This is a genomic window from Lutibacter sp. (assembly GCF_013041805.1).
Lineage (GTDB): Bacteria > Bacteroidota > Bacteroidia > Flavobacteriales > Flavobacteriaceae > Lutibacter.
The window spans coordinates 1-80,833 of sequence record NZ_JABDRI010000094.1; the positions used below are offsets into that span (position 1 = coordinate 1).

The following is an 80,833-nucleotide window of genomic DNA, read 5'->3' on the forward strand; positions in this document are numbered from 1 at the left end:
GTTGCAGGAAGTTGTTGCCCATTAAATATGCCATTCCAGCCATTTCCTTCAGGGTTAATTTGAGTAATTAATTTTCCAAACCTATCAAAAATATAGATATTAGAATTTGGGTAAAAAATTTCATTAACACCAAGAACTTTCCAAGTATCATTAAAACCGTCGTTATTAGGAGTAAAGAATTTAGGAAATCCAATAACGGAGATATCAATTGTTTGAATACCACACTTATTTTTATCACGAATAGAGAGTGTATATATACCTGGGATTAGATTTTCAAAAAAAGGTTCATCTTGAAAGAAGGAATTGAATCCATCAGCTTTTTTGAGAGAAAATTCATAATCACCAATCCCTAAATTGGTGGTATCAATTGCAATAGAATTATTTTCAGAATCATCAACAACGGTAATATCGTTTTGAGTAATAGTTGCAATACTAGATGCTTCAATAGCAATAGTTTGCGGAAAAGAAGTACATCCATCAGCAGAAGTTGCTATAACCGAATAGTTTCCTGCACTTGAAATTACAGCGTTAAATTGATTGCTAATGGAGTTATTATTCTCATCGGTCCATAGGTAGGTGTAGGCATCTAAGGCATCAAATGTTTGAACGGTAATAGGTGGTAAGTTTAAACAATAGATGGCACTTTGATCTAAGAAGAACTGCGGTTTAGGATTGACAATAATTTCAAAGGTATTTTCAGCAACACAAGTTGTATTTAATTCATTTTCAACAAGTACACGAATGGTTTGCGATTCAGAAAAGAACGGGTTTGGAAGTGGACTAGGTAAAGTGTTTCCGTTTTCATCAAAGTAGGAAACAATCATTCCAGTTTGTCCGTTTAAAACAGCATCTTGAATAGTTGAGGTATCAAAATCAATAAATCCATCAAAATCGTCATCGCATAGAATTAAATCAGGAACTAGATTAGCTACCGGTTTTTTATCTACAATAAATTCTAGTGTAGTTTCATCAAAACAAGCTCCTGAAGGAACATTTGTGTTGTTATTAGTAACTCTAATAGTAATGGTTTGGCTATTGATAGAAAAAGGATTAGGAAGCGGACTTGGTAAAGGGTTTCCATTTTCATCAAAGTAAGATACAGTAACATTGGTTTGTCCATTTAACAGATCACTTTCAATGGTAGTTATATCGAAAGGGAAAAAACCATCAAAATCATCATCACATTGTCTATTGATACTTACGGGGTTTGCAATTGGAAGCGCTTCAACACGTAAGGTAATTACGTGACTCAGTCCTAGACAAGCATTTACATCATCGCTATCAATTCGGGCATAAATTTTCTGTTCCCAAGGATCAGAATTTTTATAATTCGACACATCAGCAATTGCATTGGTTTCAGCTAAAGCATCATCTAAATTTTCAAAAAAGGAAATGCGAACAAGTTGCGAAGAAAACACAGGTTTACTATCAATTAATTGCTGTTGCGCATTGCTAAAGTCAAAGAAAGTTCTACCATCCTGATTATTTGAAGGCGTATCTTCACAGGCATAATAATCTAAATGAAAACTAGCAGGAATTTGAGTGGCTCCCACTTTTAAAAGTATTTTAGCAAAGCGTTCACAACCATTTATAGTTGAAATTTTCACAAAAACCTCACTATTCACCACTGTAGGATTAGGATAAGCAAAAGGATCTGCAATTAATTGAGTATAAGCAGCATCAGCATAAAATTCAAAAGTTTCGTGTTGATAATTTGCAGAAATTAGTTCGTTGGCTTCATTTAAATTAAAAAAGCTAAACCCGTCATTCGCTAAATTATCGTCACATTGTTCAAGAAGAACTTCAGTATTTAATAGAATAGGTAAAGGGTTAACTTTTAATTCAAACGAAATATCTGTAAAGCAATTAGTATCAAGGTTATTAGCCATTCTTACATAAATTGGTTGACCGCCTGAAATTGTATTTGTAAATGTTGATGGATTGTCAATTTTATTCACATATCCTGAGTCGGTAAAATAAGTTGTTGTAAAATTTGAATTCGATTTCCCATTTAATAGAATTGAAATAGTTGAAGTTAAATCAACTTCAGCAAAACCATTGGTATCATCTCCATCATCAGCATCATCGCAGATATTCATTGGTGGAATTTCAGAAGTAAGAAGTGGTATAACCGTTTCAAAAACGGTAATAGTTATTGCCAATCTATTAGCACTTTCACAACCATTTAGAGTTTGGGAGGCGTAATAAATTGTATTATTTGTTAGTTTATTGTTGGTATCTAAAGGGATTCCACCAGAAGGAGCATTGTACCATAAAATGGAAGTTCCTGAAATTGAGATGTCATTTAAAGTTTTATTTTCAATATCACAAAAAGTTTGATTTTGATTTGTTGTAGTGGGTGTATTTGTTTGAAATACAGTAGCAGTAACAGAAGTTCTATGAGTTGTACTACAGCCATTTTCAGTAGCATCAACATAATAAGTTGTAGTTGTTGTTACTATTGGACTAAAACTACTCCCTGAACTAATTGGTATTCCTCCTGTTGAATTTGAATACCAATTGATAGTACCTGAAGAGGCATTTGCGGTTAAGTTTGCTGTTCCACCATTACAAATTTCAGTTGGAGATACTGTTGTTATCGTGGGAATATTATTGATAGTTGCAACTACAGGAACTCTTTCTCCAAAATCACAAAATCCATCGGATGAAGCTAGCGCATAATAGGTTTTACTTGCTGATATTGCCGGAGTACTAAAAGATGTGCCAGAACCTAATTGACTTCCACCAACTAATGAATCAAACCACAAAACCGTTCCTCCTAATGTAGCTGTAGCCGATAGTGTCACTGAGCCTGGACCACAATTTGAACCATTTTGAGGATTTATTATTTCAGTTTCTGAAACTGAAATTTGGCTACTTGCAGAAATATTTAATGTTGGATCTCCAGCCATACCACCATACTCAACAATATATCCTTTCGGTTGATAATCTCCAAATGATCCTCCTACGTTACTTAAATCATTCCAGGAACCAGTAATCCCTACTCCAGGTGCCGTTATATGCGCATAATCTTCATTTCCCAAATTATTTGGTTCGTTATTATTCCAAAAAGAAAACACGCCAGCAGGACTAGAACCATTTATTGAACCATTCCAAAAAGTCATTCCGTTCTCAGGACCTGTTACCCATTTCCAAACTCCTTCAGTTGTAGCATCACTACCTCCAATCCATCCAGCTCCTGCCGCTTGTTCACCTGAAAGCTGAGCTTCTTCAATTGATGTAATAGTGGCTAAATAACCTTGTAAACCGTAATAATCTTTTCCTTCAGCTGCACTTTTTGCAGCTGTCCAAGTAATTCCAATATCTTCAACATATTCATAATAATGGTCGGTTGATGGAAGATAATTTGCCTCATCCACTGTAAAAGAAAAATATTTTTCTCCAGAAATTGAGACCGAATTGCTATAAAAAGTAACATCTTTTACTGCATCAATCAAATCTAAATAGGTAGTTGTTGATGTAGTTAAAGAGCTTAAGGCTAATTTACCTTCGGAAGCACTCCACGTTGTTGTAACATTTGGATGCGAGCCTATTAAGGCTAAAATATCTTCACCCTGTTTATAATTTTCTGAAATTTGAATAAAAACGGCTTCAATTTGTTCACTTCCAGGTATTATATTAAAATCAGTAACGATATTAATTTCTGAAAGAGGGCAATAGTTTTGATTTCCAATGGCTGCAATAGTTGGAGGAGTTTGAGACCAACTATAATTTGAAAGTAGTAAAATAACTAAGCTTGCATAAAACAATTTGTAATTAATCGAACTCATTTTAAGTCTTAGTCTAATTTTAAAATTGAAGGCAAATATACAAAACTTAGTTTTTGATATTTTATGTAAAATTTGTTGAGTATTAAATATTTTGATTGGCTTTAACTTATGTTTTAATCCGGAGTAATTTTCACCTTAATTTCTGGTGCTTCAACTAAATGGAATGTTGCAGAAGCAAACTTAATTTCACCATTTGTTTTTTCAACTTCTGTTAAAATTTGAGTAAACAATTCAGATTTTATAAACCGTCTTTTTCTAAAATTCACAACATATCTTAATGTAAATTCAACCCAATTATCAGTTGCAATTATAGATATCATTGGTTCGCTTTGTGCATTTTCAAGCATAAATTTTTTTTGTAATAAATTCCATTGCTGTTGAGATTTGTCGGTTAGGTCTCCAACGGTTTTTTTTGCAATCTCTACAAATAATACTTTTGCTTTTGCGTAATTACTACCATATTGTATTGGTATTTTAATTTCATCCCATAAAAAAGGGAAATCACCTGAATAATTAAAAACGGGTTCTTTAAAAACAAAACTATTCGCAATTAAAACAATTCTACCATTGTATAAATCTCCATCTACCCATTGTCCAACTTCCATTATTGTAGTTCGTAATATACCAATATCCATGACGTCACCTTTTATACCTCCTAATTGTACTCTATCCCCTGTTTTGTAAAATCCGCCAAATAAGATAGCCAGCCAGCCAGCAAACGAAGCAATTATTTCTTGTAAAGCAAAAGCGATACCAGCTCCGGCTACACCTAGTGCAATTGTTAGCCCACCTAATTTATCACTATATACAATTGTTATAATTAGTATAGAGAAAAGATATCCTGCAAATGATGAAATTTTTTTTGTTTTATATCTTTGGTTGCTGTCTTTAAGTTTTGAAATGAAATTACGTTGAACGGCTTTTATTACAATCCAAATAATTAAAATACCAAATAAAATGATTGCAATTTTCCCAATTGTTGGATCAGATAATATTTTTTTTAATTGTTCCATAATTTCATGTTAAAATGAAAGGAATATTGTATACTAAATATACGAAATATATTTAACTGATATAAAGAATATTAAATTAAAGCTAAGGAAATTTAATAATAATTAAAAGCCAAAAAAACTATGGTAACACCGACAGCAAATAAGATCAAAACAATTAGTTGTTTTTTGCGCTCTTTAATGGCTTCTTCTTTAATTTTATTTTTAAGAAGTTTTAATTCAGAGTTTGACACTTTTGGAAAATCATATTCAGGTTTTGATAATTTTTTCTTAGAAAAGTTTGTCTCTCTATTATTTCCTTTAAATTTATTTCTGCGAGAAACTTTTAAGGCTGCATTTTGCCTTATCCTGTTCATCATGTCCGTCATATGACCTCCAGCACTCATTTTTAAACAAGGTTTTAAATGAACTAACCCTAGTTAAAGGGGTAGTTTACACAATAAATTAAAGTAGTATTTTTTTATTCTTCTTTATCTTCAGTTAATTCCGAATGATCTTCCTTTTTAGGTTCAATAATGTCTTCACCTTTTAAATAATTAGGTAATTGCATACCTGCCATATTAAACATTTCTTGTAATGGAGGTACCGCTTTGTACATTCCAGAAATAAAGTTTGAGGTAGACGTTTTCCCATCTTTTCCGCCACCATTTTCCCAAACGGTAACTTTATCAATTTTAATATTTTTAATAGCTTCAGCTTGCGTTTTTACCAATTCAGGTAGCTTATCAGCAATTAATAGCAATGCTGCATTTTGAGCGTCGTCTCCAGAAGCTTTTACAATTGCATCTAAACCTTGCGCTTGTTTTGTTAATACTTCAAAAATACCTTTTGCTTCGGCTTCTTTTTTCATAAAAATTGCATCAGCTTCACCTTTTGCAATTCTCCTTATTTGTTCTGCTTCTGCTTCAGCATCAATTTCAATCTTACGCTTATCAATTTGGGCAGGAACAATTATATCAGCTCCTTGTTCAGCTTCTTTACGTTTTGCTCTAGCATCTTCTGCTATTTTTTCGGCGGCGTAAGCTTCTTCTAAAGCTTTTGCAGCTTGAACTTTTTCAGAGGCAATGGCAATTCTTTCCGCCTCAGCTTCTCGCGACCTTCTATCAGCATTTGAATTAGCAATTTGAACTTTAGCAGTGTTTTCTCCTTCAACAGCATTTGCATCTGCCGCAGCTACTTGAATACGTTGATCTTGTACTGCGTTTGCCGCACCAATAGATCCATCTCTATCTTTTTGAGCTACAGAAACTTTTGCTTCATTAATGGCTTTTGCAGCTGCCTCTTTACCTAAAGCCTGAATATAACCTGATTCATCATGAATATCGGTGATATTTACGTTGATTAATTTTAAACCTACTTTTTTTAATTCGGCTTCCACACTATGTGTAATATGTGATAAAAATTGGTCTCTGTCGGAATTAATTTCTTCAATATCCATAGAAGCAACAACTAAACGTAATTGCCCAAAAATAATTTCTTGTGCTAATTCCTGAACCGCATCTAAATTTAAACCTAACAAACGTTCAGCGGCATTTTGCATAACACTTGGCTCGGTTGAAATACCAATGGTAAATCTTGAAGGAACATTTACACGTATATTTTGTTTACTTAAGGCATTTGTTAAATTGACCTCAATGGACATTGGTGTTAAATCTAGAAACTCATAATCTTGAATAATAGGCCAAATAAATGATGCCCCACCATGAATACATTTTGCAGATTTTCCACCACCGGTTTTTCCATAAACAACTAAAATTCTATCAGAAGGACAACGCTTGTATCTTCTAATCATAGAAAAGAAGAATACAACAACAATAAAAATAACAGCTCCAATTAAATATACAGTGGTTGCTGCAGACTGCAGTGGTAATAATAATGACAATAAATTCATAGTTTTTTTATTTAGTTAATTTTTTTACAAGTAATATTTCAGCACTTACAATTTCTATCACTTGCACCATGCTGCCAGTTTCTAAATCTTCAGTTTCATCGGTTATAGCTTCTAATTCACGTAAGCTACCTTGCACTTTAATTTGTACTTTCCCCATTTTTGAACGGTTTGCACCAATTGGTAAATAAACTTCACCAATAACGCCAACTGCATTTTTTATTTTTAAAGTTCCAGATTCGGCTAATTTATGCATCCAATAAAATAATGATGATGTTAAAACCATCATTAGTAAACCAGCTAGAGTAGAAATTATAATTGTTGTAGAAGTTGATATCCCATTATCAATGCACGCAATTCCACTCCAACCAAAAATAGTAAAAAAGGCTACTATATTTTTAAAGGTAAAAAATTGAAATCCAACGCCACCATCATCAGCTTCAAAATCTGAAGCGTCAGCTTCCATATCAGCATCTCCACCACCAATAAATGTTAACAAAAATATTACAAGAAAAACTGCAGAACCAACCAAGGCTATAATCCAATAGGTTTGTTCGAGGGATGACATTTCGGCAAAAAATTCCTTCATAGGTTTTCAATTTTAGTTAATATCGAATATACTATTATTCATTCAATTTAGGAAAAAAATAAGCGTTATTTTGAGCGATACTCTTAAAAGCGAGTTGATTTATATTTTATGAGTAGTTAAATTGTGTAAAATGTTACGATGTTGCATAATATTTCGTTTAAATTTGCATTTTTAAATCAATAAAAATTATGACAAATAAAATTGAAGTTAGTTGGAAAGGTGAAATGCTTTTTGAATCTGTGGCTCCTGAAGGAACCGTGATGATTGATGCTGATGAAGCAGTTGGCGGACAAGGAAAAGGATTACGTCCAAAGGCAATGATGTTAACATCATTAGGAGGTTGTACCGCTATGGATGTTGCTTCATTATTAAAAAAAATGAGAGCTGAAGTTGATGATTTTAAAGTTGAAATTGAAGCTAATTTAACAGATGAACACCCAAAATATTATGATAAAGTACACGTGATTTATCGTTTTTTTGGAAGCGATTTTAAAAAGGATAAAATTGAAAAATCGGTAAATCTTTCTGTTGAACGTTATTGTGGTGTTTTTGAAATGTTTCGCCAGTTTTCTAATATTTCTCATGAAATAGTTTACATGGAGCAATAAAATAATTTGCTTACTTTTGAGGAAAAAGCACTGCTATGCGTTGGAAATTAAAACCAGAAACAAATCCTCAAATAACTATAAAATTAGCCAAGGAGTTAGGAGTTGAAAACACAATTGCTAAATTACTAGTGCATCGTGGAATAGAAACTTATGAACAAGCCAAAGCTTTTTTTAGGCCAAATTTAACAGATTTGCACAATCCATATTTAATGAAAGATATGGATAAAGCGGTTGAACGAATCGAGAAAGGAATTTCTGAAGGTGAAAAGATTCTTGTTTACGGCGATTATGATGTTGATGGTACAACTTCAGTTTCACTACTTTCCTCATATTTAAAAACTTTTTATCCCAATATTGCGACCTATATTCCTGATAGATATAGTGAAGGGTATGGTATTTCTTTTCAAGGAATTGACTTTGCTGAAGACAATGAAATTACATTAATTATAGCCCTAGATTGTGGTATAAAAGCCATTGATAAGGTAGCATATGCCAAAGAAAAGGGCATCGATTTTATTATTTGTGATCATCATAGACCTAGCGATACAATTCCGAATGCTGTTGCAGTTTTAGACCCAAAACGTTCAGATTGTGAATATCCGTACAAAGAATTGTGTGGTTGCGGCGTTGGCTTCAAATTGGTGCAAGCACTAGCAAGTAACCAAGAACAAACCATAGATGATTTGGTTCCCTATTTAGATTTGGTAGCTACGGCAATTGCAGCAGATATTGTTCCCATTACTGGTGAGAACAGAATTTTAGCATACTTTGGATTGCAAGTTATTAATCAAAATCCAAGAACTGGGATTAAAGCGATGATTGAGCAAGTTAAAAGAGATAAATTCACTATTACTGATGTTGTTTTTATAATTGCTCCTAGAATTAATGCTGCAGGAAGAATTAAACACGGAAATTATGCAGTAGAATTACTAACTGAAATGGATTTTGACACTGCAGTAAAATTTGCTTTAGAAATTGAACAAAATAATATAGATAGAAAAACATTAGATAAAACAATAACAAATGAAGCACTACAACAAATTATTGAAAATAATGAGGAACAAACATTTTCAACGGTTGTATATGCTGAAAATTGGCATAAAGGTGTTATCGGTATTGTGGCTTCTAGACTAATTGAAACGTATTATAAACCAACATTAGTTTTTACAAAAAGTGGAGATAAATTGGCCGCATCTGCGCGTTCAGTAAAAGGATTTGATGTATACAATGCTTTAGAACAATGTTCTGAATTTATAGAGCAATTTGGTGGGCATAAATATGCTGCAGGCTTAACGTTAAAAGAAGAGAATTATCAAAATTTTAAATTGAAGTTTGAAGAAGTCGTAAGGAATACTTTACCTGAAGAATTAAGAACTCCAGAAATTTCTGTAGATGCTGAAATTAATTTAGAGGAAGTTACTCCTAAATTCTATAGAATATTAAAGCAATTAGAACCTTTTGGGCCTCAAAATATGAAGCCTGTATTTGTAGCTAGTGCTTTGCGAGATAACGGTTACGGTAAAAAGGTTGGAGCAGATGAGTCTCATTTAAAATTGAATATTTTTCAAGGTACCGATCAAAAAACATACAACGCTATTGGTTTTGGTTTAGGCGCAAAAGAAGAAGTTGTAAAAAAAGGCAACTTGTTTAAAGCTACCTTTTGTTTAGATGAAAATCATTGGAATGGAAATACTTCCATTCAATTATTGTTAAAAGATATTCAAGAGGAATAAAAATTATTATGGTTACGATTATTTATATTATTGTTCCTTAATTAAATACATGTAAATAGGATAATGATCACTGTAACCGCCAATAAAATTACTACCAGCGAAACTTCGGTACGGATACCTTTTAAATTTGCCAGTTTGGGTAGTTAAGTATTGGGGATTAAAAATATTTACTTTATACATTTTGTAGGTTGAATAATCCTTTTTTGTAGTTAATAAAGGAGAAGTAAACATAATTTGATCAAACAAATTAATGTTATCTCTGTAAACCAATGTGTTTTGTCCACGTCTGAACATATCTTCAGTTGGATTGTAGATATCACCTTCTTTTACATTCGCTTTTATAGCTTTTGTTTTTAATACATTTTTTACACTTGAATTTGTTGGGTCATCATTTAAATCGCCCATAATAATCACTTTTGGATTGGGATCACTTAATTTTATTTTTTCAATAATTTGGGTATTTAAATAAGCTGCTTTTTCTCGTGACGATCTACTTTTTTCTTCACCACCTCTTCTAGATGGCCAGTGATTAACAATTACATGAATTAATTCATCATCTAAATAACCAGAAACTAATAATTGATCTCTTGTATAAATTCTCATACCATTTTCATCCCATAATTTTAACTCAAAAGTTTCGTGGTGTGTTGGTTTAAAATAGCTAGATTGATACAATAATGCAACATCTATACCTCTTAAATCTGGTGAATCATAATGGATAATACTATATTGTTTGTCTTTCAAGTAAGAGGTATTAATTAAATCTTCTAAAACGGTAAGATTTTCAACTTCAGCCACACCCAAAATTATAGGACTATTTTTAGCTTCTTTTGTGCCAAGTTCTGAAAGAACTTTAGCCATATTGTTTAATTTTTGTTTGTATACACTACTTCTGTTTTCTTTTATCTCCATGATAGGGCTTGCCTCATCATTTTTAGTTGGATCGTTAATGGTGTCAAAAAGGTTTTCCAAATTGTAAAAAGCAATGGTTTTAATTTGGAAATTTTTCTGACTGAAAAGAAGGTTTGTTGAAATTAAAAATAAAATTAATAGTGAAAAACGTTTCATAACTTGAAAATTTGAAGATGTAAAGTTACTAACAAAATTTAAGCCAAAGAGTATTTAGTTAATTTTTAAATTGAGGTAGCACTAACTAAAATTTGTATATCTATATTAATTTATTATTTTTAATAAAAAATTGCAAATGAAAAGAATGGTTATTATCACTTTTCTATGGCTCTGCTGTGGAATAAGTGCAACTTCACAAATAATAACTTCATTACAAGGAAAAGTATTTGAAGCTTCCAAAGAAAACCCTTTAAAAGGTGTTTTAATTACAATTAAAAATACAGCTATTGTTACTGAAACAAGTATAAATGGTTATTTTTTCATTCAAAATATCCCAACTGGAAATCAGGTTTTAGTTATTAGTATTGAAGGCTTTGAAACTCAAAAAATAATAATTTTAATTCAAAAAAACGAAAAGATAGATTTAGGAGTTATTTACTTATATCCTTTGATTGAAGAAATTCTTGAAACTAGTATTGTTTTTTTATCGGATGATGATTTATTAGGCGACGGAGACAGAAGTTCTGATAATATTGCTGGGTTATTTCAGTCTTCAAAAGACACTTATTTAAAAGCAGCAGCATTTAATTTTGGTCAGGTATGGTATAAAGTTCGTGGTTATGACTCTAGGTATGGAACCATTTCTATCAATGGAATTCAAATGAATAAATTATATGATGGAAGACCCCAATGGAGTGATTGGGGAGGATTGAATGATGCTTTTAGAAATCAGGATTTTACAAATGGTTTAGCACCTTCAGAAATAACATTTGGAGGCGTTTTAGGAACAACTAATTTTAATACAAGAGCATCTGATTATCAAGAAGTTTCAAAAATATCATTGTCTGCAACTAATAGAAGTTATACAGGTAGGATTATGGCAACGTACGCTAGTGGAATGAACAAAAATAATTGGGCTTTTGTTGTTTCAGGCTCAAGGAGAATGGCAGATGAAGGCTATGTAGATGGAACATCATACAATGCATGGGCTGCATTTTTAGCGGCTGAAAAGAAACTAAATAACAATCATAGTTTAAATGTAACGGCATTTGTTGCGCCAAATAGAAGAGGTAAATCATCACCTAACACACAAGAAGTTTTCGATTTAAAAGGATACAAATACAACGCCTATTGGGGAATGCAAGAAGGTGATAAAAGAAACTCTAGAATAAAAGAGATTGTAGAGCCAGTTGTTATGTTAAGTCATTTTTACAAAAAAGAAAATACTACGTTACAAACAACTTTAGCATATCAATTTGGGCATATTGGGAATAGTAGGTTAGGCTTTTTTAATGCACAAAACCCAGATCCAACTTATTGGAAATATTTACCAAGTGGTTATTTGCGTTTTGAAGATAATTTAGATTATGCAAATGCCTATTTAGCTGAGCAAGAGTTTTTAGAAAATGGTCAATTAGATTGGAATGAACTATATGAGGTAAATGTGAATAATGGCAATTCGTTGTATTATTTATATGAAGATCGTGTTGATGATTCTCAAATTATGTTCAATTCAACTGTAAATTCTATTTTAAGTTCAACTATAAATTTAAATGCAGGTGTTTCCTTCCAAAATTTATCCTCAGAAAATTATGCAAATATGTTGGATTTATTAGGAGGAAGTGGCTTTGAAGATTTAGATCAGTATGCTGAAGGTGAAGCGCAACAAAATGATTTAAATAACCTTGATAGATTTGTAGGTGTAGGTGATAAATTTCAATACAATTATACTATTAATGCAACTACTATTAGCGGTTTTGCTCAATTACAATTTACAAAGCCTAAGTTAGATTACTTTATTGGTATGAATGTTAAAAACACCGCTTATCAACGTGACGGTTTATATAAAAACGGAACATATTCTACAAATTCGTTTGGCAAAAGCGAAAAAGTATCTTTCACAGATTATAGTGTAAAAGGTGGTTTCACCTATAAATTTACGGGTCGCCATTTGGTAAACATAAACACAGCATTTGTTTCAAATGCTCCTACAATTCGAAATTCTTTTTCAAATTCAAGAGTTAACAATGCTATTACACCAGATTTAACGAGTGAAAAAATAATCACGTGTGATGTAAGTTATCTTTTGAGATTACCAAAAATTCAAGCAAGAGTTTCTGCATATTATACCAAATTTAGTGATGCAATAGAAACGTCATTCTTTTTTGCGGAAGGATTATTAGGTGACCAAGCCGATTTTGTCAATGAAATTATTACTGGAGTGAGTAAGAAGAATATCGGGACTGAATTAAGCATTGAATATCAGGCTACACCAACTATTAAGTTGTTAGGTGCTGTAGGATTTGGGCAATTTACATACAATAACAACCCACAATTATATCTTCAGTCTGAAAGTTTCACGGATGAGAATAGTGATTTTGGAACGGCTTATTTAAAAGGTTATCATCTTTCTGGAACACCTCAAAGAGCTTATTCATTAGGTTTTGAATATCGAGATCCAAATTTTTGGTGGTTTCAAATTAACACAAATTTAGTATCAAATAACTATGTAGACATTTCTCCATTATTAAGAACCGACAACTTTTATACAGATGCAGATGGTGTTCCTTTTATAGATGATGAAACAGGTGTTGAAGTTACTCAAGAACAAGTGAACTCATTATTAATTCAAGAAAAATTTGACGATGCTTTTTTAGTGAATCTAGTTGGTGGAAAATCCTGGTTAATCAATGGTAATTATGCTGGTTTTTTTCTAGGAATTAATAATGTTTTAGGTGAACTATTTAAAACAGGAGGTTTTGAGCAATCTAGAAATGCAAATTATCCTGAGCTAAAACAAGATAGGCAATTAAAAAAACCAATTTTTGGTTCAAAATATTGGTACGGAAATAACACTTCATTTTATCTAAACGTATATGTAAGATTTTAAAAATTAATGCTATGAAAATTCAAACTATTAAACCTAAAATAGGAGTATTTCTTCTATTCACAAGTCTGTTTTTAGGCTGTGTTAAAGATAAAGATTTTTCAACTCCAACAGTAAATTGTGTTGAGACTGAAATTTCTGTAACCAATACAATTCAACAGGTAAAAGATATGTATACATTCGGGAGTGCAACTAAAATAGATACTGATGTGATTATTGAAGGTTATGTGGTTTCAAATGACGAATCAGGGAATATTTATAAAACACTTTCCATACAAGATAAACCTGAAAATCCAACATCGGCAATCAAAATCTCTATAGATGAAACCAATTTGTACACAACGTATGATGTTGGTAGAAAAATTTATGTAAAGCTTAAAGGTTTGGCAGTTGGGTATAGTTTTGGGAGTATCCAAATTGGACAAGCAGTTGGTGGTGAATTGGCAAGAATTTCATCTTTTGAAGTAAAAAATCACATTTTTCGTTCGTGCGAAGTGGCTGAAATCATTCCTAAAAGAGTAGCTATTTCAGAGTTGAATGAGGGCCTATTAGAAATGTTAATTGAAATTGAGAATGTACAATTTAAAACTACTGATTTAGGTTTGTCTTATGCAAACGTTGAAGACACTGAAACTGTAAATCGCGTATTAGAAAACTTTGACAGTAATTGTAACTTAGTGGATGAAGTTATTGTTCGAAATAGCGGTTTTTCAAAATTTAAAAACCAATTATTACCTGAAGGAAAAGGAAGTGTTGTAGCAGTTTTTGGAAATTATTATGATGATTTTCAGTTGTATATTAGAGATACAGATGACGTGAAATTTACTGAACAAAGATGTGACTATTTCAATGCTTTAACTCCTACAATTTCAATTTCTGAAGTGAAAGAAATGTATCAAGGATCTATGGTTGAATTTGGAGTAGACATTAATTATATAATTGAAGGCTATGTTGTTTCAAGTGATGAATATGGAAATTTTAAAGAAAAATTAGTCGTGCAAGACGCTACCGAAAATCCAACTTCAGGAATACAATTACTAATTGATAAAGAAGCAATTTTTGAAGATTATAATATTGGAGATAAAGTTTATATAAAACTGAATAAATTGTATATGACAAAGAATGTTGATGTTTTAACAATTGGGTTTCCAAGTGGAGATAAGATTACGAAAATTGAAGCTTCAGAGGTAAACAATTTTGTCTATAAGAGTGAAGAAAATTTTGAAATAACACCAACTGAGATTCCAATTTCAGAAGTTCAAAATCCTGATTATGAAAACACATTGGTACGTATTTTAAACGTGCAATTGGTTGAAAATGAATTAGGAAAAGCATTTGCTTTTTTCACAGGAGATGATGACGGAGTACGAACACTTGAAACTTGTGGAGAAACTACAAAAATATTGGTATTTACAAATGGAGATGCCACTTTTGCCCATGAATTATTTCCTGAAGGACATGGTTCAATTACAGGTATTTTAAGTGATAATTTAAAAATTAGAACTACTGAAGATGTTCAATTTAAAGAGCCGTTTGAAGTTTGTCCTGTTATTATTCCAAAAATTATGATTACTGAAGTTGCTGACCCCAGAAATGATGTGTCGGCTCGTTTTGTTGAATTGTATAATGCAGGAGATTCTGAAATAAATTTAACTGGTTGGAAATTAAATAAATATATAAACGGTTCAACTACAATCTCTAGTTCGCCAGTTGAATTAAATGGATACACTATTCCTGTTGGCGGTTTTATAATTATTGCAAATACGGGATATGCAGCTATTTTTAATGATGTGCCAACAATTCAATCAACCTATATTTCTGGAAACGGTGATGATGTATATGAGTTAGTGGATAATACAGGAACCGTTATTGATGTTTTTGGAGTTATAGGGGAAGATGGAAATGGAACTAATTGGGAATATTTAGATGGAAGAGCGGTTAGAAATTTAGATATTTCAGAACCAAATATAACGTTTAGAGCTACTGAATGGACTATCTATTCAGGTGCTTCAAATAATTTAATTTTAAGTCCTAATTCACCTCAAAATGCTCCAAATGACTTTAATCCAAGAGTGCGATAATTTGACATAATTGTTATTATTTTGTTTTTTTAGAACAGACATTAAACATTCTAAAAAACAATCTGAAATATAGTAATGTGTGAGCTTTTAAATATCGAATATAAGTTGTTATTTTAGTAAAAATATTTCATAAGTTACAGTTCTAACAAATTTTAGGTTTAGAGTTCTAAATTTAGTTTGTGGTTTGAGTTTCTGTAAAAACATTGTGTATGAATAAAAATGTAAGAAAACAAAAGGCTGATTTGTCAAAATCTAGTTCTACTCAACTTCGTCCAGATTTGTTATCTTCAGTGATGGCAAATTTTTTAGTGTTTGCCGTTTTAATTTTTTGCTATTGGCTTATTAATAATAATGAAGCGCTTTATAACGCTATTGTTCAAGAAGATGAAATTATAGAATGGTCGACGGCTTGGGCTTTCCTATTGGCCTCGTTTGGAAGTGTGTTTGGATTTATTTTAGGAAATAAGAAGTTTAAAAAGTTTCAATGGTTCTATCTTGGTCTTTCTATCTTCTGTTTTCTAGTTTTCATGGAAGAAATTTCTTGGGGTCAACGCCTTTTTGGTTATCTACCTCCTAACTATTTTTTAGAAAATAATTTTCAGCAGGAATTTACAGCGCATAATGTAATAAATGACTCTTTTAGAATGATATCAGTCAAAGTTGTTATTTTAGGATATGGGGTAATTCTCCCATTATTAATGCAATTTCCAGCATCAAGGCGTTTTTTAAATTATATGGGTGTAGTGGTTCCACCATATGAGTTAATTCCATCTTTTTTTGCTGTTTTTTATATTTATCAGATTTACCCTTGGGATTTTACGGGTGAGGTAATAGAGCTAATGCTGGGAATGTGCTTTTTGTTTACCGTTTTATTTCGTCTATGGGATTTTAAACTAGAAATAAAAAAATCAAAGAGATATTGGCAACTCATATCTGTTTTAGGAGTAGCTCTTTTATCTGTAGGACTTAGTGCGGGGACGGTGAGGGTTAATAATTATAAAAATAACTCTCCCATAAAGAGGGATGCTTGTTATAAGGAGCTTCAAGCCATTGAGAAAGATTTTGCCAATAGGGCGAAAGAACTTGGTCGTTCACCTTTTAAAAATTACTTCCACCATAGACTTTATACAGTTGTAAAGAATAATGACTTTAACTGGATATATAAAGGCCAATTTGCTAATCTTACCAAAGAAGGTCTTAACCAAGATCGTGCAGATTATTTTATTGATCCTTGGAATATGGCTTATTGGTTATTGTATAAGTATGATAAGGCAACTGGTCGTAAACGCATTGTTGCTTATTCATTTGGTCCAAATAGAAAGCGCGACTCTGATCACTGGACTTTAAAAGGTGATGATATTGGGATAATCCTTTGGGATACTGGGCTGAAATATCCATATATCTCAGAAAATGAAATTGTTCCAAAGAGCTATTAAATTGTAAGTTTATATTTTATTTGTTCTTTAGTACTCATTTTTTATAATGAGAGTCTATAACTATTTCAAATAATTTGTAAAATCCATTTTTTTAGAGTTATTGGTGAAGATAGAAAGCACAAAAAGGAAAGCCTGTTTACAACTTATTGTATACAGGCTTTTTATATATATTGGGGTTATTAGTTTTAATTAAGAAGCGTATCGTCTATGTTTACTCCATTGTGTTCTTTTTGTATTTGCAAAACTTACAAAGATTAATTTTGATTTATTTTCTGTTGTTGAATTTGTGTTTATTGTTTTCATATTAAAAGTTTTAATTTAGTTAAGTATACATAAATGACGGTCCAACTATTAAATTGTTACGCTTTTATTGTTTGATTAACAGATTTTTAACGTATCCGTTCGTTTTTTAACTTAAACTGTTAATATGAAGTTAATGAATTTGAAAATTAAAAAATGAAGACTTTATTATAACGTGTAATAAAAAAAGCAGGGAGTAATTTTACCACCTACTTTTAATATTTTAATACCCTTAAAGAGTTATAAAGTTTCCTTCAACCATTTGTAAAATTCACGTTGCCAAACTAAACTATTTTGATTGTCTAGCACCCAATGATTTTCTTCAGGAAAGAATAATAATTTACTTTTAATTCCTTGCAATTGTGCTGCTTGAAAAGCGGCTAATCCTTGTCCAATAGGAACTCTAAAATCTATTCCGCCTTGAATAATTAAAATAGGAGTATTCCACATACTTACTTTTTCAGCCGGATTAAATTCAGTATGAGATTTTTGAGCAGCTGCATTATTTTTATCCCAATAAGCACCACCTAAATCAAAATTAACAAAGAATAATTCTTCAGTGGTTCCATACATACTTCTCCAATCAAAAATACCATCGTGAGAAATAAAACTTTTGAATCTGCCTTCGTGAATTGCAGCCAAATAAAATACAGAATAACCACCATAACTTGCTCCAATAGCACCTAATCGATTATTATCTACATAAGGTTCTTTAGCTAATTCATCAATAGCAGATAAGTAATCTTGCATATTTTGCCCTCCATAATCTTTACTTATTTGTTCATTCCATTCAACCCCATGACCTGGCATTCCTCTTCGGTTTGGTGCAACAATAATATACCCATTTGCAGCCATTAATTGGAAATTCCATCTAAAAGAATAAAACTGACTTAACGCCCCTTGAGGACCTCCTTGACAATATAATAATGTTGGATATTTTTTTGAAGGATCAAAATTGGGAGGATAAATTACCCAAGTTACCATATCTTTTCCATCGGTGGTTTTAACCATTCTTTTTTCAATCTTACCTAATGAAATTGAATTGTAAATTGCATCATTTGCATGTGTTAATTGCTTCATTTCTCCATTATTCAAATTAACAGAGTATAGCTCTACTGCATGATTCATATCTCTACGACTAGCAATCAACGTATTTTTTGTTTGACCTACAATTCCACTCACATCAAACTGACCATTTGTAATTTGTTTAGGGCCACTTATTTTTTCTTTAGAAGTAGGAACTTCAATTTCAAATAATTGAACTGTACCACCAGTAGGAGCAACAAAATATATTTTAGTTCCTTTATCTTCCCAAATAAAACTATTTACTGTTCCATCCCAATTAGAAGTTAAGTTTATTGAATTACCATCAATTTTAACAATGATATCATTTTTGTCAGATTCATAACCATCTCTTTTCATTTGTAACCAAGCTAACTGTCCTTTTGAAGAAAATGCAGGTTGTGTATCATACCCTTTATTGTCAAACGTTAAATTTGTAGTTGTTTGTGATTGAATATTGTATTGGTAAATATCAGTATTTGTACTAATAGCATAGTCAACACCACTTGATTTTTTGGTGACGTATAAAATATTTTTACTATCAGGACTCCATAAATAATCTTCTGAACCACCAAAAGGTTTTTGTGGACAATCATAAGGTTCATTAAGCATAATGTCAATTGGTTCAGTATCATTATCAGAAATAATTTGATAAAATACATGACTGTAAGCTCCATCTTCCCAAGTATCCCAATGACGATAATTTAATGCATCATAAATTTTTACATTTGATTTTGGTACATCAGAATAAAAATCTTGCCCATTCACTTTTTGAAGTTTTACATCAGCTGTGGAAATTTTATACTTTCCATTAGGCGAAATATTTCTATCAACTAATAACTCTTTATACTCATTTATAAGTTGAGGTTCTCCACCTGAAATAGGTATTTGATATGTTGATGATGATTTACTATTTGTTTCAAGATTGAAACTAGAAACACTGTAAATTAAATGCTTACCGTCTTTTGTAATTCCTTTTCCTGAAACTTTATTTAATTGAACTAGTATTTCTGGTGTCATTACATCTTGTGCAAATAAACTAATGCAAGTAAATGAAATTAGAAAACTAAAAAGTATTTTATACATGGTTTTTTTGAATTATGAATTTATTTATTATTCACAAATTTATCATTTTAATTTAAACATATAGGCTGTTATAAGTCGACTTTAACATAATTTAAGTTAATACATAAAACAGGTTATCATTATTTTTTTGTAAAGTGTGTTTTTTAATTATCTGAAAAACAAATACTTAATAATATAATTGTCAAGAAATACCAAAATTCACGAATAATTATATAGTTCAATTTGGTTAAACATTTGTTAATCAGATGCCGTTTAAACTACTGAATACTAATAAGATATACATTTGGAATATCAAAGCAAAAGATGTTTAACTAAAACCTATCTATCATGAAAAAATTTAAATTAATGGCACTTGTATTTATAATTGGAACTGCCAGCTTATTTGCGACTAATACAAACGAATTAACGACAGTTAATAAAGAACTTAGAAATCAAATTGTAAGTTTACTTCAGTCACCAGATTTTTATGTTGAAAAAGATGCTGTAATTAATATTACTTTTACCTTTAGTTCGCAAGGTGAAATTGTTGTACTAAAAGTAGGATGTGATAATTGTGATGTATTGAATTACGTACGCAAAAATTTAAATCACAAAAAAATTGAAAATCCTGGCGTAGCTAATAGAGTGTATACACTTCCTTTAAAGGTGAAAGCCGTATGAAAAGAAAATTAAGCAATTAAAAACTCAAACTTAGTAGGTTTGAGTTTTTTTATGTCCCCATAATTTTATTTATAAAGCATTGAATCAGGCTATTAGTTAAAAGTTTGTTAATAGAATTATACTAATGTAACATCTATTTATGTGTAACGTCTTTAGAATATACTAACAATTAAATAAATAGAAATTATGAAAAAATTTAAAGTTTTAGCACTAGCCTTATTCATTGGAACTGGAAGTTTATTTGCTGCAAATGGAGATAATTTTAAAGAGCCTAATAAAGAAATTAGAAGTCAAATTGTTTCTTTACTGAAGTCATCAGTAGAAAAAATTGATGATGAAATGAGTGTAAACATTACATTTACATTTAGTTCGGAAGGTGAAATAGTGGTTTTAAACTTGGATACAAAAGATGCGGATGTATTAAACTACGTTAGAGAAAACTTAAATTATAAAAAAGTCGATAATCCTGGAGTTCCTAACAGAATATACTCTTTCCATTTAAAATGTAAAACGGTATAAAATCAAGGCAAAAATAAAAAAGCCCAAACATAGAAGTTTGGGCTTTTTTATTAATCTTTTTTAAGATAAACATATACGGGAAAATGATCACTAAATCCACCTTGATACCATTTACCAATATAAGTTCTAAAAGGGTTTCCTTTATACTTTCCTTTCCATTCTTTTAAAAAATGTTTATCAAAAACTTCTGCATACTTAAAGGTGTGTTTGTGTTTTTCAATATTGAAAAAGTTTTTAGAAAATATAATTTGATCAAACAAATGCCACTTTTTTTTATGATTTAAGGTCCCGTTTCCGGTATGTATTAAACGTTCCATTGGATTATAAAAAGTATCATTTACAAGATGCTTTTTCACACTTACATTTGTGGGATTATCATTAAAATCACCCATAATTATAATTTTAGCACTTTCGTTCTCATCAGTTATTTTTTTTACAATAACAGAATTTAACTCGGCAGCTTTTATTCTTTTTTTCTCTGTTAGGTCCTCACCACTTCTGCGTGAGGGCCAATGATTTACTAGTACATAAATTAATTCGCCATTTAATTTCCCTTTTACCATTAGCACATCTCTTGTGTAATCTCTCTCTCCATTATCACTCTCTAAAAACAACGGAAATGTTTCTGAATGTAATAATTCAAAAAGTTCTTTTTTGTATAATAATGCTACATCAATACCTCGTTCATCAGGAGAGTCGTAATGTACAATTCCATAATTATGACTTTTTACATTTTTAGAGTTTACTAAATCTTGCAATACATGTTGATTTTCTACTTCAACAACACCAATAATTGCAGGAGGGTAAAGAGATCGAGCAGTTCCTAATTGAACAATCACATTTCCTAATTTCCTTATTTTATTTTTATAACGTTTAGTATTCCAATTTTTTTTTCCTTTTGGTGTAAAATCATCATCTAAGGTGTTTGGGTCATCTTTAGTATCAAACAAATTTTCAAGATTATAAAATGCAATAGTATAGGCTTGTTTATTTTTTCCGGGTAATTTAAAATATGAAAACATAGAATATGTTAAATTTATAAATGCTAAAGTATGGATTTAAAGCTTAAAACTATACGTGATATAAATCAGGTTCATTTAATTAATAATTTTCTAACTTTAAAGTTCGTTTTTCATTTTAAAAAAATGCTAGAAAGGTTGTTCAAGAAAAGTTCTCTAAAGTATATGTTGTTTTTTATTGCAATAGTTTCATTAAAAAATGTACATAGTCAAACTTTAAAGGATAGCTTACTTATAAAACTTAGGACAACTCAACAAGATTCTTTAAAAGTAAACTTATTACTGGATATAGGAGAAGAGTATTATTATACCTATCAAGATTCTTCCAAATATTATTATTTAAAGGCTCTAGATTTAGCTAGAAAAATTAAAAACAAAAAATTAGAAGCAGAAAGTTTATTAAGTGTTGGTTATTATTATGATACACAGGAAATAGTCAAAGAAGCAATAGCATACTATTCTAAAGCTATAGATCTTTTTAAATCTATAAATGATGAACAAGGATTGGCTAGATGTTATAACTATATTGGATATAGTTTCTCTTATTTAAATTCATTGGATAAATCAATAGAATTTTACTATAAATCATTAGATATATTTAAAAAATTGAATGATAGTATAGGATTGGCTGCAGTGTATAGAAGTTTTGGTAATTTGTATTATGATCAGCAAAATTATACAAAATCAAAAGAGTACTTTTTAAAATCTTACGAAATACATGAAAAGCAAAATAATAAAACGGGATTACTAGACACATATATCAATTTAGGAAATGCTTATTCAGATGATGGAAATATAGAAAAAGGATTATTTTATTATTTGGAATCTGTAAAATTAAGTAATAACATAAAAGATTATCAGGCCTTAGCCATTAATTACAATAATATTGCAGATTGTTATCTTGTGAAGGAAGACTACAAAACTGCTCAAAAATATTTTAATAAGTCTTTAGATTTAGTTAATAAATATAATTTTAAAACTCTAAGATCCTTATTGTTTGCAAATTTATCATATACATACTTGCAAGTTGAAGATTATCACAAAGCAATAGCATTTGCAAATAAAAGTTTAGAATATAATAAAATCACAGACTGGATTAATATGAATTATAATAACCACTTATATTTAAGTGAAGCCTATGAAAAATTGGGTGATTATAAAAAAGCACTGGAAAATCATAAAATTTTTCAAAAATATTCTGACAGTATATTTGATGTAAAAAACTACGAACAAGTTGCAAAATCGGAAACATTATATGAGCTAAAAAATCAAGAGGCCAAAATTGATGACTTATTGAAAAAAGATGATTTAAGAAAAAGTGAGTTAAGAAATCAAAAAATTGTAAATTATGTTCTAGTATTTTTTATTCTAGGATTTTTATTATTTATTTTCATTTTGAATTCCCTAAGAAGAGCAAAAAATAAAGCAAATATATTATTAGAAATAGAAAAAGAGAAGGCACAGGAAAGTGATCGTTTAAAATCCTCTTTTTTAGCAAATATGAGTCATGAAATTCGAACTCCAATGAGTGCTATTTTAGGTTTTTCATCACTGTTAAAAGACAATGATTTAAACGAGGAAAAAAGAGATCATTTTATAGAAATAATCAGCAAATCTGGAGAAAGATTAATGGCTATTATTAATGATATTATTGATATTTCTAAAATTGAATCAAATCAAATAAAGGTTGATTTAGAGAATGTAAATGTCTCAAAGGCATTAAATGATATTATTGAAATTCAGAAGGAAACAAATGATCTTCTAGCTAAAAATAAGATTGAGTTAAAATTAAAATTACCAACAAATTCTCGAACTATTTTTATTAAAACTGATGAGAATAGATTTACTCAAATCTTTAATAATTTAATTAGTAACGCTTCAAAATTCACAGAAAATGGTTCGATAGAAATTGGATTTGAATTAAAGAATAATTCAGAAAACCAATGTGTGCAATTTTATGTAAAAGATACGGGTTGCGGAGTTCCTCAGTCCAAATTTGAAGATATTTTTAATCGTTTTTCACAAGCTGGCGATAAGGATTTTAAAACTGGAAATGGATTGGGATTAAGTATTTGCAAAGGATTGCTCAACAATTTAGGTGGTACTATTTGGCTAGAGTCTGAAGTTGGAGAGGGAACAACCTTTTATTTTACATTACCTTACTAAAATAAAATCATTTCTTATTTACAAGGAAACTAATTTGTAAATTTGCAATATGATCGAAGAAAAAAAAGTGACATCTGAAAAAGCTGTTTTAATCGGTGTTGTTACTCAGCATCAAGATGAGGAGCAATCAAATGAATATTTAGATGAATTAGAGTTTTTAACTTTAACTGCTGGAGGAGAAGCTGTAAAAAGGTTTACCCAAAAGCTAGAAATGCCACATCCTAAAACTTTTATTGGTACGGGGAAGCTAGAAGAAGTTAGAAATTATATGCGAGATCATCATATTGAAACTGCTATTTTTGATGATGAACTATCTTCTTCACAATTACGAAATATTGAGAAAGTATTAGATTGTAAAGTTCTTGATAGAACAAATTTGATTTTAGATATTTTTGCTAGAAGAGCTCAAACTAGTTATGCGCGTACACAAGTAGAATTAGCGCAGTGCCAATATTTATTACCTAGATTAACACGTTTATGGACTCACTTGGAACGCCAAAAAGGTGGAATTGGAATGCGTGGACCTGGTGAAACAGAGATTGAAACAGACAGACGTATTATTCGCGATAAAATTACCTTACTTAAAAAGAAACTTAAGATAATTGACAAGCAAATGGCTGTGCAGCGTAAAAATAGAGGAAAGATGGTACGAGTGGCGTTAGTTGGCTATACAAATGTTGGAAAATCAACGTTAATGAATGTTGTTAGTAAAAGTGATGTTTTTGCTGAAAACAAATTATTTGCAACATTAGACACTACCGTAAGAAAAGTAGTTATCAAAAATATTCCTTTTTTATTAACTGATACCGTTGGTTTTATTAGAAAATTACCAACACAATTAGTTGAGTCATTTAAATCTACGTTGGATGAGGTTCGTGAAGCTGATTTGTTGTTGCATATTGTTGATATTTCACATCCAAACTTTGAAGATCACATTGCTTCAGTGAATAAAATTTTAGATGAAATTAAGAGTATGGATAAACCAACTATTATGGTTTTTAATAAAATTGACGCCTATCAACATCAAACTATTGATAAGGATGATTTAACTACTGAAAAAACAAAAGACCATTACACGTTATCAGAATGGAAAAAAACTTGGATGAATAAACTTGATAATAACTGTTTGTTTATTTCAGCATTACATAAAGAAAATTTAGAAGAGTTTAGAGCTAAAGTTTTTGAAGAAGTAAAGAAAATTCATATTACACGTTTTCCTTATAACGACTTTTTGTATGAAGAATACACCGAAGAAAAATAACTATTACGATAAAAAGTTTTTTTCAATAAATTGGTGAAACTTTTCTTTGTACTGATCACTTACGGGAATATAAACCTTATCAAAAACAATTCTATTACGTTCAATAGTAGAAATTTTATTTAAGTTTACAATATAAGAACGGTGTACACGCATAAATGAATTGTTTTCTAATTGTTTGTCCATTGCTTTCATACTTAACAGCGTCATAATTGGTTTTTCATTTGCTAAGTGAATACGTATATACTCTCGCATTCCTTCAATATATTTAATTTCAGATATTTTAACGCGTATAATTTTATATTCTGATTTAATAAATAAAAAATCATCGTTTCCCTTTAATTCTTCACTTGAATTATTTTGTAATGTAAACCATTCTTGTGCTTTAGTTGCTGCTTTTAAAAAGGTTGCATAATCTATTGGCTTTAATAAATAGTCTAATGCATCAACACGAAAACCTTCTAAAGCATATTCACTGTAGGCAGTTGTAAAAATAATTTTAGGGGCATTGCTTAAAGATTTTACAAAATCTATTCCGTTTAAATCGGGCATATTTATATCAACAAATAGTAAGTCAACCTCATTCTCTTGCACATATGAAATGGCTTCTAAAGGGCTTTCAAAACCTTGTAAAAGTTCTAAAAAAGGTGTTTTATGCACATAATTAGAAATTTGTTTTAATGCTAAAGGCTCGTCATCTATGGCAATACATTTAATCATAGCGGAATACTTAAATTTACTTTATAAATTTCTTTATTTTCTGAAATAGTAAAATCAAAATTATTAAATAATAAAGCGATTCTTTTTTTAGTGTTCTCAATTCCTATACCTGAATTTTCATCTGTAATTTTTGAATGGTTACTGTTTTCAATCTCAAAATGAAGTTTATTTTGAGAAAACCTCATTATAATAGTTATAAAAGAATCTTTATTATAACTTATACCATGTTTAAATGCATTTTCTAACAATGAAGTAAATAGTAATGGTGGAATAAATTTTTCAGGAATTTCTGAAGGAATTTGAACAGATATTTTTACTTTATTTGAAAAACGAAGTTTCATTAACTCCACATAGCTGTTAATAAATTCAACTTCCTTTTTTATAGGAGTCATTTTTTCTTCCGAATCGTAAAGCAAATGACGCATTAAATTAGATAGTTTTATAATAGCTTGTTTAGCTTCTTCTGAATCAATATCAACCAATGCGTGAATATTGTTCAATGTATTCATAAAAAAGTGTGGACTTACCTGGTTTTTTAGAATAGCTAACTGATTTTCTATATTTTCAGTTTGAAGTTTCATTTTTTCCTGATCTAAACTTGCCCATCTCATTGAAACCTGTAAACCTGCATCAAAACCGACCAATAAAATAGCTAGAATTAAAAAGTTAGCAAATGGTGGAATAGAATCTGGTTTGTTTTGCCTTGGCAGCATTCGAGGTCTTTCGTTCATCGAAAATTCAGAAGGAGTTTGTTGTGTACCATCCATAGCACTTCTTGCAGGTGGTGGAGGCGTCCTATTTTGTTGATTGTTATTTGTAGTATGAAAGAAAAATAAACCTAAAGTAATTGCTCCAATTAAAAGTGTGGTACTTATAAAATAGGTTACTCTTTTCCCTTTAAAGAATAATTTTGGAAGTAGAATATATCTATTTATTAAAAAGACAACAAGTAAAGGCACATAATTTAACCAAACCATAAAAATATGATCCCAGTCAATTTCGTCTTCAAATCTTCCAAATAATAACGGAGATGCAAATAATAATGCCCAAAAAGCAGTAATTATTAAAGGTTGAAAGCGGTCAAAATTACTTGTTGTTTTCATTAATGCTTTTCAATTATGGTTTTAAATAATTGATAAAATTTGTCCGTGCAACTATATTAGAAGCACGAACAAATATACCAAACTTAAACTAATTCAAATAGTTATTAACTGCTGTACTTCGACTTGAAGCATGTGATTTTAAAGTTGTAATTGCGGAGTAAAATGAACTACTGCTATTTAGAAATGTGAAACCTGAAACTTCTGTTGTTGCATAAGGCTCAACCAAAGCAGCATATGTGTCATAAACTCCTTGAATATAAGATGTTTCAAATGGGCCATCTATAGTAGCTTGTACATATTCATTGTATTTAGCTTTGTAAACGTCATCTTCATATAAATATTCAATTAATGGCCAATCTCCTGATAGATCTGAAAAATTTAAATTTAAAGAGCCACCCATTTTTCCATCTTGAAGTGCTTCATTATTATCCCAAGGGATCCACGTAAGTAAACTGTTGTCTGGATTATTGTATAAATAATAATTGTGTTCCATAACTCCATACGTATCCCAATTTTGAATAATTGTATTTACAGCCAAATAATTCAAGAAAACATCAGTATCAAAAACGGCATCTAAACCAGCTCTCCATGTTTCAGGGTCTGTTATTCTTGTATCACTGTGTAAAGCTGTGAAAACGGATTCAATATCTGACCAATCTGCTTCGTCTTCATTTGTTTTCTTTTCAAAACCGTCTTCATTAAAAGTGCCTTCTGCAAAGCTTGACCCGTAATCTTCAGGCTTGTATAAATTACCATCATCACTTGAAAATTGTGTATCTAATACTGTTCCATCAACTTCTTCAACCAAAGTGTACAATCCGAAATATTGAGGTCCATCACCATAATCAACATATAATGTGTAAAATGACGTATTTGAAACAGCCAATCCTGCATTTTGGAAAACTTCTGCAGCTACTTTTTCTCTTAAAAATGAGCTGTCATCATAGTTGTTCTTTAAACTAAATTTTTTGAAACCATAAAAACGTTGGTTGTCAATTTGCGGATAATCATCTTCAAATTCATCAAAATCCATTTTAAATGAAAGTTTTAAAATACCTGATCCCCAAGCACTTGCCAAACTAGAGTTCCCTTTAAATCGTAAACCTACTTTATACCATTCAATTCCTTTGTAAAAAACAGATGCAGGGACAAAAATAGGATCCTCATCATCAGAATTAAAAGAACCACTTGAACGTCCAAATGTTCCGTATAAGTCAGTCATATCGGCTAACATAGCTGCCCAATTGTTTTCTGATATTACAAAATCCAATCGTTTTACAGCTGTATCGTCAAATACTTCTGTGAAATTTGGGTCTGCATCTTTACTGTGAGTTTCAGTTGTCCAATCTGTAGCTACAAAATCTGAATCTATAACTTCTACATCTGTATCTGTATTTACAACTTCTGTTTCTGAAATTGAATCATCATCTGAGCAGCTTATAAATAAGTAACCTACTAGAAAAAGCATACTTACAATTGTTGAGATTTTTAAAATTGATGTTTTCATTTTTTATTGTTTTTTTATTTGAGACGAAGCTCCATATTTTTGATAGTTTTTGAAATAAAAATCAACGAATTAGTGATTTTTATCAACGAATAATGATTTATTTATTATGAATAGTATACGTATATTTTAAACCAATTATATTCGTTGTTTTTGGAATACTTTTGTTAAGCTCTTTTTCTATCCGATAAAACAAACTTATTTTACCTAATTTTTTAAATTTGTAATCGGTTCCTAAAGTCAAACGATATTTATCAAATCCATTTTTTTCTCCTTCTTCAAAATGATTAAAAATTTCAGCAGAAAATTCAGGGTCTAATTTCCAATTTTTAAAGTTGTAGTCAATTGCAGTTTTAAAACGAATATGCTGATTGGCATAATCTCCTTCAGAATTACTTACTCCTAATTCATTTTTATTTTGATAACGAAACCTATATTTAAGTGTGAAATCGTTGATTTTATGTTTGTATGATGCATCTGCATTAAATCTAAAATGATTTTCGTATCCTTGAATATTTCCTTCAGTATCATTTTCTTTAATATATCTTATTCCAGCCCCAAGTGTAAATTTTTTAGAAACTGAATATTCGGCATTAAGTTGTGTAAAATATTTATCTATTGTAGAAATATCTTCTTTTAAACGAAGCTGCTCTTCAATACCAAAATTCCACTTTTTATTTAATTTATATTCCAATGCAATGGTTGTCCAATTGGCCAAATCACTATTTTGAGAATATCCAAAATTTGTAATTATTACAATTAAAAGGATTGAAAGTAAAACTGTTGAATTATTTATTTTAGTTGCCATTTATTGATGTGTTTTGGAGGTTAATTTTATTTTCCTTTGAAATAGAAAATGGTAACTTTAGCGATATCTCGTAAGAAATCTATATCACCAATTGTAATATTATTAATTTCTAAACCGGTTCTGTTTTCTAAATCACTTTTAAGTATTTCGTAATTTTCAGGCTTTATGTTTTCAATGTTTTCATAAACAATAGATTTTGATTCTTCTTGTTTTAAAGCCCAATACCTTTCAATAAGTACAAGAATGATAATGATAATTGTATTGGCTCCTAAAATTTCAGCATAACTCATTTTTTTATTGGCCAAAGAATTAATTACTGACACACCAATAACCACAAATAAATAGGTCATTTCTTTTATAGGAATAGCATCTGTTCGGTATCGAATAATTCCAAAAATGGCAAATAATCCAAGAGCCATCCCAATATCTAGTTCATACTTTTTTAATGTAAAACATAGAAAAAATACAATAACGCTGATTAAATAATAAGTAAACACGTAATCTTTACGTTTAGAATATGGATAATAAACGAAACGTATTATAAAAGTTAAAAATATAAAATTGATAAAAAATCTAAAAATCATTTTTAAAAAATCATCGTCAAAAAGAGGTATGTCTAAAAATTCCATTTGTAAAGGTATTAAGCTGTTAAATTATTAATTTTGATAAGTTTTCTTTTAAATCTATTGTATTTCAATTGTGGATAAATATGTGTCATTCCAATACAATATTTACTAATACTATATGGGTTTATACATTTGTTTTTTAGTGCTTTTACAACAGGAGAAGCTCTATTAAAACGCTCTTGTTTTACTTCAATAATTACTAAATTTGAATAGTATTTTTCAGACTTGTTCATTTTGTAGAGAAGATTTAAATCTATTGTAAGTCTTTCTTTTACTTTAATATTTACTAAGGTTATTCTATTAAATTTATTCCAAATAATAGGTTTTAACTTCATTTTTTCTGAAGTGGTTTTTTCTATAAAATCTATTAAGCTTTTTGGTAAATTTGGTTCAAAGTCTTTAATTTGAATTCTGGATTTTGCGGTTTTTCCTTTACCGTCTTTTTGTTTAATTTCAAGAAAACAAATGTCAGATTCAACGTACTTTCGCATTCTAACTTTTGTTCTGTTTATTTTTCCATTATGATGATCATTATAAAACTTTTTATCTTCCGTATCAAAGTATAGTGATGAATAAGTCATCATTCTATTTTCATTAATTTGAAGAACTTTGTATTGATCTTTAATAGTTTCTAAAACTTCAATTAATTTTTTTTCGTGAATTACAAATTTGGTATCTGTTCGTTTCATTAATGAAACACTATCCATTTCTTTTAAAGAAATAGATTCCAAATTATTTATAATATGTGATAGTTGTTCTTTCATGATGGAACAAATAAACTACGTTTAGATAGTAATTGGAAAACAAATCAATGAACTGGGAAGTTTTATCTATGAATTAGTTTCTATTAGTTGCAGATTTTTTTGTGAATAGTTGAAAAAAACCGCTTATACACAAACTATTAATTTATGATAAGCGGCTAGTTAACCAAACAAACAAACCTAATTAATTCTTTCTTTTTTTTTCTCTTTTTTTAGAACTATTATTTTTTAAATATGTTGTATATAATTTTTTTTGATCATTTGTTAATAACGCTTTAATATCGTTTTCAAGTGAGTTTTTTAAAGCTTCCATTTCATTTCTATCAGGTTTTCTAGAACTTGTTTTATCTTCCACTTCTTCAAAATGTTTAGTATATAATTCCAATACTTGAGTTTCCTGTTCATCTGATAATAATAGGTCGTCTGATAAATCACTAACCATTGTATTAATTTTTTTAGCTGTTGGTAATGCTGGAGGTCCGCTTTGTCCACCTCTTTGTTGTCCGCATGCAGATGTTGTAATTACCAATACCACTGCTAACGTTTTCCAAATCTTGTTTATTTTTAATTTCATTTTTTTAATTTTTAAAAGGTTATTAAATTATGAAACAAAGAAAAGTAAGTTTTGAATAATTAAAAATAACAATCAATGTTCAGAGAGTTTTCATCAACCAAATAAGTATAATTAATAACAACTGTATTTTTGGAATTATACAGGCCAACTATTAAAAGGTTGTTTTTCGAACTGCATCGTGCCATCTTCTCCTTTAAATATATTAATCCACGCTTTCCAGTTTTCATTGTCTAATTCGGGGTAATCTAATCGATAGTGACTACATCTACTTTCTGTTCGCATGATAGAAGCTTTTAATTTCATTTCAGCCGTAGTAATCATATTTGCCGTTTCATGTGCTAAGCGGAGTTCATGCATATTAGCAGCTCGTAACATGGGTACATGATGATCTCTTAATTCTTCAATATAGGCCAAAGCGGCGTTTAATAAATTTCCTTTTTTTATGTAAATGATAAAATTAGGAATCATAATGCTTTGTAAGGTTTGTGTTACCCAAGCCGGACTATAACCTGCTTCTCGTTTTAAAGGGGCTAATATTTCTTCTTGAATTTCATTTATTTTTGAAGATGAAATAGAAGATTTTTCAACTGTTTTGCTATAAATCGCAGCTGCTTCACCAGCAATTCCACCTTGTACTGCAGAACCAGCTAACGATGAACCTATTTGTGTATAAATTGCTCCTGCCATATAAGATCCTAAAGCATCTCCTGCAGCATATAACCCTGGAATATTAGATTCACATTTATCATTTATAGGAACCAGGCCTTCAGCCTTGTGAATTGACATTCCTGCTGAAGAACCTCCAACTACACTACCTCCCATTCCTGGAGGACCTCCTTCACGGTCTTTTCTTGGAGGTCTTTTATTATCGTCTTCTTCTCCACCTGGTCGGCTACTAGCTTTATTAAATTCTTCAGGTTTGTAGGGTCCTCCTGCTATTACTGTATCCTGTTTTCCCATTCTTGGAGGTCCGATTTGCGCAGAACCACCAGTCATATAGGCGGTGTAATTCATATCAACGCCTAAATCATGACGAATTTCAATACTAGTAGTTTCAGGTTTTTTCTCAAACATATCTCCCCAACCATTATAACATGCAGCGGCATTTTCAGATCTAGCTGGGTGACCATCATTCCATTCTTTACCTGTAACTTTTGCACCAATATTGTAGGCCATTATGGTTCCATCATGTGTTAAGTCGCAAATAGGAAAACCATTAGGTTTAAACCCCCCTGCGCCAGTGCAAAGTATAACACTTTTAGCTTCATAAAAAATCACTTTTTCTTTGTCAATACTAAAACCCGCAGCCCCTACAATTTTGTTGTTTTCTTTTATTAAATGAGTAATTGCAATTCGTTCCTGTAGCGGAATATTGCGTTCATTTATGGGTTTACTAAAACTTTTGTTGTACAATGTAGAATCAAAAAACCCCCATTCTTTTAATTCGTTAACCCGATCTAATGAATGTTCTGCCAATTGTTTAGTATAAACCGTATTATTGGTTCCTAATGCTGATCTAGAAACAGCTTCAGTAAATTCGTCAATACTTAATTTTTCTTTTTTTGGATCGTAAGCAAAAATTCCTTTGGCAAAAGGCGTTTGACCCGAAGCACCCAATCTTCCTTTGGAAACCATTAATACTTTAGCACCGGCATCGTGCGCTTTTACAGCCGCAAAAAGTCCTGCCATTCCACCACCAATAACTAGTACATCGGTACTTATTTTATCACTTTCTAAACTATCTATATCTATTTCAGGTTCATTTAGCGCCCAGTCTAAAGGTACTCCCATAGCTGAAATAGCGGCAAAACTTGCAGCGCCTCCTGCTAAGGTTATAAATTTTCTTCTTGAGAGATTATTTGTTGATTTTTTCATTTTTTGAAGTTTTAAAAAAATAGGTTTTTAGCAAATAGAAAATACCACTAACAACTATTAATAAATAGTAAATTGAGAAAGAGGTATTGCTATGTCGCCCTATATTAATCACATGCCAAGTGGCTGTTACTATAAAAAGTAGTGTAAAATAACCATGTAAACTTCTCCAGATTCTGTAACTTAAATTCAATTTGAACCTACAGAAAGAAGTAATTATTAAAATGACCATGCTAGTATATGCAATTAACCCTAAAATTACACCTGCGCTACTAAAGGTTGTTATCAACCTATAAAAAGCATCAGTAGGTGTAACTGTATTATCGAAAAACTTTGGAACTATGATAAAGAAAGGATGCAATAACAATATTGAAATAAATACATATCCAACTATTTTATGAATTTTAAGCACATTTACCATTCGAATATCTTTTACTAATTTTCTATTCATTCTAGTTGAAAAGAATTGTGAAACGAGCAAAGTAAATCCTACAATAGTAGTAATTGATAAGATTTCCTTAAGTGAATTTCTTCTAGGAAATTCTGATATATAATAAAGCAATATAGGTACAATTATAAAAAGGATTGTGAGTATTATAAGTCGGAATATGTGTCGTTTCTTTTTCATAATTAGCCCCATGAAACGATTACTGGAATGGATTTTTCTGGTGTGATTGTTATCGCATCAACTGGACAATACATTCTGCATAAATGACAGATTTGACAATCTTCAGGAAATAAAATTTCAGCTTTTTTTGAATCAGGATTCAACCTGATTACATCAGTAGGGCAGCTTTTAATACACTCTTCGCACCCTATACAACCGTTAATACTTTTAATTGCCATGATTCCTTGTTTTCTAGTCTCAATTTAGATAACAAAGTAATGCTCTATGCTAGTTATATTAAAAAAGAATCAATGAGTTGAGTTAAAGAATCAATAAATGAGATAATTTTAACAACGAATAAAAATTAAAAAAATGATATTTTAAGACTTAGAAAAGATTGATATTAATCTTCGTCAGGACTTGATTCCTTTTTTTCATCAATAAGAAGTCCAATTTTTTTAGCTCTTACCTCCCAATTTTTACGAGCTAAATTTTGTAAATCTTCAACATTATCACTTTCATCCATTATTTCAAGGCCAAGTAGTGTTTCAATAACATCTTCCATAGTTACTAAACCGCTTGTTGTACCATATTCATCAACAACCAAAGCTATATGTTCTCGTTTTGCTACAAATTTTGAAAATAAATCAGGGATAGGTAAATTTCTATTAGTAACTAGAATTTCTCGTTTAATATTAGAAAGTGATTTATTTCCATTTCCGTTAATAATTTCTTCTAAAACTTCACCTTTTAAAATAAAACCAGTAATATTATCAGGACTAGTTTTAAAAATGGGGATTCTAGAAAATTGAAGTTTGGGATGTTTATCAAAAAAAACTTGAATTGTTTCATCTTCAGAAGCTGTAATCATAACTGTTCTAGGGGTCATAATATCTTTTGACTGAACATCTTTAAATGTAAGTAAGTTTTTAATAATAGCACTTTCATTTTCTTCAAAAACACCTTCCTCTTGAGCAATATCAGTCATAGTATGAAAATCTTCCCTACTAAATACAGAACCGTGTACACTTTTACCACCAATTAATTTTGTTGTTAGTTGCAAAAGCCATAGAATACCTGTCCATTTTAAAGGAAAAATTAATAAAATCAATGCTTTTGAGGTAATATTTGCAAGCGGTTGCCAATACGTTGCCCCTATTGTTTTTGGTATTATTTCAGAAACAACTAAAATTAATATAGTCATAATTGCTGATACTATACCTACAATATTTACACCAAGTATGTTTACTTTAATATCTAATGTCTCAGCTTGAACTCCAACTAAAATTGCTCCAACCGTATGTGCAATTGTATTAACAGTTAAAATAGCGATTAAAGGTTTATCAACGTCGTTCTTTAAGTCTTCAAGTGTTAACGCAAATTTTTTCCCTTCTTGCTTTTTTATTGAAATAAAAGTTGAAGTAATACTAAGTAATACAGCTTCCATGATGGAACAAATGAAAGAGAACAAAATTGAAACGGTAGCGTAAAGTATTAATAACGACATTTTAATAGATGTTTAATTGCTAAAATAACTAATTTATATGAAACAAAAAGATGCTTTATGTAAAGCATCTTTTTGTTAGGATATATTTTTTGAAATTAAAACCCGTAATTAACACCTAAGCCAAAAACTTCTCTTGTTTGAAATCCTTCAAACGCATTATCATCATAAATTGTTTGAAAACTAAGGTTAGCAGACAAGTACTTGTTTACTGCCATTACAATATTCATAGTGTAATCTAAATCTACATTTTGTGGGTCTTCTAAGTAGTTTGAATATAAATTTAAGATATTTTCCATACTTACATTTGGCATCAAATTAAATTTAGCATAAGCGCCAATTGCTGCTCCAAATTCAAAACGTGTACTTTTTCCTTCTTCAACACCAAAATAAGCATCGTTAGGTAAGGTTAAATTTTTGTCTACAATTACTAATTTTGCAGTTGCAGGAGCAAAGTTAATTTTTAAGTTATCAGACTTTTTCCATAACATACCTGGTCCAAACTGCAAATAACCTGGAGATAAAAATTTAGTAGGCCCATCTGTATCACTATCTAAGTCATCAGCAAATTGAGTTTTGAAATTTAAAAAAGCAGAATAAAACCAATTACCTGAAGCTTTTTTCCCTATTAAAGAGTTCCATTCAATTCTATCATCAGATTTCTGAACATCTTCTCCTTTAATTTTAGTCAGTCCAAATGCTAATATTAATTTATTATCCCAATTTAAATCACCTTTTTTATAGTTAAAATCGTAGTTTAAACCAACAGTACCAGTTACGTTACTTTGCCCACCAGCAATCCAATTATTAAAAGCAGATTGATTTACTAGGAATGAGATGTTTCCTGATTTTACCCATCCATCTTTTGGTCCCTCTTCGTTATCTTGCGCAAAAGACAGCGTACAAGATAATATTGCAATAAGTAATAAAGTAATTTTTTTCATCATGTTTTGTTTTTAAAATAAGTTTGCAAAAGTATATTAATTAATATTAATAACGTTTAAAAATGTTATTAATTTTCAATTACTAAAATACTGATTTATAAATAAGTAAAAAAATTATTTTAGAGTGAATTGAAAATTATTTCAAAAGTTAAAAATCATATTTAACCCCAAAGCCAAAAACCTCTCTAAGTTGGAATCCCTCAAAAGCATTATCATCATAAATGGTTTGAAAAATAAAATTTGTAGTAAAATATTTATTAATTTTCATAAATATAGTTAGGGTGTAATCTAAATCTAAGTTTTGAGGATCTTCTAAGTAGTTAGAGTATAAAGCAATTATATTTTCTGCCGAAATATTTTCCATTAACTCAACTTTTAAATATCCAGTAGCGCTAAAGCCAAGTTCGAGCCTGGTGCTTTTACCTTCTTCTACACCAAAGTATTCACCATTAGGTAAAGTAAAATTTTTATCTACAATTATTAGTTTAGTCGTTGCGGGAGCAATATTAAATTTAAAATCTTCACTTTTCTCCCAAAGCATCCCAGGACCTAATAAGAAAGTAGCTGGAGAGAAAAAGTTAGTATGTTCTCTTCTATCTTCTATTCCTTGATCCGTTTTAAAATATTTAAACCCTTTAGTAAATTGTGTTTTAAAATTGAAGAGGACAGAATAGTACCAGTAATTGTCGGCATTAATACCTAAAAGGGAATTTAGTTCAAATCGGTCATCTGTTTTCTTCTCAAATTCATTATTTTTACTTTTGGTTAAACCATATGAACTAATAATATTATTTTTCCAAGTAGTATTTCCTTTTCTAAAATTAAATTTATAATTTAAACTAACATTTCCAGCAATTGTATTATCACCACCAGCAACCCAATTATTAAAAGCAGATTGATTAAAAATAAATGAAATATTCCCACTTTTTACCCATCCTTGTTTAACTATTTTTTTTTCTTGTGAAAAAAAAGTAGCGTAGTTCAGTAGAATAATAATAAGTAGTAATAATTCTTTCGTTTTCATGCCGCCTAAAAATTAAGCGAGCAAATTTATAGCACATAAAACGATTATAAAAATAAAATTATAGTTTTTTAACTTATTTTTTAAATAAGGGTACTGTAGAGCATGCTTCACCAAACATGATTGATTTGGCAACGGGTTGTAATTTTTCAATCAACTGAATATAAGCTGTTTCAGGAATAGGTTTACTTGAACAGCCTTTAATAATTACAGGTTTATTGGTATATGTTTCAAGAGGAAAAGACTGAATAATGTCATAAAAAATAGAAGTTTCTAGGTCTTTTAAATTCCCAACAACTATTTTTTTTGCGAATGGAGTTAAATAGGTTGTAATAAGCATATATGCCCACGATGGAATTATAGCATCACTACTACAAGTAAGCGCTACAAAACTATTTTCATATTGAGTCCAATCATGATTTTTTAAATGTTCCCGAAACGCTATTTCCTTTAAAATGAATTCTTCAAACAACCAGTTTTTAATGTCAAGGATAGTTCTTTTCCCTTGTGGATAAAACTCTTCAAGATCAATTGTTTGCAACTTGCTTTTAGCAACTCTATTTATAATTTCATCAGGCATTTTAAAGAAATCCAAGTTCTAATTTAGCTTCTTCACTCATCATATCTTGTGTCCAAATAGGGTCAAAAGTAATTTCAACTTCAGTACTTTTTACTTCTTCTAAAGTTGTTACTTTTTCTTCTATCTCTACAGGTAAAGTTTCTGCAACTGGGCAATTTGGAGATGTTAGTGTCATTAAAATTTTAACATCGTTATTATCACTAACCATCACATCATAAATTAATCCTAATTCATAGATATCCACAGGGATTTCAGGATCATAAATGGATTTTAAAACTTCAACTATTTTAATACCTAGTTCTTCTACGCGTTCACTACTCATTTCAATAAACTCTGTTTATATTGATTCTAAATAAGTGCAAATATACATGAATTAACTTAATTTCGACTGAAATGCTAAAGCGTATAATTTAATTTGTTTAATCATAGAAACTAAGCCATTTGCTCTTGTAGGGGATAAGTGTTCTTTTAAACCAATTTCATCAATAAAGTATAGTTCTGCGCTTAAAATATCAGCCGGTTTTTGATTGTTAAATACTCGAAGTAAGATTGCTACAATTCCTTTAGTTAAAATAGCATCACTATCAGCAGTAAATTTTAGAGATTCATGTTCAATTTCAGAGTGTAGCCATACTTTTGATTGACAGCCGGAAATTAAATTTTCATCTAATTTAAACGTTTCCTCAATAAGTGGTAGCGATTTCCCAAGTTCAATAATATATTCATATCGTTCCATCCAATCTTCAAACATTGAAAACTCGTCTATAATTTCTTCTTGTATTTCTTTGATAGTCATTTTTTAAACTTATTTTTGCAAAAATAACCACATCTTCTGTTTAAAAAAAATATAAATGCAAATAAAGCATTTTAGATGTGCTAAGAATTTAATATACTTATGAATAAATTACTTATTGTTGGTACGGTTGCTTTTGATGCTATTGAAACTCCGTTTGGTCAAACAGATAAAATTTTAGGTGGCGCTGCAACTTATATTTCGTTATCAGCTTCACAATTTGGCGTTAAATCTGGAATTGTATCTGTAGTTGGAGGTGATTTTCCAAAAGAATATTTGGAAAAACTAAATGCAAAAAATATCAATACAGAAGGTATTGAAATTATTGAAGATGGTAAAACATTTTTTTGGAAAGGTGTTTATCATAACGATTTAAATTCCCGTGATACTTTAATCACAGATTTAAATGTGTTGGCTGATTTTAATCCTATTGTTCCTGAAGAATTTAAAGACACGGATTTTTTAATGCTTGGTAATTTACATCCAGCAGTGCAAATGTCTGTGATCAAACAAATACCTGTTCGTCCAAAATTAGTAGTTTTAGACACTATGAATTTTTGGATGGATAATACCTTAGATGAATTGATGGAAGTTATTGCAAAAATAGATGTGATTACCATTAATGATGAAGAAGCTCGTCAGCTTTCAGGAGAATATTCTTTGGTGAAAGCAGCTCAAAAAATTCATAAGATGGGACCAAAATTTGTGGTAATTAAAAAAGGAGAGCACGGCGCATTATTATTTAATAACGGCGATGTATTTTTTGCTCCGGCACTTCCATTAGAAGAAGTTTTTGATCCTACAGGAGCTGGTGACACTTTTGCAGGAGGGTTTGTTGGACATATTGCAAAATCTGGAGATATTTCTTTTGATAATATGAAAAGAGCTGTTATTTCAGGTTCAAATTTAGCTTCATTTTGTGTAGAAAAATTTGGTACTGAGCGTATGGAAAACCTTTCAGATGATGAAATACAAAAAAGGTTATTACAATTTAAACTTTTAACACAATTTGATATTGAGTTAACTTAATAAAATTCCGCCAGCGTGCGGAATTTTTTTTTAAATTTACTTCGAAAACAATAACTATGAGTGACGCTATTAAACACGAATGTGGAATTGCAATGGTTCGATTATTAAAACCTTTGCAATATTATAAGGATAAATACGGAAGTGCATTTTATGGTTTAAATAAAATGTATTTATTAATGGAAAAGCAGCATAATCGTGGTCAGGATGGTGCAGGTTTAGCAAGTATTAAATTTGATGTTTCTCCAGGTACCAGATATATTAGCCGTGTTCGCTCAAATGCCAGCCAACCAATTCAAGATATTTTTGCACAAATAAATGAACGTTTAAACACGTTAAATGAAACTTTTCCTGAGAAAGCTGATGATGTTGAATGGCTAAATAATAATGCACCATATTTAGGAAATCTATTTTTAGGCCATGTCCGATATGGTACTTTTGGTAAAAATAGTATTGAAAGTGTGCATCCATTTTTACGTCAAAGTAACTGGATGCATAAGAGTTTACTAGTGGCAGGTAATTTTAATATGACCAACTCCAAACGTTTATTTAACGATTTGGTTGAAATTGGGCAGCATCCGAAAGAAATGACTGATACGGTAACTGTCATGGAAAAAATTGGTCATTTTATTGATGATGAAGTGGCAGATTTATATGTGAAGATTAAAAAACAGAAGGGTGTAAATAAAAAGGAAGCTTCACCCTTAATTGAAGAACAAATCAATATTAAAAAAATTCTAAAGCGATCTGCCAAAAACTGGGATGGAGGTTATGCAATGGCTGGTTTGCTAGGTCATGGAGATGCATTTGTTTTGCGTGATCCTGCAGGAATTAGACCAGCTTATTATTATAAAGATGATGAGGTTGTTGTGGTAGCTTCAGAGCGCCCTGTTATTCAAACCGTTTTTAATGTAGCTATTGAAGATGTTAAGGAAATTGAAAGAGGTCATGCTTTAATTATAAAACGAAACGGTAAAATTTCTACCAATAAAATTGTAGCACAGTTGCCTCAAAAATCTTGTTCATTTGAACGAATTTATTTTTCTAGAGGAAGTGATGCTAGCATTTATACAGAACGTAAAAATTTGGGAAAATTTGTTTTTCCTCAAATTTTAGATAAAATTAATAATGACATTAAAAATTCAGTTTTCTCATATATTCCAAATACTGCAGAAACATCATTTTATGGAATGCGAGAAGCTGCTGAAGATTTCTTAAATCAACAAAAAGCAGAAGTTATTTTAAAAGGACAACGAAGCTTATCTGTTGAAAAGGTAAAGGAAATCTTATCTGAAAGGCCGCGTGTTGAAAAGCTAGCTATTAAGGATGCTAAACTACGTACGTTTATTGCAGACGATACGAGTAGAGATGACTTAGTTGCTCATCTTTATGATGTTACCTACGGTATTGTTCAGCCAACAGATAATTTAGTAATTATTGATGATAGTATTGTTAGAGGAACTACTTTGAAAAAAAGTATTATTAAAATTTTAGATAGACTGCACCCTAAAAAAATCGTAATAGTATCATCAGCTCCTCAAATTCGATATCCAGATTGTTACGGAATTGATATGGCGAAATTGGGTGATTTTATTGCTTTTAGAGCGGCACTAGAATTATTAAAAGATACGAAACAATATGCTATTGTTGAAGAAGTGTATGCGAGTTGTAAAGCTCAAAAAAAATTAGAAGATACCGAAATTGAGAATGCTGTAACAGCAATTTATGCACCTTTTTCAAATGTTCAAATTTCAGATAAGATCGCTTCAATGCTAAAAACAGAGGACATCAATGCTGAAGTTGAAATTGTGTTTCAAACCGTAGAAAATTTACACAAAGCTTGTCCAGATCATTTAGGTGATTGGTATTTTACAGGTAATTATCCAACTCCAGGAGGTAACCGTGTTGTAAATGATGCTTTTATTAATTTTTATGAAGGAAATGATAAAAGAGCATATTAGCTTCATTTAAAAAATAACTTTGAAATAATTTTGAAAGACATACTTTTTATTACGCCGCCATTTACACAGTTAAATACGCCTTATCCGGCGACGGCTTATTTAAAAGGATTTTTAAATACAAAAGGAATCAGTTCTTTTCAAATAGATTTGGGAATTGAAGTTATTTTGAAACTTTTTTCTAAAAAAGAACTTCAACATATATTTGATACTGCTATTGAAAATAATAAAATCCTGTCCAGTAATGCACAAAGAATTTTTGCCTTAAGAAGTGAGTATTTAAAAAATATAGATGCTATTATTTCTTTCTTACAAGGAAAAAATCAAACATTTGCTCGTCAAATATGTACTGAAAATTTTCTACCTCAAGCTTCTAAATTTGAACAATTAGACGACTTAGATTGGGCTTTTGGTTCTATGGGAATTCAAGATAAAGCGAAACATTTAGCAACCTTATTTTTGGAAGATTTATCTGATTTTATTGTGGAATGTATTGATGACAATTTTGGATTTAGTAGATATGCTGAACGATTAGGAAAAAGTGCCAACAGTTTTAATGAGTTGTACAACAAATTACAAGGAAAGAATTCTTTTATCGATAGAATTGCCTTAAAAATTTTAGAAGAAAGATTACAAGAAGTTCAGCCAAAATTGGTTTGTTTTTCAGTTCCATTTCCAGGGAATTTGTACAGCGCCTTTCGTTGTGCTAAATTCATTAAATGTAACTATCCAGATATTAAAATTGCAATGGGTGGTGGTTTTCCAAATACAGAATTGAGAACTTTAACTGATACACGTGTGTTTGAGTTTTTTGATTATATAACACTAGACGATGGAGAATTACCAATAGAATTAGTATTCTCTAATGTACTGGATGGAACACCTAACAATCCAGACTATAACTTATTTAAAAGAACTTTTATACTTGAAAATTCAGAAGTAGTTTATAATAATTCTTCCCTAAAAAATGATTATAAGCAAGCATACGTTGGTACGCCAGATTATTCAGATTTATTACTAGACAAGTATATTTCGGTAATAGAAATTGTCAATCCAATGCATAGTTTGTGGAGTGATGGACGTTGGAATAAATTAACAATGGCTCACGGATGTTATTGGGGGAAATGTACTTTTTGTGATATTTCGTTAGATTATATTAAAATATATGAACCAATTGCGGCTAAACTATTGGTTGATAGAATGGAAGAAATGATTACTCAAACTGGAGAAAATGGTTTTCATTTTGTTGATGAAGCTGCACCACCGGCTTTAATGAAAGAATTGGCAATAGAAATAATTAAGCGAAATTTAACAGTATCTTGGTGGACAAACATTCGGTTTGAAAAGAGCTTCACTAAAGACATATGTACGTTATTAAAGGCATCAGGTTGTATTGCTGTTTCCGGCGGTTTAGAGGTAGCGTCAGATAGATTATTAGAATTAATAAAAAAAGGAGTAACAGTTGAACAGGTAGCTAAAGTAACCCATAATTTTACGGAAGCAGGTATTATTGTTCATGCGTATTTAATGTATGGATTTCCAACACAAACAGTACAGGAAACTATTGATAGTTTAGAAATGGTGAGGCAATTGTTTGAATTAGGGTGTATTCAGTCTGGTTTTTGGCATCAGTTTGCATTAACAACACACAGTCCAATTGGCTTAAAACCACAAGAATATGGAATTATGCCCGACTATAAAAATATTACTTTTGCAAATAATGATGTTGATTTTAAAGATAAAACAGGTATAAATCATGATTTATTTAGTTTTGGTTTAAAGAAATCTATCTATAATTTTATGCACGGAATTGGTTTTGAATTACCACTTAAGGATTGGTTTGAATTTAAAATTCCAAAAACAACAATTCATCCTTATTTTATAAGTAACTGTTTAGAAATTGAAGATAGTTTAGAAATCAAATCATCAACTAAAATTTATTGGTTAGGAGCAGAACCAAACGTGTTAAATATCACAAAATCTAAAAGAGGAAAAACGAAGCAAATGCTTCAACTGACATTTCATGAAAATTATGATAGTTTTACGATTTCTTTGGAAGAAGAAAAAGGGAAGTGGCTCTTATATAGTTTAGAAAAGTTAACTATTTCGCATTCAAATTCATTTACTTTTTCAGAATTAAAATCAGATTTTGAAAATTATTTCGAAAACTTTGAATTGTTTTGGTGCTCAAAGCCAATTCAATTGTTAAGAAAAAATGGTTTATTGGTTTTGTAGAAAATTTAAGCTGAAAAAATCAAAATTTTCTAAACAAAAAACAAGACAATTCCACCAAGCGCTATAAATGCACCAATAACTTCTTTTAAGGTTACTTTTTCTTTATAAATCAAAATTGCTGGTGGAATAATTAAAACAGGTATAATAGCCATAATTGTAGATGCAATTCCAACGGTTGTATATTTTACCGCAAGTAAAGAAGTGTAAACACCTAAAAAAGGACCAAATATAGAACCAAGTAGTATAAATTTCATAGAAATGGAGTTTGTAGCCGCTTCTTTTACTTTTGGCCAACGTTTTATAACTGAAATTAACAATACAAAACCAAAACACCCTGCAATTATTCTAATTTGAGTTGCTGCAAATACGTTGTAATCTTTCATTCCGTATTTACTTAAAACCAAACCTGTTGCTTGACCAATTGAACCAAAAAATGCAAATAGCATTCCTTTTGGAGAGAAAGAAAATTGAATTTTTTTTCGTTGCTTTTTTAACTTTTCATCGTCTAATTTCTTTTTTTCAGTTATCACTATCATAATTCCAACAATGGTAATAAACATCGCTACTAATGAAATAAAATTCATAGTTTCCCCTAAAATTGACCAACCTATAAAAGCAGCAATAGGAGCACTTAGTGACATAATTAGCATAGAAATTCGCGCACTAATTAACTCATAAGATTTAAATAAGAAATAATCTCCAAATACAAATCCAACCAATCCAGAAATTGACATCCAAATCCATTGACTTGTAGTAGCGTCTATTGGAAAAAATAACCCTCTAGTAAAAAATGAAATTATTCCATAGATAAAAAATGCAACAATTAGCCGAAGTACATTTACTGAAAGTGATCCGGCTCTCCTAGTTGCTTGTTGAAATGATAAACTAGTAGTTGTCCAAAAAAAGGCGGTTAATAAAGCAAATAATTCGCCTAAATGGGATGTTAACATAATAAATATAACTAACTTTTGAGATGCTAATGTACTTAAAACGGATTATTAAAAGGTAATCGCTACAAAATATATTATGCATACTAGCGATATTGTAATAAAAAGAAAAAACCTGCTTTTAGCAGGTTTTTGTTTTCTTAGTTAGTAGTAGTAACTATTATTTATTTTCAGCGTAACGCTTTTCTACTTCGTTCCAGTTTATCACACTAAAAAATGCATTGATATAGTCAGGTCTTCTGTTTTGGTAGTTTAAGTAATATGCATGTTCCCAAACATCTAGAGCCAAAATTGGAGTTCCTTCACAGCTAACACCTGGCATTAATGGATTGTCTTGATTTGGCGTAGAGCATACTTCAAGTTTTCCACCTTTATGAACACATAACCAAGCCCATCCTGATCCAAATCTAGTTGCTGCTGCTTTTGCAAAAACATCTTTGAACGCATCAACAGAACCAAATTGAGCAATAATTGCATCTTTTAATTCTCCAGACAAATAACCTTTGTCTTCTGGATTCATAATTTCCCAAAACATGGTGTGATTCCAAAATCCACCGCCATTATTTCTAACAGCAGCATTATTCATATCTAAATTCGTGATAATATCTTCAATAGATTTTCCTTCTAAATCTGTACCTGCAATTGCATTATTTAAATTGTTGGTATATCCTGCATGATGCTTTGTGTGGTGTATTTCCATTGTTCTTGCATCAATATGTGGTTCTAGCGCATCGTAAGCGTACGATAATTTTGGTAATTCAAAAGCCATAATTGTAGTTTTAGTTTAATTAAATTTATTTCAAAGATAAAGAATGAAGATCATTCTTAAAAACCTTAAAAATCGAATGTATTTATAGTGTTATTGTTAATAGTTATTTTGATGCTTAATAATCGGCATCTTTTGGGTATTTTGCCATAAATTCTTCAGCTTTTTCAACCATTGTTTTACTTCCACAGAAAAAAGGAACACGTTGATGTAGTTCTGTAGGTTTAATATCTAAAATTCGCATATAACCGTCGCTTGCTTTTCCATTAGCTTGTTCAGCTAAAAAAGCCATAGGGTTACATTCATATAATAATCTCAATTTTCCTTGTGGACTTTTAGTGCTTGTTGGATATAAATAAATTCCACCTTTAATCATATTTCTATGAAAATCAGAAACTAAAGATCCAATGTATCTTGAAGTGTAAGGTCTATTTTCTTTTTCTTCTTGGCAATATTTTAAATAATCTTTTACTCCTTGCGGAAAGTGTACATAATTTCCTTCGTTTATAGAATAAATTTTTCCAATTTCAGGAAATTGCATATTTGGATGCGATAAATAAAATGAACCAATTGCAGGATTTAATGTAAAACCATTTACCCCGTGACCTGAAGTTAAAACAAGCATAGTTGAAGTTCCATATACAACATAACCAGCCGCTACTTGCTGACTACCTCTTTGCAGAAAATCAGCTTCTTCAACAGGTGTGCCTATGGGTGTTACTCGTCTATAAATTGAAAAAATGGTTCCAACAGATACATTCACGTCAATATTTGAAGATCCATCTAATGGATCCATTAATAAAATATATTTGTTTTCGTTTGTTCCATGTTTTCCTTTAATTGTCACATATTCATCTTCTTCTTCACTCGCAATTCCACAAACAATTTCTCTGTTTATAAGTGTTTGCATAAACACATCATTTGCATAAACATCTAACTTTTGTTGATCTTCTCCTTGAATATTTGTATCACCTGCATCACCAGTAATATCAACTAGTCCTGCTTTGTTAACTTTATAATTTACAACTTTAGCAGCTAACTTAATAGAACTGATTAAACGATTAAACTCTCCTGATGTAGATTTGTAGTGTTTTTGGTTTTCAATTATAAACTCTCCTAAAGTAAGGTTTTTGTTTGGCATACTTGTATGTAGTTGTTTGTTTTTACAAATATCGAGAAAATAATTTTCAAAAAGACATTTGTTTTTCAGATACTTTGAGTAAAGATTTTTATTTTAGCTAAAACTAATAATTAATTAATTGAAATGGGCTTTAAAATAAGAGAAGGTAAAAAAACTGATATGTTTTCAGTTTTAAAATTAATAAAAGAATTGGCTCATTTTGAAAAAGAACCTGATGCAGTTATAGTTTCTAAAGAAGATTTAGAAAGAGATGGCTTTGGTTCAGCTCCTTTATTTAAAACTTTTGTAGCCGAAATGGACAATGATATTGTAGGAATGGCATTATTTTATCCAAGATATTCTACTTGGAAAGGGCCCACAATTCATTTAGAAGATTTAATTGTAACAAAAAGTAAAAGAGGTTTAAATATTGGTAGTGCTTTATATGCCAAGGTTATTGAATATGGTTTTAATCAAGGGGTAAAACGCATTGAATGGGTAGTATTGGATTGGAACAAACCTGCCATTGATTTTTATAAAAAAACTGGTGCAGTTGTTTTAGAAGATTGGAATACTGCACAAATGAATGAAGATGCTATTAAAAAATATATAGAAACACTTTAAAATGAAAATTTTTAAGTTTGGTGGCGCATCTGTCAAAGACGCTGAAGGAGTAAAAAATGTGCTGAACGTTTTAAAACATGAAGGGTTTAAAAATACCTTAATTGTGATTTCTGCGATGGGGAAAACGACCAATGCTTTTGAAAAAATAATTGATTCTTATTATAATAAATCATCAGACTTAGAACAACATTTAGAAGATGTTAGAAAATTTCATTTAGAAATTATTTCCAATTTGTTTGAAATTAAAAATCATCCAATTTATATGGAAGTTGAGCAACTTTTAGGAAAGTTAGGAGGATTTTTAATCGATAATAAATCAACTAATTATAATTTTATTTACGACCAAATTGTTGGATATGGAGAATTGCTTTCAACAAAAATAGTAAGCGCATATTTAAATGACCATAAATTAAATGCTAATTGGATTGATGTTAGAGATTATATAAAAACAGATTCTAGTTATAGAGACGCAAAAATAGACTGGGAACAAACATCAGTTAAAATTTCAAAAATTAATACAGAACAGCTATACATTACACAAGGTTTTATAGGGTCAAATTCTAATCAAAAAACAACCTCGCTAGGAAGAGAAGGTTCTGATTTTACAGCAGCCATATTTGCTTATTGTTTGAATGCACAAAGCGTAACAATTTGGAAAGATGTAGTTGGTGTTTTAAATGCAGATCCTAGATTTTTTAAAACTACAGAATTGTTGCAGCAAATATCTTATTCTGAGGCAATTGAAATGGCCTTTTATGGAGCATCTGTAATTCACCCTAAAACATTAAAACCTCTTGAAAATAAAAATATACCTCTATATGTTAGATCTTTTTATAGTTTAACTAAAAATGGAACAACAGTAGGGAAGGGACATTCATTAATCCCAGAAGTACCTTGTTTTATTTTAAAACAGCATCAAATATTAATTTCTATAGCCGCTTTAGATTTTTCCTTCATGGTTGAAAGTAATTTAAGCGATATTTTTAAGATACTGCATAACTATAAATTAAAGGTAAACCTTATTCAAAATTCAGCTTTAAGCTTTTCAGTTTGTATTGAAGATAACTATCATAATTTTCAACAGTTTTTAAATGAAATGAAATTGAAATACAATTTGAATTACACTGAAAATGTTTCATTATACACCATTCGGCACGCAACTCAAGAATCAGTTCAGGAAATAGAACAAAAAGGGAGAATACTGCTAAAGCAAGCAACAAAAGGAACGGTCCAACTAGTTATGCAATAATTTTATGTATTTTTGTAATTCCCATACTAATTGAAGTGAATGAGTCTAGTATCAGCCAAAGAAATTGCAAAAGTAATTAACCTAGATAAATATGGGTTTGTTGGAACATTTTTTGGGTGGCTACTCATGAAATTACTACGTATTTCTACAATTAATAAAATATACAATAAGCACAAACATTTAAAAGATATTGCTTTTTTTACAGCTTTGTTGGATGATTTACAAATTAAATTTGAAATACCTGAAGAGGACTTAAGAAGAATTCCAAAAGAGGGTCCTTTTATTACGGTTTCTAATCACCCTCTTGGAGGAATAGATGGTATTTTATTGTTGAAGTTATTAATAGAAAAACGACCTGATTATAAAATTATCGCAAATTTTTTACTGCATAGAATAGAGCCAATGCAACCTTTTATTATGCCTGTAAATCCTTTTGAAGATAGAAAGGATGAGCAATCTAGTATAATAGGAATAAAAAATGCATTGTCTCATGTTAGAGAAGGAAATTCATTGGGTGTTTTCCCAGCAGGTGAAGTGTCTACATATAAAGATGGTAAATTAATTGTTGATAAACCGTGGGAAGAGGGTGCAATAAAGTTGATTCAAAAAGCTAAGGTTCCTGTAATTCCAATTTATTTTCACGCAAAAAACAGCCCCCTATTTTATGTGTTATCTAAATTAAATAGTAAATTAAGAACCGCAAAACTACCTTCAGAATTATTGTCGCAAAAAGGAAGAATTATTAAGGTAAGAATTGGAAAACCTATTCATGTAAAAGATCAAGAAGAATATAAAAGTACTTATGATTTTTGCGATTTTATTCGTAGAAAAACATATATGCTAGCAAACCCTTTTGAAAAAGAAATAAAAACGTTAAATACATCCTCTTTAAAAATACCAAAGTCACCAAAGGAAATTGTTTGCCAAAAAAATATTGACAAAATGATTCTTGAAGTGGAAGCACTCAGAAATAATAATGGACGCCTACTTAAAAGTAAAAACTATGAAGTGTTTTTTGCTCCAAGTAAAAAAATTCCAAATATTATGTTTGAAATTGGACGTTTGAGAGAAATTACTTTTAGAGAAGTAGGTGAAGGAACGAATGAATCTATTGATTTGGATAAGTTTGATGGTTATTATCATCATTTATTTTTATGGGATGAGGAGGCTAACCAAGTAGTTGGCGCTTACCGAATGGGTTTAGGAAAAAATATTTATAAAAAGTTTGGAATAGAAGGCTTTTATGTACAAACCCTATTTAAGTTTGAGCCTGAGCTTTATGGAATGATGGAAAATTCTATAGAAATGGGAAGAGCTTTTATAATTAAAGAATATCAACAAAAACCAATGCCATTATTTTTGTTATGGAAAGGAATTGTTCATATCACATTGCGCTATCCAGAATATAAATATTTAATTGGTGGAGTAAGTATTAGCAATCAATTTTCAAATTTTTCAAAATCTTTGATGATTGAATTTATGAAATCTCATTATTACGATCCTTACATTGCACAATATATTCATCCTAAAAAAGAATATAAAGTTAAACTAAAGGATGCGGATAAAGATTTTGTATTTGATGCTACCCAAGCAGATATGAATAAATTTGATAAGGTAATTGATGAAATTGAGCCCGGTGCATTACGTATTCCTGTTTTGATAAAGAAATATGTGAAACAAAATGCTCGTTTGGTAGCGTTCAACGTTGATCCAAAATTTAATAATGCCGTAGATGGTTTAATGTATATTAGAGTTGCTGACATACCTGAAAGTACCGTAAAACCAGTTATGGAAGAGTTTCAAGCAGAACTTGAAAGTCGATTAGAAATTGAAAAGAACAAAGATGAAGTTAATGAAACTCCATCTCCACTTTAATACTTTAAAACCACTCTTTTTTGTTTATTTGGTAGGTGTTTATAAACTCTTCATCTGTTTTTGTAAGGTAAATTATGCCCTCAATTAAAGAGATAAGTCCAACAGCACCACAAGTTGCAAATGTTAAAACTAGTTGAATGATTCCTGTTTTAGTATAGCCAAGAATAAATTTATGTATGGCAAGTCCTCCAAGTAATATGGCTAAAACACCAGCCAAAATTCTTTTACTTTCCTCATTACTTTTCGAAATGGTTTTCCCGTTTTCATCTAAAATTTCCATGTTGTATTTATGTTTTAAATTCAGAAATACAAAGCTATAAAATTATCTTATAAAGCAGCGTCAATTGGTTGCCAAAGTTCGATTTTATTTCCTTCAGGATCTAAAATCCAAGCAAATTTACCATATTCGTATTCTTCTATTTTCCCAATAATTTCAACACCTTCTTTCTTTAATTCATCTAATAGTTTAACCAAATTTTCTACTCTATAATTGAACATATGGTCTTTTTTCGATGGCGAAAAATAAGTAGTGTCTTTTTTAAATGGACTCCATTGGGTACTTGATTTTTTGTTTTCTTCATCTTTCCACCAAAAAGTACAGCCCCAATCATCAGTGTGAAAACCCAAATGCTTTTTGTACCAATCTTTTAATTCTTGAGGGTTTTTAGCTTTAAAAAATATACCTCCAATGCCCGTAACTCGTTTAAATTCTTCGTTTGAGGTTAATTCTTTTTTTGAAAAAAATTGTACATTAACTTTATCAACAATAGTTTGTGCTAGTTTTATTTTGGATTCAACAGTCCAACCAGCAATATGAGGAGATAATAAGACATTTTCAGCATGAATTAAATAATCAAAAGCTTTTGGTAACGATTCGTTTTCAAATAGATTTTCAAACGACAGTTTTTCGTATTCTAATACATCTAAACAAGCTCCCAATACTTTTTTATTTTTAAGAGCATCCACTAAATCGTTCGTAACTATGGCAGAACCTCTAGCAGTGTTAATAATATAAAAAGGTTTTTTAAACTCATTGATAAAAGAGCTATTTACCATATTATGTGATAAAGCGTTATATGGCGTATGTAAACTTAGAACATCCGTTTTTTCTTGAAGTTCACTTAATGAAACCTGCTTGCAATTATCATCACCAACACCTTCTTTTATATCATAACAAATTACTTCAACGTCAAAACCTTTTAACTTTTTAGCAAAGGCTTTTCCCATGTTTCCATAACCAATTATACCAATGGTTTTTCCTTCTAATTCAATACCTCTATTTGCTTCTCTTAACCATTTTCCATTTCTAATTTCAAGATCCGCTTTTTTAAGGTTATTAAATAACATTAAAAGCATTCCTAACGCATGTTCACCAACGGCATTTCTATTTCCCTCAGGCGCAGAAATTAAATGAATACCTTTTATTGCAGCATAAGTTTCATCAATGCTTTCAAGACCAGCACCAACACGTGCAATAAATTTTAAGTCGGTTGCTTTGTCTAAAAATTGTGCATCAATATTAAACCTACTTCTAATAACAACTCCTTCATAATTTTGAATTTTTTCTTCAATTTGTTGTTTGGTTGAAGTATAATCTTCATCACAAATACAACCTAGTTTTTCTAAACCAGTTTTAAGTAATTCATGATTCTTATCAATTAAAAGGACTTTCATTAATATTGTTCTTCTTCGTTTGGAAAATCTTGACTTTTTACATCTAAAATATAATTTGAAAAAGCAGTATTCATTTCAGTATATAAATCTAAATAACGGCGTAAAAACCGAGGATGAAATTCGTGTGTCATACCTAGCATATCGTGCGTTACAAGTACTTGTCCGTCTACTCCATTTCCAGCTCCAATTCCAATTACTGGAATTGAGATACTTTTAGCAACTTCTTTTGCCAATTTAGCGGGAACTTTTTCTAAAACTAATGCAAAACAACCTAATTTCTCTAATAAAAGCGCATCTTCTTTTAATTTTTCAGCTTCTTCTTCTTCCTTTGCTCTTACAGAGTAGGTTCCAAATTTATAGATAGATTGTGGCGTAAGTCCAAGGTGTCCCATAACAGGTATTCCTGCAGTTAAAATTCTAGAAATAGATTCGCTAATTTCGCTTCCACCTTCCAATTTCACAGCATGACCACCCGATTCTTTCATAATTCTAATGGCAGAATCCAAAGCACTTCTAGAGTTTCCTTGATAGCTACCAAAAGGCAAATCAACTACTACCAAACAACGTTCAATAGCTCTAACTACAGAACTTGCATGATAAATCATTTGGTCTAAAGTTATGGGTAAGGTAGTTTCATGGCCGGCCATTACATTTGAAGCTGAATCGCCAACCAAAATAATATCAATACCCGCGTGGTCTACAATTTTTGCCATCGTATAATCGTAGGCGGTAAGCATGGCAATTTTTTCGCCATTATTTTTCATTTCTACTAAAGTCTTAGTTGTAATTCTTTTATAATCTTTTTTTGCTGATGACATTTGCTAATGTTTAATTCTTAAAAGGTAAAAGTAATGAAAATTCAGTTTTATTTGTAAAAGATATATTTTTAATGCATTTTATTGAAATAAGTTTAAATGATTATCTCCTAATTAATTTTAAAACCAAGTAATTATAAGTTATATTTACTTCAAAATTATCTGTTTTGAGCACCCATAAAAGTTTAGAGTCAAAAAAATATATAGAAGAATTAGAAGATAAAATTGTAGCTCTTAGCTTGCAGTATAAAAGTAAAGCGAATGAGTTAAATTTATTGAATGAAAGTCATGAAAAATCTGTTGGAAAATTAATTCATAACTTGAGAAATCCAATAGGTGTTATTTTTTCTTTTTCTGATATGATATTAGAAGATTTAGATGACTATACTCCAGATAAACTTGAAAAGCACATTCAAATAATAAAAAGTTCAGCAGCATTTTCGTTAAAAATGATAACTACTGTTGCTAAAAACACACAGTTAAATTCACCAGAACATAGATATGATTTTAAAACTATAAATTTTGTTGAGTTAGTAAATGAAGTTATTAATGAATTGACTGAAAATGCTTTAATGAAAAACTGTATAATTAAAACAGATATTGAAAACCATCCAATACATTTAAGTTTAGATTTAACTGAAATTTCAGTTGCATTAAAGCACATTATTAATAATGCGATTAGATATTCTGATGAAAATTCGGTAGTTAAAATTATACTTAAAGAAAATGAAAATACTGTTGATATTGCTGTCATTGATCAAGGAATTGGTATTAGTGAAGAAAATTTAGGTCAAATTTTCAAAGAATTTTTTGTTGTAAATACCTACTCAGAGGATAAGCAAAAGTGTATTGGCTTAGGTTTATCAATTGCAAATAAAATTATTAAAGATCATAAAGGTAAAATTTCTGCAACAAGCAGTTTAAATAAAGGATCTACTTTTAAAATAACTTTACCAAAATAAATTTTTACTATTCTTATTTTAGGATCCTTATTTAGTAAAATAATTGTAACATATTAAAAAAAATGTATCTTTATAATATGTAAAGCCCCAAACGTTAATAGAATGAAAAATAAGGTTACTCCAAAAACTAATCTTACCGATTCAAATAAACTTGTGAAATCATCTCAAGTACTTTCAGATAAACTAAATAATAAATATTTTACTTTTTTCGAAAACGTACCAGTGGCTTTATGGATTGAGGATTTTTCAAAAGCAAAAAAACACATTAGTAGTCTAGCTAAAGAAAATAATACGAGTATTAAAGACTACTTAGCAAATCATCCAGCTGTAATTTCAAAGTTATCATCATTAGTTGAGATTAAAGATGTAAATGCGATCGCTGTTAATTTATATAAAGCTAAAAGTAAAGCTGAACTATTAAATAATTTAAATACAGTTTTTACAAAAAAATCTATAGAAGGTTTTTCAAAATTAATTAAGGCAATTTTAAATAAAGAGAATGTAGGCGAAATAGAGTCTATTAACAAAACATTAGAAGGAAATGAATTTAACGTTGCAATTAAGTTTAATGTACTTAGTGGAAGTGAAGAATCACTTGAGAATGTTATTGTTTCTATTGAAGATATTTCAGAAAAAGTAAGAGCTAGAACTGTACTATTTGAAAGTGAAAAAAGATATAGGCAAGCACAAGCAATTGCCAAAATTGGAAGCTGGAGTTATAAATTTTCTTCAAAAAAAACATATTGGTCGGATGAAGTATATAAAATTTTAGGAGTTAATGAACGTAATAAAGAAATAAATCTCGATTTTTATTTATCATTTGTTCATACAGATGATCGATTTTTAGTCAATAATTTTAGCATAGATTTTTTGTTAAAAAACCAAACTCAAAATTTACAGTATAGAGTTCAATCAAATCTTGGAGAATTAAAATATATTAATGAAAAACGAAGTGTTATTGTCAAAGATGAAAAAATTATAGAAGTAATAGGAATTTGTCAGGATATTACTGAAACTGTAATCAATGAAAAAAAGTTAAATACTACTAAAAATCTTTTTTCAAACACACTATCAAGTATAAAGGATGGATTTGTTATTTTAGATTATAATTCTAATTATTTATATGTTAATAAGGAAGCTGCAGATTTATTAAATGTAAAGAGTCCTCAAAATTTAATAGGTAAACATATTTGGACTGAGTTTCCTGAAAAAGAAGGAGATACTTTTTTTGACAATTACCATAAAGCGCTAGAAACAAGAAAACCGATACGTTTTGAAAATTATTTTAAACCTTGGAATAGATGGTTTGAAAATAGAATTATTCCTTCAAATGAAGGGATGCTCTTGTTTTTTCATGAAATAACAGATAAAAAGGAGTCAGAAAATAAAATTAAGGAAGCTTATAATATTATTAATAAAAGTTCAACTATTGCAATTTTATGTAAAAACGAATGGGATTTTCCAATTGAATTTGTCTCTGAAAATGCCTTAGGTTTATTTGGATATACCAACAAAGAGTTACTATCAAATGAACTAAAAATTGCAGAATTAGTGCATCCTGATGATTTAAAAGAAATTAGCAATCAAATTTTTACCATCTTAAAAGACTCAAATTTTGAGGCTATTAGACCAGAACCATTTAGAATTATTACAAAAAAAGGTGAAATAAAATGGGTTAGATCAAATATTGATACCGTTAGAAATAAAAACAATGAAATAACACATATTCAAGGAATTACTGAAGATTATACTGAACAGAAATATACAGAAGACTTATTATTTGAACGAAGTCAACGGTTAAAAGATCAATTTAATAATACGCCGTTAGCTTCAATAATGTGGGATGTAGATTTTAAAATTGTAGAATGGAATGATGCTGCAGAAAGAATTTTTGGGTACACAGCTGAAGAAGTAAAAGGAAAAGAATGTAAAGATTTATTGACACCTCCACATTTGCTAGACCATATGAAAGAGTTAAGAGAAAATTTATTTTCTCAAGAAGATGGGCTTAAAAACACCAATGAGAATATAACAAAAAGCGGAGAAATAATAATTTGCGATTGGTATAGTGTTGTCTTACGTGATGTTCAAAATAATATTGTTGGAAGTGCTTGTTTGGTTGATGATATAACAGACAGAAAGAAAACAGAAAATTTACTCTTTGAAAGTAATCAACGCTTTACAGATCAGTTTAATAATACGCCATTAGCGTCCATAATTTGGGATGTAGATTTTAATGTGTTGGAGTGGAATAATTCAGCACAAAGAATATTTGGTTACTCGTCAGAAGAGGCCAAAATAAAGCCAATTAAAGATTTAATAACACCTCCTTATTTAGAAGTTGAAATGAAGGAGATGCTAAAAGAATTGTTAAAACAAAAAAAAGCGTTTAGAAATACAAATGAGAATGTAACTAAATCAGGAGAACTCATAACTTGCGATTGGTATAATGTAATTTTAAAAGATGCTCAAGGAAATTTAACAGGAGTTGCCTCATTAGTTGATGATATTACCGAAAGAGTAAAATCAAAAGAATTACTACAAAAGTCTGAACAGAAGTATCGAGATATTTTTGAAAAAACAATTGATGCTGTTTTAATTATAAAAGATGGCGTTTTTGTGGATTGTAATGCATCAACCTTAAAAATGTTTGGATATAAAGATAAGGCATCATTATTCCAATTACATCCATCAAAAATTTCACCAGTAAAACAAAATAATGGAATAAATTCGTACATAAAAGCTGAAGAAATGATTAAAATTGCTCTTGAAAATGGGAGTAATAGATTTAGATGGCTGCATAAACGGAAAAACGGACAAGTATTTCCTGCGGAAGTATCTTTAACAAGGATAGATGATATTGATAATACCGATAGAATTCACTCAGTTGTTGAAGATATTACTGAAAGAGTAAAAAAGGAACAACTTGAAGATGTTTTATACAATATTTCAAAAGCCGCTCTTACTATTAATGATTTTAAAAAATTTGGTTATTTTATAAAAGTTGAATTAGAACAAATTATAGACACAAATAACTTTTATATTGCAATTTATAATGAAGAAACCGATATTATAACAACCCCAGTTTTTGTTGATGAAAAGGAAGATGTTGAAGAGTTTTATGCTGAAAATTCATTAACAGGTTATGTTATAAAATCAAAAAAGCCTTTGCTATTAACGAACGAAGAACATGTAAGTTTAATAGAAAAAGGAGAAGTATCTTTAGTTGGTTTGCCTACAGAATGTTGGTTAGGCGTACCTTTAATTATCAAGAACAAATCAATAGGTGCAATAGTTGTTCAAAGTTATGATAATGAAAATGCTTACAATGAAAATGATGTTCAATTATTAGAATTTGTTGCAGATCAAATAAGTACAACAATTCAGCGTAAAAAAGCTGAAAACGAATTAACAGTTGCCTTAAAAAAAGCACAAGAGTCAGATAAGTTAAAATCATCGTTTTTAGCAAATATGAGTCACGAAATAAGAACTCCTATGAACGGAATCATTGGCTTTTCTGAATTGTTTTTAGAACCAAATTTAACAGATAAAGAAAGAAATAACTACGCTCAAGTAGTAATTAATAGTAGCAAACAATTATTATCTATTGTAAACGATATTTTGGATATTTCAAAAATTGAAGCAGGGGTAGTGCAGTTGGACTATGAACCTATTAATTTAAATCAATTATTAGATAGGATGTATGGATTTTACAATCCTAAGGCTTTAGAAAATAATTTAGAGTTGAATTGTAAAAAAGGGTTGGGAGATGTTGAAAGTTTTATTGAAATTGATCAAACTAAATTAAGTCAAATTTTAACAAACTTATTATCCAACGCTTTTAAATTTACAGATAGCGGTAGCATCAAATTTGGTTATGAATTGAAAGAAAATTACTTGCAATTTTTTGTAAAAGATACAGGAGTTGGCATTGAATATAATCTACAAAATAAAATTTTTGATAGATTTATACAGGCAAATACACATTTAAGTAAAAAATTACAAGGAACCGGACTTGGACTATCAATTTCGAAAAAATTTGTTGAGTTATTTAAAGGGAAAATATGGGTAGACCCAACAAATACGCAAGGAACTACCATCTTTTTTACAATACCTTATATAAAATCAGCAAAAACAACAAAAATAACTTCTGTTTTTGAAACAGATTTAAAACCTAAAAATGAAGTGAAAGATTTAAACTTAACTATTCTAGTTGCTGAAGATGAAGAGTATAATATGATGTATATCAACGAATTATTTTCAAAAACAAATTTCAATATTATTGAAGCAGAAAACGGAAAAAAAGCAGTGGAGTTATTTCTTAAGAATCCAGAAATAGATTTAGTATTAATGGATATTAAAATGCCTATTATGGATGGTAATGAAGCAATGAAAATAATTAAAAAGGAAAAACCTTTAATACCTGTGGTTGCACTATCCGCTTTTGCAATGGAGTCAGATAAAAAAGCCGCAATAAAAGAAGGCTTTGATGCTTATTTAACAAAACCAATTGATAGAAAATTACTTTTTAATATTATTGATAAATACGCAAATTAATACAGTTACTACTGAAAAATAAATTTATTTTATTAATTTTAGGTAGTTCGATCTCACATATATTTATAAGTAAAATTGGATATCTAAAAACAGCATTAACAACACAATTCAAACTTTTTTAAAGGAATAACCCAAAAGAGATGCTATACTTATGAATAAATGTATAAGCAGCTCATTTAAATTAAAAGAGTAATAATAGAAAGATTTAACTACTTTAGTATTTAAGTAAATAAATTGAATGTCATATTCAAAGAAACATACGCTAGATCCAACTAATTGGATAGAACTGCACTCAGATTATTTGTATAATTATACAATTAGTAGAATTAATAATCATGATGTAGCAAAAGATATCATACAAGACACTTTTTTTGCAGCACTCAAAGGAAAAGATAACTTTAAAGGAAATGCAAGTGAAAGAACATGGTTAATTTCTATTTTGAAACGGAAAATTATTGATTATTATCGAAAAATAAACTCAGCTAAAGGGAAAGCAGAAGTTAGAATGAATTTTTATTCAGATGGCGAAAGAGAAGGACAGTGGATTGAAGAACGTGTTCCAAGTACTTGGGATGCTGAGGTTGAAAAAGATATTGAAAATGAAGAATTGAGTAAAGCTATTGAAAAGTGTTTGGGTTTTTTGCCGGAAAAGTATGCTATAGTGTTTAGAATGAAAACTATACAGCAATTTGAAACAGAAGAAATTTGTAATGAATTAGCCATAACTTCGTCAAATCTTTGGGTTATTATTCATAGAGCTCGAACTCAATTAAGAAAATGCTTGGAAGATAGTTGGTTTAAAAATTAAAAAATACTATTATGAAAATAAGCTGCGATAAAGCAACTAAAATTTGTGATAAGCAACAGTATAAAGAAGCTTCGTTATGGGAAAAAGCTCAATTAAACTTGCACTTATTTTTATGTAAAAAATGTGGTCTTTACTCAAAACAAAATGTCGTATTAACCAAATGTTATAATAAGTATAAAAATGTTGAGAATAGAAATACAAAATGTTTAAGTAAAGAAGATAAAAACCAACTAGAAAATAAGCTAAAAGCAAAATTATAGCATACTAATTAATTATTTTTTCAGAACATTATGAAACTAAAAACAAAGGCGTTTCTTTTAAATATTGTTATTTTTTTTGTAACATTTTTAGTTATCCACTTTATATTAAATTATTTTTTTAAAGATTTAAAAGGAGCATATGTAGCTGGTATTTCAGGAGGATTAACAGCAATGTTAGCTCCTAGAGCTAAAAATATTAAAACACAAAGTGGAGATCATATTCAAATGACTTGGATTTTCTCAAAAAAAGTAAGAACGTAAATCTTACATTTTTTTAAATAACTTATAAATTATGAACTTTTTACCTGATAATATTGACAACTATATCGTTCATCATTCGCAACAAGAACCAGCTATTTTAAAAGAATTAAACAAAGAAACTTGGCAAAAGGTTTTAAACCCAAGAATGTTGAGTGGTGCTTTTCAAGGAAGAGTTTTATCCATGATTTCTAAATTAATAAACCCTAAAAATATTCTTGAAATAGGTACTTATACAGGTTATTCAGCTTTGTGCCTAGCTGAAGGTATGCAAAAAACCGGAACATTAATTACAATTGATAAAAATGAAGAGTTAGAGGATTTTTCTAAAAAATATTTTAATAAATCAGACTTTCAAAATCAAATACTTCCATTAGTTGGGAATGCTTTAGATATTATTCCAACACTAGATAAAAAATTTGATTTGGTTTTTATTGATGCTGATAAGTCTAATTATGTAAATTATTTCAATTTGATAATTGATAAAATGAAATCAGGTGGAGTAATTCTTTCAGACAATGTTTTATGGAGTGGAAAAGTGGTTGAAAATCTTGAACCAAAAGATATCGACACTAAAACTCTGTTAAAGTATAATCAATTATTAAATACAGACGATAGAATTGAAACTGTTTTGCTGCCAATTCGTGATGGTTTAACCATTAGTAGAGTAAAGTAGACTTATTTATTTCTTTTAATAGGTCCGGTAATTTCATCAACAATAGTGTCTTTTACCTTGCTTACGGGCTTTGTATAATCGTCGAAGTTATCTTTTACTTTACTTATTTCTTTTCTGATATTTTTCACAGCGTCAATATCAATATCATTTTTGTCTGCGCTATTTTTAATTTCTCTTTTAATATCATTAGTAGCATCTTTAATTTGGCGCATACCCTTTCCTAGTCCTCTGGCAATTTCAGGAAGTTTATCGGCACCAAATAACATAACTACAATAAGTAGAATTACAAATATTTCAGCTCCGCTAATAAATAAAAACATGACAAGTTATTTTGGGTGCTAAGATAGTTAAAAAATTGTTCGAAAACATATTGAATTTAAATTGTCGAAGTTAAAATTAGAATAAACTTTAGTTTATTTTAGACTGTCTATCATACATAACAATACTTCCTGCTACAGATACATTTAAGCTTAAAGTAGATTTAAATTTCACTAAAAAATGTGACTTATCAATAGCAGCTTTTGATAATCCGTGGTCTTCAGCTCCTAATAAATAAACACATCGTCTTGGATGTTTAAATGTTTCTAAATGCTCTGCTTTTTCATTTAATTCAACACCAACTAACATAGCTCCTTTGGGTAAATTTTTGTAGAAATCATCAAATGTATTATAATGAAAATAGGGCATTGCACCAGTAGCTTTATGAGTATCGCAGGCTTGTTTTGCATATCTATTTCCAATAGTAAAAATAAAACTAGCGCCCATATTCTGTGCAGACCTCCACAAAACACCTAAATTTTCAGGTGTTTTTCCATTCTGAATTCCAATACCAAAAAATCCTTGTTCTAAATTATTTACCATCTAAAATAAAAATCTTATTTATACCTCCAACTAGTTAAATCAGCACCTTTTGGAGCGCTTTGAGCAATGCGTTTCATTATTTTAGGAACATACATAGAGTTATAGCGAAGACGAGAAATAGCATTTGGATTTTCGGGATCACCGTTCCAGCAATGTTCGGCTCTATCACCATATTCAATTTCGCCATCATAATAAGGGTCAGTTGTACTTTCCAAAAAATCTTCCATTAAATACACAGCATTATTTAAATAATAGTTATCCATATCACCGCAATAAATATGAATTTTTCCTTTTAATTTCTCACCTAGTTTATCCCAATCTCGCTCTAGAATATGTTTTAAATCGTAATTTTCTTTCCAAAAATTTGCAACTTCATGATTAATTTCTCCGGTATATTTATCCCATATGCGAGTTGGATAACCTTCATTATTTTGTGGGGAATAGGTAGCTTCCCAAATATCCCATTGCCCACCAGATCTCGAATTGTCACCTAAAACTAATTCTAAATGATTTGATTCCTTTACTGTTGAAGAAATATTTCCTAAATAATCTCTATGAGCCGGAACTTCAAGTTGTTTGTGTTCGCTTTCATAGTAATAAGCATTTATGTCTTCGTAAATATTGGTCAAGCAATAGGCTTGAAAATCGATAGGGTCAGGGCAAGCAGCGAAACATCCATTATATTCATCTGGATACTTTACTTGAACGGCTAAAGCTTCCCAACCACCAGTAGAGCCACCATATAAAAATCGTGACCAACCTTTTCCAATTCCTCTAAATTCTTTTTCAATATGTGGAATTAATTCATAAGTAATGGCATCTCCATAAGGCCCCTGATTGGCTGAATTAACGGCATAAGAATCATCATAGTATGGTGTTGGGTGTTGAATTTCTATAATAATAAAACGCGGAAAATCTGGTTCGTTCCAACGCTTATAAAAATCATATGCTTCTTGTTGCTGAATTATATTGTAGCCATCTAAATCAAATCTTTCCGAATATTCAGGTTTCATTTCTTTATCAGGAGGTGTTGTTCTAAATCCACCAAAATCAGTTGGGAAATGGCCATGAAATATCATTAATGGGTAATTAGCTTCTGGATGGTCTTCAAAACCTTTAGGTAATAAAACATGTGCCCCCAAATACATGTCTCTACCCCAAAATTTTGATAATTTTTCCGACTTAAATTTAATGTGTTTTATCCATTCTGTATCTTCAGGTTGTTCTATTTCTGGTATTATTTTATCTAAACTAATTTGAACATTTTTTATTCCTTCTGAAGTAATTGTTATTTTTTGAGGAGTACTATATAAGTTCCCTGGAGATCGATTCCATTGTTGACCTTCTCCATTATCCATAGGAAGTTTCACGGTATGTCCTGTTTCTAAATTGAAAGTTTCATACACGTGTAACAAGGCTTGAATATAATATTCACCCGGTTTTAGATCTTGTAAACTACTCAAAGGAAAACCAAATATTGTTTCATCAAATAGTACGTTTTGGTTAGCTTCTAAAGCATCAACATTTTGTCCGAATATTAATTGATTATTCAGTCCTTCACCAATTTGAAATCTAGGTTCATTGTCATTATTTGTTGAAAGCATTAATAACATTCTACCATCTAATTTTTGTGAGCTTAAAGTTTCTGATAATGAAACATTAATAGTTATTTGAGGAGTATCTTTTTGGTTTGAAGTGCAACTCGTTAAATATGCAACGAGTAAACAATAGAATGCGAATTTTTTCATTAGAGAGAAAGATTAGTTTGAAGTTATTAAGGTATAAAATTTTAATTAAAATTTACTTCCTTGTAAGCATTCTCTTGATTTCATTTAGTTTCATTAATGCTTCAATAGGTGTAAGCGTATCTATATTTGTAGTTAAAATCTCTTCTTTTATATTTTCTAGTAAAGGATCGTCTAGGTTAAAAAAGCTTAACTGCATTTCTTGGTCTGAAGCATTTTTTAGTGTTTCTTTTATCTCTTCATTTGTATGATTTTTCTCTAGCTGTTTTAACATTTTTGTCGCTCTATGAATTACAGAACTTGGCATACCTGCTAATTTTGCAACATAAATACCAAAACTATGCTCACTTCCACCAGGAACTAATTTTCGTAAGAAAATAACTTTATCTTTTAATTCCTTTACTGAAACATTGAAGTTTTTAACACGCTCAAATGTATTTGTCATATCATTTAATTCGTGATAATGTGTAGCAAATAATGTTTTTGCTTTTGAAGGATGTTCGTGCAAATATTCAGCAATTGCCCAAGCAATTGAAATACCATCGTAGGTACTTGTTCCTCGTCCAATCTCATCTAAAAGCACTAAACTTCTTTGAGAAATATTATTCAAAATACTTGCGGTTTCATTCATTTCTACCATAAAAGTAGATTCACCCATAGAAATGTTATCGCTTGCCCCAACTCTTGTAAAAATTTTATCAACTATACCAATTCTTGCGTGTTGTGCTGGAACATAACTTCCCATTTGGGCCAATAAAACAATCAATGCTGTTTGACGTAAAATAGCTGATTTACCACTCATATTTGGTCCAGTAATCATAATGATTTGCTGTAAATTTCTGTTTAAAACAACATCATTTGCAATATACTCTTCTTCAATTGGTAATTGTTTTTCAATCACAGGATGACGACCGTTTTTAATTTCTAAATCGGTGCTTTCATCTAATTGCGGACGCACATAATTGTACTGTTTGGCAATTTCTGCAAAAGAGCTTAAACAATCTATTTGAGCAACTAATTGGGCGTTTAATTGTATTGGTTGTATATAATCGAGCAAATTGCTAATTAATTCAGAAAAAAGTTCATGTTCAAGTTTACTTATTTTCTCTTCAGCACCTAAAATTTTAGTTTCGTACTCTTTTAATTCCTCCGTAATATAGCGCTCGGCATTTACCAAGGTTTGCTTGCGAATCCACTCTTCGGGAACTTTATCTTTATGTGAATTACGAACCTCAATATAATATCCAAAAACATTGTTAAAAGCTATTTTTAAGGATGTAATTCCTGTGCGCTCAATTTCACGCGCCAACATAGCATCTAAATAATCTTTTCCTGATGTTGAAATTGCTCTAAGTTCGTCTAATTGATTCGATACACCACTCGCAATAGCGTTTCCTTTATTAATATTTACAGGCGCATCTTCATTTAAGGTTTGAGTAATTTTTTCTCTAAGCGTGTTACAATTTTGTAATTGTTCGCCAATAATTTTTAAAGATTCATTATTGCTTTTTTCAGCAGCTTCTTTTATAGGAATTATAGCATTTAGAGAGTTTTTAAGTAGCACAACTTCACGAGGATTTACTTTACCTGTTGCTACTTTTGAAACCAAGCGTTCAATATCACTAATTTGCTTAATTTGATAAGTTGCTAATTCAAAAAAATCATCATTATCAATAAAATATTTTACAATATCATGGCGTTTTTTTATTCTATTGATATCTTTTAAAGGCAATGCTAACCAACGTTTTAACAATCTTCCACCCATTGGTGAAATTGTTTTATCAATAACATCTAAAAGCGTAACAGCATTTACAGAAGTTGAATTATATAATTCTAAATTACGAATGGTGAAACGATCCATCCAAACGTAATTATCTTCAGAAATACGGTTAATCACCGATATATGATCTAGTTTATTATGTTGAGTTTCTGATAAATAATAGAGTACAGCACCCGATGAAATAATACCTTCATTCAAGTCATCAACTCCAAAACCTTTTAATGTTTTTACTTTAAAATGATTGGTTAAAGTTTCTACCGCATAGTCTGCTTGAAAAATCCAATCTTCTAAATAAAACGTATAAAAACGATCTCCAAACAACTCATTGAATTTGTTTTTGTGCTGCTTTTGAACCAACACTTCACTTGGATTAAAATTTTGAAGTAGTTTATCAATATATTCTGAATTTCCTTGAGCCGTTAAAAACTCGCCAGTTGAAACATCTAAAAAAGAGATTCCAATATGTTTTTTGCCAAAATGAATAGCGGCTAAAAAATTATTATTTTTTGATTGTAAAACCTCATCATTTAAAGCAACTCCTGGTGTTACTAATTCTGTTACTCCACGTTTTACAATAGTTTTTGTCATTTTTGGATCTTCCAACTGATCACAAATAGCAACACGCATGCCGGCTTTTACCAACTTTGGTAAATAAGTATTTAAGGAGTGATGTGGGAAGCCAGCCAAGGCAGTTTCTGTTTCACTACCAGCACCTCTTTTGGTTAAAATAATTCCTAAAACTTTCGCGGCTTTTTTGGCATCTTCACCAAAAGTTTCATAAAAATCACCAACTCTAAACAATAACATAGCATCAGGATATTTTACCTTAATAGCATTGTATTGTTTCATTAAAGGTGTGACTTTCTTGGTTTTCGCTGCCAATTTTTAAGAATTTAGATTAGTTTTGCGAAGTTAATTATTCCGTTTTAAAGATAAACGAATTTATGAGAAAATTAAAGAACAGTGAATTAGAAAGATTGAATATTGAGGCATTTAAAAAAGCCTCTAAAATTCCGTTAATTGTGATATTAGACAATATTAGAAGTTTGAACAATATTGGCTCTGTATTTAGAACAAGTGATGCTTTTTTAATTGAAAAAATTTATCTCTGCGGAATTACTGCAACACCACCTCATAAAGACATTCATAAAACAGCTTTAGGAGCTACTGAATCTGTAGAGTGGGAATATATTGAAAACACATTAAATTTGGTTGAACGACTACAAAGCGAAAAGGTATTAATTGCTTCAATTGAACAAGCTGAAAATAGCACATTGTTACAGGATTTTAATATTCATTCAAATCAAAAATACGCCGTTGTTTTTGGAAATGAAGTAAAAGGAGTGCAACAAGAAGTTGTTTCGGCTTCTAATTATTGTATTGAAATTCCACAATTTGGAACAAAACACTCGTTGAATATTTCGGTAAGTGCAGGCGTTGTTCTTTGGGATTTGTTTAAAAAAATCAGGTATTAAAATCCTAGAATTAGTTTTGCAATAAAGAAGAATAAGAAAATTCCAAAAATATCATTACTCGTCGTAATAAATGGACCAGTTGCAATTGCAGGATCAATATCTCGTTTATCTAGAATAATTGGAACAAAAGTACCAATTAATGAGGCTACAATAATTACAATTAGCATAGAAAGGGCCACAGTAAAACTAAATTTTAATTCCATTCCAGTTATAACCCCAAATAATATTACTAATAGTCCTAATACGCAACCACTTATTAAACTTAAACTTACCTCTTTTAAAAGTCTGTTAAATAAACTTCCTTTAATAATATCGTTTGCTAAACCTTGAACAACAATTGCAGATGATTGCACTCCAACATTTCCTGCCATCGCAGCAATTAATGGGGTAAAAAAGAAAAGTCGCTTATATTCTGGATTGGCCATGAACTCCTCATATCCTTCCATAATAAATACACTTCCTAAACCTCCAAACAATCCTAAAATTAACCAAGGCAAGCGAGCGCGTGTTAATTCTAAAATGGTATCATCCGCTTCAACATCTTCAACCAAACCAGCAGCCATTTGGTAGTCTTTTTCGGCTTCTTCTTTTATTACATCAACTATATCATCAATAGTAATTCTACCAACCAAACGACCTAATTCATCAACTACAGGAATCGCTTCTAAATCGTATTTTTGCATGATTTTAGCAACTTCTTCAGCATCTTCATTTACACTTACAGAATCTACATTTTTAATAAAAACATCTTTAATTGGTGATCTTGTTGAGGTTGTCAATAAATCTTTTAACGATAAACGACCTTTTAAAATATCATTATTGTCAACAACATAAATTGAATGCACTCTAGTTACTTCTTCAGCTTGTGCTCGCATTTCTTTAACGCAAGTTAGTACATTCCAATTCTCATTAACTTTCACTAATTCTTTCGCCATTAATCCACCCGCAGTATCCTCATCATAACGCAAAAGTTCTACAATATCTTTAGCATGCTCTTCATCTTCAATATGAGAGATTACTTCTTTCTTTTGTTTATCTGAAAGTTCTGAGATAATATCGGCAGCATCATCAGTATCTAATTCGCCAATTTCATCAGCAATTTCTTTTGAAGAAAGCCCTTTTAATATTTGTTCACGTGTATCTTCATCTAATTCAGCAATTACATCTGAAGTTTTATCGCTCTCTAATAATTTAATAAGATATAGTCCTTCAATATCAATATCTAATTCCTCAATTAGTTCAGCAATATCTGCATAATGGACTTCTTCTAATAATTTTAAAAGAGCACCATTATTTTGTTCAGCAACGAGTTGTTGAATTTCTTGAATATATTCTTTTGTAATTTCAAATTGCATCTTTTTCTATTTTAGAAGTAAGATTGATAAACTCTTGAACAGATAATTGCTCTGGACGTTTAGCAAAGATAACATCTTCTCTTAAACTATCAGATAAATTCAATGTTTTTAAACTGTTTCGAAGTGTTTTACGCCGCTGTTGAAAAGCTGTTTTCACAACTTTGTAAAATAATTTTTCATCAACCGGTAACGTGTAGTTTTCTTTTCTGGTAAGCCTTATAACACCCGAATCTACTTTTGGTGGTGGATTAAAAACAGATGGAGGAACTGTAAATAAGTATTCAACATCATAAAATGCTTGAGTGAGTACTGATAAAATTCCATATACTTTACTACCTTCTTTTTCAGCAATTCTTAGCGCTACTTCTTTTTGAAACATTCCTGAAAATTCTGGGATTTGAGACCTGTTTTCCAGCGTTTTGAATACTATTTGTGTTGAAATATTATATGGAAAATTTCCAATAATTGCTACTTGTTCATCCCCAAAAAATTCAGTTAAATCAATTTTTAAAAAATCTTTAGGAATAATTCTATCAGCTAAGTTTAAATAATGAGCTTTTAAATATTCAACTGATTCTTTGTCAATTTCAATTACATGAGTTGTATATTTTTTTTTGAGCAAGTATTTAGTTAAAACACCCATCCCCGGACCAATCTCTAGTACATTTTTATAGTTTTCACCAATTAAACTATTAGCAATTTGTTGCGAGATATGTTCATCATTTAAAAAATGTTGACCAAGATGTTTTTTTGCTCTTACATTCATAGTTAATTTTTTAGACTCATACTAAATTGTTCACTAATAACCTTTAATTCGGTTCTAAAAGCTACTATTTTATCTTTAAATAGTGTGATGGCTTCTTTTCTCAATTCAGGTGCATCCTCACGATAATATTTATGCAAAGTTTCAATGCTATCAGTTGTGTATTGAACAGAATAAGTAACTCCTCCCATTTCTTCATTTATTAAAACAAGACTCATTTTTGCATTAAGAAACTTGCCTGTTTCGAGCATTTTAGGAATGTGTTTTTCTTTCATCCACTGCAACCATTCTTTTTGAATTGACTCGTGAACATTAGTCGTAACATTATAGATATACATATTTTTTAGTTTATTTCGTCGCCTCTTAGTTTTCTGTATTTTTTACGTGCATCAACTAAATAAATACTTGATGGGTAATCGAATATAATTTTTTGATAGTACTCTTTGGCTTTTTCGATATTATTTAATTTATTTAAATACAGTTCAGCTAAATAATAATTGGCATCATCAGCTAAAATATCATCTTTATTAATTGTTATTATTTGAAAATAGTTGTTCATGGCCATTTCAAACATATTAGTTTTTTCAAATAATTGTGCTTGTTTAAAAAGTGCTTCATCTTCAATAGGATGGCCTTTATAGGTATTAATTAAAGTTTGTAAGGTATCTATGGCTTGGATATTTTTCTTTTGATAAGAAAGTAATTCTGCTTTTGCATAGGTTTTTAACGCTAATTTCAAACTGTCTTTTACGGCATTATCTGTAATGAGCAAGTTTAAATCTAATGCATCATTCGCAATTAATTGTGAGGTTGAATTTTTTAAGACCTTTAATTGTGATTGGGCCCATTTAAAATCACCCTTAAAATAGGAAGTTTGAGCAATTTTAAAACGTGCAGTTTGACCAATTGTATGATTTTTTAAACTGTTTTGAACTTGAGTATAATAAATTAAAGCACTGCTAAATTTATTTGTGAACACTAATATATCTGCTAGTTTTATTTTTAGTTCCCCTTTTTGAAATTCGTTTATAGGTAATTTTAAGGCCTTTTTTAAAATTGAAATTGCTTCTTTTGAATCATTTTTTTTGAAAGCTAAAAACTCTGCATAAATAGCTTGTATTTTTAAAGTATTTATACTTTTTCCGTATTGCGTAAAAAGTTCTTGAAATTGAGCATCAATGGTTTCAACACTAGCGTTTGTTTTCATGTCAATTTCCAATAAAAATAATTTGGCAACTAATTCATCGTTTATATTTGTGTTGTTTTCTAATACATATTGAAAGCTATTTTTAGAGGCTTCAAAATCTTTATTATTAAAAGCTATTTTCCCTACTTCTAGTATACCACTTAAACTACTTGAATTTCTTTTGAAGAGTGCCTTTTCTTGAATAAGAGCTTTTGAGTATTCTTTTTGTTGTATGAAAAGCCAACTCAATAATTCATTCCAACTATTTTGTGGATTGTTTTGAAGACGTTTTAGAAGTAATCGTTTTAAAGAAATATTATATTCGCTTTCAGGATCTTCAGTAATAAATTTTCCAATGTAAGTTTTTGAAGTTGAAAAATAGTTTTCACTGCTAGCAATTAGATCTAAATAGGTAGTAAACATATTTTCAATTTCACCTTTTTCACCATAAATAAAGGCTATTTGGAAATTATAATTCGTATTTGGGTTTAATTCCATACCCTTTTTATAAGCTAGAAGTGAGTAATCTAGTAAATGATTATCCTGAAACGCCTTTCCAACTAAGTAACCTAAGTTGGGTGTTTTTTCTATTGCTATCAAGGCTTTTTGATAAAAATATGTAGCTTTCTCATTTAAATGCTGTAGTTGATAACAATAACCTAATTCAACATATAAATATTCTTGATTTGGAAAATTTTCTAATTGCTTTGTGATGATTTTAGGTATTTCTTCAAAATTTTCTAATTGAAGATAACAGTCAATTAAATATTTAAAATATGTTGTGTTATACGCATGTTTTTCGTGTAATTCTTTATAAATAGAGGCGGCTTTTTCATATTCTCCATTCCTAAAGTATTGATATGCTAGTTGCGGTTCCTGAGCATAAATTTGCAAAGAAAAGAATCCTATTAAGATGATTAAGATAACACGCATTTATTAAATTTTTTCAATCAAAGATACTTAATCAAGTGTTAAAGTTTTTATAAAATCAAGTTATTTTCAAACTCGTAGTGTAACATTTTGGCACGGAAATTGTCTTCTTTTAAAAGAACAACTAAATTTTACTAAAATGAAAGAACTAATTAAACAATATGAAACTGCAAAAAAGAAAGCGATACAATTCATGCAAAAAGGACAAATAAACAACTATTTTGATGCTTTACTTGAAATGAATCATTACAAAAAAATGATAGTAGTTAGTGCTAATTAATGAACTCAAAACCACTATAGGGAACCAAAGCTTTTGGAATTTTTATTCCTTCAGGTGTTTGACAATTCTCTAATAAGCCGGCTAAAATTCTTGGTAGCGCCAACGAGCTACCATTTAGTGTGTGTGCTAACTCAGTTTTTCCTTTGTTGTTTTTAAAACGAAGTTTTAATCGGTTTGCTTGAAAATTCTCAAAGTTAGACACAGAGCTTACTTCTAACCAACGATCTTGTGCAGTTGAAAACACTTCAAAATCGTAAGTTAATGCTGATGTAAATCCTATATCACCACCACACAAACGTAAAATTCTATAAGGTAAATTTAATTCTTGTAAAATTCCTTTTACATGATTCACCATACTATCAAGCGCCTCATAAGATTTTGTTGGATGCTCAATTCGTACAATCTCAACTTTGTCAAATTGGTGTAATCTATTTAAGCCACGCACATGCGCACCATACGATCCTGCTTCACGTCTAAAACAAGGAGTATAGGCTGTTTTACAAATAGGAAAATCATTTTCTTTTAAAATAACATCTCTAAAAATATTTGTAACGGGTACTTCAGCAGTAGGAATTAAGTATAAATTATCTTGTGCGTCATGATACATTTGTCCTTCCTTATCTGGTAATTGACCTGTTCCAAAACCAGAAGCTTCATTTACTAAATGAGGTACTTGAACTTCGTCATAACCAGCAGCTGTATTTTTATCTAAAAAATAGTTGATTAATGCACGTTGTAATTTAGCACCTTTCCCTTTATAAACAGGAAAACCAGCACCAGTAATTTTATTTCCAAGTTCAAAATCTATAATATCATATTTTTTTGCTAACTCCCAATGTGGCAAAGCACCTTTATGTAATGTTGGAATTTCACCTTCTTGAAAAACAGTTAGATTATCTTCTTCTGAAGATCCTCCAGGAACAATTTCATTAGGAATATTCGGAATTAAATATAATAATTCTTGTAATTCGTTTGCTTTGGCTTGAAGATTTTCAGTTAAATTTTTAGATTTTTCTTTTAACTGAATCGTTTTTTGTTTTAAGATTTCTGCCTTTTGACGTTCACCTGATTTAAAAAATTGACCAATATCTTTTGATAATTTATTAGATTCAGCCAAAATAGCGTCTAATTCGGTTTGAATTGCTCTTCTATCTTCATCTGCCTGAAGCGTATTTGCAATTAATTCTTCGGCATTTTTTACATTTCTTTTTGCCAAGCCTTTTAAAACAATTCCTTTGTTTTCTCTAATAAACGCTACTTGTAACATTACTTTTCTCCTTTAATTGAAAGGCAAATTTAAGAAATTGAAGTGAAAACAAGCTAATTAGTTGCATTTGATTTTAAAGAAACGGTTTCTATTATTTTTGAAATAATTTGAGGCACTTCTTTTATGGTAAATTCAATATCAACTTTTAAAGAGTTGTTATTTGACTTTTTAATATTAAAACTTCCTTTTTTAATTGGAAAATAACCCGTTTCACCTTTGCAATAGCACAAACGACCAAAATATAGTTTTATAGTTTCAAGCTCATTTCCTATTAAAGAAATTTCATTAATCGGGTTGTCTAATTCAGCATATACAATTTCTGTATAATTACTGTCTTGAGTGTTGATGAGGGGTTTTTTGTTATAAGTAAATTTAAAAATAGATTTATTTCCTTCAGAAATTACTGGATATGCAATTCCGAATTCGTCTTTCTTAAATTCAATTGTTTTGTTAGGAATAAACTCAATCGAACATTCCCCATTTTTAGGACAATTTTCAGTTGTTAAAAACATATGTTGTGATAGTTCTATAACTGTATTTTTCGACGTTTTACAAGAAGCTAGAAACACGATACATAATAATAGAATATTCTTCATTTTTTGAATTTACAACAATTATGAATCAAAAAGCAAGCCATTAATAATTTCTAAAGATGTTTCTTTGTCTTTAGCTAATTGATATTTTAAAGATTCAACAGAATCGAATTTTTGTTCTTCTCTTAAAAAAGCTAAGACGTCAATTTGTATCACTGTGTCATATAAATTTTCATTAAAATCAAAAAAATGTACTTCAATAGTTTGATTTTTCCCACTCACTGTTGGACGATATCCAATATTCATCATGCCAAAAATAGTTGAATTATTAAAGCTCGATTGAACTACATAAGCACCTGTTTTAGGTAACAATTTATAGGTTTCTTTAATTTGAATGTTAGCTGTTGGATACCCAATTTTTTCACCTAAGTTTTTACCTTGCACAACAGTGCCAGTTAGCATATATGGGTAGCCTAAATAGTTGGTTACTTTTTCAATTTCTCCAAGCTCTAAAGCATTTCTAATTTTTGTTGAACTAATAGTAAAATTGGCAATTTCTTTTTTTGAAATTTCTTGAACATTAAAACCAAATTTTTCACCATACGATTCTAATTGTTGAAAATCACCTTTTCTATTTTTTCCAAATTTATGATCGTAACCAATTATTAATGTGTCAATATGTAAGGTGTCTACTAAAATATTTTTTACAAAATCTAAAGCCGTATAATTAGAAAATTCTTCAGTAAACTCTTGAATAATAAGCACTTCTAATCCTGTTTTTTCTAATATTTGAATGCGCTCATTAATGGTGTTAATTAATTTAATATTCGTATTGTTTTGTAACACCATTCTTGGGTGCGGGAAAAATGTTAATAATACCGAGGTTGTATTCGTTAAACGCGCGCTTTCTACTAAGTTTTTAATTACTTTTTGATGTCCTAAGTGCACACCATCAAAAGTACCAATGGTAACAAAAGTTTTTTTGTTTGATTTATAAGTAGCTACGTTTTTTAAAATTTTCAAAATTGAAAACAATATTTATTAAAATGAGTTTGTAAAAATACTTTAATTAATTAAAAAAAGCATAGTAATACATTTCAATTACATCAAACAACTATTAAAAACTTGTATATTTGTCAATTATACAGCAATTCTTTACATCAATATGATACATTTCAACCCTAAATATTTTATTTTAACTCTGTTATTAATTACAATATTGTTTTCTGCTCAAGCTCAAGATTCTAATGAGTTTTGGTTAAAAAGCTCTGCTTTAGAAAAAAGCTCAGAAAAAAAAGTATTGAGAAGATCAATTCCGTCTGAATTTGAGGTTTTTCAATTGGATGTAAATTCTATCAAAAATAAATTGGAGAATGCACCTAAAAGAGTTGCCGGAAAATCAAAAGCATCATCAACTATTGTGAGTTTTCCAAATGAGAAAGGAATATTAGAAGATTATGAAATTTTTGAAGCATCAATTATGGAAGAAAGTTTGCAGCAAAAATATCCATCAATTAGATCTTATGCTGGAAAAAGTATCAATAATCCAGGTTCAACTATTAGATTTAGTGTTACACCTTTAGGCTTGAATGCTATGATTTTCCATAGTACAGGTCAAGCTATTTTTATTGATCCTTATACATCAAACAAAGAGTCGTATATTATTTATTCTAAGAAAAATGTACCTCTAATAGATCCATTTGAGTGTAAGGTGGAAGATGTTAAATTAACCGCAAAACAAACAAATTCTGTACTAAATTCTAAAGCAGAAAATGCCGATGATGGAAATTTAAGAACTTTTAGGTTGGCAGTTGCTACTACCGGAGAGTACTCTCAATTTCATTTAAATAGAGAAGGAGTAAGTGCTACAGCAACAGATGCTGAAAAAAAAGAGGTAGTGTTAGCCGCTATTGCTAATACGATGACTAGAGTAAATGGTATTTTTGAAAGAGATGTTGCATTAAACATGCAATTAGTTGCGAACAATGCAGCTGTTATTTATTTGGATGGCGCTACTGATCCATTTACAAATAATGATGGTGGTACTTTAATTAATGAAAGTCAGACAGTAATAGATGCAAATATTGGGACTGCTAATTACGACATTGGTCATACTTTTAGTACAGGTGGTGGCGGATTAGCTCAATTAAACTCTCCCTGTACAACCAGTAAAGCCAGGGGTATAACAGGATCTAATAACCCAATTGGTGATACATATGATATTGATTATGTGGCTCATGAAATGGGACATCAATATGGTGCAAATCATACGTTTAATAGTGATTCTGGCGGATGTGGTGGTGGAAATAGAAATAATGCTACCGCTGTAGAACCGGGAAGTGGTTCAACAATTATGGCATACGCTGGGCTTTGTGCTCCTAATAATGTTCAGTCGGTGAGTGATTCTTATTTTCACTTGGTAAGTATTCAACAAATGTGGGCAAATATATCCGCAGGAAATAGCACTTGTGCAGAAATTACAACTACTAATAATAGTACACCAACAATTGAAGCATTGTCTAATTATACCATTCCAGTATCAACACCTTTTGTTTTGAATGCAACAGCAAATGATATTGATGGAGATAATTTAACCTATACTTGGGAACAATTAGATACGGAAGTAACCCTTCATCCTTTGCAATCAACAGCGACTGGAGGCCCTGCATTTCGATCTGTTGCTCCAAGTTCATCGTCTCAACGATTTTTCCCAGAACAAAGTACTGTAATTGCAGGAAGTTTAGTGACTACTTGGGAAGTGATTCCTTCAGTAGCCAGAACTATGCAATTTGGCGTTACGGTAAGAGATAACAATGCAGCAGCAGGTCAAACGGCGAGTGATGAAACTACGATCACTGTTGATGATACTTCAGGACCTTTTGTAGTTACATCACAACCTACAGCTGTAGTTTGGGATGCAGGAACTTCACAAACAGTTACTTGGGATGTTGCAAACACCAATGTTTCGCCTGTAAATTGCTCATTTGTTAATATTTTACTTTCAGAAGATGGTGGTTTAACGTATCCAATTACGTTGGCATCATCTGTTTCGAATACAGGCTCTTATGAAATTGTAGTTCCAAATAATGCGACTACAAAGGGAAGAATTAAGGTGGAAAGTGTAGGAAATGTATTTTATGCTTTGAATGAAGGAGCTATTACTATTCAAACTTCAGAATTTATCATGGATTTCACTTCATATAATGAACAAATTTGTAGCCCAAATGATGCGGTTTATACATTTACATATACTACATTTTTAGATTTTACTGAAGCCACTACGTTTTCTGCAGCTGACAATCCTGAAGGAACAATAGTTTCCTTTAATCCATCTTCTGCCACAGCAAATAATACCTTAGTTGAAATGACGATTACGGGTATTAATAACACGAATGTTGGGAATTATAATATTTCAGTTACGGGTACTGCTGCTTCAACTTCAAAAACAACAGTTATTAATTTAGGGGTGTATACATCAACATTAGTTGCTCCGTTATTAGTAGCTCCTGAAAATGACGCAACAAATGTTTTAAAACCATACCCATTAAGTTGGAATAGCGATGTAAATGCTTTGAATTATACTATTGAAATTTCGGAATCTAGTACTTTTTCATCTTTAACTGAATCGGCAACAATACCTACTAATTTGTACGAGCCAACTTTATTGCAATTAGATACTCAATACTTCTGGCGGGTGAAATCTATAAATGATTGTGGGGAAAGTAATTTTTCTGAAATTAATAACTTTACTACGGCAAATGAAGTTTGTGGATCTTTAGACTCGTCAGATACTCCATTAAATATACCTGATGATAATAGTGTAGGAGTAAGCTCTACAATAAATAGTGTTGAAAATAAGTCCATTACTGATATAAATGTTACTACTAATATTACTCACCCTTGGATTGGAGATTTAACTTTAACTTTAATTAGTCCAAAAGGAACTTCAGTTATTTTAGTTGCCAGTAGAACTGATGATGGTGATAACTATACAAGTACAACTTTTGATAGTGATGCCGAAAACCAAATATCCGATGGAACTGCACCATATAGCGGAGTTTTTCTCCCTCAAGGAAATTTAGCGATTTTTAATGGTGAAGAGTCTTTTGGAGATTGGACTTTAAAGGTTGTAGATAGTGGACCTGCTGATGTTGGACAAATTGATAATTGGTCTATTGAAATTTGTGGTGTAGTATTGCCAAGTGATAATGATAATGACGGAATAGATAATGCGATTGATAATTGTATCGATACTCCAAACGCAGATCAAGCAGATTCGGATGGAGATGGAATAGGTGATGTTTGTGATACAACACCAAATGGAGATGATGATAATGATGGTGTAGATAACTTAATAGATTTATGCCCAAATAGTGCAGCAGGAAGTTTAGTTGATGCTACAGGGTGTTTATTATTACCTTCAGATAATTTTAATATTGAAATTGTTAGTGAGACATGTCCAGATAAAAATAATGGGCAAATTAGCATTACAGCTAATGAGTCGCATAATTATTCAACCACAATTAATGGAGTAACAACTAGTTTTATAACAAATTTAACAGTTTCTGATTTAGCGCCAGGCACTTATAATTTTTGTATTTCTATTGAAGGAGAATCTTTTGAACAATGCTTTGTAACTGAAATTTTAGGAGGAACTGTTCTTTCAGGAAAAGCAAGTATTGAATCAGGTAAAGCTAATATAGAAATATTAGAGGGAACAGCACCATTTACTATTTATGTAAATGGAAAAGAAAAATTTGAGACTAATTCTACAGAATTTAACATAGATGTAAAGCATGGAGATTTACTTGAAGTTAAAACTGCAGTAGATTGTGAGGGGGTATATTCAAAAACTATTGAGTTATTAAGTGAAATAGTAGCATATCCAAATCCAACGAGAGGTGTATTTGAGATTGCTTTGCCACTTTTAGAAAGTGATGTGATGATTGAGGTTTATTCAATACATTCACAATTAATTTCTAAAAAAATGTATTCAATAACTGGTGGTAGAGTTCAATTATCTTTAGAAAATCAACCAAGCGGTTTATATATTGTTAAGGTATATGCAGAAGATCCAGTAATACTTAAATTAATAAAGAATTAATTAGGTTACTTAAATGTTTTTTTAATAAAATCATTCAGATAATTATAAAAAAATAGCAAGACTTTTCAAACAAAAAGTCTTGCTATTTTTTTATGTGTTAAGTACAGCATTAATTAAATACAAGCTAATATGTTTTTAATTTAATTAGTGATAATTTTTAGTTTCTTGTGACGATAATAAATACAGATTTACTCATTGTATTCTTTGAGTATTTCTTCAACTCCATCTAAAGTTACACGTCCATAAACTTTTTCTCCCACAAGTACTACCGGCGCTAAACCACAAGCTCCAACACATCTTAAACTACTTAATGAAAACTTTTCATCTTTGGTTGTTTCTCCAACTTTAATATTTAAATGTTCTTTAAATTCATCAAGAATTTTTTCGGCTCCTCTAACATAACAAGCCGTTCCTGTACAAATGTTAATTGGGTATTTTCCTTTTGGAACCATGGTAAAAAAGGAATAAAAAGTTACCACACCATAAACATGAGCTAAAGAAGTGTTTAAGTTTTCTGCCACTATACTCTGTACTTCTTCTGGTAAGTATCCAAATGTGGTTTGAGCTTTATGTAATACATTTATTAATTCGCCTTTTTCATTACCAAATTCGCTACAAATTGCTTCTATTTTGGCTACATTATTTTCGCATATTGTCATCATTGCTAATTATTTTTTATCTGTTTATTAATAAATTATTCTTTGGTAATTTCTATGTGATTACTCTTGTCGAAATAATTTGTATGTAATAAATGATGTGCTTTTTCGCTATTTGGAGCACCTAAAAAATCATCATATAGTTTTATAATAGATGGATTTTCATGAGATTTTCTTATTACCTTCGACTTGTCTTCTGCGTATAATGCTTTTTGCCTTGCTAATAAAATATTAGAATCTCCGTGATGTAAAGGTTGACCACCTCCACCAATGCAACCGCCTGGGCAAGCCATTATTTCAATCGCATGATATTCCGATTTTCCATCTCTAATTTCTTCTAAAAGTTTGCGAGCATTTCCTAAACCATGCGCAATTCCAATTTTTATTGGAGTTCCGTTAAAATCAATGGTAGATTCGCGAATCCAATCCATTCCTCTTAATTGCTGAAATTCTACTTTATGAAGTTTTTCTTTAGTGAATACTTCATACGCCGTTCTAACTGCTGCTTCAATTACACCACCAGTTGTTCCAAATATAACTGCTGCTCCAGACGATTCTCCCATTGGATGGTCAAACTCTGCAGGTTCTAAACTTTTGAAATCTATACCTGCTTGCTTTACAAGGCGCGCTAATTCTCTAGTGGATAATACAAAATCAACATCAGGGTTTCCATCTGTTGAAAATTCATCTCTACTACGTTCATATTTTTTTGCCAAACAAGGCATAATAGAAACAACAATCATATCCTCTCTTTTTACACCTAATTTATCAGCTAAATAGGTTTTGGCAATTGCTCCAAACATTTGTTGAGGTGAACGAGCAGTTGATGGAATGTCCTTCATATCTGGGAAATGATGTTCAAAGAAACTAACCCATCCCGGACAACAAGATGTTAATAATGGTAATTTTACTGTTTTATCTCCATTTAGATGCCTTGTTAATCTATCTAGAAGCTCTGTTCCTTCCTCCATAATTGTTAAATCGGCGGCAAAATCGGTGTCAAAAACATAATTAAAGCCTAGGTCTTTCAACGCTGCAGTCATTTTACCAGTAACTAATGTTCCTGGATCATATCCAAATTCTTCACCTAAAGCGGCTCTCACGGCTGGAGCTGTTTGAACAATAACAGTTTTTGAAGGGTCTGCCAAATGTCTAATTACTGTTTTAGTATGGTCTATTTCTGTTAGCGCTGCTGTTGGACAAACGGCAACACACTGACCACAATATGTGCATACACTTTCTTCTAAATCCATTTGAAATGCAGGAGCCACTACAGACATAAAACCTCTATTAATAGAAGATAGAGCTCCAACAGTTTGAACTTCATTACACATGGTTACGCACCTTTTACAGCCAATACATTTATCCATATCTCTTTTAATAGCTGCTGATCTGTCTTTAATGTAAGTGGATTGTTCTCCTTTGTAATAATAATGTCTAATTCCCATTTCTTGAGCCATACTCTGCAAATCACAATCACCATTTTTAGGACAAATCAAACAGTCAGATGGGTGATCACTTAAGATTAATTCCAGCACTGTTTTTCTGCTATTTAAAACTCTTATTGTTTGATTTTTTATTTTCATTCCAGGCGTACATTCAGTAGCGCAAGCTGGAACAAGATTTTTACGTCCTTCAACTTCAACAACACAAATTCTGCAGCCAGTTGGTTTATGTGTTACATTTAAATCGTGTAAATGCATATGGCATAGTGTAGGGATTTTAACCCCTACGCTTTTGGCCGCTTCAAGAATGGTAGTTCCTTTAGGTACTTGAAAATTTTTATTGTCAATTTTAATATTTATCGTATCCATAATACTTTCTTTTAACAAAAATTAATTGAGGTAAACAGCATCGAATTTACATTTGTCTATACATACTCCACATTTAATGCATATCTCGTGATTAATTATATGAAGTTTCTTTTTTTCTCCAGAAATAGCATTTGTTGGGCAATTTCTAGCACAAACCATGCAACCAATACAATGCTCTTCATCTATATAATATTTTAAGAAAGAAGTACATTGTCCGCTCGGACATTTGTGATCTTCAACATGAGCTTTATATTCTTCATAAAAGTTTTTCATTGTTGAAAGAATTGGATTTGGAGACGTTTGTCCCAAACCGCAAAGTGAGGTATCTTTTACAACTACACTTAAGTTACGAAGCAAGTCTAAATCTTCTGGCGTACCTTTATCATTGCATAATTTCACAAGCATTTCGTGCAATCGTTTGTTACCTATTCTGCAAGGTGCGCATTTACCACAAGATTCCTCAACTGTAAACTCTAGATAAAATTTAGCCATCGCTACCATACAATCATCTTCATCCATAATAATCATACCTCCAGAACCCATCATGGAACCTGCTTCAGAAAGGGAATCAAAATCTATAGGTAGATCTAAATCTTTTTCGGTTAAACAACCTCCTGAAGGTCCTCCAGTTTGAGCTGCTTTAAATTTTTTATCATTCACTATTCCGCCACCAATATCATAAATAACCTCTCTTAA

At 30.3% G+C, this 80,833-nt stretch carries 68 protein-coding genes and 1 pseudogene; 24 read left to right on the forward strand and 45 right to left on the reverse strand.

What is annotated here, in order from left to right:
• The 5 genes from HKP59_RS11185 to HKP59_RS11205 form a co-directional block, all read right to left on the reverse strand.
• A partial coding sequence (locus HKP59_RS11185) for a T9SS type B sorting domain-containing protein (RefSeq protein ID WP_291806861.1) occupies positions 1-3,791 on the reverse strand: 3,791 nt, incomplete at its 3' end.
• 113 nt (positions 3,792-3,904) lie between these two features.
• The gene (locus tag HKP59_RS11190) at positions 3,905-4,804 is read right to left on the reverse strand and encodes a mechanosensitive ion channel family protein (RefSeq protein ID WP_291806863.1); all 900 of its coding nucleotides are present in this window, start codon (positions 4,802-4,804) and stop codon (positions 3,905-3,907) included.
• Between the two features lie 92 nt (positions 4,805-4,896).
• A complete protein-coding gene (locus HKP59_RS11195; RefSeq protein WP_291806865.1) occupies positions 4,897-5,187 on the reverse strand; it encodes a hypothetical protein in 291 nt (96 codons plus the stop codon).
• Positions 5,188-5,261: 74 nt separating this feature from the next.
• Positions 5,262-6,692, reverse strand: coding sequence for a flotillin family protein (locus HKP59_RS11200; protein WP_291806867.1), 1,431 nt, complete (start codon positions 6,690-6,692; stop codon positions 5,262-5,264).
• Positions 6,693-6,699: 7 nt separating this feature from the next.
• Positions 6,700-7,278, reverse strand: a complete 579-nt coding sequence (locus HKP59_RS11205; protein WP_291806870.1) for a hypothetical protein — start codon at positions 7,276-7,278, stop codon at positions 6,700-6,702.
• 188 nt (positions 7,279-7,466) lie between these two features.
• Between HKP59_RS11205 and HKP59_RS11210 the strand changes: the two genes are divergently transcribed.
• Together HKP59_RS11210 and recJ are read left to right on the forward strand one after the other, a co-directional pair.
• Positions 7,467-7,886 (forward strand): OsmC family protein, encoded by a 420-nt coding sequence (locus HKP59_RS11210; RefSeq protein WP_291806871.1) that lies wholly within the window; start codon positions 7,467-7,469, stop codon positions 7,884-7,886.
• Between the two features lie 35 nt (positions 7,887-7,921).
• Positions 7,922-9,619 (forward strand): single-stranded-DNA-specific exonuclease RecJ, encoded by a 1,698-nt coding sequence (recJ, locus tag HKP59_RS11215; RefSeq protein WP_291806875.1) that lies wholly within the window; start codon positions 7,922-7,924, stop codon positions 9,617-9,619.
• Between the two features lie 27 nt (positions 9,620-9,646).
• Here the strand turns inward: recJ and HKP59_RS11220 are convergent, their stop codons facing one another.
• Positions 9,647-10,687, reverse strand: coding sequence for an endonuclease/exonuclease/phosphatase family protein (locus tag HKP59_RS11220; protein ID WP_291806878.1), 1,041 nt, complete (start codon positions 10,685-10,687; stop codon positions 9,647-9,649).
• Positions 10,688-10,823: 136 nt separating this feature from the next.
• On the opposite strand from HKP59_RS11220, the gene HKP59_RS11225 reads away from it, so the two are divergent.
• From HKP59_RS11225 to HKP59_RS11235, 3 genes are all read left to right on the forward strand, one after another.
• Positions 10,824-13,577 (forward strand): TonB-dependent receptor, encoded by a 2,754-nt coding sequence (locus tag HKP59_RS11225; protein WP_291806881.1) that lies wholly within the window; start codon positions 10,824-10,826, stop codon positions 13,575-13,577.
• Positions 13,578-13,588: 11 nt separating this feature from the next.
• Positions 13,589-15,655 (forward strand): DUF5689 domain-containing protein, encoded by a 2,067-nt coding sequence (locus tag HKP59_RS11230; RefSeq protein ID WP_291806883.1) that lies wholly within the window; start codon positions 13,589-13,591, stop codon positions 15,653-15,655.
• A 209-nt stretch (positions 15,656-15,864) separates the two neighbouring features.
• Positions 15,865-17,091 carry a hypothetical protein gene (locus HKP59_RS11235; protein WP_291806885.1) on the forward strand — a complete coding sequence of 409 codons (1,227 nt, stop codon included), beginning with the start codon at positions 15,865-15,867 and terminating at the stop codon, positions 17,089-17,091.
• A 540-nt stretch (positions 17,092-17,631) separates the two neighbouring features.
• Here the strand turns inward: HKP59_RS11235 and HKP59_RS11240 are convergent.
• Positions 17,632-19,539 carry a S9 family peptidase gene (locus HKP59_RS11240; protein ID WP_291806887.1) on the reverse strand — a complete coding sequence of 636 codons (1,908 nt, stop codon included), beginning with the start codon at positions 19,537-19,539 and terminating at the stop codon, positions 17,632-17,634.
• 327 nt (positions 19,540-19,866) lie between these two features.
• On the opposite strand from HKP59_RS11240, the gene HKP59_RS11245 reads away from it, so the two are divergent.
• Together HKP59_RS11245 and HKP59_RS11250 are read left to right on the forward strand one after the other, a co-directional pair.
• Positions 19,867-20,199: a hypothetical protein gene (locus HKP59_RS11245; RefSeq protein ID WP_291806889.1), complete on the forward strand. Its 333-nt coding sequence runs from the start codon at positions 19,867-19,869 to the stop codon at positions 20,197-20,199.
• Positions 20,200-20,385: 186 nt separating this feature from the next.
• Positions 20,386-20,718, forward strand: coding sequence for a hypothetical protein (locus HKP59_RS11250; protein ID WP_291806891.1), 333 nt, complete (start codon positions 20,386-20,388; stop codon positions 20,716-20,718).
• A 50-nt stretch (positions 20,719-20,768) separates the two neighbouring features.
• Here the strand turns inward: HKP59_RS11250 and HKP59_RS11255 are convergent, their stop codons facing one another.
• Complete coding sequence (locus tag HKP59_RS11255; protein ID WP_291806893.1) at positions 20,769-21,740, reverse strand: endonuclease/exonuclease/phosphatase family protein; 972 nt, start codon at positions 21,738-21,740, stop codon at positions 20,769-20,771.
• Between the two features lie 123 nt (positions 21,741-21,863).
• Between HKP59_RS11255 and HKP59_RS11260 the strand changes: the two genes are divergently transcribed.
• Complete coding sequence (locus tag HKP59_RS11260; protein ID WP_291806896.1) at positions 21,864-23,903, forward strand: tetratricopeptide repeat protein; 2,040 nt, start codon at positions 21,864-21,866, stop codon at positions 23,901-23,903.
• A gap of 49 nt (positions 23,904-23,952) precedes the next feature.
• Positions 23,953-25,164: a GTPase HflX gene (gene hflX / locus HKP59_RS11265; RefSeq protein WP_291806901.1), complete on the forward strand. Its 1,212-nt coding sequence runs from the start codon at positions 23,953-23,955 to the stop codon at positions 25,162-25,164.
• Positions 25,165-25,167: 3 nt separating this feature from the next.
• On the opposite strand, the gene HKP59_RS11270 is transcribed toward hflX, so the two are convergent.
• The 16 genes from HKP59_RS11270 to HKP59_RS11340 form a co-directional block, all read right to left on the reverse strand.
• Entirely contained in the window at positions 25,168-25,881 is a 714-nt protein-coding gene (locus tag HKP59_RS11270) for a LytTR family DNA-binding domain-containing protein (protein ID WP_291806903.1), read from the reverse strand.
• Positions 25,878-26,984 carry a histidine kinase gene (locus HKP59_RS11275; protein WP_291806906.1) on the reverse strand — a complete coding sequence of 369 codons (1,107 nt, stop codon included), beginning with the start codon at positions 26,982-26,984 and terminating at the stop codon, positions 25,878-25,880. The genes HKP59_RS11270 and HKP59_RS11275 overlap by 4 nt, the downstream gene beginning before the upstream one ends.
• 88 nt (positions 26,985-27,072) lie before the next feature.
• Complete coding sequence (locus HKP59_RS11280; RefSeq protein WP_291806910.1) at positions 27,073-28,491, reverse strand: CotH kinase family protein; 1,419 nt, start codon at positions 28,489-28,491, stop codon at positions 27,073-27,075.
• Positions 28,492-28,588: 97 nt separating this feature from the next.
• The gene (locus tag HKP59_RS11285) at positions 28,589-29,296 is read right to left on the reverse strand and encodes a DUF2490 domain-containing protein (RefSeq protein WP_291806912.1); all 708 of its coding nucleotides are present in this window, start codon (positions 29,294-29,296) and stop codon (positions 28,589-28,591) included.
• Between the two features lie 26 nt (positions 29,297-29,322).
• Complete coding sequence (locus tag HKP59_RS11290) at positions 29,323-29,925, reverse strand: DUF4956 domain-containing protein (protein WP_291806915.1); 603 nt, start codon at positions 29,923-29,925, stop codon at positions 29,323-29,325.
• An 11-nt stretch (positions 29,926-29,936) separates the two neighbouring features.
• Entirely contained in the window at positions 29,937-30,686 is a 750-nt protein-coding gene (locus tag HKP59_RS11295; protein ID WP_291806917.1) for a polyphosphate polymerase domain-containing protein, read from the reverse strand.
• A 181-nt stretch (positions 30,687-30,867) separates the two neighbouring features.
• Positions 30,868-31,257, reverse strand: a complete 390-nt coding sequence (locus HKP59_RS11300; protein WP_291806919.1) for a hypothetical protein — start codon at positions 31,255-31,257, stop codon at positions 30,868-30,870.
• A gap of 135 nt (positions 31,258-31,392) precedes the next feature.
• Entirely contained in the window at positions 31,393-33,132 is a 1,740-nt protein-coding gene (locus tag HKP59_RS11305; RefSeq protein ID WP_291806921.1) for an FAD-binding protein, read from the reverse strand.
• Positions 33,113-33,691 (reverse strand): ferric reductase-like transmembrane domain-containing protein, encoded by a 579-nt coding sequence (locus HKP59_RS11310; RefSeq protein WP_291806922.1) that lies wholly within the window; start codon positions 33,689-33,691, stop codon positions 33,113-33,115. The genes HKP59_RS11305 and HKP59_RS11310 overlap by 20 nt, the downstream gene beginning before the upstream one ends.
• Before the next feature lie 68 nt (positions 33,692-33,759).
• On the reverse strand, positions 33,760-33,975 hold the full coding sequence (locus HKP59_RS12850; protein ID WP_363289226.1) for a 4Fe-4S binding protein: 216 nt from the start codon (positions 33,973-33,975) through the stop codon (positions 33,760-33,762).
• A gap of 164 nt (positions 33,976-34,139) precedes the next feature.
• Positions 34,140-35,243, reverse strand: a complete 1,104-nt coding sequence (locus HKP59_RS11315; protein WP_291806923.1) for a hemolysin family protein — start codon at positions 35,241-35,243, stop codon at positions 34,140-34,142.
• A gap of 95 nt (positions 35,244-35,338) precedes the next feature.
• Positions 35,339-36,184: a DUF3078 domain-containing protein gene (locus tag HKP59_RS11320; RefSeq protein ID WP_291807015.1), complete on the reverse strand. Its 846-nt coding sequence runs from the start codon at positions 36,182-36,184 to the stop codon at positions 35,339-35,341.
• Positions 36,185-36,332: 148 nt separating this feature from the next.
• Positions 36,333-37,208 (reverse strand): DUF3078 domain-containing protein, encoded by an 876-nt coding sequence (locus HKP59_RS11325; RefSeq protein WP_291806924.1) that lies wholly within the window; start codon positions 37,206-37,208, stop codon positions 36,333-36,335.
• 73 nt (positions 37,209-37,281) lie between these two features.
• Positions 37,282-37,785, reverse strand: coding sequence for a DUF2480 family protein (locus tag HKP59_RS11330; protein WP_291807018.1), 504 nt, complete (start codon positions 37,783-37,785; stop codon positions 37,282-37,284).
• Between the two features lies 1 nt (position 37,786).
• A complete protein-coding gene (locus HKP59_RS11335) occupies positions 37,787-38,107 on the reverse strand; it encodes an iron-sulfur cluster assembly protein (protein WP_291806926.1) in 321 nt (106 codons plus the stop codon).
• A gap of 51 nt (positions 38,108-38,158) precedes the next feature.
• Positions 38,159-38,581, reverse strand: a complete 423-nt coding sequence (locus tag HKP59_RS11340; RefSeq protein ID WP_291806928.1) for a SufE family protein — start codon at positions 38,579-38,581, stop codon at positions 38,159-38,161.
• 99 nt (positions 38,582-38,680) lie between these two features.
• Here HKP59_RS11340 and HKP59_RS11345 point away from each other — a divergent pair, with 99 nt between their 5' ends.
• Genes HKP59_RS11345 through HKP59_RS11355 form a run of 3 tightly spaced genes read left to right on the forward strand, consistent with a single transcriptional unit; the run spans position 38,681 to position 43,797 of the window.
• Positions 38,681-39,607 carry a PfkB family carbohydrate kinase gene (locus HKP59_RS11345; RefSeq protein WP_291806931.1) on the forward strand — a complete coding sequence of 309 codons (927 nt, stop codon included), beginning with the start codon at positions 38,681-38,683 and terminating at the stop codon, positions 39,605-39,607.
• Positions 39,608-39,663: 56 nt separating this feature from the next.
• Positions 39,664-41,565, forward strand: a complete 1,902-nt coding sequence (locus tag HKP59_RS11350) for an amidophosphoribosyltransferase (RefSeq protein ID WP_291806933.1) — start codon at positions 39,664-39,666, stop codon at positions 41,563-41,565.
• Between the two features lie 30 nt (positions 41,566-41,595).
• The gene (locus tag HKP59_RS11355) at positions 41,596-43,797 is read left to right on the forward strand and encodes a B12-binding domain-containing radical SAM protein (RefSeq protein ID WP_291806935.1); all 2,202 of its coding nucleotides are present in this window, start codon (positions 41,596-41,598) and stop codon (positions 43,795-43,797) included.
• 29 nt (positions 43,798-43,826) lie between these two features.
• On the opposite strand, the gene HKP59_RS11360 is transcribed toward HKP59_RS11355, so the two are convergent.
• The 3 genes from HKP59_RS11360 to fbp form a co-directional block, all read right to left on the reverse strand.
• Entirely contained in the window at positions 43,827-44,747 is a 921-nt protein-coding gene (locus HKP59_RS11360) for a DMT family transporter (protein ID WP_291806937.1), read from the reverse strand.
• A 157-nt stretch (positions 44,748-44,904) separates the two neighbouring features.
• A complete protein-coding gene (locus HKP59_RS11365) occupies positions 44,905-45,513 on the reverse strand; it encodes a superoxide dismutase (protein ID WP_291806940.1) in 609 nt (202 codons plus the stop codon).
• 115 nt (positions 45,514-45,628) lie between these two features.
• Positions 45,629-46,651, reverse strand: coding sequence for a class 1 fructose-bisphosphatase (fbp, locus tag HKP59_RS11370; RefSeq protein ID WP_291806943.1), 1,023 nt, complete (start codon positions 46,649-46,651; stop codon positions 45,629-45,631).
• Between the two features lie 123 nt (positions 46,652-46,774).
• Between fbp and HKP59_RS11375 the strand changes: the two genes are divergently transcribed.
• The 3 genes from HKP59_RS11375 to HKP59_RS11385 are packed head-to-tail and all read left to right on the forward strand — an operon-like array spanning position 46,775 to position 50,378.
• Positions 46,775-47,254, forward strand: coding sequence for a GNAT family N-acetyltransferase (locus HKP59_RS11375; RefSeq protein ID WP_291806945.1), 480 nt, complete (start codon positions 46,775-46,777; stop codon positions 47,252-47,254).
• A gap of 1 nt (position 47,255) precedes the next feature.
• Positions 47,256-48,503, forward strand: a complete 1,248-nt coding sequence (locus HKP59_RS11380) for an aspartate kinase (RefSeq protein WP_291806947.1) — start codon at positions 47,256-47,258, stop codon at positions 48,501-48,503.
• Positions 48,504-48,542: 39 nt separating this feature from the next.
• On the forward strand, positions 48,543-50,378 hold the full coding sequence (locus HKP59_RS11385) for a lysophospholipid acyltransferase family protein (protein ID WP_291806948.1): 1,836 nt from the start codon (positions 48,543-48,545) through the stop codon (positions 50,376-50,378).
• A 4-nt stretch (positions 50,379-50,382) separates the two neighbouring features.
• Here the strand turns inward: HKP59_RS11385 and HKP59_RS11390 are convergent, their stop codons facing one another.
• The 4 genes and pseudogenes from HKP59_RS11390 to panB all read right to left on the reverse strand — a co-directional run bounded on the left by HKP59_RS11390 (position 50,383) and on the right by panB (position 52,870).
• Complete coding sequence (locus tag HKP59_RS11390; protein ID WP_291806950.1) at positions 50,383-50,658, reverse strand: TM2 domain-containing protein; 276 nt, start codon at positions 50,656-50,658, stop codon at positions 50,383-50,385.
• A 47-nt stretch (positions 50,659-50,705) separates the two neighbouring features.
• Positions 50,706-51,146, reverse strand: coding sequence for a VOC family protein (locus HKP59_RS11395; protein ID WP_291807021.1), 441 nt, complete (start codon positions 51,144-51,146; stop codon positions 50,706-50,708).
• Positions 51,120-52,052, reverse strand: a pseudogene (locus tag HKP59_RS11400) (2-hydroxyacid dehydrogenase); the annotation flags it as partial. The gene HKP59_RS11395 and the pseudogene HKP59_RS11400, both read right to left, overlap by 27 nt.
• Complete coding sequence (gene panB / locus HKP59_RS11405; RefSeq protein ID WP_291806952.1) at positions 52,052-52,870, reverse strand: 3-methyl-2-oxobutanoate hydroxymethyltransferase; 819 nt, start codon at positions 52,868-52,870, stop codon at positions 52,052-52,054. The pseudogene HKP59_RS11400 and the gene panB, both read right to left, overlap by 1 nt.
• A 164-nt stretch (positions 52,871-53,034) precedes the next feature.
• On the opposite strand from panB, the gene HKP59_RS11410 reads away from it, so the two are divergent.
• The 6 genes from HKP59_RS11410 (at position 53,035) to HKP59_RS11435 (ending at position 60,388) form a co-directional block, all read left to right on the forward strand.
• A complete protein-coding gene (locus HKP59_RS11410) occupies positions 53,035-53,829 on the forward strand; it encodes a HAMP domain-containing sensor histidine kinase (RefSeq protein WP_291806954.1) in 795 nt (264 codons plus the stop codon).
• Between the two features lie 102 nt (positions 53,830-53,931).
• Positions 53,932-58,386, forward strand: coding sequence for a PAS domain S-box protein (locus HKP59_RS11415; RefSeq protein ID WP_291806957.1), 4,455 nt, complete (start codon positions 53,932-53,934; stop codon positions 58,384-58,386).
• Positions 58,387-58,624: 238 nt separating this feature from the next.
• Positions 58,625-59,194 (forward strand): sigma-70 family RNA polymerase sigma factor, encoded by a 570-nt coding sequence (locus tag HKP59_RS11420; RefSeq protein WP_291806960.1) that lies wholly within the window; start codon positions 58,625-58,627, stop codon positions 59,192-59,194.
• Positions 59,195-59,205: 11 nt separating this feature from the next.
• Positions 59,206-59,454 (forward strand): hypothetical protein, encoded by a 249-nt coding sequence (locus HKP59_RS11425; protein WP_291806962.1) that lies wholly within the window; start codon positions 59,206-59,208, stop codon positions 59,452-59,454.
• Positions 59,455-59,484: 30 nt separating this feature from the next.
• Positions 59,485-59,715 (forward strand): hypothetical protein, encoded by a 231-nt coding sequence (locus tag HKP59_RS11430; protein WP_291806965.1) that lies wholly within the window; start codon positions 59,485-59,487, stop codon positions 59,713-59,715.
• A gap of 31 nt (positions 59,716-59,746) precedes the next feature.
• Complete coding sequence (locus HKP59_RS11435) at positions 59,747-60,388, forward strand: O-methyltransferase (RefSeq protein ID WP_291806969.1); 642 nt, start codon at positions 59,747-59,749, stop codon at positions 60,386-60,388.
• Between the two features lie 2 nt (positions 60,389-60,390).
• Here the strand turns inward: HKP59_RS11435 and HKP59_RS11440 are convergent, their stop codons facing one another.
• The 4 genes from HKP59_RS11440 to mutS form a co-directional block, all read right to left on the reverse strand.
• Complete coding sequence (locus HKP59_RS11440) at positions 60,391-60,708, reverse strand: twin-arginine translocase TatA/TatE family subunit (protein WP_291806972.1); 318 nt, start codon at positions 60,706-60,708, stop codon at positions 60,391-60,393.
• A gap of 88 nt (positions 60,709-60,796) precedes the next feature.
• Positions 60,797-61,249 (reverse strand): RNA methyltransferase, encoded by a 453-nt coding sequence (locus tag HKP59_RS11445; RefSeq protein ID WP_291806975.1) that lies wholly within the window; start codon positions 61,247-61,249, stop codon positions 60,797-60,799.
• Between the two features lie 14 nt (positions 61,250-61,263).
• A complete protein-coding gene (locus tag HKP59_RS11450) occupies positions 61,264-62,997 on the reverse strand; it encodes an alpha/beta hydrolase-fold protein (RefSeq protein WP_291806978.1) in 1,734 nt (577 codons plus the stop codon).
• A gap of 52 nt (positions 62,998-63,049) precedes the next feature.
• On the reverse strand, positions 63,050-65,656 hold the full coding sequence (gene mutS / locus HKP59_RS11455) for a DNA mismatch repair protein MutS (protein WP_291806980.1): 2,607 nt from the start codon (positions 65,654-65,656) through the stop codon (positions 63,050-63,052).
• A 62-nt stretch (positions 65,657-65,718) separates the two neighbouring features.
• On the opposite strand from mutS, the gene HKP59_RS11460 reads away from it, so the two are divergent.
• Positions 65,719-66,249, forward strand: a complete 531-nt coding sequence (locus tag HKP59_RS11460; RefSeq protein WP_291806982.1) for an RNA methyltransferase — start codon at positions 65,719-65,721, stop codon at positions 66,247-66,249.
• Here the strand turns inward: HKP59_RS11460 and mgtE are convergent.
• Genes mgtE through HKP59_RS11480 form a run of 4 tightly spaced genes read right to left on the reverse strand, consistent with a single transcriptional unit; the run spans position 66,246 to position 70,486 of the window.
• Positions 66,246-67,604, reverse strand: a complete 1,359-nt coding sequence (mgtE, locus tag HKP59_RS11465) for a magnesium transporter (RefSeq protein ID WP_291806983.1) — start codon at positions 67,602-67,604, stop codon at positions 66,246-66,248. The genes HKP59_RS11460 and mgtE overlap by 4 nt on opposite strands.
• Positions 67,594-68,370, reverse strand: a complete 777-nt coding sequence (gene rsmA / locus HKP59_RS11470) for a 16S rRNA (adenine(1518)-N(6)/adenine(1519)-N(6))-dimethyltransferase RsmA (RefSeq protein WP_291806985.1) — start codon at positions 68,368-68,370, stop codon at positions 67,594-67,596. Before rsmA ends, mgtE begins: the two co-directional genes overlap by 11 nt.
• Positions 68,371-68,372: 2 nt before the next feature.
• Positions 68,373-68,705 (reverse strand): DUF4286 family protein, encoded by a 333-nt coding sequence (locus HKP59_RS11475; protein WP_291806988.1) that lies wholly within the window; start codon positions 68,703-68,705, stop codon positions 68,373-68,375.
• A gap of 5 nt (positions 68,706-68,710) precedes the next feature.
• On the reverse strand, positions 68,711-70,486 hold the full coding sequence (locus HKP59_RS11480) for a tetratricopeptide repeat protein (protein WP_291806990.1): 1,776 nt from the start codon (positions 70,484-70,486) through the stop codon (positions 68,711-68,713).
• Positions 70,487-70,622: 136 nt separating this feature from the next.
• Between HKP59_RS11480 and HKP59_RS11485 the strand changes: the two genes are divergently transcribed.
• Positions 70,623-70,763 (forward strand): hypothetical protein, encoded by a 141-nt coding sequence (locus HKP59_RS11485; RefSeq protein ID WP_291806993.1) that lies wholly within the window; start codon positions 70,623-70,625, stop codon positions 70,761-70,763.
• Here HKP59_RS11485 and serS read toward each other — a convergent pair.
• Genes serS through HKP59_RS11500 form a run of 3 tightly spaced genes read right to left on the reverse strand, consistent with a single transcriptional unit; the run spans position 70,756 to position 73,586 of the window.
• A complete protein-coding gene (gene serS / locus HKP59_RS11490) occupies positions 70,756-72,030 on the reverse strand; it encodes a serine--tRNA ligase (RefSeq protein WP_291806996.1) in 1,275 nt (424 codons plus the stop codon). The two genes, HKP59_RS11485 and serS, sit on opposite strands and share 8 nt — an antisense overlap.
• Positions 72,031-72,083: 53 nt before the next feature.
• Positions 72,084-72,626: a hypothetical protein gene (locus HKP59_RS11495; RefSeq protein ID WP_291806999.1), complete on the reverse strand. Its 543-nt coding sequence runs from the start codon at positions 72,624-72,626 to the stop codon at positions 72,084-72,086.
• A gap of 18 nt (positions 72,627-72,644) precedes the next feature.
• On the reverse strand, positions 72,645-73,586 hold the full coding sequence (locus tag HKP59_RS11500) for a bifunctional riboflavin kinase/FAD synthetase (protein ID WP_291807002.1): 942 nt from the start codon (positions 73,584-73,586) through the stop codon (positions 72,645-72,647).
• Between the two features lie 142 nt (positions 73,587-73,728).
• Between HKP59_RS11500 and HKP59_RS11505 the strand changes: the two genes are divergently transcribed.
• Positions 73,729-77,667, forward strand: a complete 3,939-nt coding sequence (locus HKP59_RS11505; protein ID WP_291807004.1) for a reprolysin-like metallopeptidase — start codon at positions 73,729-73,731, stop codon at positions 77,665-77,667.
• Between the two features lie 188 nt (positions 77,668-77,855).
• Here the strand turns inward: HKP59_RS11505 and nuoE are convergent, their stop codons facing one another.
• The 3 genes from nuoE to HKP59_RS11520 all read right to left on the reverse strand — a co-directional run.
• Positions 77,856-78,329, reverse strand: a complete 474-nt coding sequence (gene nuoE, locus HKP59_RS11510) for an NADH-quinone oxidoreductase subunit NuoE (protein ID WP_291807007.1) — start codon at positions 78,327-78,329, stop codon at positions 77,856-77,858.
• A 32-nt stretch (positions 78,330-78,361) separates the two neighbouring features.
• Positions 78,362-80,137, reverse strand: coding sequence for an NADH-dependent [FeFe] hydrogenase, group A6 (locus tag HKP59_RS11515; protein WP_291807010.1), 1,776 nt, complete (start codon positions 80,135-80,137; stop codon positions 78,362-78,364).
• A gap of 21 nt (positions 80,138-80,158) precedes the next feature.
• Positions 80,159-80,833 (reverse strand): NADH-ubiquinone oxidoreductase-F iron-sulfur binding region domain-containing protein (locus HKP59_RS11520; protein WP_291807013.1); only part of this gene is annotated, 675 nt, incomplete at its 5' end.

Coding starts and splice junctions, on each gene's coding strand:
- HKP59_RS11190 (WP_291806863.1), bottom strand. CDS start 4,804: ATGGAACAATTAAAAAAAATATTATCTGATCCAACAATTGGGAAAATT.
- HKP59_RS11195 (WP_291806865.1), bottom strand. CDS start 5,187: ATGAGTGCTGGAGGTCATATGACGGACATGATGAACAGGATAAGGCAA.
- HKP59_RS11200 (WP_291806867.1), bottom strand. CDS start 6,692: ATGAATTTATTGTCATTATTATTACCACTGCAGTCTGCAGCAACCACT.
- HKP59_RS11205 (WP_291806870.1), bottom strand. CDS start 7,278: ATGAAGGAATTTTTTGCCGAAATGTCATCCCTCGAACAAACCTATTGG.
- HKP59_RS11210 (WP_291806871.1), top strand. CDS start 7,467: ATGACAAATAAAATTGAAGTTAGTTGGAAAGGTGAAATGCTTTTTGAA.
- recJ (WP_291806875.1), top strand. CDS start 7,922: ATGCGTTGGAAATTAAAACCAGAAACAAATCCTCAAATAACTATAAAA.
- HKP59_RS11220 (WP_291806878.1), bottom strand. CDS start 10,687: ATGAAACGTTTTTCACTATTAATTTTATTTTTAATTTCAACAAACCTT.
- HKP59_RS11225 (WP_291806881.1), top strand. CDS start 10,824: ATGAAAAGAATGGTTATTATCACTTTTCTATGGCTCTGCTGTGGAATA.
- HKP59_RS11230 (WP_291806883.1), top strand. CDS start 13,589: ATGAAAATTCAAACTATTAAACCTAAAATAGGAGTATTTCTTCTATTC.
- HKP59_RS11235 (WP_291806885.1), top strand. CDS start 15,865: ATGAATAAAAATGTAAGAAAACAAAAGGCTGATTTGTCAAAATCTAGT.
- HKP59_RS11240 (WP_291806887.1), bottom strand. CDS start 19,539: ATGTATAAAATACTTTTTAGTTTTCTAATTTCATTTACTTGCATTAGT.
- HKP59_RS11245 (WP_291806889.1), top strand. CDS start 19,867: ATGAAAAAATTTAAATTAATGGCACTTGTATTTATAATTGGAACTGCC.
- HKP59_RS11250 (WP_291806891.1), top strand. CDS start 20,386: ATGAAAAAATTTAAAGTTTTAGCACTAGCCTTATTCATTGGAACTGGA.
- HKP59_RS11255 (WP_291806893.1), bottom strand. CDS start 21,740: ATGTTTTCATATTTTAAATTACCCGGAAAAAATAAACAAGCCTATACT.
- HKP59_RS11260 (WP_291806896.1), top strand. CDS start 21,864: ATGCTAGAAAGGTTGTTCAAGAAAAGTTCTCTAAAGTATATGTTGTTT.
- hflX (WP_291806901.1), top strand. CDS start 23,953: ATGATCGAAGAAAAAAAAGTGACATCTGAAAAAGCTGTTTTAATCGGT.
- HKP59_RS11270 (WP_291806903.1), bottom strand. CDS start 25,881: ATGATTAAATGTATTGCCATAGATGACGAGCCTTTAGCATTAAAACAA.
- HKP59_RS11275 (WP_291806906.1), bottom strand. CDS start 26,984: ATGAAAACAACAAGTAATTTTGACCGCTTTCAACCTTTAATAATTACT.
- HKP59_RS11280 (WP_291806910.1), bottom strand. CDS start 28,491: ATGAAAACATCAATTTTAAAAATCTCAACAATTGTAAGTATGCTTTTT.
- HKP59_RS11285 (WP_291806912.1), bottom strand. CDS start 29,296: ATGGCAACTAAAATAAATAATTCAACAGTTTTACTTTCAATCCTTTTA.
- HKP59_RS11290 (WP_291806915.1), bottom strand. CDS start 29,925: ATGGAATTTTTAGACATACCTCTTTTTGACGATGATTTTTTAAAAATG.
- HKP59_RS11295 (WP_291806917.1), bottom strand. CDS start 30,686: ATGAAAGAACAACTATCACATATTATAAATAATTTGGAATCTATTTCT.
- HKP59_RS11300 (WP_291806919.1), bottom strand. CDS start 31,257: ATGAAATTAAAAATAAACAAGATTTGGAAAACGTTAGCAGTGGTATTG.
- HKP59_RS11305 (WP_291806921.1), bottom strand. CDS start 33,132: ATGAAAAAATCAACAAATAATCTCTCAAGAAGAAAATTTATAACCTTA.
- HKP59_RS12850 (WP_363289226.1), bottom strand. CDS start 33,975: ATGGCAATTAAAAGTATTAACGGTTGTATAGGGTGCGAAGAGTGTATT.
- HKP59_RS11315 (WP_291806923.1), bottom strand. CDS start 35,243: ATGTCGTTATTAATACTTTACGCTACCGTTTCAATTTTGTTCTCTTTC.
- HKP59_RS11320 (WP_291807015.1), bottom strand. CDS start 36,184: ATGAAAAAAATTACTTTATTACTTATTGCAATATTATCTTGTACGCTG.
- HKP59_RS11325 (WP_291806924.1), bottom strand. CDS start 37,208: ATGAAAACGAAAGAATTATTACTACTTATTATTATTCTACTGAACTAC.
- HKP59_RS11330 (WP_291807018.1), bottom strand. CDS start 37,785: ATGCCTGATGAAATTATAAATAGAGTTGCTAAAAGCAAGTTGCAAACA.
- HKP59_RS11335 (WP_291806926.1), bottom strand. CDS start 38,107: ATGAGTAGTGAACGCGTAGAAGAACTAGGTATTAAAATAGTTGAAGTT.
- HKP59_RS11340 (WP_291806928.1), bottom strand. CDS start 38,581: ATGACTATCAAAGAAATACAAGAAGAAATTATAGACGAGTTTTCAATG.
- HKP59_RS11345 (WP_291806931.1), top strand. CDS start 38,681: ATGAATAAATTACTTATTGTTGGTACGGTTGCTTTTGATGCTATTGAA.
- HKP59_RS11350 (WP_291806933.1), top strand. CDS start 39,664: ATGAGTGACGCTATTAAACACGAATGTGGAATTGCAATGGTTCGATTA.
- HKP59_RS11360 (WP_291806937.1), bottom strand. CDS start 44,747: ATGTTAACATCCCATTTAGGCGAATTATTTGCTTTATTAACCGCCTTT.
- HKP59_RS11365 (WP_291806940.1), bottom strand. CDS start 45,513: ATGGCTTTTGAATTACCAAAATTATCGTACGCTTACGATGCGCTAGAA.
- fbp (WP_291806943.1), bottom strand. CDS start 46,651: ATGCCAAACAAAAACCTTACTTTAGGAGAGTTTATAATTGAAAACCAA.
- HKP59_RS11375 (WP_291806945.1), top strand. CDS start 46,775: ATGGGCTTTAAAATAAGAGAAGGTAAAAAAACTGATATGTTTTCAGTT.
- HKP59_RS11380 (WP_291806947.1), top strand. CDS start 47,256: ATGAAAATTTTTAAGTTTGGTGGCGCATCTGTCAAAGACGCTGAAGGA.
- HKP59_RS11385 (WP_291806948.1), top strand. CDS start 48,543: ATGAGTCTAGTATCAGCCAAAGAAATTGCAAAAGTAATTAACCTAGAT.
- HKP59_RS11390 (WP_291806950.1), bottom strand. CDS start 50,658: ATGGAAATTTTAGATGAAAACGGGAAAACCATTTCGAAAAGTAATGAG.
- panB (WP_291806952.1), bottom strand. CDS start 52,870: ATGTCATCAGCAAAAAAAGATTATAAAAGAATTACAACTAAGACTTTA.
- HKP59_RS11415 (WP_291806957.1), top strand. CDS start 53,932: ATGAAAAATAAGGTTACTCCAAAAACTAATCTTACCGATTCAAATAAA.
- HKP59_RS11420 (WP_291806960.1), top strand. CDS start 58,625: ATGTCATATTCAAAGAAACATACGCTAGATCCAACTAATTGGATAGAA.
- HKP59_RS11425 (WP_291806962.1), top strand. CDS start 59,206: ATGAAAATAAGCTGCGATAAAGCAACTAAAATTTGTGATAAGCAACAG.
- HKP59_RS11430 (WP_291806965.1), top strand. CDS start 59,485: ATGAAACTAAAAACAAAGGCGTTTCTTTTAAATATTGTTATTTTTTTT.
- HKP59_RS11435 (WP_291806969.1), top strand. CDS start 59,747: ATGAACTTTTTACCTGATAATATTGACAACTATATCGTTCATCATTCG.
- HKP59_RS11440 (WP_291806972.1), bottom strand. CDS start 60,708: ATGTTTTTATTTATTAGCGGAGCTGAAATATTTGTAATTCTACTTATT.
- HKP59_RS11445 (WP_291806975.1), bottom strand. CDS start 61,249: ATGGTAAATAATTTAGAACAAGGATTTTTTGGTATTGGAATTCAGAAT.
- HKP59_RS11450 (WP_291806978.1), bottom strand. CDS start 62,997: ATGAAAAAATTCGCATTCTATTGTTTACTCGTTGCATATTTAACGAGT.
- HKP59_RS11460 (WP_291806982.1), top strand. CDS start 65,719: ATGAGAAAATTAAAGAACAGTGAATTAGAAAGATTGAATATTGAGGCA.
- mgtE (WP_291806983.1), bottom strand. CDS start 67,604: ATGCAATTTGAAATTACAAAAGAATATATTCAAGAAATTCAACAACTC.
- rsmA (WP_291806985.1), bottom strand. CDS start 68,370: ATGAATGTAAGAGCAAAAAAACATCTTGGTCAACATTTTTTAAATGAT.
- HKP59_RS11475 (WP_291806988.1), bottom strand. CDS start 68,705: ATGTATATCTATAATGTTACGACTAATGTTCACGAGTCAATTCAAAAA.
- HKP59_RS11480 (WP_291806990.1), bottom strand. CDS start 70,486: ATGCGTGTTATCTTAATCATCTTAATAGGATTCTTTTCTTTGCAAATT.
- HKP59_RS11485 (WP_291806993.1), top strand. CDS start 70,623: ATGAAAGAACTAATTAAACAATATGAAACTGCAAAAAAGAAAGCGATA.
- serS (WP_291806996.1), bottom strand. CDS start 72,030: ATGTTACAAGTAGCGTTTATTAGAGAAAACAAAGGAATTGTTTTAAAA.
- HKP59_RS11495 (WP_291806999.1), bottom strand. CDS start 72,626: ATGAAGAATATTCTATTATTATGTATCGTGTTTCTAGCTTCTTGTAAA.
- HKP59_RS11505 (WP_291807004.1), top strand. CDS start 73,729: ATGATACATTTCAACCCTAAATATTTTATTTTAACTCTGTTATTAATT.
- nuoE (WP_291807007.1), bottom strand. CDS start 78,329: ATGATGACAATATGCGAAAATAATGTAGCCAAAATAGAAGCAATTTGT.
- HKP59_RS11515 (WP_291807010.1), bottom strand. CDS start 80,137: ATGGATACGATAAATATTAAAATTGACAATAAAAATTTTCAAGTACCT.